76 protein-coding genes, 1 other RNA gene and 1 pseudogene (1 of these 78 running past the window's edge) are annotated in these 115343 nt (G+C 64.2%); 32 read left to right on the forward strand and 46 right to left on the reverse strand.

Annotation, left to right across the window (positions count from 1 at the left end):
- Positions 1-262 precede the first annotated feature (262 nt).
- Positions 263-1258: an IS110 family transposase gene (locus tag E8E78_RS03945; RefSeq protein WP_016497900.1), complete on the forward strand. Its 996-nt coding sequence runs from the start codon at positions 263-265 to the stop codon at positions 1256-1258.
- Between the two features lie 104 nt (positions 1259-1362).
- Here the strand turns inward: E8E78_RS03945 and pyk are convergent, their stop codons facing one another.
- The 5 genes from pyk to gcl form a co-directional block, all read right to left on the reverse strand.
- Positions 1363-2778 carry a pyruvate kinase gene (gene pyk / locus E8E78_RS03950; RefSeq protein ID WP_016498601.1) on the reverse strand — a complete coding sequence of 472 codons (1416 nt, stop codon included), beginning with the start codon at positions 2776-2778 and terminating at the stop codon, positions 1363-1365.
- Positions 2775-4049, reverse strand: a complete 1275-nt coding sequence (locus tag E8E78_RS03955) for a glycerate kinase (protein ID WP_049273329.1) — start codon at positions 4047-4049, stop codon at positions 2775-2777. Before E8E78_RS03955 ends, pyk begins: the two co-directional genes overlap by 4 nt.
- A 178-nt stretch (positions 4050-4227) precedes the next feature.
- The gene (locus E8E78_RS03960) at positions 4228-5121 is read right to left on the reverse strand and encodes a 2-hydroxy-3-oxopropionate reductase (RefSeq protein WP_016498603.1); all 894 of its coding nucleotides are present in this window, start codon (positions 5119-5121) and stop codon (positions 4228-4230) included.
- A 152-nt stretch (positions 5122-5273) separates the two neighbouring features.
- Positions 5274-6056, reverse strand: a complete 783-nt coding sequence (gene hyi, locus E8E78_RS03965; protein WP_049273327.1) for a hydroxypyruvate isomerase — start codon at positions 6054-6056, stop codon at positions 5274-5276.
- Positions 6057-6110: 54 nt separating this feature from the next.
- Positions 6111-7886, reverse strand: coding sequence for a glyoxylate carboligase (gene gcl, locus E8E78_RS03970; protein ID WP_016498605.1), 1776 nt, complete (start codon positions 7884-7886; stop codon positions 6111-6113).
- Positions 7887-8143: 257 nt separating this feature from the next.
- On the opposite strand from gcl, the gene E8E78_RS03975 reads away from it, so the two are divergent.
- Complete coding sequence (locus tag E8E78_RS03975) at positions 8144-8584, forward strand: heme-binding protein (protein ID WP_049273325.1); 441 nt, start codon at positions 8144-8146, stop codon at positions 8582-8584.
- Between the two features lie 145 nt (positions 8585-8729).
- On the opposite strand, the gene E8E78_RS03980 is transcribed toward E8E78_RS03975, so the two are convergent.
- A complete protein-coding gene (locus E8E78_RS03980; protein WP_049274000.1) occupies positions 8730-9341 on the reverse strand; it encodes a TetR/AcrR family transcriptional regulator in 612 nt (203 codons plus the stop codon).
- A gap of 132 nt (positions 9342-9473) precedes the next feature.
- On the opposite strand from E8E78_RS03980, the gene E8E78_RS03985 reads away from it, so the two are divergent.
- Entirely contained in the window at positions 9474-10388 is a 915-nt protein-coding gene (locus tag E8E78_RS03985) for a DUF808 domain-containing protein (protein WP_049273999.1), read from the forward strand.
- A 138-nt stretch (positions 10389-10526) separates the two neighbouring features.
- On the opposite strand, the gene E8E78_RS03990 is transcribed toward E8E78_RS03985, so the two are convergent.
- The 7 genes from E8E78_RS03990 to puuE all read right to left on the reverse strand — a co-directional run bounded on the left by E8E78_RS03990 (position 10527) and on the right by puuE (position 17526).
- The gene (locus E8E78_RS03990; RefSeq protein WP_016498611.1) at positions 10527-11309 is read right to left on the reverse strand and encodes an outer membrane protein OmpK; all 783 of its coding nucleotides are present in this window, start codon (positions 11307-11309) and stop codon (positions 10527-10529) included.
- Between the two features lie 355 nt (positions 11310-11664).
- Complete coding sequence (locus tag E8E78_RS03995) at positions 11665-12450, reverse strand: outer membrane protein OmpK (RefSeq protein ID WP_059395755.1); 786 nt, start codon at positions 12448-12450, stop codon at positions 11665-11667.
- Between the two features lie 140 nt (positions 12451-12590).
- Positions 12591-13946: a nucleobase:cation symporter-2 family protein gene (locus E8E78_RS04000; RefSeq protein ID WP_012273436.1), complete on the reverse strand. Its 1356-nt coding sequence runs from the start codon at positions 13944-13946 to the stop codon at positions 12591-12593.
- A 213-nt stretch (positions 13947-14159) separates the two neighbouring features.
- Positions 14160-15488, reverse strand: a complete 1329-nt coding sequence (locus E8E78_RS04005; RefSeq protein ID WP_016488366.1) for a urate hydroxylase PuuD — start codon at positions 15486-15488, stop codon at positions 14160-14162.
- Positions 15489-15531: 43 nt separating this feature from the next.
- Entirely contained in the window at positions 15532-16035 is a 504-nt protein-coding gene (locus tag E8E78_RS04010) for an ureidoglycolate lyase (protein ID WP_016488365.1), read from the reverse strand.
- Positions 16036-16084: 49 nt separating this feature from the next.
- Complete coding sequence (gene uraD / locus E8E78_RS04015) at positions 16085-16600, reverse strand: 2-oxo-4-hydroxy-4-carboxy-5-ureidoimidazoline decarboxylase (protein WP_016498613.1); 516 nt, start codon at positions 16598-16600, stop codon at positions 16085-16087.
- A complete protein-coding gene (gene puuE / locus E8E78_RS04020; protein ID WP_280313526.1) occupies positions 16600-17526 on the reverse strand; it encodes an allantoinase PuuE in 927 nt (308 codons plus the stop codon). The genes uraD and puuE overlap by 1 nt, the downstream gene beginning before the upstream one ends.
- A gap of 76 nt (positions 17527-17602) precedes the next feature.
- Between puuE and E8E78_RS04025 the strand changes: the two genes are divergently transcribed.
- Both E8E78_RS04025 and uraH read left to right on the forward strand, forming a co-directional pair.
- Positions 17603-17908: a hypothetical protein gene (locus E8E78_RS04025; RefSeq protein ID WP_155403385.1), complete on the forward strand. Its 306-nt coding sequence runs from the start codon at positions 17603-17605 to the stop codon at positions 17906-17908.
- Between the two features lie 17 nt (positions 17909-17925).
- A complete protein-coding gene (uraH, locus tag E8E78_RS04030) occupies positions 17926-18279 on the forward strand; it encodes a hydroxyisourate hydrolase (protein WP_003254328.1) in 354 nt (117 codons plus the stop codon).
- A 191-nt stretch (positions 18280-18470) separates the two neighbouring features.
- Here uraH and E8E78_RS04035 read toward each other — a convergent pair whose 3' ends face one another.
- Complete coding sequence (locus E8E78_RS04035) at positions 18471-19790, reverse strand: NCS2 family permease (RefSeq protein ID WP_218178455.1); 1320 nt, start codon at positions 19788-19790, stop codon at positions 18471-18473.
- Between the two features lie 313 nt (positions 19791-20103).
- Between E8E78_RS04035 and E8E78_RS04040 the strand changes: the two genes are divergently transcribed.
- A complete protein-coding gene (locus tag E8E78_RS04040; RefSeq protein WP_049272895.1) occupies positions 20104-20859 on the forward strand; it encodes a GntR family transcriptional regulator in 756 nt (251 codons plus the stop codon).
- 235 nt (positions 20860-21094) lie between these two features.
- Positions 21095-21793: an aquaporin Z gene (gene aqpZ / locus E8E78_RS04045; protein WP_059395748.1), complete on the forward strand. Its 699-nt coding sequence runs from the start codon at positions 21095-21097 to the stop codon at positions 21791-21793.
- Here the strand turns inward: aqpZ and guaD are convergent.
- The 4 genes from guaD to xdhA all read right to left on the reverse strand — a co-directional run bounded on the left by guaD (position 21790) and on the right by xdhA (position 27961).
- A complete protein-coding gene (gene guaD, locus E8E78_RS04050) occupies positions 21790-23094 on the reverse strand; it encodes a guanine deaminase (RefSeq protein ID WP_016498617.1) in 1305 nt (434 codons plus the stop codon). The two genes, aqpZ and guaD, sit on opposite strands and share 4 nt — an antisense overlap.
- A gap of 10 nt (positions 23095-23104) precedes the next feature.
- Entirely contained in the window at positions 23105-23950 is an 846-nt protein-coding gene (gene xdhC, locus E8E78_RS04055; RefSeq protein ID WP_016498618.1) for a xanthine dehydrogenase accessory protein XdhC, read from the reverse strand.
- A 164-nt stretch (positions 23951-24114) separates the two neighbouring features.
- Positions 24115-26514 carry a xanthine dehydrogenase molybdopterin binding subunit gene (gene xdhB / locus E8E78_RS04060; RefSeq protein WP_049272893.1) on the reverse strand — a complete coding sequence of 800 codons (2400 nt, stop codon included), beginning with the start codon at positions 26512-26514 and terminating at the stop codon, positions 24115-24117.
- Positions 26507-27961, reverse strand: a complete 1455-nt coding sequence (xdhA, locus tag E8E78_RS04065) for a xanthine dehydrogenase small subunit (protein ID WP_049272891.1) — start codon at positions 27959-27961, stop codon at positions 26507-26509. The genes xdhB and xdhA overlap by 8 nt, the downstream gene beginning before the upstream one ends.
- A 268-nt stretch (positions 27962-28229) precedes the next feature.
- Between xdhA and E8E78_RS04070 the strand changes: the two genes are divergently transcribed.
- The 5 genes from E8E78_RS04070 to ffs all read left to right on the forward strand — a co-directional run bounded on the left by E8E78_RS04070 (position 28230) and on the right by ffs (position 36429).
- Entirely contained in the window at positions 28230-28889 is a 660-nt protein-coding gene (locus E8E78_RS04070; RefSeq protein WP_016498621.1) for a GntR family transcriptional regulator, read from the forward strand.
- Positions 28890-28892: 3 nt separating this feature from the next.
- The gene (gene smc, locus E8E78_RS04075) at positions 28893-32381 is read left to right on the forward strand and encodes a chromosome segregation protein SMC (protein ID WP_049272888.1); all 3489 of its coding nucleotides are present in this window, start codon (positions 28893-28895) and stop codon (positions 32379-32381) included.
- Positions 32382-32586: 205 nt separating this feature from the next.
- Positions 32587-33477, forward strand: a complete 891-nt coding sequence (gene zipA, locus E8E78_RS04080; protein ID WP_049272885.1) for a cell division protein ZipA — start codon at positions 32587-32589, stop codon at positions 33475-33477.
- A gap of 232 nt (positions 33478-33709) precedes the next feature.
- On the forward strand, positions 33710-36040 hold the full coding sequence (gene ligA, locus E8E78_RS04085) for an NAD-dependent DNA ligase LigA (protein WP_049274428.1): 2331 nt from the start codon (positions 33710-33712) through the stop codon (positions 36038-36040).
- Between the two features lie 292 nt (positions 36041-36332).
- Positions 36333-36429: signal recognition particle sRNA small type (gene ffs / locus E8E78_RS04090), an RNA gene on the forward strand.
- A 28-nt stretch (positions 36430-36457) separates the two neighbouring features.
- Here ffs and E8E78_RS04095 read toward each other — a convergent pair.
- Positions 36458-36877 carry a helix-turn-helix domain-containing protein gene (locus E8E78_RS04095; protein WP_049274427.1) on the reverse strand — a complete coding sequence of 140 codons (420 nt, stop codon included), beginning with the start codon at positions 36875-36877 and terminating at the stop codon, positions 36458-36460.
- Between the two features lie 83 nt (positions 36878-36960).
- Between E8E78_RS04095 and E8E78_RS04100 the strand changes: the two genes are divergently transcribed.
- Positions 36961-37449: a DUF2938 domain-containing protein gene (locus E8E78_RS04100; protein WP_049274426.1), complete on the forward strand. Its 489-nt coding sequence runs from the start codon at positions 36961-36963 to the stop codon at positions 37447-37449.
- Between the two features lie 15 nt (positions 37450-37464).
- Here E8E78_RS04100 and E8E78_RS04105 read toward each other — a convergent pair whose 3' ends face one another.
- From E8E78_RS04105 to E8E78_RS04115, 3 genes are all read right to left on the reverse strand, one after another.
- Positions 37465-37644, reverse strand: coding sequence for a hypothetical protein (locus E8E78_RS04105; RefSeq protein ID WP_016498630.1), 180 nt, complete (start codon positions 37642-37644; stop codon positions 37465-37467).
- A 32-nt stretch (positions 37645-37676) separates the two neighbouring features.
- Positions 37677-37871, reverse strand: coding sequence for a hypothetical protein (locus tag E8E78_RS04110; protein WP_041167652.1), 195 nt, complete (start codon positions 37869-37871; stop codon positions 37677-37679).
- A 492-nt stretch (positions 37872-38363) separates the two neighbouring features.
- A complete protein-coding gene (locus E8E78_RS04115) occupies positions 38364-39131 on the reverse strand; it encodes an ABC transporter substrate-binding protein (RefSeq protein WP_114942012.1) in 768 nt (255 codons plus the stop codon).
- 124 nt (positions 39132-39255) lie between these two features.
- Between E8E78_RS04115 and dnaX the strand changes: the two genes are divergently transcribed.
- The 3 genes from dnaX to recR all read left to right on the forward strand — a co-directional run bounded on the left by dnaX (position 39256) and on the right by recR (position 42552).
- Positions 39256-41331: a DNA polymerase III subunit gamma/tau gene (gene dnaX, locus E8E78_RS04120; protein ID WP_280313534.1), complete on the forward strand. Its 2076-nt coding sequence runs from the start codon at positions 39256-39258 to the stop codon at positions 41329-41331.
- A gap of 63 nt (positions 41332-41394) precedes the next feature.
- Positions 41395-41730: a YbaB/EbfC family nucleoid-associated protein gene (locus E8E78_RS04125; RefSeq protein ID WP_041167979.1), complete on the forward strand. Its 336-nt coding sequence runs from the start codon at positions 41395-41397 to the stop codon at positions 41728-41730.
- A gap of 219 nt (positions 41731-41949) precedes the next feature.
- Positions 41950-42552 (forward strand): recombination mediator RecR, encoded by a 603-nt coding sequence (gene recR / locus E8E78_RS04130; RefSeq protein ID WP_016498636.1) that lies wholly within the window; start codon positions 41950-41952, stop codon positions 42550-42552.
- 141 nt (positions 42553-42693) lie between these two features.
- Here the strand turns inward: recR and E8E78_RS04135 are convergent, their stop codons facing one another.
- The 16 genes from E8E78_RS04135 to ccoN (E8E78_RS04210) form a co-directional block, all read right to left on the reverse strand.
- The gene (locus tag E8E78_RS04135) at positions 42694-43242 is read right to left on the reverse strand and encodes an adenine phosphoribosyltransferase (protein ID WP_019473383.1); all 549 of its coding nucleotides are present in this window, start codon (positions 43240-43242) and stop codon (positions 42694-42696) included.
- A 55-nt stretch (positions 43243-43297) separates the two neighbouring features.
- The gene (gene fnrA, locus E8E78_RS04140) at positions 43298-44032 is read right to left on the reverse strand and encodes a Crp/Fnr family transcriptional regulator FnrA (protein ID WP_012273416.1); all 735 of its coding nucleotides are present in this window, start codon (positions 44030-44032) and stop codon (positions 43298-43300) included.
- A gap of 186 nt (positions 44033-44218) precedes the next feature.
- Positions 44219-45601: an oxygen-independent coproporphyrinogen III oxidase gene (gene hemN / locus E8E78_RS04145; RefSeq protein ID WP_049274423.1), complete on the reverse strand. Its 1383-nt coding sequence runs from the start codon at positions 45599-45601 to the stop codon at positions 44219-44221.
- Positions 45602-45706: 105 nt separating this feature from the next.
- Complete coding sequence (locus E8E78_RS04150; RefSeq protein WP_016498639.1) at positions 45707-46390, reverse strand: sulfite exporter TauE/SafE family protein; 684 nt, start codon at positions 46388-46390, stop codon at positions 45707-45709.
- Positions 46383-46598, reverse strand: coding sequence for a cbb3-type cytochrome oxidase assembly protein CcoS (ccoS, locus tag E8E78_RS04155; protein WP_016498640.1), 216 nt, complete (start codon positions 46596-46598; stop codon positions 46383-46385). Before ccoS ends, E8E78_RS04150 begins: the two co-directional genes overlap by 8 nt.
- Positions 46577-49051, reverse strand: a complete 2475-nt coding sequence (locus E8E78_RS04160) for a heavy metal translocating P-type ATPase (protein ID WP_049274421.1) — start codon at positions 49049-49051, stop codon at positions 46577-46579. The genes ccoS and E8E78_RS04160 overlap by 22 nt, the downstream gene beginning before the upstream one ends.
- A gap of 156 nt (positions 49052-49207) precedes the next feature.
- Complete coding sequence (locus E8E78_RS04165) at positions 49208-49735, reverse strand: FixH family protein (RefSeq protein ID WP_049274420.1); 528 nt, start codon at positions 49733-49735, stop codon at positions 49208-49210.
- Positions 49736-49750: 15 nt separating this feature from the next.
- On the reverse strand, positions 49751-51166 hold the full coding sequence (ccoG, locus tag E8E78_RS04170) for a cytochrome c oxidase accessory protein CcoG (RefSeq protein ID WP_016498643.1): 1416 nt from the start codon (positions 51164-51166) through the stop codon (positions 49751-49753).
- A gap of 319 nt (positions 51167-51485) precedes the next feature.
- Complete coding sequence (gene ccoP / locus E8E78_RS04175; protein ID WP_016498644.1) at positions 51486-52466, reverse strand: cytochrome-c oxidase, cbb3-type subunit III; 981 nt, start codon at positions 52464-52466, stop codon at positions 51486-51488.
- Positions 52463-52654 carry a CcoQ/FixQ family Cbb3-type cytochrome c oxidase assembly chaperone gene (locus E8E78_RS04180; RefSeq protein WP_024718181.1) on the reverse strand — a complete coding sequence of 64 codons (192 nt, stop codon included), beginning with the start codon at positions 52652-52654 and terminating at the stop codon, positions 52463-52465. The genes ccoP (E8E78_RS04175) and E8E78_RS04180 overlap by 4 nt, the downstream gene beginning before the upstream one ends.
- A gap of 5 nt (positions 52655-52659) precedes the next feature.
- On the reverse strand, positions 52660-53268 hold the full coding sequence (ccoO, locus tag E8E78_RS04185; RefSeq protein ID WP_016488340.1) for a cytochrome-c oxidase, cbb3-type subunit II: 609 nt from the start codon (positions 53266-53268) through the stop codon (positions 52660-52662).
- Positions 53268-54710 (reverse strand): cytochrome-c oxidase, cbb3-type subunit I, encoded by a 1443-nt coding sequence (gene ccoN, locus E8E78_RS04190; protein WP_016498645.1) that lies wholly within the window; start codon positions 54708-54710, stop codon positions 53268-53270. Before ccoN (E8E78_RS04190) ends, ccoO (E8E78_RS04185) begins: the two co-directional genes overlap by 1 nt.
- A 446-nt stretch (positions 54711-55156) precedes the next feature.
- Entirely contained in the window at positions 55157-56098 is a 942-nt protein-coding gene (gene ccoP / locus E8E78_RS04195) for a cytochrome-c oxidase, cbb3-type subunit III (protein WP_016498646.1), read from the reverse strand.
- Positions 56095-56298 (reverse strand): cbb3-type cytochrome c oxidase subunit 3, encoded by a 204-nt coding sequence (locus E8E78_RS04200; protein ID WP_016498647.1) that lies wholly within the window; start codon positions 56296-56298, stop codon positions 56095-56097. Before E8E78_RS04200 ends, ccoP (E8E78_RS04195) begins: the two co-directional genes overlap by 4 nt.
- Positions 56299-56303: 5 nt before the next feature.
- Positions 56304-56912: a cytochrome-c oxidase, cbb3-type subunit II gene (ccoO, locus tag E8E78_RS04205; RefSeq protein ID WP_016498648.1), complete on the reverse strand. Its 609-nt coding sequence runs from the start codon at positions 56910-56912 to the stop codon at positions 56304-56306.
- 13 nt (positions 56913-56925) lie between these two features.
- Positions 56926-58350 carry a cytochrome-c oxidase, cbb3-type subunit I gene (gene ccoN / locus E8E78_RS04210; RefSeq protein ID WP_016498649.1) on the reverse strand — a complete coding sequence of 475 codons (1425 nt, stop codon included), beginning with the start codon at positions 58348-58350 and terminating at the stop codon, positions 56926-56928.
- Between the two features lie 50 nt (positions 58351-58400).
- Between ccoN (E8E78_RS04210) and E8E78_RS04215 the strand changes: the two genes are divergently transcribed.
- A complete protein-coding gene (locus E8E78_RS04215; RefSeq protein WP_084967545.1) occupies positions 58401-59093 on the forward strand; it encodes an alpha/beta family hydrolase in 693 nt (230 codons plus the stop codon).
- Positions 59094-59144: 51 nt separating this feature from the next.
- Here the strand turns inward: E8E78_RS04215 and E8E78_RS04220 are convergent, their stop codons facing one another.
- Both E8E78_RS04220 and E8E78_RS04225 read right to left on the reverse strand, forming a co-directional pair.
- Positions 59145-59429, reverse strand: a complete 285-nt coding sequence (locus E8E78_RS04220) for a pyrimidine/purine nucleoside phosphorylase (RefSeq protein ID WP_016498651.1) — start codon at positions 59427-59429, stop codon at positions 59145-59147.
- Between the two features lie 73 nt (positions 59430-59502).
- The gene (locus tag E8E78_RS04225) at positions 59503-60054 is read right to left on the reverse strand and encodes an exonuclease domain-containing protein (protein WP_232861268.1); all 552 of its coding nucleotides are present in this window, start codon (positions 60052-60054) and stop codon (positions 59503-59505) included.
- A 171-nt stretch (positions 60055-60225) separates the two neighbouring features.
- Between E8E78_RS04225 and E8E78_RS04230 the strand changes: the two genes are divergently transcribed.
- Both E8E78_RS04230 and E8E78_RS04235 read left to right on the forward strand, forming a co-directional pair.
- On the forward strand, positions 60226-61026 hold the full coding sequence (locus E8E78_RS04230) for a transporter substrate-binding domain-containing protein (RefSeq protein ID WP_049275066.1): 801 nt from the start codon (positions 60226-60228) through the stop codon (positions 61024-61026).
- A 63-nt stretch (positions 61027-61089) separates the two neighbouring features.
- Positions 61090-62103, forward strand: coding sequence for a GNAT family N-acetyltransferase (locus E8E78_RS04235; RefSeq protein WP_059395735.1), 1014 nt, complete (start codon positions 61090-61092; stop codon positions 62101-62103).
- Positions 62104-62248: 145 nt separating this feature from the next.
- On the opposite strand, the gene E8E78_RS04240 is transcribed toward E8E78_RS04235, so the two are convergent.
- Entirely contained in the window at positions 62249-62779 is a 531-nt protein-coding gene (locus E8E78_RS04240; RefSeq protein WP_016498655.1) for an RNA polymerase factor sigma-70, read from the reverse strand.
- Positions 62780-63085: 306 nt separating this feature from the next.
- Here E8E78_RS04240 and E8E78_RS04245 point away from each other — a divergent pair, with 306 nt between their 5' ends.
- Entirely contained in the window at positions 63086-76039 is a 12954-nt protein-coding gene (locus tag E8E78_RS04245) for a non-ribosomal peptide synthetase (RefSeq protein ID WP_280313547.1), read from the forward strand.
- 143 nt (positions 76040-76182) lie between these two features.
- Positions 76183-77247 (forward strand): RHS repeat-associated core domain-containing protein, encoded by a 1065-nt coding sequence (locus tag E8E78_RS04250; RefSeq protein ID WP_114942015.1) that lies wholly within the window; start codon positions 76183-76185, stop codon positions 77245-77247.
- A 248-nt stretch (positions 77248-77495) separates the two neighbouring features.
- On the opposite strand, the pseudogene E8E78_RS04255 reads toward E8E78_RS04250, so the two are convergent.
- From E8E78_RS04255 to dsbD, 4 genes and pseudogenes are all read right to left on the reverse strand, one after another.
- Positions 77496-78343: pseudogene (locus E8E78_RS04255) on the reverse strand (IS630 family transposase).
- 147 nt (positions 78344-78490) lie between these two features.
- Positions 78491-79249 carry a thiol:disulfide interchange protein DsbG gene (gene dsbG / locus E8E78_RS04260; RefSeq protein ID WP_061203341.1) on the reverse strand — a complete coding sequence of 253 codons (759 nt, stop codon included), beginning with the start codon at positions 79247-79249 and terminating at the stop codon, positions 78491-78493.
- 1 nt (position 79250) lies between these two features.
- The gene (locus E8E78_RS04265; protein WP_016498658.1) at positions 79251-80087 is read right to left on the reverse strand and encodes a TlpA disulfide reductase family protein; all 837 of its coding nucleotides are present in this window, start codon (positions 80085-80087) and stop codon (positions 79251-79253) included.
- Positions 80087-81802, reverse strand: a complete 1716-nt coding sequence (gene dsbD, locus E8E78_RS04270) for a protein-disulfide reductase DsbD (RefSeq protein ID WP_049278166.1) — start codon at positions 81800-81802, stop codon at positions 80087-80089. Before dsbD ends, E8E78_RS04265 begins: the two co-directional genes overlap by 1 nt.
- A gap of 248 nt (positions 81803-82050) precedes the next feature.
- On the opposite strand from dsbD, the gene E8E78_RS04275 reads away from it, so the two are divergent.
- From E8E78_RS04275 to E8E78_RS04310, 8 genes are all read left to right on the forward strand, one after another.
- Positions 82051-84882, forward strand: coding sequence for a xanthine dehydrogenase family protein molybdopterin-binding subunit (locus E8E78_RS04275; RefSeq protein WP_049278165.1), 2832 nt, complete (start codon positions 82051-82053; stop codon positions 84880-84882).
- Positions 84875-85411 (forward strand): (2Fe-2S)-binding protein, encoded by a 537-nt coding sequence (locus E8E78_RS04280; protein ID WP_049278163.1) that lies wholly within the window; start codon positions 84875-84877, stop codon positions 85409-85411. The genes E8E78_RS04275 and E8E78_RS04280 overlap by 8 nt, the downstream gene beginning before the upstream one ends.
- A 50-nt stretch (positions 85412-85461) precedes the next feature.
- Positions 85462-86640, forward strand: coding sequence for a cytochrome c (locus tag E8E78_RS04285; protein ID WP_230676142.1), 1179 nt, complete (start codon positions 85462-85464; stop codon positions 86638-86640).
- A gap of 2 nt (positions 86641-86642) precedes the next feature.
- Entirely contained in the window at positions 86643-87614 is a 972-nt protein-coding gene (locus E8E78_RS04290) for an XdhC family protein (RefSeq protein ID WP_049278159.1), read from the forward strand.
- Positions 87611-88174, forward strand: a complete 564-nt coding sequence (locus tag E8E78_RS04295) for a nucleotidyltransferase family protein (protein ID WP_049278157.1) — start codon at positions 87611-87613, stop codon at positions 88172-88174. Before E8E78_RS04290 ends, E8E78_RS04295 begins: the two co-directional genes overlap by 4 nt.
- Positions 88175-88367: 193 nt before the next feature.
- Complete coding sequence (locus E8E78_RS04300; protein WP_016498667.1) at positions 88368-89051, forward strand: response regulator transcription factor; 684 nt, start codon at positions 88368-88370, stop codon at positions 89049-89051.
- Positions 89048-90370 carry an ATP-binding protein gene (locus E8E78_RS04305; RefSeq protein ID WP_049278155.1) on the forward strand — a complete coding sequence of 441 codons (1323 nt, stop codon included), beginning with the start codon at positions 89048-89050 and terminating at the stop codon, positions 90368-90370. The genes E8E78_RS04300 and E8E78_RS04305 overlap by 4 nt, the downstream gene beginning before the upstream one ends.
- A gap of 214 nt (positions 90371-90584) precedes the next feature.
- Positions 90585-91976: an aspartate aminotransferase family protein gene (locus E8E78_RS04310; RefSeq protein ID WP_114942016.1), complete on the forward strand. Its 1392-nt coding sequence runs from the start codon at positions 90585-90587 to the stop codon at positions 91974-91976.
- A 141-nt stretch (positions 91977-92117) separates the two neighbouring features.
- On the opposite strand, the gene E8E78_RS04315 is transcribed toward E8E78_RS04310, so the two are convergent.
- Positions 92118-93071, reverse strand: a complete 954-nt coding sequence (locus E8E78_RS04315; RefSeq protein WP_049277949.1) for a siderophore-interacting protein — start codon at positions 93069-93071, stop codon at positions 92118-92120.
- A 175-nt stretch (positions 93072-93246) separates the two neighbouring features.
- Between E8E78_RS04315 and E8E78_RS04320 the strand changes: the two genes are divergently transcribed.
- From E8E78_RS04320 to E8E78_RS04330, 3 genes are all read left to right on the forward strand, one after another.
- Positions 93247-99657, forward strand: coding sequence for a non-ribosomal peptide synthetase (locus E8E78_RS04320; protein ID WP_280313552.1), 6411 nt, complete (start codon positions 93247-93249; stop codon positions 99655-99657).
- Positions 99658-99918: 261 nt separating this feature from the next.
- Positions 99919-114555 (forward strand): non-ribosomal peptide synthase/polyketide synthase, encoded by a 14637-nt coding sequence (locus E8E78_RS04325; protein WP_280337092.1) that lies wholly within the window; start codon positions 99919-99921, stop codon positions 114553-114555.
- Positions 114556-114607: 52 nt separating this feature from the next.
- On the forward strand, positions 114608-115343 hold the 5' portion of the coding sequence (locus tag E8E78_RS04330) for an alpha/beta hydrolase (protein ID WP_049275755.1). Its footprint extends 218 nt past the window's final position; only the first 736 of its 954 coding nucleotides appear in the window; it begins with the start codon at positions 114608-114610; the stop codon falls past the right edge of the window.

Genomic DNA, 115343 nt, shown 5'->3' on the forward strand with positions numbered 1-115343 from the left:
GCTCCTTGTATGTTGTGCCTAGCCTGATGAGAGAGGTTATTCTCGTCAGGCTATAGAAGCACTTCCGGGGAGGCCGATCGCTCCTGAAGGCAGGGTTTGCCCCTGACCTTGTCTGTAGAGAGGCCCCCCGCCTCATTGCCCACTACGAAGAGTATCGAGAAGCCGACAAGTCGGACTTCGCATTACAAGGTTGCAGCGGCATGAAGTTCGAGGTCGGGGAACCGGAGGCCATTGTTACCTAACTCGCTTGGGAGTGGGAAGAATGAATGTCTGTGTGGGCCTGGATATTGGTTCTCGTACGTCGATCGTTGGGGTGCGTAAAGATGGGCGTCCCGCTGGACAGTGGGATATCGCTCAAACCCCTGCTGGTCGTAAGGCAGCGGTGAAAAAGCTGCAGGCGCTCAAGCCCAAGTCGATCGTGATGGAGGCGACCGGAATCTATTACCTGGACCTGGCCCTTGAGCTGCATGCTGCGGACCTTCCTGTTTCGGTGATCAACCCCAAGAGCTTCCATAATTTCGCCAAGCTGATGCTGGTGAACAGTAAAACTGACTCGATAGATGCTCAGTTGCTGTCCGAGTACGGTGAACGTATGACACCGCGCTTGTGGACACCGCCAAGCTCCGTACAGCTTGAGCTGAGGGCTCTTGGCCGGCACATCAATCGTCTGGTCGGGCACCGCACCAGGGCGAAGAATGAGCTGCATGCATTGCAGGCGACCGCTACGACCGTGTCGATGCTGATCGAAGATCAAGAGGAAGCGATTGCCACTTTGGACAATCGCATTGAGCGTTTCCGCAAAGCCGGACGTGAGTTGATCGCTCAGTGTCCGACGCTTAACCGGCAGTACAAGCAGTTACTAGCGGGCCCGGGAATGGGAGAAGTCTCGGCACTTGCTGCCTTGGCTGAGCTGACCACCCTTCCTCAAATGCTCAAGTCCTCTCAGGTCGCTCGTCATGCTGGTCTAGATGTTCGACAGACACAGTCGGGGACAAGCATTGATAAACCTGGTCGGCTCGGCAAAAGCGGGAATGCCTATTTACGGGCGGCCATGTACATGCCGGCGCTGACGGCGGTGCGCTGCGATCCTTACGCGAAGGCCTTTTATGAATCGCTGGTCAGCAGGGGGAAGAAAAAAATGCAAGCGATCGCCGCTGTCATGCGCAAGTACCTGACAGGCATATGGGCATGCATGCGCGGCGATGAACCATTTGATACGGCCAAGCTTTTCAGCTCTGAACACCTTAGAAAAGCTTGACCGCCAACAGAGTATCTACAAAGGAATCGCGAGCTTCTCAGGCTACGCGGTCCCTGTAGGAGCAGCCTTGTGCTGCGAATGGGGCGCAAAGCGCCCCGGCAATCTCAGATCAAAGTCTCGATCCGCAGCGTGTTAGTCGACCCTGGCTTGCCGAAAGGCACACCGGCAGTGATCAGCAGTGTGTCGCCACGGCTGGCCATGCCTTGCGCCTGGGCAATCTCCAGGGCGGTGGAAACCACCTCATCCACCTGGCGCAGGCGGTCGTTGACCACCGAATGCACGCCCCAGGCCACGCTCAGGCGGCGCGCGGTGTTCAGGTTCGGCGTGAGGTTGAGGATCGGTGCCCGTGGCCGCTCGCGTGCAGCGCGCAGGGTCGAGGCGCCCGACTCGCTGTAGTTGACCAGCACCGCCACCGGCAGGATGCCGCTGATGCGGCGGATGGCGCAGCTGATGGCGTCCGACACGGTGGCCTCGGCCTTCGGCCGGCCAACGTCGAGCTGGGCCTGGTAGTCAGGGCCGTTTTCCACCTGGCGGATGATCTTGCTCATCATCTGCACGGCTTCCAGCGGGTAGTCACCCGAGGCAGTCTCGGCCGACAACATGACCGCATCGGCACCTTCGGCCACGGCGTTGGCCACGTCAGTGACTTCGGCACGGGTCGGCGCGGGCGAGAAACGCATGGACTCGAGCATCTGCGTGGCTACCACCACCGGCTTGCCCAACTGGCGGCAGGTGTTGATGATGCGCTTCTGGATTTGCGGCACGCTTTCGGCCGGCACTTCCACGCCCAGGTCACCACGCGCCACCATGATCGCGTCTGCCAGTTCGGCAATGGCTTGCAGTTGTTCGACCGCCGAGGGTTTCTCGATCTTGGCCATCAGGTAGGCGCGATCGCCAATCAGCTGGCGCGCTTCGACGATGTCCTCAGGGCGCTGTACAAACGACAGGGCCACCCAGTCCACGCCCAGTTCCAGGCCAAAGGCCAGGTCGCGGCGGTCCTTTTCGGTGAGCGGGGAGAGGTCGAGTACAGCTTGCGGTACGTTGACACCCTTGCGGTCGGACAGCTCGCCACCGTTCAGCACTTCAGTGTCGATAGCATCGTTGTGCTTGGCGGTGACGCGCAGGCGCAGCTTGCCATCGTCCAGCAGCAGGTCCATGCCGGGCTCGAGGGCTGCGATGATTTCAGGGTGTGGCAGGTTGACCCGGCGGCTGTCGCCCGGGGTCTTGTCCAGGTCCAGGCGCAGCGCCTGGCCGCGTTGCAGTTGCACCTTGCCTTCGGCAAAGCGGCCCACGCGCAGCTTTGGCCCTTGCAGGTCCATGAGGATGCCCAGCGGGTAGTTCAGTTGCTGCTCCACTTCGCGGATCCACTGGTAACGCAAGGCGTGGTCAGCGTGTTCGCCGTGGCTGAAGTTGAGGCGGAAGATGTTCACGCCGGCTTCGACCAGTTGGCGGATGTCGTCGATGCCGTTGATCGCAGGGCCGAGGGTGGCGAGGATCTTTACTTTTTTATCAGGCGTCATGGTTGGGCAGTCTCGAGGATCAGGATGGCGCGGAAGTCGTTGACGTTGGTGCGGGTCGGCTCGGTGACGATCAGCGCATCCAGCGCGGCGAAATAGCCATAGCCGTTGTTGTTGTCCAGCTCGTCGCTGGCCGACAGGCCCAGGGCCTCGGCGCGGGCGTAGCTGCCCGGGGTCATGAAGGCACCGGCGTTTTCTTCCGAGCCGTCGATGCCGTCGGTGTCGCCGGCCAGCGCGTATACCCCCGGCAGGCCTTTCAGGCTTTCAGTGAGGCTGAGCAGGAACTCGGCGTTGCGCCCGCCACGGCCATTGCCGCGTACGGTCACGGTGGTTTCGCCGCCGGACAGGATCACGCAGGGTGCCTTCAATGGCTGGCCGTGCTGGACGATCTGCCGGGCAATACCGGCGTGTACCTTGGCCACTTCGCGCGACTCGCCTTCCAGGTCGCCGAGAATCAGCGGGCTGAAACCAGCCTGTCGGGCTTTGACTGCGGCGGCCTCGAGCGACTGCTGGGGTTTGGCAATCAGCTGGAAGTGGCTGCGGGCCAGGGCCGGGTCATCGGCCTTGACGGTTTCCGAGGCAGGGTTGTTCAGCCAGTCGATGACCGCTTTCGGCGCTTCGATGTTGTAGCGTTTCAGAATGGCCAGGGCATCAGCCGACGTGCTCGGGTCGGCCACGGTGGGGCCGGAGGCGATCACGGTGGCGAGGTCGCCCGGCACATCGGAAATGGCATAGGTGTAGACCGTGGCCGGCCAGCAGGCCTTGGCCAGGCGGCCGCCCTTGATCGCCGAGAGATGCTTGCGCACGCAGTTCATCTCGCCGATGGTGGCGCCGGATTTGAGCAGTGCCTTGTTGATATGTTGCTTGTCGGCCAGGGTCAGGCCCTCGGCCGGCAGCGCCAGCAGGGCGGAACCACCGCCAGACAGCAGGAAGATGACGCGGTCGTCTTCACTGAGGTTGCTGACCAGTTCCAGCACGCGCTTGGCCACGGCCAGGCCGGCGGCATCCGGTACCGGGTGGGCGGCTTCGACCACTTCGATTTTCTGGCAGTTGGCGCCGTGGCCGTAACGGGTCACGACCAGGCCGGAGACTTCGCCCTGCCAGCTTTTCTCGACCACTTCGGCCATGGCGGCTGCGGCCTTGCCGGCGCCGATGACGATCACCCGGCCGCTACGGTCGGCGGGCAGGTAGGGTTCGAGGACTTGGCGGGGGTGGGCGGCAGCGATGGCTGTGTCGAACAGCTCGCGGAGAATTTTTTGCGGATCGACCGACATGGCAGGCTCCCAATTATTGTTGTTCTGCAGAATCAAAAACGCCCCTGGAACTGCCTCCGTGCAGGCCGAACCAGGGGCGGGTGTTGCTCGGTGCTACCGCTGAACCTGTGGTCGCAGGTTCAGCGGTGTTGGCTTCTTCGCGCTGAACCGCCGCGAAGAGGCCGGTAAGGTCTACTACTTACTTGTCGCCGCGGATCGAGAAGTTGGCCATGTGTTCCAGGCCTTTGATCAGCGCCGAGTGGTCCCAGTTGCCGCCACCCAGGGCCTGGCAGGTGTTGAACACTTGCTGGGCATTGGAGGTGTTGGGCAGGTTGATGCCCAGTTCCTTGGCGCCTTGCAGGGCCAGGTTCAGGTCTTTCTGGTGCAGGTTGATGCGGAAGCCTGGGTCGAAGGTGCCCTTGATCATGCGCTCGGCGTGCACTTCGAGGATTTTCGACGAAGCAAAGCCGCCCATCAGTGCTTCACGCACCTTGGCCGGGTCGGCGCCGTTCTTGGCGGCGAACAGCAGTGCTTCGCTGACGGCCTGGATGTTCAGGGCGACGATGATCTGGTTGGCGACCTTGGCGGTCTGGCCGTCACCGTTGCCACCCACGCGGGTGATGTTCTTGCCCATGGCTTCGAACAGCGGCAGGGTGCGCTCGAAGGCTTTCGGGCAGCCACCAACCATGATGCTCAGGGTCGCGGCCTTGGCGCCGACTTCACCACCGGACACCGGGGCGTCCAGGTAGGCTGCGCCGGTTGCCTTGATTTTTTCAGCGAACGCTTTGGTGGCGGTAGGCGAGATCGAACTCATGTCGATCACGATCTTGTTCGGGCCTACGCCCTCAGCCACGCCGTTTTCACCGAACAGTACGGCTTCCACCTGCGGGGTGTCCGGCACCATGACGATGATGAATTCGGCTTCCTGGGCAACCTCTTTCGGGTTGGCCAGGGCCACTGCACCGGCGGCGATCAGGTCGGCTGGCGCGGCGTCGTGGTGGGTGGAAACGAACAGGCTGTGACCTGCTTTTTGCAGGTTTTGGGCCATGGGCTTGCCCATGATGCCGGTGCCGATGAAACCGATTTTAGCCATGAGAAATTACCTCTTTGTAATTGTGATATCTCAAGCAAGCTTTGGCCCCCTGTGGGAGCGGGCTCGCCCGCGAAGCAGACAACTCGGTGGATGGCACCGGCTTTGCCGGTGTTCGCGGGCAAGCCCGCTCCCACAGGGTCCCGAGTTGTTCCTCAGATTGCGTTGTGGGTTTTCAGCCAGCCCAGGCCCGCTTCGGTGGTGGTCTTGGGCTTGTACTCCGCGCCCACCCAGCCTTGGTAGCCAATGCGGTCCAGGTGCTCGAACAGGAAGCGGTAGTTGATCTCGCCGGTGCCTGGTTCATTGCGGCCGGGGTTGTCGGCCAGCTGGATGTGGTTGATCAGTTGCAGGTTGGTTTCCATGGTGCGAGCCAGGTCACCTTCCATGATCTGCATGTGGTAGATGTCGTACTGCAGGAACAGGTTGTCACTGCCCACTTCGGCCTGGATTTCCAGGGCCTGCTGGGTGGTGTTCAGGTAAAAGCCCGGGATGTCGCGGGTGTTGATCATTTCCATGACCAGGCGGATACCGGCGGCCTTGAGCTTGTCGGCTGCGTAGCGCAGGTTTTCGACGAAGGTCTTGCGCACGGTGGCGCAGTCCGGGCCTTGTGGGCGAATGCCGGCAAGGGCGTTGACCTGGGTGTTGCCCAGCACCTTGGCGTATTCGATGGCCTTGTCGACACCGGCGCGGAATTCTTCGATGCGGTCGGGGTGGCAGGTGATACCGCGCTCACCTTTGGCCCAGTCGCCGGCAGGCAGGTTGAACAGCACCTGGGTCAGGCCATTGGCTTCCAGCTGCTGCTTGATTTCTGCAGCGCTGAAGTCGTAGGGGAACAGGTATTCGACGCCACTGAAACCGGCATCGGCGGCAGCCTTGAAGCGGGCCAGGAAGTCCTGTTCGGTGAACAGCATGGACAGGTTGGCAGCGAAGCGAGGCATGAGTTGTCTCCTTGCGATGAAGGCCCCCAGGGCGTGCCTGGGGGCGTCAGGCGATCAGTCCAGCATCGAGATGGCGGTTGGCGCGTCGTTGCCGACCAGCGCCAGGTCTTCGAACTCGTTGACCGCGTTGATCTCGGTGCCCATGGAAATGTTGGTCACACGCTCGAGAATCACTTCAACCACGACCGGCACGCGGAACTCTTCGGCCATCTTCTGTGCCTTGAGCAGGGCTGGGGCGATCTCGGCCGGTTCGAACACGCGAATGGCTTTGCAGCCCAAGCCTTCGACCACTGCAACGTGGTCGACACCGTAGGTGGCGGCGTCGGTCGAGTTGATGTTCTCGAACGCCAGTTGTACACAGTAATCCATGTCGAAGCCACGCTGCGCCTGACGGATCAGGCCCAGGTAGGCGTTGTTCACCAGCACGTGGACGTACGGCAGGTTGAACTGCGCACCCACTGCCAGTTCCTCGATCATGAACTGGAAGTCGTAGTCGCCCGACAGCGCGACAACCTTGCGTTTCGGGTCTGCCTTCACAACACCCAGCGCGGCAGGGATGGTCCAGCCCAGCGGGCCGGCCTGGCCGCAGTTGATCCAGTGGCGTGGCTTGTACACGTGCAGGAACTGCGCGCCGGCAATCTGCGACAGGCCGATGGTGCTGACGTAGGTGGTGTCCTTGCCGAATACCTGGTTCATCTCTTCATACACGCGCTGCGGCTTGACCGGCACGTTGTCGAAGTGGGTCTTGCGCTGCAGGGTGGCTTTGCGCTGTTGGCAATCTTCCAGCCAGGCAGCACGGTCCTTCAGCTTGCCAGCGGCTTTCCACTCGCGGGCCACTTCCAGGAACACGTCCAGTGCCTTGCCAGCGTCGGAAACGATACCCAGGTCCGGGGTGAATACGCGGCCGATCTGGGTCGGTTCGATGTCGACGTGCACGAACTTGCGGCCTTCGGTGTAGACATCGACCGAGCCGGTGTGGCGGTTGGCCCAGCGGTTACCGATACCGAACACCAGGTCGGATTTCAGCAGGGTGGCGTTGCCGTAGCGGTGCGAAGTCTGCAGGCCGACCATGCCGACCATTTGGGCGTGGTCGTCCGGGATGGTGCCCCAGCCCATCAGGGTCGGGATTACCGGTACGCCGGTCAGTTCGGCGAACTCGACCAGCTTGTCGCTGGCATCGGCGTTGATGATGCCGCCGCCGGCGACCAGCAGCGGGCGCTCGGCGTCGTTGAGCAGGGCCAGGGCTTTTTCAGCCTGTACGCGAGTGGCGGACGGCTTGTTGACGGCCAGCGGCTCGTAGGCGTCGATGTCGAATTCGATTTCGGCCATCTGCACGTCGAACGGCAAGTCGATCAGTACCGGGCCTGGGCGGCCGGTGCGCATTTCATAGAAGGCTTTCTGGAAGGCGTAAGGCACCTGGCCTGGCTCCAGAACGGTGGTCGCCCACTTGGTCACCGGCTTGACGATGCTGGTGATGTCGACGGCCTGGAAGTCTTCTTTGTGCAGGCGTGCACGCGGGGCCTGGCCGGTGATGCAGAGGATCGGGATGGAGTCGGCCGAGGCGCTGTACAGGCCGGTGACCATGTCGGTGCCGGCTGGGCCGGAAGTGCCGATGCACACGCCGATGTTGCCCGGGTTGGCACGGGTGTAGCCCTCGGCCATGTGCGAGGCACCTTCGACGTGGCGAGCGAGGACGTGATCGATGCCACCGACTTTCTTCAGGGCCGAGTACAACGGGTTGATGGCAGCCCCTGGGATGCCGAACGCGGTATCTACACCTTCACGGCGCATGACCAGAACGGCTGCATCGATTGCTCTCATTTTGCTCATGGGTTGTGCCTCATCGATTTTGTAATTGTATACAACTTGCTTTGCGACAGAGTGTATTCACGGCTGGCGGCTCAGGTCAATGGGTTTTCATCGGGTAGGCCGGGTTTCGTCAAAGCGGCCGTGAAAACGGCTATTTGCGCCATCGCATACGATCGTTTCAAAATATTGTATACAAAATATCCTTTCGTTGTGTTCTATTTGCCCTATCGGTTTTCAACTGCCCTCAGGGCTTCTCACAACAAGAAGAGGACCTTTCCATGAACGTCTTGAACCTGAAAGTCGCTGTCAGCCTGGTAAATGCCGCACTGGCAGCAGGCCGCAACATCAATGCAGCGCCACTGACCGTGGCGGTGCTGGATGCCGGCGGGCACCTGCTGGCGCTACAGCGTGAGGATGGCGCAAGCCTTATCCGCCCTGAAGTTGCCACTGGCAAAGCCTGGGGCGCGATTGCCCTGGGCAAGGGGTCGCGCCTGCTGGCGCTGGACGCGCAGCAGCGTCCGGCGTTTTTTGCCGCTTTGAACGGGATGGGTGAACGGCCGGTGGTGCCGGCACCGGGTGGTGTGCTGATTCGTGATCAGGACGGTAAGGTGCTGGGTGCGGTGGGGATCAGCGGCGATACGTCGGATATCGACGAGCAGTGTGCGATCAGTGCGATCGAGGAGGTGGGGTTGAAGGCGGATGCCGGGGTAGTGGCGTAACGCTCAAGATAGCCGGGGCCGCTTTGCGGCCCATTCGCGGCACAAGGCCGCTCCTACAGGGGATCGCGTTTGACCTGCGATCGCGATGTCCTGTAGGAGCGGCCTTGTGCCGCGAATGGGCTGCAAGGCAGCCTCACTGGCCCTGTCACGCTGCTTCAGGCTCACAGCCTTTCAAGACCATGCGAATGATGGTCTCGGCCGCCGCGTCATAATCGCTGTCGGCCAGCTTGGCCTTGCCAGTCACCGCAGAAATCTGCCAGTCGAAGTCGGCATAGGTCTGGGTCGCCGCCCAGATGCTGAACATCAGGTGATGCGCGTCCACATGGGCAATCTGCCCGCGGTCGATCCAGCGCTGGATGCACTCGATGTTGTGCCGGGCCTGCTCGTTCAGCTGCTCCACCTGGTTGGGCGACAGGTGCGGGGCGCCGTGCATGATCTCGCTGGCAAACACCTTGGAGGCGTGCGGCAGGTCGCGCGAAATGCGGATCTTCGAACGAATGTACGCACTCAGCACTTCCTTGGGGTCGCCCTCGGCATTGAATGGCGTCGAGGCCTGCATGATTGGCGTGATGATGCTTTCCAGGACTTCGCGGTAGAGGTTGTCCTTGGACTTGAAGTAGTAATACACGTTCGGCTTGGGCAGGCCGGCCTTGGCCGCGATATCGCTGGTCTTGGTGGCGGCGAAGCCCTTGTCGGCGAATTCCTCGCTGGCCGCGCGCAGGATCAATTCCTTGTTGCGCTCGCGAATGGTGCTCATGGTCAGGGATCTTCCTCGTGTCTGGCCACCTCTAAGAGGGATCGGGCATGGTAGCACCGCGCTCGACGGGCGCTCAAGGCAGCGGCTTTGGGCTAGAATCCGTGGCACACACCTATCTGGATACAGGCAAACATGGCAGGAAGCAGTCTACTGGTACTGATCGACGACATCGCCACGGTGCTTGATGACGTCTCGCTAATGACCAAGGTGGCGGCAAAAAAAACAGCAGGTGTGCTGGGCGATGACCTGGCGCTGAACGCCCAGCAGGTTACCGGTGTGCGTGCCGAGCGCGAAATACCGGTGGTGTGGGCGGTGGCCAAGGGGTCGCTCGTCAACAAGGCAATCCTGGTGCCGGCAGCGCTGCTGATCAGTGCGTTCATTCCGTGGGCGGTTACGCCATTGTTGATGATCGGTGGCGCCTACCTGTGTTTCGAAGGCTTCGAGAAGCTGGCGCACAAGTTCCTGCACAGCAAGGAAGAGGACGACGCGCAGCACAATGCCCGGAAGGAAGCCGTGGCTGACGCCAATGTCGACCTGGTGGCGTTCGAGAAAACCAAGATCAAGGGCGCGGTGCGCACCGACTTCATCCTGTCAGCGGAAATCATCGCCATCACCTTGGGTACCGTGGCCGATGCGCCGCTGAGCCAGCAGATCATCGTGCTGTCGGGCATCGCCATCGTCATGACCATCGGCGTTTACGGGCTGGTGGCCGGCATCGTCAAGCTCGATGACCTGGGGTTGTGGATGACCCAAAAGGCATCGAGCCTGACCCAGGCCGTTGGTAACGGCATCCTGCGGGCCGCACCGTACATGATGAAAAGCCTGTCGGTGATCGGCACGGCGGCGATGTTTCTGGTCGGTGGCGGCATTCTGGTGCATGGCATCGAGCCGCTGCATCATGCCATCGAGGCGTTCAGCGAGGGGCGTGGCGGGGCGTTGACCGGGGCACTGCTCAATGGCGTAGCCGGGGTGCTGGCCGGTGGCGTGGTGCTGGCGGTGGTGGCGGTTGCCGGCAAATTGTGGCGGGTGCTCCGGCCTGCCACATAAGGTTGCATGGCCGGTGCTTTGCCCCGGTTCGCGGGTGAACCCGCTCCCACAGGTACCGCGTTTGCCTTGAACCGGGCGCGGACCCTGTGGTGGGCTTTTGCCCGCGAATGGGCCGCGGCACGGCCCTGAGGGATCAGGTCAGAAGTGAACCTTGACCAGGAAGCTCATGGTGTTCTGGTCAGTCGTAAAGGCATCGCTGTCCTTGATGCCGTACTTGTTCTTCCAGTAGTCGTACTCCACACCCACATACAGCTGCTTCTCGCCCAGGTGCAATGCCTTGCCCAGGTCATACTTGATCTGCGGGTTGAAGTGCAGGTTGGCGTGGTAGGTGCCGCGGCGGTTCTCGTCGTTGTCCACCACCCAGTCCATGAAGCCGTCGATCAGCACGTCGGAATCGCCCACCGGAATGGTGTACGACCATACCGGCGTGATCTGCCATACGTTGTCGCCAGCGCGGCTGCCGTCGGTGGTGCGGTTGTAGAAGTTCAGCTGGAAGTAGTCAAAGCCGGGAATGGCCAGGTCGAAGCCTGGGCCGATCAGGTACGACTCGGTGTCACCCTCGCCAAACTCGTAGGTCATCGCCAGCAGCACGTCCTTGACCGGGCCGAACTCGACCTTCTGGTCGAAGATCTTGTTGAACGACAGGCGTGGGCTGATCTCACCGTAATAGGTATTCGGGCCATTGCCGGCGTCTTTCTGGCCTTGGTAGAAGATCTTGTCGACGAAGATGAAGTTGTCGCCGTACTTCCAGCCATCGGCGTGCTCGAACGTGACGGTTTGCTGGATCGCCGGGTTGACCTTGAAGTTCTTGCCCCACAGGTAGGTCAGGCTGTTGTTCTGCCATTGCAGCAGGTCGTCGGCGTAGGTGGTGCCACAGGCCAGCAGGCCGCCGGCGAGGATCAGGCTGTTGATGGTACGCATTGCGAGTGTCGCTCCCTTGATTGATCTGTTGTCAGCGCTCGGTATTGGCGCTTTTTTGTTGTCTTGCGAGTCAGCTTTTTTCGATAGGCCACAGCTGTTTGGCAAGGGTTGAGCCAACTTTTCCGGGTTGGCAAAACCTTCCTGCTCGACTTCGTTCTGAACGGATGAAAAGGGTCTTTCAGGCTGGCAACACGTTGGCCAACCGCCCGTATTCATTGACTGAGCGGTCAGTAAACGCAGGCAGAATCCGTTCTGCCCTGATCGAGGGGGCGCGCAGATTACTGGCTTGCGCGCCGCGCCTCAAGTGCTCCGTCCTGGAGCGGGGTGGTTCAAACTTGTGCGTTTGGTCAGTTTATTAGAAATGCACTTTGATCAGGGCACTGGCGACGCTCTGGTTGCTTTCCAGGTTGCCGCGGCTGTCGATGCCGTATTTGTCCTTCCAGTAGCTGTACTCAAAGCCCACGTAGAGCTGCTTGGCGCCCAGGTTCAGCGCCTTGCCCAAGTCGTATTTGACCTGCGGGTTGAAGTGCAGGTTGGCGTGATAGGTGCCACGGCGGGTCTGGTCGTTGTCGGGGACCCAGTCCATGTAACCGTCGATCAGAATGTCAGACCTGCCCACGGGGATGGTGTACGACCAGCCAGGGGTGATCTGCCAGACGTTGTCGCCGGGGCGGCTGCCCTCGGTGTTGCGCACGTAGAAGTTGAGGGTGAAATAGTTGAAGCCGGGGATGTCCAGGTCAAAGCCGGGGCCGATCAGGTAGGCTTCGTTGTCGCCTTCGCCACGCTCGTAGGTCATGGCCAGCAGCACGTCCTTGATAGGGCCGAAGGCCATCTTCTGGTCGAAGATCTTGCCGAACGACAGGCGCGGGCTGAACTCGCCGTAGTAGGTGGTCACGCCTTTGCTGGCGTCGGCCTTGCCGTTGTAGAAGATCTTGTCGACGAACATGAAGGTGTCGCCGTACTTCCATTTGTTGGCGTGCTCGAACGTGATGGTCTGCTGGATATCAGGGTTGACCTTGAAGTCCTTGCCATACAGGTAGGTCAGGCTTTCGCCATGCCATTGCAGCCATTCGCCTGCATGCGAGGGTAGGGTGGCCAGCAGGCTGCTGCCCAACAACAGGGACGTGGTGATGCGCTTCATGTTGTGATTCCCGGACTTATTGTTTTTGTTGGCGGTTTTTTTGGCGCGCAGGCGCCCCGGGCGACCCATTCCGGCGGGTCGACGGCGTAGCGGTTACTGCAGATGTGGGTGAGGGGCGGCAAAGCGCCGCCCCTTATGGCTCAATGCTGGTGACAGGCGTCGTTGTGCACCGCGCGGTCGGCGCCACCGAGGATGTTGAACAGCACGTTCAACACCAGGGCACTGACCGTGGCCATGGCGATACCACTGTGGGTGATGGGTTCCATCCACTGCGGCATCTGGGCAAAGAACTCCGGACGCACTACGGGGATCAACCCGAAGCCGACGCTCACCGCCACCAGCAGCTGGTTGCGGCGGTCGCCGATGTCCGCCTCCTGAAGAATCTTGATCCCGGTGGCAGTGACCATGCCGAACATGGCAATGGACGCGCCGCCCAGTACCGCAGGCGGGATCGAGGCAATCAGGAAGGCCGCTTTTGGCAGCAGGCTGAGCAGGATCAGCAGTGCACCGGCCACGATGGTGACAAAGCGGCAGCGCACCCCGGTCATCTGCACCAGGCCGATGTTCTGGGCGAACGAGGAGTGGGTAAAGGTGTTGAAGAAGCCGGCAATGAACGATGCACCGGCATCGCACAGCAGGCCGCGACGCAGCATCCCTGGCGTAACTTCGCGATCAGTCACCTTGCCCAGGGCCAGGAACATGCCGGTGGACTCGACGAAGATGATCACCACCACCAGGCACATGGACAGGATCGGCGCCAGGCTGAAGGTCGGCATGCCGAAGTGCAGTGGGGTTACCACCTGCAACCACGGCGCGTCTTTCAGGCCAGACAGGTCGACCATGCCGATGGAGCCGGCCAGGATGTAGCCAAGGCCCATGCCCACCAGCACCGATACGTTGACCCAGAAGCCACGCATGAAGCGGTTGATCAGCAGGATGACCGCCAGCACCAGGCCGGCCACCAGCAGGTAGATCGGCGAGCCGAAGGTTTCAGCTTCATGGCCGCCACCGGCCCAGTTGACTGCCACCGGGAACAGCGACAGGCCAATCGAGGTGATCACCGTACCGGTGACCAGCGGCGGGAAGAAACGTACGACCTTGGACATGAACGGCGCGATCAGCATGCCGAAGAACCCGGCGGCGATGGTCGCCCCGAAGATCCCCTGCAGGCCTACGCCGGGCATGCCGGCCATGGCCACCATGCTGCCGACAGCAGCGAAACTGGCACCCATCATCACCGGCATGCGGATGCCCACCGGGCCGATACCGAACGACTGGATGATGGTGGCGACGCCAGCGACCAGCAGGTCGGCGTTGATCAGGAAAGCGACTTCTTCACGGGACAACCCAGCGGCCTGGCCGATGATCAACGGCACGGCAATCGCGCCACCGTACATCAGCAGAACGTGTTGCAGGCCAACCAGGATCAGTTGGAACAAGGGCAAGGGTTCGCGCGGCGGCGCAATGGGGATATACGCCTTGCGTGACTCGGACATGCAGCACCTCGAGTTTTGTTTTTATTCTCGGATCCAAGCGGCAAGCTCCAAGCGGCAGTTTCTCGGTGAAGAGAGACCGGGGTTCCCGCTTGCAGTTGAACGCTCGATGCTTGCTTGTTGCGTGAATCTTCAAGTTTGAGGCCGGGTTAACCGGCCTCTTCGCGGCGCAAGGCCGCTCCTACAGGGGACTCAGTCGCCTTGTAGGAGGGTGTTTCAATTGACCTGGGCGCCTTTGGCGATCCAGTCGCCGACGAGCTTGCGCTCTTCGGTGGTCATCTGGGTGATGTTGCCCAGCGGCATGATCTGGCTGGCGACCGCTTGCGCCTGGATGCGCGCGGCCTGGGCCTGGATCTGCTGCGGGGTGTCGAACATCACGCCGGCAGGGGCGGCGCTGAACAGTGGGCTGGTCGGCTTGGACGAGTGGCACACGGTGCAGCGTTCCTGGATGACATTGTGGATCTTGTCGAAGTCGCCACCGCCGGCCTGGGCAGCGGCCTGGGCCGGTGCTTGCGCTGGTGCAGCCGGCGCTTCGGCAGCCTTGGCGGCGTCCTCGGCGCGCTGCTCGGCAGCGGTCTTGCCACCGACGGCAGTCGCAGGCAGCGGCTGGTACTCGACCTTCGCTGCCGCTTGCTCAGGGCTTACGGCCATCGGTTTCGGACCGGTGACGTAGGCCAGGCAGATCATCGCCAGGGCGCCGACCGGCAGGGTCCAGGCGTACTTGTTGCTGTCGTGGCGGGTGTTGAAGTAGTGGCGGATCAGAACCGCGGCTACTGCGATACCGGCCAGGATCAGCCAGTTGTACTGGCTACCGTAGGTGCTCGGGAAATGGTTGCTGATCATGATGAACAGCACCGGCAGGGTGAAGTAGTTGTTGTGGCGCGAGCGCAGCAGGCCCTTGGCCGGCAGCACCGGGTCGGGCGTCTGGTTGTTCTCGATCGCCGCCACCAGCTGGCGCTGGGCCGGCATGATGATGCGGAACACGTTACCGACCATGATGGTGCCGATGATCGCGCCGGTGTGCAGGTATGCACCACGGCCGCTGAACACCAGGCTGAAGCCCCAGCAGGCGGCGATGATCAGCACGAACAGCACACCGCCGAGCAGCGCTGGCTTCTTGCCCAGGGGCGAGTCGCACAGGAAGTCGTAGATGAACCAGCCAGCGATCAGCGAGCCGATACCGATGGCCACGCCTTCGGCACCGCTCAGGGTGCTGCCAGGGGCCAGCAGGTACAGCGCCGGGTTCCAGTAGAACACCACGCACAGCAGGGCGATACCGGACATCCAGGTGAAGTAGGCTTCCCATTTGAACCAGTGCAGGTTCTCGGGCATTTTCGGGGGTGCGAGCTTGTATTTCTCCAGGTGGTAGATACCACCGCCGTGAATTGCCCAGAGATCACCCGACAACCCATCGCGCGGGTTGCTTCGGTTCAGGTGGTTCTCCAGCCAGACGAAGTAGAACGATGCACCGATCCAGGCGACACCGGTGATCATGTGAACCCAGCGAATGCTCAGGTTCAGCCATTCGTGAAGGTGTGCTTCCACAGTATGTACCTCTGCCGATCACCTGACGATGATCGACCTTTTCTTATTGGTGGGGATTGAGGATCAGCATCTGTTCCTCGGTGAAGTAATGCTCATCGCAGTTGTTGCCAGAACCACTGCGATCAACCACCAGGAAATCATCCCGCTTTTCGATCGTGAGCACCGGGTGGTGCCAAACGCCGCGATGGTAATTGATGCCCTGCCTGCCATTACTGCGGAAGGCGCGGACCAAGCCTGATACAGGTGCATCGCCAACGGGCGCGACCACGATCAGAAAGGGGTTGCCGAGCAGCGGGATGAAAGCCTGGCTGCCCAGCGGATGGCGTTCCAGCATGCGTACGGTCAGCGGCATGTCCAGCGCGTCGGCGCGGAAGATGCTGATGATCGCCTTGTCTTCGGGCTCGGCGGTCTCGACCGTGGCGAGCTTGTGAAAGCGCATGGTCGAGCCGTTGTTGATCATGAAGTGGTCGCTGCCGTCGGTTTCGATCACATCTCCGAACTGGGCGAAGGCTTCTTTGGTCAGGGGCTCGATCATCAGGGTGCGCATGCGGGTCTCTCTTATATGTTCGTTGTACTGAAAAAGGTTCGGCTGTCGCTTACAACTGCAGCAGGCGGAACAGGGCGATCAGGTTGATCTGCGCCAGGGCTTCCTTGAATTCGGCATCTGCATCGTTGTGGATGCGTTTTTCAAAGGCGGCGAGGATCTGGTGCCGGTTGCTGCCCTTCACCGCCATGATAAACGGGAACTGGAATTTGGCCTTGTAGGCATCGTTCAGCTCGGTGAAGCGGGCGAACTCTTCGGCGGTGCACTGGTGGATACCGGCGCCGGCCTGTTCGTTGGTGCTCGATTCGGTCAGCTCGCCCTGGATGGCGGCCTTGCCGGCCAGGTCCGGGTGAGCGTTGATCAGCGCCAGCTGGTCGGCGTGGTTGGCGCTGAGCAGGATGTCGCTCATGCGCTGGTGCAGCGCTTCGATCTCGTCCAGCTCGCCCAACTGGCCCAGGTCGTAGGCTTTTTCGGCAACCCACGGCGAGTGCTCGTAGATGTCGGCGAAGGCCTCGACGAAGGCGTCACGGCTCAGGGCGGAGGGCTTGAGGGTGTTGAAGGCGGTCATCAGGCGTTCTCTTTCTTGTACGGGTGGGTGGCGTGCCAGTGGCGGGCGATATCCACGCGACGGGCGAACCAGACCTGGTCATGGCTTTTTGCGTAATCGACGAAGCGCTTGAGTGCAGCCAGGCGTCCCGGGCGGCCGACCAGGCGGCAGTGCAGGCCGATGGAGAGCATTTTCGGCGCTTCGGCGCCTTCGGCGTACAGCACATCAAAGGCGTCTTTCAGGTACTGGAAGAACTGCTCGCCGCAGTTGAAACCCTGTACCTGGGTGAAACGCATGTCGTTGGTGTCCAGGGTGTAGGGGATCACCAGGTGCGGCTTGCCGGTGGGGTTGTTCGGCTCCCAGTAGGGCAGGTCGTCGTCGTAGGTGTCGCTGTCGTACAGGAACCCGCCTTCTTCCATCACCAGGCGGCGGGTGTTCGGGCCGGTGCGGCCGGTGTACCAGCCCACCGGGCGCTCGCCGGTGAGTTCGGTGAGGATGCGGATGGCTTCGAGCATGTGCTCGCGCTCCTGGGCCTCGTCCATGTTCTGGTAGTCGATCCAGCGGTAGCCGTGGCTGCAGATCTCGTGGCCGGCTTCGGCCATGGCGCGGATCACGTCGGGGTGGCGCTGGGCGGCCATGGCCACGGCGAAGACGGTCAATGGCACGCCGCTGTCCTTGAACAGCTTCAGCAGGCGCCACACGCCAGCACGGCTGCCGTATTCGTACAGCGACTCCATGCTCATGTTGCGCTGGCCCTGCAGCGGCTGGGCAGCGACCATCTCGGACAGGAAGGCTTCGGACTCTTTGTCACCGTGCAGGATGTTGCGTTCGCCGCCTTCCTCGTAATTGAGGACGAAAGACAGCGCGATGCGAGCGTTGCCCGGCCATTGCGGGTGAGGAGGGTTGTTGCCGTAACCGATCAGGTCGCGAGGGTAGTCAGCGCTCACTGCAGTCTTCCTTCTTGTGCGTTAGTGCGGGTGGTGGGCGGGCCGCGTCGGTATGTCGCACCACCGGATGGGCTGATTGTATACAACTTCTGAAATCTTTTGTAAGCCTGTTTTTCCGCATTTCTTCCCTTTTGTCGCCGCGCAGCGACCTGGAAATACAGTGCAAGAAACCTGCCTGATTGGTCAGCTAATGACGTTTGCCTCGTTACGCGGCCTGTATTTGCGACCGATGGGTCGTTTATGGGCAGGAAATGCCGGGTGCGACAGATGGGTTCAAAAAATTGTGTACAATCTGGCGATGGAATGTCTTAATGGCGTCATTCCCGCCTGCCGCAGGCGCTATGCTGGTGCGATGGCTGAGTATTTTTTGCCCACAGATTGAACAAGAGGCGACACGCAATGGGACGTTTGACCACACACGTACTGGATGCCGCGCATGGCTGCCCGGGCAGCTCGATCAAGGTCGAGCTGTACCGCGTCGAAGGCCAGCAACTAGAGCTGGTGAACACCGCCTTGACCAACAGCGATGGCCGCGTCGACGCGCCGCTGCTGCAGGGTGACGACTACCGCACCGGTGTTTACCAGTTGCAGTTCAGCGCTGGCGATTACTACCGCGCCCGTGGCGTGCAGTTGCCGGCCCAGGCGTTTCTGGATGTTGTTGTGCTGCGCTTTGGCATCGATGAGTCGCAGGAGCACTACCACGTGCCGCTGCTGATCTCGCCGTACAGCTATTCGACCTATCGTGGAAGCTAGTTGGTCGCTAGAAGAATCTTCGTAGGTCCTTTGGCCCGCTCTCACACTGGCGGGCTTTTTTTCGTCTGCAGGAAAGTGGTGGGTGATGCGGGGTGTTCGGCGTGGGTTTTATAGCCGGAACAAAATCGAGCGCCGCTCGCGCGGCGCTCGATTTCGAAGACACCAAAACTCTATAGCCAGGCTACCGGTGCTTAGAGGAACACGAACTTGGCAATGAAGATGGCGCACAGCACCCACAGGCTGGCCGAGATTTCCTTGTACTTGCCGGTGCCTGCCTTCAACGCGACGTAGGTGATGAAACCCAGCGCGATACCATCGGCAACGGAGAAGGTCAGCGGCATCATGATGACCGTGACGATCGCCGGAATGCTGTCGGTGGCTTCGTCCCAATGGATGTGCGCCATGCTGCCCATCATCAGCATTGCCACGTAGATCAACGCACCCGCCGTTGCGTAGGCGGGAATCATCCCGGCCAGTGGGGCGAAGAACATCGCGGCGATGAACAGCAGGCCAACCACCACCGCAGTCAGCCCGGTACGACCACCTGCGGCCACACCGGCGGCACTCTCCACATAACTGGTCACTGGAGGCACGCCGACCACAGCACCGAATACGCTGGAAGCACTGTCGGCCTTCAAGGCGCGTGAAAGGCCTTCGATACGCCCGTCCGGCGCTACCAGATTCGCTCGCTGGGCAACCCCCATCAGCGTGCCGGCGGTGTCGAACATGTGTACGAACAGGAACGCCAGCACCACGCTGATCATGCTGACGTTGAACACGCCGGCCACGTCCATGGCCATCCAGGTCGGTGCCAGGCTTGGCGGCATCGACATCACCCCGCCAAACTTGACCAGGCCCAGGCCCCAGCCTGCCAGGGTGACGCCAATGATGCTGATCAGGATCGCGCCGAACACCCGCTTGTAGCTGAGGATGGCGATCAGCAGGAAGCAGATTGCCGCCAGCAGCGGCCCCGGCTCATGCAGCGAGCCCAGCTTGATCAGGGTGGCGGGGCTGTCGACGATGATGCCTGCCGTTTTCAGGCCGATCAGCCCGAGAAACAATCCGACGCCGGCCCCCATGGCATGGCGCAGGCTGACCGGGATGCTGTTGAGCAACCATTCGCGCACTTTCGACAATGTCAGGAACATGAACAGCACGCCCGAGACGAACACCGCCCCCAGTGCCGTTTCCCAGTTGTAGCCCATGGTGCCGACCACGGTGTAGGTGAAGAAGGCGTTAAGCCCCATGCCCGGCGCCAGGCCCACCGGCCAGTTGGCGTACAGGCCCATCAGCAGGCAGCCCAGCGCGGCGGCGATGCAGGTGGCGACGAAAGCGGCACCATGGTCGATGCCGGCGTCGGCCATGATGTTGGGGTTGACGAAGATGATGTAGGCCATGGTGATGAAGGTGGTCACCCCGGCGATCATTTCGGTTTTGACGGTGCTGCCATGTTGCTTGAGTTTGAAAATCCGCTCCAGCCAGCTTGTTTCGAGCGGTGGGGCGAGATCCAGCGTAGGGGCTTCGGATTTGCGGCTTTCCACAGCGAGTACTCCTCAAGTCTTTCTTGTTGTTATGGAGCCAGTTTCCTGCGCAATGCACTTGGCGGCTCCGCGAGGGAAGGCAGACGTCTGACCGTTTTGTTGACTCATGGGTCAAGAAGTTGCTCGGTGGATTATGCTTTTGTGTACAAAGAATGCAAATAATGTTTTATGTTTTGTGTGCGCAATGCGTCGTACAACGGCTATATAGGTAAAACGCCCCCTGCGGAATCGCCTCAGCCTGTGTACAATGGCGCCATACTTTCTCTTCGTGCCTCGAGAGCCCATGAACGAACAGCTGCAACCTCTGAAGAAACCTGCACGTGTCGGCAAGGCCGGCCGCAGTGGTACCCAGGACGACATCGTCTACGCGCACATTTTCGAGGCGATCCTCGAGCAGCGCCTGGCGCCGGGCACCAAGTTGAGCGAGGAAGCGCTGGGCGAAATCTTCGGCGTCAGCCGCACCATCATCCGCCGCGCCCTGTCGCGCCTGGCCCACGAAAGCGTGGTGCTGCTGCGGCCGAACCGCGGTGCAGTGGTGGCCAGCCCCACGGTAGAAGAGGCGCGCCAGGTGTTTTTCTCGCGGCGTATGGTGGAGCGGGCCATTACCGAACTGGCCGTGCAGCACGCCTCCCTGGACCAGCTCAACGAACTGCGGCAGATGGTGCGCGAAGAGCGCGACAGCTTCTCTCGCGGTGATCGCGGTGCCGGCATTCGTCTTTCCGGCGAGTTCCACCTCAAGCTGGCGGAAGCCGCGGGCAATGCGCCGCTGGTGAGCTTCCAGCGCAGCCTGGTGTCGCAGACTTCGCTGATCATTGCCCAGTACGAAAGCGGCAACCGCTCGCATTGCTCGTATGACGAGCACATGCAGCTGATCGATGCCATCGAGGCGCGTGATGCCGAGCAGGCCGTGAGCCTGATGATGCACCACATGGACCACATCGACAGCAAGCTGAACCTGGACGAGGAGAGCGCCTCGGACGATCTGCACGCGGTGTTCTCGCATTTGCTGAAAAAGCCCAAGGTTTCTGCCAAGGGTTGATCGTTTGCCAAGGTGAGTGAAGGGGGCTGCTTTGCAGCCCATTCGCAGCACGAGGCTGCTCCTGCAGGCGTTACGCGATCCCTGTAGGATCAGCCTTGTGCTGCGAATGGGCGCGCAGCGGCCCCCAGTCATTTCTGGCCATAAACCAAACGTCTGCTAAATTCTTGTGAGCAAACCTTCATCAAGCAGTTGGGCTTGCGCATTCGTTGCGTTCAACTTCTTGAGGAATGGATTCATGAGCATGTCCCTCGGTAAACGCATGGGTGCCGAACTTATCGGCACCTTCTGGCTGGTCCTTGGTGGCTGTGGCAGTGCGGTCCTCGCTGCCAGTTCGCCTCTCGGTATCGGCGTTCTCGGTGTTGCCTTCGCCTTCGGCCTAACAGTGCTGACCATGGCCTTCGCCATCGGCCATATCTCTGGCTGCCACCTCAACCCTGCCGTGTCGTTCGGGCTTGTGGTGGGGGGGCGCTTTCCTGCCAAAGAGCTGCTGCCCTACGTGATCGCACAAGTGATTGGCGCCATCCTGGCGGCCGGGGTGATCTACCTCATCGCCAGCGGCAAGGCCGGTTTCGAGTTGTCGTCGGGATTGGCTTCAAACGGCTATGCCGACCACTCGCCCGGTGGTTATACGCTGGGTGCGGGTTTCATCAGTGAAGTGGTGATGACGGCGATGTTCCTGGTGGTGATCATGGGGGCGACCGACTCCCGGGCGCCGGCAGGTTTTGCGCCCATAGCCATCGGCCTGGCCCTGACCCTGATCCACCTGATATCGATCCCGATCACCAACACCTCGGTCAACCCCGCGCGTAGCACGGGGCCGGCCTTGTTCGTCGGTGGCTGGGCCCTGCAACAGCTGTGGCTGTTCTGGGTAGCGCCGCTGATCGGTGCTGCAATCGGCGGCGCGCTTTACCGGGGCCTGGCAAAAGAGCCTTAGCGCTGGTGCACGCAACGCCCTGCAGCGTAGGTTTCACGCACAGTGCGGTCGTCGCCCAGGGTGGTGAGCACAAACAGGGTCTCTTCGATGCTGTTGGACTGCTGAATGCGGTAGTCCAGCAGCGGCGTGGCCTTGTAGTCCAGCACCACGAAGTCAGCATCGTTGCCCGGGCGCAGGCTGCCGATACGGTCGTCCAGGCGCAGGGCGCGGGCGCCGCCGAGGGTGGCCAGGTACAGCGACTTGTACGGGTGCAGGCGCGCGCCTTGCAGCTGCATCACCTTGTACGCTTCGTTCAGGGTGTTGAGCAGCGAGAAGCTGGTGCCGGCACCGACGTCGGTACCCAGGCCCACGTTGACCTTGAAGCGCTCAGCCTGGGGCAGGTTGAACAGGCCGCTGCCGAGGAACAGGTTGGAGGTGGGGCAGAAGGCCACGGCCGAGCCGGTTTCGGCCAGGCGCTGGCATTCGTCGTCGCACAGGTGCACGCCGTGCGCAAACACTGAGCGCTCGCCCAACAGCTCGAAGTGGTCGTACACGTCCAGGTAACCCTTCTGCTCAGGGAACAGCGACTTGACCCAGTCGATTTCCTTGAGGTTTTCCGACAGGTGCGTGTGCATGTACACGCCCGGGTGTTCCTTGAGCAACTGGCCGGCCAGGGTCAGCTGTTCGGGTGTGCTGGTCGGGGCGAAGCGCGGGGTAACTGCGTAATGCAGGCGGCCCTTGCCGTGCCAGCGCTCGATCAGCGCCTTGCTCTCGGCATAGCCGGATTCGGCGGTGTCGGTCAGGTAGTCCGGGGCGTTGCGGTCCATCATCACCTTGCCGGCGATCAGACGCAGGTCCAGGCGCTCGGCCTCTTCGAACAGGGCGTTGACCGATTCCGGGTGCACGCTACCGAATACCAGCGCGGTGGTGGTGCCGTTGCGCAGCAGTTCCTTGAGGAAGATTTTCGCCACCTGGTCGGCGTGCGCTTTGTCGGCGAACTGCTTTTCGCAGGGGAAGGTGTAGGTGTTCAGCCAGTCCAGCAGTTGCTCGCCGTAAGAGCCGATCATGCCGGTTTGCGGGAAATGGATGTGGGTGTCGATAAAACCCGGGGTGATCAGCGCGTCCTGGTAGTGCTCCACCGGGATGCCTGCGTCCAGGGTCGGCAGCAGTTCGCTGGCGTGGCCAATGGCGCTGATGCGGCCATCGTCGACCACCAGCAGGCCGTCTTCGAAATACTCATGGGAAGCCTCCAGGCCCACCTCGGCCGGGTCGGCGATGCTGTGCAGGATGGCGGCACGGTAGGCTTTACGGGTAACGGTCATAACACACTCGTCAAATAGCTTGGCTGCGCCGGGAGGGCGGCAGCAACTGGGCAATGGGGCCGGCATTGGCAGCAGCGTCGTGCTGGCCGAAGCAGGCGTTGTAGGTGGCGATGATTTCGCCGGCGATGGACACGGCGATTTCGATGGGCAGCTTGCCCTTTACCTCGGGCAGGCCCATCGGGCAGCGCATGCGCGCCAGCACGGCCTCGTCGTAGCCGCGCTCGCGCAGGCGGTGCTCGAACTTGACCCGTTTGGTCTTCGAGCCGATCAGGCCGAACCAGGTGAAGTCGTTGCGCTTGAGAATGGCGGCGGTCAGCTCCAGGTCGAGCTGGTGGTTGTGGGTCATGACGATGCAGTAGCAGCCTGGTGGCAGGTCTGCGACTTCGTCGACCGGTTCCTCACTGACGACCTTGGTCACCCCGTTGGGGATGAGCTCGGGGAATTCCTGTTCGCGCGAATCGATCCAGCGCACCCGGCAGGGCAGCGCGGCGAGCAAGGGTACCAGAGCCCGGCCGACATGGCCCGCGCCGAACACGGCTATCTGCGCCTGCACGGCGGCCATGGGCTCGAACAGCAGCACGGTGACGCCGCCGCAGCACTGGCCCAGGCTGGCGCCAAGGCTGAAGCGCTCCAGGTGTGGGGTGGTGCGCTGCTCTTCGAGCATTTGCCGGGCGATGTGCAGGGCCTTGTATTCCAGGTGGCCGCCGCCGATGGTGTCGAACAGGCCACTGGCGCTGACCACCATCTTCGAGCCTGCGTTGCGCGGGGTCGAGCCGCGCTCCTCGATGATGGTCACCAGCACGCAGGCTTCGCCACGGGACTGGTGGTCGGCGAGGGCGTTGATCCATTGGTGCATGATGCAGTTCCTCTTCAGTGCAACGCGGTCGGCTTTGTGTAGGAGCGGCCTTGTGCCGCGAAAGGGCTGCATGGCAGCCCCAAAAATCTTCATTCCTGTGCAGATCCTGGGGCCGCTGCGCGCCCCTTTCGCGGCACAAGGCCGCTCCTACATGGACCGCGGCGTTACTGAGTCACAGTTTCCAACTCTGGGGCTTCAGGTTGCGCTGCAGCCACCACCTTGCGCATCTGCTCACAACCCCACAGCACCCGCTCCGGTGTCGCCGGCGCGTCAATGTTCGGCTGCACGCGGTAGTCGGCCAGGCTTGCCACGGCATCCTTGATCGCACACCAGGCCGCAATGCCGAGCATGAACGGCGGCTCGCCCACGGCCTTGGAATGGAACACGGTGTCTTCCGGGTTCTTGCGGTTTTCCACCAGCTTCACCCGCAGGTCCAGCGGCATGTCGGCGACGGCCGGGATCTTGTAGCTAGCCGGGCCGTTGGTCATCAGTTTGCCCTTGGCGTTCCATACCAGTTCTTCGGTGGTCAGCCAGCCCATGCCCTGGATGAAGCCGCCTTCCACCTGGCCAATGTCGATGGCCGGGTTAAGCGAGTCACCCACGTCGTGCAGGATGTCGGCGCGCAGCATCTTGTATTCGCCGGTCAGGGTATCCACGATCACTTCCACGCAGGCAGCGCCGAAGGCGTAGTAGTAGAACGGCCGGCCGCGTGCCTGGCTGCGGTCGTAGAAGATTTTCGGCGTGCGATAGAACCCGGTGCTGGACAGCGACACCTGCGCGAAATAAGCCTGCTGCACCAGTTGCTCGAAGCTGACGATCTGGTCGCGCATGCGCACATGGCCGTTGCGGAACTCGACGTCTTCCTCGGTCACCTGGTAGTGCCGTGCGGCAAACTCGGTCAGGCGCCGCTTGAGGATTTCGGCGGCGTTCTGCGCTGCCTTGCCATTCAGGTCGGCGCCACTGGAGGCTGCGGTCGGCGAGGTGTTGGGCACTTTGTCGGTGTTGGTGGCGGTGATCTGTATGCGGCTGAAGTCCACCTGGAAGATCTGCGCCACTACCTGGGCCACCTTGGTGTTCAGGCCCTGGCCCATCTCGGTGCCGCCGTGGTTCAGGTGAATGCTGCCATCGGTGTAGATGTGGATCAGCGCACCGGCCTGGTTGAGGAAGGTGGCGGTGAACGAAATGCCGAACTTGACCGGCGTCAGCGCCAGGCCCTTCTTCAGCACTGGGCTGTTGGCGTTGAAGCGGCGGATCGACTCGCGGCGCTCGGCGTAGTCGCTGCTGGCTTCCAGGTCGGCGGTCATCTCTTCGAGCATGTTGTGCTCGACGGTCTGGTAGTAGTGGGTGACGTTACGCTCGGTCTTGCCGTAGTAGTTGGCCTTGCGCACCGCCAGCGGGTCACGGCCCAGGTGGCGGGCGATATGGTCCATCACCTGCTCGATGGCGACCATGCCCTGCGGGCCGCCAAAGCCGCGGTAGGCGGTGTTGGAGGCGGTGTTGGTCTTGCAGCGGTGGCCATGCACGGTGGCATCGCCCAGGTAGTAGGCGTTGTCGGAGTGGAACATGGCGCGGTCGACGATCGAGCCCGACAGGTCGGGCGAGTAACCGCAGTTGCCGGCCAGGTCGAAGTTGATACCGTGCAGCCGGCCGGTGTCGTCAAAGCCCACGTCGTACTCGACGTAGAACGGGTGGCGCTTGCCGGTCATGGTCATGTCTTCGACCCGCGGCAGGCGCATCTTGGTGGGCTGGCCGGTCAGGCGCGCAATTACCGCGCACAGGCACGCCGGGCTGGCGGCCTGGGTTTCCTTGCCGCCAAAACCGCCACCCATGCGGCGCATGTCCAGCACCACCTTGTTCATCGGCACGTCGAGCACTTCGGCGACCAGTTTCTGCACTTCGGTGGGGTTCTGCGTGGAGCAGTAGACGATCATGCCGCCGTCTTCGGTAGGCATCACCGAGGAAATCTGCGTTTCCAGGTAGAAGTGTTCCTGGCCGCCGATGTGCAGGGTGCCCTGAATGCGGTGCGGGGCTGTGGCCAGGGCGGCAGCGGAGTCGCCGCGCTGGTGGGTGTGGCTGTCGAGTACGAAGTGCTTTTTGCGCAGCGCATCGACCACATCCAGCACCGGTTCAAGGTCTTCGTATTCGACGATGGCGGCCATGGCCGCACGGCGTGCGGTTTCAAGGTCACGGGCGGCCACGGCAAGCACCGGCTGGCCGAAGAACTCGACCTTGTCGATGGCCAGCAGCGGGTCGCCGGCCACCACCGGGCCGATGTCTTTCAGGCCGGGAATGTCTTCGTGGGTGATGGCAATACGCACACCCTCGAAGGCATAGCACGGCGTGGTGTCGATGCGCAGGATGCGCGCATGGGCGCGGTCGGCGGTGCGCGCATAAACGTGCAGCTGGTTGGGGAATTCCAGGCGGTCGTCGATGTATAGCGCCTCGCCGGATACATGCTTGTCGGCGCTGTCGTGCTTGACGCTGCGGCCCACCCCGGTGGTCAGGTCCTGGCTGAACAGCTCGGCCATCTCGGCCTGGCTCTTGGCTACGTGATGGTTAGACATAAGCGGTCACCCGGGTTTCGATGTGCGGCGTTTGCTGTTCGATGAAGTACTTGCGCAGCAGGTTCTGCGCGGTCAGCAGGCGGTATTCCTTGCTGGCGCGGAAGTCGCTGAGCGGGGTGAAGTCCTCGGCCAGGGCCTGGCAGGCACGTTCGATGGCGGCCTGGTTCCATGGCTTGCCGCGCAATGCGGCTTCGCAGGCACGGGCCCGTTTAGGGATGGCCGCCATGCCGCCGAAGGCGATGCGCACACCACTGACCACGCCGTTTTCGATGCTCAGGTTGAAGGCCGCGCACACGGCAGAAATGTCGTCGTCCAGGCGCTTGGACACTTTGTAGGCTCGGAACGCCCAGTCGCTGGTGGCGCGAGGCACGATGATCTTCTCGATGAACTCGCTGTCCTGGCGGGCAGTGATGCGGTAGTCGATGAAGTAGTCTTCCAATGCCATGGTGCGCTGGCGCTCGCCTTGGCGCAGGACGATCTGCGCGTCCAGGGCAATCAGCAGGGGAGGCGAGTCGCCGATGGGCGAGGCGTTGCCGATATTGCCGCCCAGGGTGCCCTGGTTGCGAATCTGCAGCGAGGCGAAGCGGTGCAGCAGGTCGCCGAAGTCCGGGTACTCCTCGTGGAGTGCGCCGTAGCAGTCGGTAAGCGGGGTGGCCGCGCCGATTTCCAGGTGGCTGGCGGTTTTTTCGATGCGCTTGAGCTCGGCCACGTGGCCGACATAAATCATCACCGGCAAGGTCTTGTGGAACTGGGTCACTTCCAGGGCCAGGTCGGTACCGCCGGCCAGCAGGCGGGCTTCGGGGTGTGAGCTGTACAGGTCGGCCAGGTCGGCCACGGTCAGCGGCACCAGGCAACGCTTGTCGCCGCTGTTCAGCTCGCCCGTCTGGGTCGGCGCAATGGCCTTGAGGCGACTGATGGTGTGCGCCTGCTGGGCATCGAACTGGTCGCGGCAGGGCTGGCGGCAGCTCTGCTCGGCGGCGTCGAGGATCGGGCGGTAGCCGGTGCAGCGGCACAGGTTGCCGGCCAGGGCTTCCTGGGCCTGGTGCAGGTCGGGGCCGCTGCTGTTCTTTTGCAGGGCGAACAGCGACATGACAAAGCCTGGGGTGCAGAAGCCGCATTGCGAGCCATGGCAATCGGCCATGGCCTGTTGCACGCTGTGCAATTGGCCCTGATGCTTGAGACCTTCGACGCTGATCAGTTGCTTGCCGTGCAGCGACGAGACAAAGGTGAGGCACGAGTTGAGGCTGCGGTAGCGCAGGCTGTCGTTGCCTTGTTCGTCCTGGATCAATTCGCCGACGACCACGGTGCAGGCGCCGCAGTCACCACTGGCGCAGCCCTCCTTGGTGCCGGGTTTGCCCAAGTGCTCGCGCAGGTACTGCAGCACCGTCATGTTCGGGTCCAGGGCGTGCTCACTACGCAGCTCCTGGTTGACGAGAAACTGGATCACGGGGATGGCCTCGCAATGGTTTTATTGTTGTTGGGCGGACTCTAAGCAACACCTGTCTATCAGGTCAATATTTTTCTGACTCAAAGGTCAGGAAATTACTCGGATCAACGCCCGGCCGAACACATTGCCTCTATAGCAAGCATAGATCGCGCCGGGCGCGTGGCTGTCTGGCAGGTCAAATAAACCGCTGGGCCCCTCTGCGCGATTACCGCCCAAGTACGCTACAATCCGCCCCTTGTGCCCAGTTCAATGATTTTGAAGGAAAACCATGACGTTCAAGGCCCCGGACAGCCTCTCCGAGCAGATTGCCGATTACCTGGCCGAACGCATCATCCGCGGCGAGCTGGCGCCAGGCGAGCGTATCCAGGAGCAGAAGGTGACCCTGGCCCTCAACGTCAGCCGTGGCTCGGTGCGCGAAGCGTTGTTGATCCTCGAGCGCCGGCACCTGGTGGCGATCTTGCCGCGTCGGGGTGCCCACGTGACCGTGCTGGACGAGCGTAGCGTGCGCAGCCTGTGTTCCTTGATGGGCGAGTTCTACATCCTGCTGGGCAATGCGGTTGCGCAAAAATGGCGCACTGATGCCGACCTGCGCCCGTTTCTGGATATTCAGCAGCGCCTGCAGCGTGCCCATGACCAGCTCGACATCAAGACGTTTGTCGCCGATAGCTTCGCGGTGATGCGCGCAGCCTATCCGTTCGCCGACAACCCGTTCCTGCAGGAAACCGTGGAAAACCTGCAGCCGGCCATGAGCCGTGCCTACTACCTGTCGCTGGATCAGCGCCAGGCCAACATGATCGACTACCTCGACCTGTTCGCCCGCCTGCTCGACGCCGTTGTCGCACGCGACCTGCCGCGCATTCGCGAGGTGCTTACCGCCTATGGCCAGCGCAGCTGCGAACTGGTGCTGGCGGCGCTGGCCCGAGGCTGACCGATGCGCCTGAAGTGCATTCGCCTGGCCGGCTTCAAGTCGTTCGTCGACCCGACCACGGTCAATTTCCCCAGCAACATGGCGGCCGTGGTCGGCCCCAATGGCTGCGGCAAGTCCAACATCATCGACGCGGTGCGCTGGGTGATGGGCGAGAGCTCGGCAAAAAACCTGCGGGGCGAGTCGATGACCGACGTCATCTTCAACGGCTCCAGCGGCCGCAAGCCGGTCAGCCAGGCCAGCATCGAGCTGGTGTTCGACAACAGCGAAACCACCCTGGTAGGCGAGTACGCCGCTTACGCCGAAATTTCGATCCGCCGCAAGGTCACCCGCGACGGGCAAAACAGCTATTACCTCAACGGCACCAAATGCCGTCGACGCGACATCACTGATATTTTCCTCGGCACCGGCCTGGGGCCGCGCAGCTATTCGATCATCGAGCAGGGGATGATCTCCAAGCTGATCGAGGCCAAGCCCGAGGAGCTGCGCAACTTTATCGAGGAAGCCGCCGGCATCTCCAAGTACAAGGAGCGCCGCCGTGAAACCGAGAACCGCATCCGCCGCACCCAGGAAAACCTGGCACGCCTGACCGACCTGCGCGAAGAGCTTGAGCGCCAGCTGGAGCGCCTGCACCGCCAGGCCCAGGCGGCGGAGAAGTACCGCGAGTACAAGGCCCAGGAGCGCCAGTCGAAGGCACGCCTGTCGGCCTTGCGCTGGCGCGGCCTGGACGAGCAGGTTCGCCAGCGCGAGTCGGTGATTGGCGACCAGGATGTCTCTCATGAGGCGTTGGTGGCCGAGCAGCGCAACGCCGATGCCAGCATCGAGCGCCTGCGCGATGGCCACCATGAATTGTCTGAACGCTTCAACCAGGTGCAGGGCCGCTTCTACTCGGTAGCCGGTGACATTGCCCGGGTCGAACAGAGTATCCAGCACGGCCAGCAGCGCCTGCGCCAGTTGCAGGACGACTTCAAGGAAGCCGAGCGCACACGCCTGGAGACTGAATCGCACCTGGGCCACGACCGCACCTTGCTGGCCACCCTGGGCGAAGAGCTGGCCATGCTCGAACCTGAGCAGGAAATGACCCTGGCTGCCGCTGAAGAGGCCGCTGCGGCCCTTGAAGAAGCCGAGTCGGGCATGCACGGCTGGCAGGAGCAGTGGGACAGCTTCAACAGCCGCTCCGCCGAGCCACGCCGCCAGGCCGAAGTACAGCAGGCGCGCCTGCAACAGCTGGAAGCCAGCCTGGAGCGTTTGGCCGAGCGCCAGCGCAAGCTGGGCGAGGAGCGCGAGCAGCTGGGTAGCGACCCGCAGGACGCGGCCATGCTCGAATTGGCCGAGCAACTGGCCAGCAGTGAAATGCTGCTGGAAGAACTGCAGCTGTCCGAAGAGCAGGTAGTGGAGCGCCTGGAAGGCGCGCGCGAGCAACTGCAACAGGCCACCCAGGCCCAGCAGCAGGCGCAGGGCGACCTGCAGCGCCTGGGTGGTCGACTGGCCTCGCTTGAAGCCTTGCAGCAGGCCGCCCTGGAACCGGGCGCAGGTGCTGCAGACTGGCTGCAAGGCCAAGGCCTGGAACAACAGCCACGCCTGGCTGAAGGCTTGCGGGTAGAGCCGGGTTGGGAGTTGGCAGTAGAAACGGTGCTTGGCGCCGATCTGCAGGCCGTGCTGGTGGATGATTTCGATACGCTCGATTTCACAGACCTTGAGCAAGGTGAACTGCGCTTGCTGCAGGCCAGCGGCAAGTGTGCGTCGTTGCCCGGCAGCCTGCTGGAAAAGGTCGAGGGCCGTATCGACCTGGCGCCCTGGCTGGGCCAGGTCAAACCTGTGGAAGACCTGGCCCAGGCGCTGGAGCAGCGCGCGTCGCTTGGCGAAGGGCAGAGCCTGGTCAGCCGCGATGGCTACTGGGTTGGCCGGCACTTCCTGAGGGTGCGCCGTGGCGGTGAAGCTGAAGGCGGCGTGCTGGCGCGCGGCCAGGAGATCGAGCGCCTGGGCCAGGAGCAACATGAGCAGGAAGCGGCACTGGAGCAGTTGGAGCAACAGCTGCAGGCCCTGCGCGAGCAGCAGCTGGACCAGGAAGAGCAGCGCGAACAGCTGCGCCGCCGCACCCAGGAGGAAAACCGTCTGCATGGCGAACTGAACGCCAGCCTTTCGGCCGGCCGTGCCCGCGCCGAGCAGGTCGAATTGCGCCGTCGGCGCCTGCTTGAAGAACTGGCCGAGCTGGAAGAGCAGCGCGCCCTCGAGCACGAGCAGCTGGGCGAAGCCCGCTTGCTGCTGCAGGAGGCCCTGGAACTGATGGCCCAGGACACCGAGCAGCGTGAGCAGTTGATGGCCCGCCGCGACACCCTGCGCGAAGGCCTCGACCGGGTGCGCCAGGAGGCTCGCCAGCACAAGGACCACGCCCACCAGTTGGCCGTGCGCTTAGGCTCGTTGCGTGCCCAGCACGACTCCACCCGTCAGGCTCTGGAGCGCCTGGAGCAGCAGGCTGCGCGCCTTACCGAGCGCCAGGAGCAACTGAGCCTGAACCTGGAAGAGGGCGAGGCACCCCAGGAAGAACTGCGCCTGAAGCTCGAAGAGCTGCTGGAGCGGCGCATGAGCGTTGACGAGGAAATGCGCAAGGCCCGGCTGCACATGGACGAAGCCGACCGCGAACTGCGTGATGCCGAAAAACGCCGCACCCAGGCCGAGCAGCAAGCCCAACTGCTGCGCGGCCAGCTGGAAACACTGCGCCTGGAGTGCCAGGGCCTGGATGTACGACGCAAGACCCTGCAGGAGCAGTTGCTGGCCGATGGCTACGACCTGCAAGGCGTGCTCGCCACCCTGGAGGCCGAGGCCAGCGAGCAGGGCACCGAACAGGAACTGGAGCAGCTCGAAGCACGCATCCAGCGCCTGGGCGCGATCAACCTGGCCGCCATCGAGGAATATGAACAGCAGTCCGAGCGCAAGCGCTACCTGGACGCGCAGGACGCCGACCTGGTCGAAGCCCTGGAGACCCTGGAAAACGTCATCCGCAAGATCGACAAGGAAACGCGCAACCGCTTCAAGGATACCTTTGATCAGATAAATGCCGGATTACAGGCACTTTTCCCAAAAGTTTTCGGTGGTGGCAGCGCTTATCTGGAACTGACGGGCGAAGATCTACTCGATACAGGGGTGACGATCATGGCGCGACCACCGGGCAAGAAGAACAGCACCATCCATCTGCTGTCCGGCGGCGAGAAGGCACTGACCGCTTTGGCGCTGGTGTTTGCCATCTTCAAGTTGAACCCCGCACCGTTCTGCATGCTCGACGAGGTCGATGCACCGCTGGACGATGCCAACGTCGGGCGCTATGCGCGCCTGGTCAAGGAAATGAGTGAAAGCGTGCAGTTCATCTACATCACGCATAACAAGATTGCCATGGAGATGGCGGACCAATTGATGGGGGTGACCATGCATGAACCAGGTTGTTCACGTCTTGTTGCAGTTGATGTGGAGGCGGCCATGGCCATGGTCGACGCTTGATGTGCGACGATGGGGGCACATTCTGGAGCGAAATGCCCCCGTCATGTGCGACAGACGGTGTAAAGTTGTCTTTGGTCGTGCTAGCTTAATGTCACTCGTTTTTTGCGTGGGTAAAACGCCTGTCAGAACATAGAGTTGGCGCCACGTGTTAAAGGGCTTTGAACCCTTTGTTTTCAAGCATATTTTTATAGAGGCACGGGATTACATGGAAATCGGTCTGCGCGAGTGGCTGATCGTCATCGGCATCATTGTCATTGCCGGGATTCTTTTCGACGGCTGGCGCCGCATGCGCGGCGGGAAAGGCAAGTTGAAATTCCGTCTGGATCGCAGTTATTCCAACCAGCCGGACGAAGAGGGTGGCAGCGCCGAAGTGCTCGGCCCGTCGCGTGTGCTGGACACCCACAAGGAGCCTGAGCTGGACGAAAGCGACCTGCCGTCGCTCAGCGCTTCTTCGCGTGATCGCGAACGCGAGCCCAAGCCGGCCAAGGCCAGCAAGCGCAACAAGCGCGCCACCGCAGCGGCGGATGTGCAGCAGGGTGACCTGAACCTGAGTGCCGACACGCGTGAGCCGGACCTGTTTGCCGACAGCGATGACGACTTTGCCGCCGACAACACCCGCAGCAGCAGCCCGGCGCCTGCCACCAGCCTCAAGGAGCTGCCACCGGCCGAGGAAGTGCTGGTGATCAGCGTTATTTCCCGTGACGAGGGCGGCTTCAAAGGCCCGGCACTGCTGCAGAATATTCTGGAAAGCGGCCTGCGCTTCGGCGAAATGGACATCTTCCACCGCCACGAGAGCATGGCCGGCCACGGCGAAGTGCTGTTTTCCATGGCCAACGCGGTAAAACCTGGCGTGTTCGACCTGGACGACATCGACCACTTCAGCACCCGTGCGGTGAGCTTCTTCCTTGGCCTGCCGGGCCCGCGTCATCCGAAGCAGGCCTTCGACGTGATGGTCGCCGCGGCGCGCAAACTGGCCCACGAACTCAACGGCGAGCTCAAGGACGACCAGCGCAGCGTGCTGACGGCCCAGACCATCGAGCACTACCGCCAGCGCATCGTCGAGTTCGAGCGCCGCGCGCTGACCCAGAAGCGCTGACAGATCCAGACGAAAGAGCAGCCTGAGGGCGTGCTGGTCGGTTCGGGAGTTACTGCCTGACCCGGCCCTTTCGCCGGCAAGCCAGCTCCCACAGGAGTACCACCGCCTTCCAGGCTCGTGGTGTAGCTGTGGGAGCTGGCTTGCCGGCGAAAGGGCCGGGTCAGGCAATTACCAATCCAGGCCCCAGACACCACCCCAGGCTGCTCTTTTTGCTTTGCAAGAGACCCTGAAAATGACCGCCGAAACCCGTATCCACGAACTGCGTGCCGAACTCGACCAGCACAACTACCGCTACTACGTGCTCGACGAACCCAGCGTGCCCGATGCCGAATACGACCGCCTGTTCAACGAACTGAAGGCGCTTGAGGCTGAAAACCCCCACTTGGTAACCCCCGATTCGCCAACCCAGCGCGTCGGCGGCCAAGCCTTGTCCGCCTTCAGCCAGGTGCGCCACGAAGTGCCCATGCTCAGCCTGGGCAACGCCTTCGAAGAAACCGACCTGCGTGAGTTCGGTCGCCGCGTGGTAGAAGGCCTCGACCAGCCCGGTGCGGTCGACTACAGCTGCGAGCCCAAGCTCGATGGCTTGGCCGTGAGCCTGCTGTACCGCGACGGCCAACTGGTGCAGGGCGCCACCCGTGGTGACGGCACCACCGGTGAGGATATCAGCGCCAACGTGCGCACCGTGCGCAACATCCCGCTCAAGTTGCAGGGTAAGGGCTGGCCGGCAGTGCTGGAGGTGCGCGGCGAGGTGTACATGAGCAAGGCCGGTTTCGACCGGCTCAATGCGGCCCAGGCCGAAGCCGGCGGCAAGACCTTCGCCAACCCGCGCAACGCCGCCGCCGGCAGCCTGCGTCAGCTGGACTCGAAGATTACCGCCAGCCGCCCCCTGGAGTTCTGCTGCTATGGCGTTGGCCAGGTGTCCGAGAGCATCGGCGACAGCCACATCGGCACCCTCGAGCAGCTCAAGGCCTGGGGCCTGCCGATCAGTCGCGAGCTCAGGCACGCTGCCGGCATTGATGAATGCCTGGCCTACTACCGCGACATTGGCGAGCGGCGCAACAGCCTGCCTTACGAAATCGACGGCGTGGTGTTCAAGGTCAACAGCCTGGCGGCCCAACGCGAGCTGGGTTTCCGTGCCCGTGAGCCACGCTGGGCGATTGCCCACAAGTTCCCGGCCATGGAAGAGCTGACCGAGGTGCTGGACGTTGAGTTCCAGGTTGGCCGCACAGGTGCCGTAACGCCTGTGGCGCGCCTGAAGCCGGTCAAGGTTGCCGGTGTGACCGTGTCCAACGCCACGTTGCACAACATGGACGAAATCGCCCGCCTGGGCCTGCGCATTGGTGACACGGTGATCATCCGCCGTGCCGGTGACGTGATCCCCCAGGTGATGCAGGTGGTGCTGGAGCGCCGCCCGGATGATGCCCGCCCGGTAGCAGTGCCCAGCGAGTGCCCGGTGTGTGGCTCGCAGGTCGAGCGTACCCAGCTGGTCAAGCGCAGCAAAGGCAAGGAAACCACCAGCGAAGGTGCGGTGTACCGCTGTGTCGGTCGCCTGGCCTGTGGCGCCCAGCTCAAGCAGGCGATCATTCACTACGTGTCGCGCCGTGCCATGGACATCGACGGCCTGGGCGAGAAGAGCGTCGAGCAACTGGTGGACGAGGGCCTGATCCGCTCGCCGGCGGATCTGTACAAGCTGGAGTTCGAGCAGATTGTCGGCCTTGAAGGCTTTGCCGAGGTGTCCAGCAAGAAGCTGCTGGACGCCATCGAAGCCAGCAAGCGCCCGAGCCTGGCGCGCTTCATCTACGCCCTGGGCATTCCGGACGTAGGCGAAGAGACCGCCAAGGTACTGGCCCGCTCGCTGGGTAGCCTGGCGCGCGTGCAGCAGGCGCTGCCGCAGGTGCTTACCTACCTGCCGGACATCGGCCTGGAAGTGGCCTACGAGATTCACAACTTCTTCGAAGACGAGCATAACCAGAAGGTCATTGAACAGCTTCTGGCCAGCGGCATGCAATTACAGGACGAAGGCGAACTGGCTGCCGAATTTGCTGCCAGCACCACCTTGGCCGGGATGATCGCCAAGCTCGACATCGCCTCGGTCGGCCCGACCGGTGCCGAGAAGCTGGTGGCCAAGCTGGACAACCTGGACAAAATCATCGCCGCCGACGGCATCGACCTGCGCCAGGCCCTGGCGGCCAAGCAGGCTGACGCCGTGCGTGAGTTCTTCAAGGATGAAGCTAATCAGAAGCTGGCGCGGGACATCGAAGCCCAGTTGCTGGCGTTCGGCATGCATTGGAGCAGCGAGAAGAAGGTGGCCGAGGGCTTGCCGCTGGCCGGCCAGACTTGGGTGCTGACTGGTACGCTGGAGCGCATGAGCCGCGACATCGCCAAGGACAAGCTGGAAAGCCTGGGCGCCAAGGTGGCCGGTTCGGTGTCTGGCAAGACCCACTGCGTGGTGGCAGGGCCAGGGGCAGGCTCCAAGCTTGCCAAGGCCGCTGAGTTGGGCGTGAAGGTGCTGGACGAAGATGCCTTCGTCACATTCCTTGCCAAACAGGGCATTGCTATCTGAAGCCCAGCGCTATCCCCGACCCAAACATTCTGGCTCGATACCAAGATTCAGAGCTTGTACGGTCCCTGTGGGAGCTGGCTTGCCGGCGATCACCGGCAAAGCCGGTGCCATCCACGGCGCTGCCTTCTTCGCGGGCGCGCCCGCTCCCACAGGTTTGCGCGCCGGCTCAGCGCCCATGCGCCTGACAAGTCATTGAGAAATGATGACTTTTTCTACCTCAGAGGTTGTATCTGCCCTCAAGACCGGTACAATGGCGCCACTCGCTGCTCAGCGAGGCATGTAGTGGTGGCCCCATCGGTCCCCCCGCATTGATTACCCGTTAACCTGGTCAGGCCCGGAAGGGAGCAGCCATAGCGGGAACATCGAGTGCCGGGGTGTGGCTGGTGGGGCCGCCTCCATTTCTGGGGTCGGAAAACCTCAATCTGCAACGAACGCCTTCGTTCTTGCCTGCTTTTCGCCCAATGCTCCGGCCGCCGACAGCTTCATCAGCCGCTGGAATTTCGGGCATGCCAGATGATCTTGTTCAGGACACTGCGCCGCATGCCGCAATCCCTTGCTCATCGCTTGCAACCGCCTGATTCGCTCATCCAGTTCGTCCGCCTTGGCGATCAGCATCTGCCGGTCGACCTGCAGGTCCACCAGCATCGCCCCCACTTCATCCAGCGAAAACCCCGCAGCCTGCCCCAAGGCGATCAGTGCCAGCCGATCTGCCACATCAGCCGCAAACTGCCGCCGCTGGCCGCGCCCGGCCAGCGACTTGAGCAAGCCTTTCTTCTCGTAGTAACGCAGTGTCGATGCGGGTACGCCTGTGCGTTTGGCGACGTCGGCAATGTCCATTTCGGGCCCTTGACTTGAAGTTGACTTCAACTTCTATGCTGCGCGGCATGGGTATTGACCGTCAACCTTCGAGGGCTTGTTCAATGACGTTTACTGCGATGTTTCTAGCTGCTTTGCCGATTGGCATCGGGGCCACTGTGGTGATGGACCTGTGGGGGTTGCTGCTGAGGCGGTTGGGTGTGGCAACGCTGAACTTTGCCATGGTCGGGCGTTGGGCAGGACATTTGCTAGGCGGGCGTGTGTCGCACCAAGCGATTGCCAAAGCGGAACCGGTGCGAAATGAGTTGGCGTGGGGATGGGTGATTCATTACGCCACTGGCGTGCTTTTCGCGTTGCTGCTGGTTGTGATCGCAGGGGAGAGCTGGTTGCGGTCACCTACTCTTTTGCCAGCAGTAGCTGTGGGTGTGGGTACAGTCGTGGCACCGCTGTGCTTCATGCAGCCGGCGATGGGGGCGGGGTTCTTTGCGTCCAGAACGCCGACACCTGCGCGTAACTGCCTGAAGAGCCTGGCCACGCATTTTGTGTTTGGTGTGGGGTTGTTCTTGAGTGCGGGTTTACTTGCTTTAGTGTGACGGCAGGGAGTTGGGTCAGAGCGAGCGCATAATCAGCATGCCTGCTAACAGCAGTACCCCTGTAGAGATTGCGCCGATGTAAAAAAGGAGCACACCCGTCCATGGCGAAGACGCTCGAAGGTTGCGCATTTCTTCGGCGAACGCTTCTGCTTCATTCAGTGCTGTTCTGGTGTGATCCTGGGCGGCGCGGTGCATATGTTACTCCTTGTGGCTGGATTAATCGAAGCTCAGAGCTTGCTGGCCACTGCCATTACGCCAACTATGGTTGTAACAACTGCTGAACCCGTTGCGATTGGGTACCAGAACGCCTCCTGCCGGAGCTTACGCGCTTCTGCTACAAATTTCTGTGCCTCGGCCCTTAACTTGCGGCCTTCATTTTGTAACTTCTCAAGTTCGAGATGTTCACGATCATCCTGATGCATCGGGCTGTCTATTCTGTTGCGGCGAAGGTGCCAGGGGCGGGCTTGATTGTGTGTGGTTTGGTTCGGTCGCGAAGCCGCCGTCTTCCAGTGAGTGTTGTAGGCCAATTGCGATCAAGTTCGTCAGGCACGTCACGTCGGAGTAGTTTTAGACGGATCTGATATCAATCGAAGAAAGCTCCTACACGTCAGGTAGGTATAGCGAATTATCCTACGATCTCCGTCGACTCCCGTCTGATTGTCCCGGTCAACCTCGCCCACTAGGCTTTCGCGGTCGCTGTCAGTTCAGCGATCGGGTGTGGAAGCCTGGGTGGTTTGGCGGCTGTCGATATGACGGTTGTGCGTGGGAGGCCTTCGGGCCTGCCGGGTTTGCCATACCCCTGGTCTTCCACCCCGCGGATGGCACCGGCTTTGCCGGTGTTCGCAGGTGAACCCGCTCCCACAGGAGGGCGCGCAAGCTTCGCGAGGGTTTTGCCTTCCATCAGATGGGCCGGATCAGGGCCGGGCCACAGACATGTTGTCCGGGTCGCCCGCTCCCCCATACCGCTGCACAATCCGCTCGATCTCCCCTGACTGCTTCATTCGTACCAGCGCCCGCAACAGCGCTTGTGTCGGTATCGCCGGATCGTTGCGCACCATGCACCCCAAATCCTGTTCTTCCAACACCGCCAGCGCCTGCAATTGCTGCTCGGCTGGCAGGCCTTGGTTGAACCACTGCAACGACAGCTGGTTGCTCACCGCATGCCGATACCGCCCGGCCTGCAGCTTTTGCAGCACCAGCAACTGGCTGCGGCTGTCCTCTCGGTGCAGCTGGCCCTTGTCCAGCAGCGGTTGCAGGGTTGAATAGGTGTAGCCCAGCACTGTGCCGATAGCCTGGGGTGACAGCTGCTCTGGCGGCATCGGGGTGCTGTCACTGACGCGGCCAACCAGCACGTCGCGCTGGTGAATCAGCGGGATACTCCACACAAAATCCCCCGGACGGTCATTGAGCCATCGGGTGCTGACGTAGCAACGCACATCGATGTCGCCACTGCTCATGGCCTCCTCCAGGCGCAGGCGGGCCATGACGTGATACTTGGGACGAGCGCCCACCTCCTTGGCAACGGCCTGTGTCAGGTCGTAAAGCAATCCCTCCACTGGCTGGTCGCCTTCGAGGCGCACCAGTGGCATGCTCCAGCTCTCTGCCACCGAGAAACGCAGCACCGGCTGTTCCGCCAGGCTGTAAGCGGACCAGAGCATCAGAAGCGCCAGCAGAATTGGCAAAGGCGTATCCTCCCTGAACAACGCGCCTGTCTCAAAGCGTAGACGACGCGCGCAGGGTGCAATTTTGCCCCCGCTCCGCTAGCATTAGCGATCTTCCGCTCTATCAGGCTACGATGGTTTTTCGATGAGTTATCAGGTTCTTGCACGTAAATGGCGTCCGCGCTCGTTCCGCGAAATGGTCGGCCAGGCCCATGTGCTGAAGGCCTTGATCAATGCCTTGGACAATCAGCGCCTGCACCATGCTTACCTGTTCACCGGTACCCGGGGCGTGGGCAAGACGACCATCGCCCGTATTATCGCCAAGTGCCTGAACTGTGAGACCGGCATCACCTCCACGCCGTGCGGCACCTGTTCGGTGTGCCGTGAAATCGACGAAGGCCGCTTCGTCGACCTGATCGAGATCGACGCCGCCAGCCGCACCAAGGTCGAGGACACCCGCGAACTGCTGGACAACGTGCAGTACGCCCCGAGCCGTGGGCGCTTCAAGGTCTACCTGATCGACGAAGTGCACATGCTCTCGACCCACTCGTTCAACGCCTTGCTCAAGACGCTGGAAGAGCCGCCGCCCTACGTCAAGTTCATCCTCGCCACCACCGACCCGCAGAAGCTGCCGGCCACCATCCTGTCGCGCTGCCTGCAGTTCTCGCTGAAGAACATGAGCCCGGAGCGGGTGGTTGAACACCTCAGTCACGTACTGGCTGCCGAAAACGTGCCGTTCGAGCCGGATGCCCTGTGGCTGCTGGGCCGTGCGGCCGATGGCTCGATGCGTGACGCCATGAGCCTTACCGACCAGGCTATCGCCTTTGGCGAAGGCAAGGTGCTGGCCGCGGATGTGCGGGCCATGCTTGGTAGCCTTGATCATGGCCAGGTCTATGGCGTGTTGCAGGCGTTGCTCGAAGGCGATGCCCGGGCATTGCTGGAGGCCGTGCGCAACCTGGCCGAGCAGGGCCCGGACTGGGCTGGGGTGCTGGCCGAAATGCTTAACGTGCTGCACCGTGTGGCCATTGCCCAGGCGCTGCCTGAAGCGGTGGACAACGGCCAGGGCGACCGTGAGCGGGTGCTGGCGCTGGCTTCGGCCTTGCCGGCCGAAGACGTGCAGTTCTATTACCAGATGGGCCTGATCGGTCGCCGAGACCTGCCGTTGGCACCAGACCCGCGTGGTGGCTTCGAGATGGTCCTGCTGCGCATGCTGGCGTTCCGCCCGGCCGATACTGACGATGCGCCGAAACCGGTGCTAAAGCCAGTGGGGATCAGCCAAGCCACAGCTGATCCTGCAGCGCCGGTGGCAGCCTCGGCGTCGGCCGGGCCCTCATCGTCTGTCGCGGCCGTACCGGCAGAGCCTGTAGCGGCCGCCCCACAGCTGGAAGTGCCTGCACCTGCGACAGCTGACCATGAGCCGGAGGCCGAGCCAGATGTTGAGCTGCAGGCTGAGATCGAGGCCATTTCCGTACCCGAGCCTGTTGCGGAGGTGGTCGACCTTCCGTGGGAAGAGCCGGCAGCGGCACCCGCGCCGGTAGCCGCTGAACCTGTGCCTACACCCGCACCTGCGCCCGAGCCTGTAGCCCGTGCGCCGGCACCACAGGCCACCGCGACCCACGACGAGCCGCCTTTCGACCCCTCCGTCTACGCAGCCGTAGGCATGGATCGCGACGATGAGCCGCCGCTGGACGAAGACTATTACGGTGGTGAAAGCGACCCGGTCGGTTTCAGCTACCTGGACGAGTTGGCCGAACATGTTCAGGAGGACGTGTCCAAGCCTGCGGCCGAACCGCTGCCGGCAGCCAAGCCGGCCACCGGGCTGGCCCTGCAATGGCTGGAATTATTCCCACAGTTGCCTGTGTCCGGGATGACAGGCAACATCGCGGCAAACTGTACGCTGATTGCCGCCGATGGCGACGATTGGCTGCTGCACCTGGACCCTGGCCAGGGTGCGCTGTTCAACACGACCCAACAGCGGCGCCTGAACGAAGCGCTTAACCAGCACCTGGGGCGCACGCTGAACCTGCGGATCGAGCTGATCCTGCCCGAACAGGAAACCCCGGCCCAGGCGGCATCGCGCAAGCGCGCAGAGCGCCAGCAGGACGCCGTAACCTCGATCGAGCAGGATCCGTTGATCCAGCAGATGATCAAGTTGTTCGGTGCCAAGGTGCGGCAGGATACTATTGAGCCTGTAGAGGCCCTGGCCAAACAGGGCCAGTAACGGATAACCATGCGGCTGGCCCTGCGCCTGGCCGCATCACATGACCCAATCGAGGTATACCCCATGATGAAAGGTGGCATGGCCGGCCTGATGAAGCAGGCCCAGCAGATGCAGGAAAAAATGCAGAAAATGCAGGAAGAGCTGGCCAACGCCGAAGTCACCGGCCAGTCTGGTGGCGGCCTGGTGAGCGTGGTGATGACCGGTCGTCACGACGTCAAGCGCGTCAGCATCGACCAAAGCCTGATGTCGACTGACGAGGACGACAAGGAAGTGCTGGAGGACCTGATTGCCGCCGCGCTGAACGATGCCGTGCGCAAGATCGAGCAGAGCAGCCAGGACAAGATGGGCGGCATGACCGCCGGCATGCAGCTGCCGCCGGGCTTCAAGATGCCGTTCTAAGGGCATTGCGAGACCTGAAACCGCCGCTGACATCAGCGGCGGTTTTTTTGCGAAGATTTCAACTCAGGCGCGGTCTGCTCTTTATGTGGGGGCAACTGTTTTGTGCAAGGCAGTTGTTCTCACATAACTGCAGGCCGCGCAGGCTTTGGGTGATGTGATTTGACGCCACTGCCCCCGCTGGGTATAAACCGCCTCTTATTGATTTGTCAGGCCATCCCCATGAGCTTCAGCCCCCTCATCCGCCAACTGATCGACGGCCTGCGCATCCTGCCAGGTGTCGGTCAGAAAACCGCCCAGCGCATGGCCTTGCAACTGCTCGAGCGTGACCGCAGCGGCGGTCTGCGCCTGGCCCAGGCCCTAACCCAGGCCATGGAAGGGGTGGGCCATTGCCGGCAGTGCCGCACCCTGACCGAGCAAGAGCTGTGCCCGCAATGCGCCGACACGCGCCGTGACGATACCCAGCTGTGCGTGGTCGAGGGGCCGACCGATGTGTATGCGGTGGAGCAGACGGGCTACCGTGGCCGCTACTTTGTGCTCAAGGGGCACTTGTCGCCGCTGGACGGCCTGGGGCCGGAGGCCATTGGCATTCCGCAGCTGATGGCGCGCATCGAGGAGCAGGGCACCTTTACCGAGGTGATCCTGGCGACCAACCCGACGGTGGAAGGGGAGGCGACGGCGCATTACATCGCGCAGTTGCTCAGCGAGAAGGGGTTGATGGCGTCGCGGATTGCCCATGGCGTGCCGCTGGGCGGCGAGCTGGAGATGGTGGATGGCGGGACCTTGGCCCATGCCTTTGCAGGGCGCCGGCCAATTTCGCTCTGACTTGGTATTGAGGGGGCTGCTGCGCAGCCCTTTCGCGACACAAGGCCGCTCCCACAAGTGCGCGCAGGCCTGAAGGAAACGCGGTCCCTGTAGGAGCGGCCTTGTGCCGCGATGGGCTGCAAAGCAGCCCCAAAAGCCAACTCAATACTCGCTGAGGGTAAACTCGGTCAGGCAGAAGGTTGGCACACCCGCGGCCTGTAGCCGGCGCGACCCCTCCAGCTCCGGCAGATCAATGATCGCTGCCGCTTCGAACACCTGCGCCCCGGTGCGGCGCACCAGGTTGGCCGCCGCCAGCAGCGTACCGCCCGTAGCAATCAGGTCATCGAAGATCAGCACTGAATCGCCTTCGCACAGGCTGTCGGCATGCACTTCCAGGAAGGCTTCGCCGTATTCGGTCTGGTAACCCTCGCTCAGCACGTCAGCCGGCAGCTTGCCCTGCTTGCGGAACAGGATCAGCGGCTTGTTCAGCTGGTGGGCGATGATCGAGCCAATCAAAAAGCCCCGCGCGTCCATGGCACCAATGTGGCTGAACTCAGCCTCGACGTAGCGCTCGATGAACTGGTCGGCCACATAGCGCAGCCCGCGCGGCGATTGGAACAGCGGGGTGATGTCGCGGAAGATCACGCCCGGTTTGGGGAAGTCCACTACCGGGCGGATCAGGGCTTTGAGGTCGAAGGCGTCGCTGTGCATTGGTGCGGGTATCCTGGGAAAACGAATGCCCAAGTATACCCGCTAAACGCAGGCCTCAGGCTTCGATTGCGCCACCGGCCAGCGCGCACAGCTGGATCGGGTCAAGGATGTGCACCTCCTTGCCTTCGGCGCGCAGCAGGCCGTTCTGCTGGAAGCGGGTGAACACCCGCGACACGGTTTCCACTGCCAGGCCCAGGTAGTTGCCGATTTCGTTGCGCGACATGCTCAGGCGGAACTGGTTGGCCGAATAGCCGCGGGCGCGGAAGCGCGCCGACAGGTTGACCAGGAAGGTGGCAATGCGCTCGTCGGCAGTCTTCTTCGACAGCAGCAGCATCATTTGCTGGTCGTCGCGGATTTCCCGGCTCATCACCCGCATCAGCTGGCGACGTAGCTGCGGCAGTTGTACCGACAGCTCGTCAAGCCGCTCGAAGGGGATTTCGCACACCGACGTGGTTTCCTGGGCCTGGGCCGACACCGGGTAAGCTTCAGTGTCCATGCCCGACAGGCCGACTAGCTCGCTGGGCAGGTGGAAGCCGGTGATTTGCTCTTCGCCGCTGTCGCTGAGGCTGAAGGTTTTCAGGGCACCGGAACGTACGGCGTAGACCGAGCCGAAATTGTCACCTTGGCGGAACAGGAACTCGCCTTTTTTCAGCGGCCGGCCACGCTTGACGATTTCATCCAGTGCATCCATGTCTTCCAGGTTCAGCGAAAGAGGCAGGCACAGGGGGGCCAGGCTGCAATCCTTGCAATGGGCCTGGTTGTGTGGGCGCAGTTTGACTGGCTCGGACATTTGAATCGATCCTTGTGGGAAAGCACACATAAGTCGTAAGGGTAACCCACGACACAGGGTGTAGGCCAGCGTGCGCGTTGATGGTGCGCCCTGGCGAAACCCCGGCAGACGTCCTGCCGGGAGTCCTTGTGTGCCCATATTGTGCCTGGCAAGGAAGCTTGTCCATGCGGTTGAACGACTCGGTTTTCAGATAACCCGCGAGAAGCGCTGGCGGTTGTGCATCGCCAGGTAGGCGTCGAACACCATGCATACCGAGCGCGCCAGCAGGCGGCCGGCCGGCAGGATGCGGATGCCCTTGGCATCCAGGCTGATCAGGCCGTCGCGCTGCAAGGTCAGCAGCTCTGGCCAGAGGTCGTTGAAGTAACCGCGAAAATCGATGGTGAAGGCCTGCTCGATCGGTTCGAAGTCCAGCTCGAAGTGGCAGATCAGCTGCTGGATCACCGCCCGCCGTAGGCGGTCGTCGTGGTTGCACAGCAGGCCGCGTTGGGTGGCCAGCTGGGCGTTGGACAGGCTTTCCTGGTAGGTATTGAGGTCGCTGCTGTTCTGGCAGTACAGGTCACCGATCTGGCTGATGGCCGACACCCCAAGGCCAATCAGGTCGCAGTGCCCGTGCGTGGTGTAGCCCTGGAAGTTACGCTGCAGGGTGCCTTCTTCCTGGGCGACGGCCAGTTCGTCGTCGGGCAGGGCGAAGTGGTCCATGCCGATGTAGCGGTAGCCGGCGGCGGTCAACTGGTCGATGGTAGCGTGCAGCATCTCCAGCTTGGCGGCCGGGCTGGGCAGGTCGTTGTTGTCGATGCGCCGCTGGGGCATGAAGCGCTCGGGCAGGTGGGCGTAGTTGAACACCGACAGGCGGTCGGGCTGCAAGCGGATCACTTCTTCGACGGTGCGCGCAAAGCCTTCCGGGGTTTGCTTGGGCAGGCCGTAGATCAGGTCCAGGTTGACCGAGCGGAACTGCAGGGTGCGCGCAGCTTCGATCAGTGTGCGGGTCTGTTCCAGGCTCTGCAGGCGGTTGACCGCACGCTGCACGGCCGGGTCGAGGTCCTGCACGCCCAGGCTGACGCGGTTGAAACCCAGCTCACGGAGCAGGCCCATGGTGGACCAGTCAGCCTCGCGGGGGTCGATCTCGATGCCGTAGTCGCCGGAGTCATCGTCCAGCAGTTGGAAATGCTGGCGCAGGGTGGCCATCAGCTGGCGCAGTTCCACATGGCTGAGGAAGGTCGGCGTGCCGCCGCCGAAATGCAGCTGTTCAACCCGTTGCTTGGGCCCCAGGTGGCAGGCGATCAGCTGGATTTCCTGCTCCAGGCGCTGCAGGTACGGCGCGGCGCGGGCACGGTCCTTGGTGATGACCTTGTTGCAGGCGCAGTAGTAGCAGATGTTGGCGCAGAACGGCACGTGCACATACAGCGACAGCGGGCGCACGGCACGACGGCTCTCGCGCAGGGCGTGGAGCAGGTCGAACGAGCCCACCTCGCTGTGCAGTTGCACGGCGGTCGGGTAGGAGGTGTAGCGTGGCCCGGCCAGATCGTAGCGGCGGATCAGGTCGGTATCCCAACGAAGGTCGTCGAGCATGAGGGCGGTCCCCGGAAAGAGCAGCAGTGTTCCGGAGTCTATGGCTGTCTGTAGGGATGGGTGTTGATTTGCATCAAGGGCATTGGGGCCGCAGAACGGCCCCCGTCAATGCCCCATCAACCAGTGCTGGTGTGGGCCCGGCATGGTCCAGATACCGAATAGCATCACCAGCACACCGCCCGCCACCCGCACACTCCGTCGCCGCAACAGGGCGTTTACCCGTTCGGCCGCCAGCCCGGTGGCCAGCAATACCGGCCAGGTTCCAAGCCCGAACGCGAGCATCAACGCCGCGCTGTACCCGGCGTTGCCTTGGCTGGCTGCCCACAGCAGGGTGCTATACACCAACCCGCAGGGCAGCCAGCCCCACAGGGCGCCCAGCAGCAATGCCCGGGGCAGGCTGGACACCGGCAGCAAGCGCGACGCCAGCGGCTGGATATGCCGCCACAGCCCGCGCCCCAAGGCTTCGATACGGGTCAGGCCGCTCCACCAGCCGGCCAGGTACAGCCCCATGGCGATCAACAGCAGTGCAGCCACCACCCGCAGCGCCAATGCTGCCGGGCTGCTGGCCACGGCCCAGCCGGCCAGGCCCAGCAACAGGCCGGCGCTGGCATAACTGAGAATGCGCCCAAGGTTGTACGCCAGCAGCAGGCGCAAGCGCCGGCCGCGCTGCTCTGGCGGGATGGCCAGGGTCAGCGCGCCCATCAGGCCGCCGCACATGCCCAGGCAGTGGCCGCCGCCAAGCAGGCCAAGGACCAGTGCCGAGCCAAGCAGGGGAAGCAGGTCAGGCACGGGGTGGTGGTTCCTTGTCGGCGTCGGCCGGGGTGTCGTCAGGCTTCACCGCAGCCTGGTGGCGCGGGTCCTGGTCGTCGAACAGAATGCTGTGGGCGGGGCCTTCGAGGTCGTCGTACTGGCCGCTGTCCACCGCCCAGAAGAAGATGTACACGGCCACGCCGACCAGCAGCAGGGCTGCGGGGATCATGACATAGAGGGCGGGCATGGCGACTTCCTCCCGGGCAAGGGTGCTTCGGTTTTCGGCAAGCCCGATACCAGCGGCATGCGGGTCAGGCGCAGCGCATTGAGCACCACGATCAGCGAGCTGACCGACATGCCGATGGCGGCCCACACCGGGGTGATCCAGCCGAGCGCGGCAAACGGCAACATCAGGCCATTATACAGGGTGGCCCACAGCAGGTTCTCGAGGATGTTGCGGCGGGTGCGGCGGGCCAGGTCGAAGGCTTGCACCAGGGCTTGCAAGCGGTTGGACAGCAGCACGGCGTCGGCGCTGGTCTTGGCAAGGTCGGTGGCGCTGCCCATGGCGATGCTGATGTCGGCGGCGGCCAGCACTGGCACGTCGTTGACCCCATCGCCGAGCATCAGCACCTTGCGCCCGGCCGCCTGCAGCGCCTTCAGCCGGTCCAGCTTGTCGTCCGGGCGCAGGCCACCAATGGCCTGGTCGATGCCCAGTTGCGCGGCCACTTCGGCGACCATCGGCGAACTGTCGCCCGACAGCAGCAGCGTGCGCCAGCCTCGCGCCTTGCAGGCGGCGAGCAGGGCCGGGGCGTCCTCGCGCAGGCTGTCGTCCAGGCCAAACCAGCCCAGCGGCCCCTGGCGGTCACCCAGTAGCAGCCACTGGCCGCGGGGCTCCGGCACGCCGGGGATTTCCGCACCGCTCAGGGCGCAGACGAAGGTGGCCTGGCCTATACGCAGGCGTTGACCGTCGACCAGTCCTTCCAGGCCCAGGCCTGGCACGGTCTGTACATCGTCGGCGGGTATCGCGTTACGGCCGAATGCGCGGGCGATGGGGTGTTCGGAGCGGTTTTCCAGGGCGGCGGCCAGGGCCAGGCAGCGGTCAGCGGGTACGCTGCCGAGCGGGCGGATGCTGCGCAAAGTCAGGCGGCCTTCGGTCAGTGTGCCGGTTTTGTCGAAGATTACCGTGTCGATCTGGTTAAGGCCTTCGAGGACATGGCCGCGGGTTATCAGCAGGCCCAGCTTGTGCAGGGTGCCGGTGGCGGCAGTCAGTGCCGTAGGCGTGGCCAGGGACAGCGCGCAGGGGCAGGTGGCTACCAGCATGGCCAGCACGATCCAGAACGCCCGTGCAGGGTCCAGGCACCACCACCACAGGCCGATGGCCACGGCAGCCACCAGCGAGAACAGCAGAAACCACTGCGAGGCCCGGTCGGCGATTTCGGCCAGGCGCGGTTTTTCGGTTTGGGCGCGTTCCAGCAGGCGGACGATGGCCGAGAGCCGCGAATCGTGGCCGAGGGCTTCGACTTCCACGTTCAGGGTGCTTTCGACATTCAGCGTACCGCCGGTGACGCGCTCGCCCACGCGGCGCGGTTGCGGCAGGTATTCGCCGGTCAGCAGCGACTCGTCGATGCTGGAGCGGCCTTCGACGATGCGCCCGTCGGCGGGGATAACCGCGCCGGGCAGCACCTGCACCGTGTCACCGCAGTGCAGCTCGCTGAGCAGAATGCGCTCGCTGCGGCCGAGGGCGTCCAGGCGCAGGCACGAGGCCGGCAGCAGGTTGACCAGCTGCGCGGTGGCCGCAGCCGTGCGTTCGCGGGCACGGCGCTCCAGGTAGCGGCCGGTGAGCAGGAACAGGGCGAACATGCCCACGGTGTCGAAATACAGCTCACCGCTGCCGGTGATCGCGGTCCAGATGCCGGCGCCGAAAGCCAGGGCGATGGCCAGCGACACCGAAACGTCCATGGTCAGGTGGCGTGTGCGCAGGTCGCGTGCTGCGCCTTTGAAGAACGGCGCGCAGCTGTAGAAGACGATGGGGATGGTCAGGAACAGGGCCACCCAGCGCAGGATCGTGTGCAGTTCAGGTGACAGGTCGATGTTGAATTCCGGCCAGGTGGCCATGGTCGCCATCATTGCCTGGAACCACAGCAGCCCGGCCACGCCCAGGCGGCGCAAAGCGCTACGGTTCTCTTGGGCCAGTTGCTCGGCGGCCTTGTCGGGCTGGTAGGGGTGGGCGGCGTAACCGATCTGGCGCAACTCGGCGAGCAGGTGTGACAGCGGCAGTTGCTTGTCGTCCCAGCTCAGCAGCAGGCGGTGGTTGGACAAGTTAAGGCGCGCCTCGGCGACGCCGGGCAGGTTGCGCAGGTGCTTCTCGATCAGCCAGCCGCAGGCGGCGCAGCTGATGCCTTCGACCAGCAGGGTAGTTTCGGCCAGCTCGCCCTGGTGGCGGACGAAGGTTTGCTGCACGTCGCTGCGGTCGTACAGGGCCAGTTCGTCTTGCAACTGCCTGGGCAGGGCCTCGGGGTTGGCGCTGTTGTCACTGCGGTGCTGGTAGTAGTGCTCCAGGCCACCGGCGACGATCGACTCGGCCACCGCCTGGCAGCCGGGGCAGCAGAACTGCCGGGGCTCGCCGAGGACCACGGCGGTAAAGCGGCTGCCGGCGGGGACGGGCAGGGCGCAGTGGTAGCAGGGGGTGGGCTGGGTCATCACATCATTGCCTTACACAAATCGGCCGGTCGGGCACGCACCCCTGTAGGAGCGGCCTTGTGCCGCGAAAGGGTCGCGAAGCGGCCCCAGGATTTCAGCTTCGCAGCATAGGTTGCCGGGGCTGCTGTGCAGCCCTTTCGCGACACGAGGCCGCTCCTACAGGTGCTCAGCGCCTTGGATAGCTTCGTCACCCAGCTGCAAGGTCACACCATGCTCCACTTTTTCCTCTTCGAACAAGCGCCACACCTGGCCACCTTCACTGCCCAGCAGCTCGACAAAGCGGCGCCCGTCGACCTTGTCCTCCAGCTGCCCCACATAGCGCCCCGCGTCGACCCTGCTCAGCAGTACCTTGCGGTCCTTCTCCGGCTGGGTGGGCGAAATCAGGTTCAGCTCCAGGTTTTGCGGGCCACTGCTGCCGGTCAGGCGCAGGTCCACTTCGCCGGTCAACTCGTCCAGGTGCACGGTGGCCTTCAGGCTCAGTTGCTGCGCCAGCAGTTCGCGGTCCAGCGAACGGTTGATGCCTTTGCCGGCCTCGTAGTAGTTGTCGTTCACCAGGTTGTCCGGGTTGCGCACGGCAATGCTGACCATGGTCAGGCTCAGGCACACCGAGGTGGTGAGGATGCCGATGATGATCCAGGGCCAGAGGTGCTTGTACCAAGGGCTGGCGGCGGTAGCGGCAGGCATTGTGCGTTATCTCTCTCAGCGGATCTGTGGGCCGATGAAGCGGCTCTTGGCTTCAACCTGGGCGTCGCTGTCGTCGGCGCTTTTGAGGGTGAAGGTGATTTCGTTGGTGGTCGATGGCAGTTTCTCGGGCGCTACCGACAGCTGCACCGGCAGGCTGACGATATCACCGGCAGCCACGCGGATCTCGCGCTGGCCTTCAAGCTTGAGGTCTGGCAGGCCGGCAGCGTCCAGTACGTAGACGTGGTCGCGCTGGTCCTTGTTCATCACTTTCAGGCTGTACACGTTTTCGATCCGGCCCTGGGCGTTCTCGCGGTACAGCACGCGGTCCTTGCTGACGTCGAAGCCAACCAGCGAGCGGGTGGCGAAGGCAGTCGCAAGGCCAATGATCATCACCAGCAGCACTGCGGCATAGCCGATCAGGCGTGGGCGCAGCATGTGGGTTTTTTGCCCGGACAGGTTGTGTTCGGTGGTGTAGCTGATCAGCCCCTTGGGGTAGTTCATCTTGTCCATGATGCTGTCGCAGGCATCGATACAAGCAGCGCAACCGATGCACTCGATCTGCAGGCCGTCACGGATGTCGATGCCGGTGGGGCAGACTTGAACACACATTGTGCAGTCTATGCAGTCGCCCAGGCCTTGGGCCTTGTAGTCGGTGTCTTTTTTACGTGGCCCGCGGGTTTCGCCACGACGCGGGTCGTAAGACACGATCAGCGTGTCCTTGTCGAACATCACGCTCTGGAAGCGTGCATAGGGGCACATGTACACGCACACCTGCTCGCGCAGCCAGCCGGCGTTGCCGTAGGTGGCGAGGGTGAAGAAGCCGACCCAGAAGTAGGCCCAGCCATCGGCCTGACCGGTGAAGAATTCGATGACCAGCTCGCGGATGGGCGAGAAATAGCCGACAAAGGTCATGCCGGTGACAAAGCCGATCAGCAGCCACAGGCTGTGCTTGGCAAACTTGCGCAGGAACTTGTTGCTGCTCATGGGGGCTTTGTCGAGCTTCATGCGCTGGTTGCGGTCGCCTTCGGTGACCTTTTCGCACCACATGAAAATCCACGTCCACACGCTTTGCGGGCAGGTGTAGCCGCACCATACGCGGCCTGCGTACACGGTGACGAAGAACAGGCCGAAGGCGGCGACGATCAGGATGCCCGACAGCAGGATGAAGTCCTGCGGCCAGATGGTGGCGCCGAAGATGTAGAACTTGCGCTCGGGCAGGTTCCACCATACGGCCTGGTGGCCGCCCCAGTTCAGCCACACGGTGCCGAAGTACAGCAAAAACAGCACCGCACCGCCGACCATGCGCAGGCGACGGAACAGGCCGGTGAAGGCGCGGGTGTAGATTTTTTCCCGGGAGGCGTAGAGGTCGACGGAATCCTTCCCTTTGCTGGCAGGCGGGGTCACATCATGTACCGGAATTTGCTTGCTCATCATCAAGTCCCACGGCAGTGGAGAAACGCCGCGGCCAGTGCGTGCCGGCCGCAGTCTCGCGCAATCTGCTAGCGCTCTGCGGTCCATGATACGCCGCTGATGGCAGTATGGGGCCGCACTGCGACCTTTAGTCGCGTTGGGTTCGTGGTATGAATCGTGTTATGGCGGGTGTCAATTGATCCAGGTCATCAGCCTGCCAGAAATGCACTGGCTGCACCGGCCTCTTCGCGGGCTTGCCCGCTCCCACAGGAACTGCACCGACCTCAAGAATGGTGAGCAACTATGGGAGCGGGCAAGCCCGCGAAGAGGCCAGGCCTGCTTACTCGGCCTTGGCCTGCGCCTGGTCCCGTTGCGACAGGCTGTAAACATAAGCCGCCAGCAGGTGCACTTTGTCATTACCCTGCAACTGTTCCTGGGCGGGCATCTGGCCTTGGCGACCATAGCGAATGGTCTGCTGCAGCTGGGCAAAGCTCGAACCGTAGATGAACGCCTGTGGGTGGGTCAGGTTCGGTGCACCCATGGCTGGGGTACCTTTGCCTTCTGGCCCGTGGCAGGCCACGCAGTTGGCGGCGAAGATCTTCTGGCCGTTCTCGGCGTCGGCCTTCGCGCCCTCAGGCAGGGTGCGGCCATCGAGCTTGCTGACCACGAATGCAGCTACGTCGGCCACGCCCTGATCACCGATCACTTCAGCCCAGGCCGGCATTACGCCGTGGCGGCCGCCCATGATGGTGGTCTTGATGGTTTCCGGCTCGCCGCCCCAGCGCCAGTCGTTGTCGGTCAGGTTAGGGAAGCCGAAGGCGCCCTTGGCGTCGGAACCGTGGCATACCGAGCAGTTGGAAGCGAACAGCCGCGCGCCCATTTTCAGTGCCTGCGGGTCCTTAGCCACCTCTTCGATGGGCATGGCGGCGAACTTGGCGAAGATCGGACCGAAGCGGGCGTCGGCCTTGGCCATTTCCTTTTCCCACTCGTGCACGCCGGTCCAGCCTGGCTGGCCGTTGGAAAACTCGGTCTGCTTGTCGTTATCCAGGTACGAGTAGCCCGGCAGGATGCCTTTCCAGTTGCCCAGGCCCGGGTACAGCACCAGGTAGCCGAGCGCAAAGATGATAGTGCCGACGAACAGCCAGAACCACCATTTTGGCAGCGGGTTGTCGTATTCCTCGATGCCATCGAAGGCATGCCCGACGGTTTCGTCGGTGACCTCTTCACGCTGGCCCTTGCGGGTCGACAGCAGCAGCCAGGTCAACGAGAAGATGGTGCCCAGGGTCAGGACGGTAACGTACAGACTCCAGAAGGTTGTCATTGTTTTTTGCTCCCAGAAGCTTTTGCTTGCTCGACGTGCCGGGTGGCCTCGGGGTCATCCGCGAAGGGCAGTTGGGTCGCTTCGTCGAAGTCCTTTTTACGCCGTGGGTTGAACACCCATAGCGCCAGGCCCACGAAGGCCACCATCACCACGACGGTGCCCAGGCCGCGAATCATCCCGATATCCATCAGCGTCACCGTTTGCTCTTGATGATGGTGCCAAGACCCTGCAGGTACGCGACGATGGCGTCCATTTCGGTCTTGCCCTTGACCGCGTCACGCGCGCCGGCAATGTCGGCATCGGTGTACGGGGTACCGAGTGTGCGCAGCACCTCCAGCTTCTTCGCGGTGTCCTTGCCATCGAGCTTGTTCTCGACCAGCCACGGATAGGACGGCATCTTCGATTCCGGCACCACGTTGCGCGGGTTGTACAAGTGCGCACGGTGCCAGTCATCGGAGTAGCGGCCGCCAACGCGGGCCAGGTCCGGCCCGGTACGCTTGGAGCCCCACAGGAACGGGTGGTCCCACACGCTCTCACCGGCCACCGAGTAGTGGCCGTAGCGCTCGGTTTCGGCGCGGAACGGGCGGATCATCTGCGAATGGCAGCCTACGCAGCCCTCGCGGATGTAGATATCGCGGCCTTCCACCTCCAACGCGGTGCGCGGCTTCATGCCTTCAACCGGCTTGTTGGTGACGTCCTGGAAAAACAGGGGGACGATCTGGGTCAGGCCACCGACGCTGACGGCGATGACCATGAAGAAGGCCAGCAGGCCTATGTTCTTCTCGACGGCTTCATGCTTCATCAGTGCGCTCCCACAACGACGATCTTGGCGGCTTCCTCAGCCTGTGCCGGGTTGGCGGCACGTACGGTACGGAACACGTTGTAGGCCATCAGCAGCATGCCGCTGGCGAAGAACGCACCGCCCAGGGCGCGGACGATATAGCCAGGGTGGCTGGCCTGCAGGGCTTCGACGAAGGAGTAGGTGAGGGTGCCGTCATCGTTGATGGCGCGCCACATCAGGCCTTGGGTAATGCCGTTGACCCACATCGAGGCGATGTACAGCACGGTGCCGATGGTGGCCAGCCAGAAGTGCGCGTTGATCAGGCCGATGCTGTGCATCTGCTCGCGGCCGTAGAGTTTCGGGATCATGTGGTACACGGCGCCGATCGAGATCATTGCCACCCAGCCGAGCGCGCCGGCGTGGACGTGGCCGATGGTCCAGTCGGTGTAATGCGACAGGGAGTTCACGGTCTTGATGGCCATCATCGGGCCTTCGAAGGTGGACATGCCGTAGAACGCCAGCGAGACGACCAAAAAGCGCAGGATCGGGTCGGTGCGCAGTTTGTGCCAGGCACCGGACAGGGTCATCATGCCGTTGATCATGCCGCCCCAGCTGGGTGCCAGCAGGATGATCGACATCACCATGCCCAGCGACTGCGCCCAGTCGGGCAGTGCGGTGTAGTGCAGGTGGTGCGGGCCTGCCCATATGTAGAGGGTGATCAGCGCCCAGAAGTGCACGATGGACAGGCGGTACGAGTAGATCGGCCGCTCGGCCTGCTTGGGTACGAAGTAGTACATCATCCCCAAGAAGCCGGTGGTGAGGAAGAAGCCCACGGCGTTGTGGCCGTACCACCACTGGATCATCGCGTCGGTGGCACCGGCGTAGGCCGAGTACGACTTGAACAGGCTGACCGGCAGCGAGATGTGGTTGACGATGTGCAGCATCGCGGTAACCACGATGAAGGCCCCGTAGAACCAGTTGCCGACATAGATGTGCTTGGTCTTGCGCTTGACGATGGTGCCGAAGAACACCAGCCCGTAGGTGACCCAGACGATGGCCAGCAGGATCGCCAGCGGCCATTCGAGCTCGGCGTATTCCTTGGTGGTGGTGTAGCCCATCGGCAGGGTGATCAGCGCGCCGAGGATCACCGCCTGCCAGCCCCAGAAGGTGAAGGCGGCCATGCTGTCGGAGATCAGCCGGGTCTGGCAGGTGCGCTGCACCACGTAGTAGCTGGTGCCGAACAGCGCACAGCCCCCGAAGGCGAAGATCACCAGGTTGGTGTGCAGCGGGCGCAGGCGGCCGAAGCTGGTCCAGGGCAGGTCCAGGTTCAGTTGCGGCCATACCAGCTGCGAGGCGATGAAGACGCCGAGGCCCATGCCAAGGATCCCCCAGACCACCGTCATGATGGCGAACTGGCGGACGACCTTATAGTTATAAGCAGTCGGACTGATTGCTGTGCTCATTCTAAGGTTCCACGGTTTTAATGTTCTTGTTGGTCGAAAAATCGGCGCCAGTATTGATAACCAGCAAGGCTACTGCAACGCAACTTTGGTACGCCGACCCGTGTCCGGGCCCGTTCACTGATGTCCCGCAGTGATCGGGTCTGGACGATTGTACACAAATAAATATTTGTAATGTGTACCGTTTTTCACCTTTTTCTGATCGATCGGTCAAGCTTTTTTCGGGGGCGGCGACAGGCTATGCGCCGCGTCTGCTTCGGTCTTTTCGGAGCGAAGCCCACTGAGGCAACAAGCTTAGTTGTGTTCGGAGGGGGTGCAAGGAGGGGGTAGAGCGGGGAGAGGGGCTGCTTTGCAGCCATTCGCAGCACAAGGCTGCTCCTACAGTTGTTACGCGATCCCTGCAGGAGCAGCCTTGTGCTGCGAATGGGCCGCAAAGCAGCCCCGGGGTACTACTTGGAGGTCACCGTTTCAGCAGCGCTATCTTGCGACAGGCTATACACATAAGCCGCCAGCAGGTGCACCTTGTCGTTGCCCTGGATATCGGCCTGCGCCGGCATCTGCCCTTGGCGACCATAACGAATGGTCTGCTGCAGCTGGGCAAAGCTCGAGCCGTAGATGAACGCCTGCGGGTGGGTCAGGTCGGGTGCGCCCATGGCAGGGGTACCCTTGCCTTCAGGCCCGTGGCAAGCCACGCAGTTGGCAGCGAAGATCTCCTTGCCCTTGACCACGTCGGCCTTGTTCCCTTCAGGCAGGCTGCGGCCGTCAAGGTTGGTCAGCACGAATGCGGCCACATCGGCCACGCCCTGATCACCGATCACCTCGGCCCACGCTGGCATCACGCCATGACGGCCATTCATGATCGAAGCCTTGATGGTTTCTGCTTCGCCGCCCCAGCGCCAATCCTTGTCGGTGAGGTTGGGGAAGCCGAAGGCACCCTTGGCGTCCGAGCCGTGGCACACCGAGCAGTTGGAGGCAAACAGGCGGCCGCCCATCTTCAGCGCCTGCGGGTCCTTGGCCACTTCTTCTACGGGCATGGCGGCGTATTTGGCGAAGATCGGGCCGAACCTGGCGTCAGCCTTGTCCATTTCCTTTTGCCATTCGTTGACGCCGGTCCAGCCATTTTCATAGCCCGGCAGGATGCCTTTCCAGTTGCCCAGGCCCGGGTAGAGGATGAGGTAGCCGACCGAGAACACCAGGGTGCCGACGAACAGCCAGAACCACCACTTGGGCAGCGGGTTGTCGTACTCCTCGATGCCGTCGAAGCTGTGGCCCATGGTCTGATCGGTGGTGTTCTTGCTCTCGCCCTTGCGGGTGGCGAGCAGCAGCCAGGTCAGACCGATCAGGCTACCGATGGTCAGTACGCTGATGTACGTACTCCAGAAGGTGGTCATTGCCCGTTACTCCTTGCAGCAGTCGTGGCAGCAGGTTCCTGCCCGCTAGTGGGCAGGTGGTCGTCGACGAAGGGCAGCAGGCGCGCTTCGGCGAAATCACGGTCGCGGCGGCGGTTGAATACCCACAGGGAGAGGCCGATAAAGGCGATCATTACCACCAGGGTGCCCAGGCCGCGGATCATGCCGATGTCCATTTCCATCGCACTCACCTCTTGTTCTTGATCGCGGTGCCGAGCACCTGCAGGTAGGCGACCAGTGCATCCATCTCGGTCTTGCCCTTGACCGCGTCGCGGGCGCCGGCAATGTCGTCGTCGGAATACGGCACGCCCAGGGTGCGCAAGGTGCGCATCTTGACGTCGGTGTGGCTGTTGTCGACCTGCTGGGCGACCAGCCACGGGTACGACGGCATCTTCGACTCCGGCACCACGTTGCGCGGGTTGTACAGGTGCGCGCGGTGCCAGTCGTCCGAGTAACGGCCGCCAACACGGGCCAGGTCCGGCCCGGTGCGCTTGGAGCCCCACAGGAACGGGTGGTCCCACACGCTCTCGCCGGCCACCGAGTAGTGGCCGTAGCGCTCGGTTTCGGCGCGGAACGGGCGGATCATCTGCGAGTGGCAGCCCACACAACCTTCGCGGATGTAGATATCGCGGCCTTCCAGTTGCAGCGCGGTGTAGGGTTTCATGCCTTCCACCGGCTTGTTGGTGACGTCCTGGAAGAACAGCGGGACGATCTGGGTCAGGCCGCCGATACTGACGGCGAACACCATCAGCAGGGCCATCAGGCCGACGTTTTTCTCGATGACTTCATGTTTCATCAGGCGTTTCTCCTCAAGCCAACTGGGCGTTCGCAGGGGCGACGTCAAGCGCTGGCGAACGCACGGTGCGCCAGGTGTTCCAGGCCATCAGGAACATGCCGCTGAGGAAGATCGCGCCGCCGACGAAGCGCACGACAAAGCCTGGGTGGCTGGCCACCAGGGTTTCCACGAACGAATAGGTGAGCGTGCCGTCGCTGTTGACTGCGCGCCACATCAGGCCCTGGGCGATGCCGTTGACCCACATCGAGGCGATGTAAAGCACGGTGCCGATGGTGGCCAGCCAGAAGTGCGCGTTGATCAGGCCAAGGCTGTACATGCGTTCCTTGCCGAACACTTTCGGGATGGTGTGGTACAGCGCACCGATCGAGATCATTGCCACCCAGCCGAGGGCGCCGGCATGCACGTGGCCGATGGTCCAGTCGGTGTAGTGGGACAGGGCGTTGACCGTCTTGATGGCCATCATCGGCCCTTCGAAGGTGGACATGCCGTAGAACGCCAGCGATACCACCAGGAAGCGCAGGATCGGGTCGCTGCGCAGTTTGTGCCAGGCGCCCGACAGGGTCATCATGCCGTTGATCATGCCGCCCCAGCTCGGTGCCAGCAGGATCAGCGACATCACCATGCCCAGCGACTGCGCCCAGTCGGGCAGGGCGGTGTAGTGCAGGTGGTGCGGGCCTGCCCAGATGTACAGGGTGATCAGCGCCCAGAAGTGCACGATCGACAGGCGATAGGAATACACCGGGCGTTCGGCCTGCTTGGGCACGTAGTAGTACATCATCCCCAGGAAGCCCGCAGTCAGGAAGAAGCCTACTGCGTTGTGGCCGTACCACCACTGCACCATGGCATCGGTGGCGCCAGCGTACACCGAGTACGACTTGGTCAGGCTGACCGGCAGTTCCAGGTTGTTGACGATGTGCAGTAACGCCACGGTGAGGATGAAGGCACCGAAGAACCAGTTACCCACGTAGATGTGCTTGGTGTTGCGCTTCATCAGCGTGCCGAAGAACACGATGGCATAGCCCACCCAGACGATGGTGATCAGGATATCGATCGGCCATTCCAGTTCGGCGTATTCCTTGGAGCTGGTGTAGCCCAGTGGCAGGCTGATGGCCGCCAGCAGGATCACCAGTTGCCAGCCCCAGAAGGTGAACGCGGCCAGGCGCGGTGCAAACAGGGTGGTCTGGCAGGTGCGTTGCACCGAATAATAGGAGGTGGCGAACAGCGCGCAGCCGCCGAAAGCGAAGATCACCGCATTGGTATGCAGGGGGCGCAGGCGGCCAAAGCTGGTCCAGGGGAGGTCGAAGTTGAGGGAAGGCCAGGCGAGCTGGGCGGCGATGAAGACGCCGAGCCCCATCCCGACGATTCCCCACACCACCGTCATGATGGCGAATTGGCGGACCACCTTGTAGTTATAGGCGGTACTGCTGGTTGTGTTCATGTATGGGTTCCCATCCACGGTTATTTGGCAGGCTTTACAGCGAGGCAAGCATGATTAATGGGCAAAGTGCCGGTATTGACGGGGATCAATGGGCGAAGGTCGGAAATGTCCCAGGCTTGCGCTGCGATCCTCCACAGGCGCAGGGCAACGACGGCTACAAGGGCTGCCTGATCCTGGCCCACGGCGCAGGTGCGCCGATGGACAGCGGGTTCATGGACGAAATGGCGCAAAGGCTTGCGGCGCTTGGGGTGGCGGTAGTGCGCTTCGAGTTCCCGTACATGGCCGAGCGCAGGGTTACCGGCGGCAAACGGCCGCCGAACCCGCAGAAAGTGCTGCTGGAATGCTGGCGCGAGGTGTACCGGCAGGTGCGACCTTTGGTCGCGGGCAAGCTGGCCGTGGGTGGCAAGTCCATGGGCGGGCGCATGGCGAGCCTGTTGGCCGACGAACTGGACGCGGATGCGCTGGTGTGCCTGGGCTATCCGTTCTATGCGGTGGGTAAACCCGAGAAGCCACGTGTGGAGCACCTGGCCGGGCTGAAAACCCCGACATTGATCGTGCAGGGCGAACGGGATGCGCTGGGTAACCGCGAGGCGGTGGCGGGGTATGCGTTGTCGCCGGCAATCGAAGTGAGCTGGCTAGTGGCGGGGGACCATGACCTGAAGCCGTTGAAAGCCTCGGGGTTCAGCCATGAGCAGCATCTGCAGTCGGCGGCGGAACGCGTTGCTGATTTCCTGAAGGATTAGTGCTGGATTCTTCGCGGGCATGCCCGCGAAGAGGCCGGCACAGGCTGATGCTTAGTCGCGGTACTCGCACAGGTAAGCGGTATCCACCTTCACCTGCAGCTGGAACTTGCTGTTGGCGGCAACATTGAACTTGTCGCCCGCATTGAAGGTTTCCCAGTTGTCGCTGCCTGGCAGCTTCACGGTCAGCGCGCCCGATACCACGTGCATGATCTCGCGCTTGGCAGTGCCGAACTCGTATTCGCCCGGGGCCATGACGCCGACAGTAGCCGGGCCTTCTTCGCCCGCGAATGCGATCGACTTGACGGTGCCGTTGAAGTACTCGTTGACCTGGAACATGGGCGACTCCTGAAAAGGGGGATGAAAAAGGGCTGGCCAGTATGCCCAAGCCCACAGGCCTCGTCATCTGCTTTCAGGGGCTGCTGGCGGGCAGGGTCAACGGTAAAAGCCGCGCCGTGTTGCGCGCATCTTCAAGGGCCCGGTGCTGCTGCCCGCAAAAGTGCATGCCGGCCAGGTGCAGTGCACCGTTCAGCCCTGTGGGGCGCTGCAGGTGGCGAGCCTTGGCAAAGCGTTGCTTGAGATTGATGTGCGGCAAGGTCCGTAGCAGGCTGTCGAGCCCGTGAAGCTGCCATTCCTGGTGCAGTTGCTGGCGGTCGTAGTCGCCCCAGCTGACCCAGGCCTGAAGCTGCTCACGGTGGGGCCCGAGCCAGCGCTCGAAGATTGCCCACACATCGCGAAACGGCGCAGCGCTGTCCACATCGGCCTGGCTTATGTGCGTCAGTTCGCGGCAAAAAGGGGTCAGCTGTGGCCGCCGCCGTGGCCGCACGAAACACTGAAAGTGGTCGACCTCGCGGCCTTCGCGGGTAACCAGGCTGGCGCCGATTTCAATGACTTCCATTTCTGTTACCGGCCACCCACCCTCGTCGGTGGTGGCTTCCAGGTCGATCACCAACCAATGGCCCATACCAGGCTCCCTTGCAGATCCTGCTAGAGCGTAGCCAAACTCCGCGCATACGGCACCCCCTGGCATATTGCCGCCTGCTTTGTCACAAAGAGCGCGCACCAGCAGTTGTGCCGCTTCCGGAAAACGCCTAGCTTAAGCGGACCCAGGCATGAACCGTGATGAGCGTCCGTCTTGACTCCAGCACCCGGCCCCAAGGCCTTGTCCACCCTGATGTTGCTGGCCGTGTATTGGCTGGCGGTGCCGGCATGGGCTGCCGACGCCGTCGAGGTGAAGATTGGCGCGGCGCATTTCCCGCCCTACACGGTGCGCCCTGAACAGGGGGCCGACACCGGCCTGTTGCCGCAACTGGTCGACGCGCTCAACCGCTTGCAGCAGGGTTATCACTTCGTCCTGGTGCCCACTTCCATCCAGCGGCGTTTTGGTGACTTCCAGCAAGGCCGCACCGACATGGCGATTTTCGAGAACCCACAATGGGGCTGGGAGCAGATTGCCCACCAGACCGTCGACATGGGCCTGGAGGATGCCGAAGTGTTCGTTGCCCGCCAGGCCAATGGCAGCGACCCGCATTACTTCGACGACCTGAGTGACAAGCGCCTGGCATTGTTCAACGGCTACCACTACGCGTTCGCCCGCTTCAACTCCGACCCCGACTACCTGCGCGAAGCCTACAACGCGACCCTGACCTACTCCCACGACAGCAACCTGCTGATGGTGCAGGCCGGCCGCGCCGATATCGCCCTGGTCACGCGCTCCTACCTCAGTGATTTCCTGGCGCGCAACCCGGCCAGCAAGGCGCAGCTGGTGCCTTCGCAACGCATCGACCAGGTCTATCACCACTACGCCTTGCTGCGCCCGGGTGCCCCTATCGGCGAGCAGTCGTTTGCCGGCCTGCTGCGTGACCTGCGTGACAGCGGTGAACTGGCACGGATCTTCGAGCCCTATCGCATTACCGTCTCGGTCCCCCAAGACTAAATTCACGCACTGCGGCAACGTTCTCAACAGTGAGCCTTTTCTTCATTTTCGTGAGTCCAGCCCATGCCGTTTGATGCCGCTTCGCAGCCCCAGTCACCGCCACGCTGGCGCAGCCTCAGTGCCGAGGAGGGTGACAGCTGGCTAAGCCTCACCCTCGAAGGCCGCCCACTGATCCAGGTGCGCCTGGAGGCGGGCGCTACCTTGCACGTCCACCTCGAGCGCGCCTGCGATGAGCGCCCCTATCAAGCCTTGTGGGCTGCCTGCTACTGGCTGCTTTCCCGCGATACCGGCTGCCAGCGCCTGGTCTGGCACTTGCCCGAGGTACAGCCCCAGGCACTGGCCAGTGGCTTGCTGCTGGTGGCTGAGCAAGCTGGCCAGTACCTGTGCGAGCGGGCGCTGTTCTGGCAGCTGCCACAACCATGGCTGGGTGATGCGCTGGCCTCGGTGTACCCGCAGCAGATGCAGATCAGCAACGGCAAGCGTCACCCGCGCCGCGCGCCCAAGCCCCGCGGTGAGGTGTACCGGCGCTTCGATGCGCGCCTGGGTAGCTGGGTGTCGCTGCGCACGCTGGAGATCGAGCACGACCTGGAGCGTTTCAACCGCTGGCAGAACAACCCGCGGGTGGATGCGTTCTGGCAGGAGGGCGGCACGCTGGCGCAGCACCGCGAGTACCTGGGCAAGCTGGAGGCCGACCCGCATACCCTGACACTGATCGGCTGCTTTGATGATGAGCCGTTTGCCTACTTCGAGGCGTACTGGGCCAAGGAAGATCGCATTGCGCCGTTCTACGCGGCCGATGACTACGACCGCGGCATTCACATGCTGGTCGGGGAGGAGAACCATCGCGGGCCGCACAAGGTGGCCAGCTGGCTATCGGCGCTGGTGCACTACCTGTTCCTGGATGACCCGCGTACCCAGCGGGTGGTGGCTGAGCCACGTGCCGACAACGGCAAGATGATCGGCTACATGCACGACCAGTGCTTCCATTGCGACAAGGAATTCGACTTCCCACACAAGCGTGCGGCGCTGATGATTCTGGGGCGGGAACGGTTTTTCGATCGCTGCAAGCTGGCTTGAGTCCCAAGGGGCGCATTGCGGCCCATCGCCGGCAAGCCGGCTCCCACACGGGATAGCGCATGGCCTGAGGTTGATGCGGTCGAGGTGGGAGCTGGCTTGCCGGCGATGGGCTGCGCAGCAGCCCTATCGGCGCGAACCTGAAGCCTCAGGCCTGCCGATTGGCCGTCTTGCGGCAATGCACCAGCGCATCGCGGATCATGAAGTTGACCAGTGTCGGCGACACCCCCAGCTCCTTGGCAATGTCCTTCTGCGGTACGCCATGCAGGCGGTACATCTCGAACGCATAGCGGGTACGCTGCGGCAGTTCGTTCAGCGCCTCGGCAATGTCGTCCAGCGCGGCGAGGTTGATGTGGGTCGCTTCGGGCGAGGCGTTCTGGAGGACCACGTTCAGGCCTTCCTCCTCGCTGCCGGAGTACTTCAGCTCCATCGCCTGCTTACGGTAGTGGTCAATCGCCAGGTTGCGCACAATCTGGAACAGGTAGCTGAGCTGCGCCTTGAACGACGAGGTGATCTGCGGGGCGGCGTTGAGCCGGAAAAAGGCATCCTGCACCACATCTTCGGCGCGCGAGCGGCAGCCGGTGATGCGGGCGGCGATCTTGACCAGGATGCTGCGATTGTCGACGAAGGCCTGCAGTAATGGTGAATCGCACTTACTTGTGGATAGTTGTTCCGCCATGGAAATCACCTTGTCACAGAGGGGAAAGGAGGCCCCCAAGGCTGGGAAGCTTCCTACGACGTGCGACAAGCTATTCAGAATGATAATGATTGTCAAATACGAAACGTAATTAGTATCTGTATCTTTCAGTTCTAAGCCCGCAGTGTGAAACGGTTCACCCTTGGCCCCTTCTGGCACCGCGTAATCCCCGCTAATTTCTGCCCCCGCCCATCCGTTCTCCTGTGTACATCCTCGGTCGCCACTCGCTGTCCGCCCACGTTCGCGGAGCAGCCGGCACGCCCCAACAGACACTGGCAGGAACACCCCATGACGGACGCCTTCGAACTCCCGCTCTCGCTGGTCCAGGCACTGGCGCAACGCGCTGCGCAGACCCCGGACAAGATCGCCTTGCGCTTTCTGGCCGACGCCCCCGGCGAGCAGGCCGTGCTCAGTTACCGGGACCTCGACCAGCGCGCACGCACCATCGCCGCCGCCTTGCAGGCCCGTGCCGGCTTCGGCGACCGTGCGGTGCTGTTGTTCCCCAGTGGTCCGGACTACGTGGCGGCGTTCTTCGGTTGCCTGTATGCCGGGGTGATCGCGGTGCCGGCTTACCCGCCGGAGTCTGCGCGTCAGCATCACCAGGAACGTTTGCTGTCGATCATCGACGATGCCGAGCCGCGCCTGCTGCTGACGGTCGCGGCGTTGCACGGCAGCCTGCAAGGCCTGGAAGCGCTGGCGGCGGACAACGGCCCTGAACTGCTGGCGGTGGACGGCCTGGACCCGGCGCTGGCCGCGGACTGGCGCGAGCCCGCGCTGCAAGGTGATGACATTGCCTTCCTGCAGTACACCTCTGGCTCCACTGCGCTGCCCAAGGGCGTGCAGGTCAGCCATGGCAACCTGGTGGCCAACGAGCAGTTGATCCGCCAGGGCTTCGGCATCGACCTCAACCCCGACGACGTGATCGTCAGCTGGTTGCCGCTGTACCACGACATGGGCCTGATTGGCGGCCTGCTGCAGCCGATCTTCAGCGGCGTGCCGTGCGTGCTGATGTCGCCGGGTTATTTCCTGGCCCGGCCGCAGCGCTGGTTGCAGGCCATCAGCGAGTATGGCGGTACCATCAGCGGTGGCCCCGACTTTGCCTACCGCCTGTGCAGCGAGCGGGTCAGCGAGGCCTCGTTGGCCGGTCTCGACCTGAGCCGCTGGCGCGTGGCCTATTCCGGCTCCGAGCCGATCCGCCAGGACAGCCTGGCGACGTTCGCCGACAAGTTCCGGGCCTGCGGCTTCGAACCGCAGAGCTACTTCGCCAGCTACGGCCTGGCCGAAGCCACCCTGTTCGTCAGCGGCAGCCGCCGTGGCCAGGGCATCGCCGCGCTGGAACTGGACGCCGAAGCCTTCGCCGCCAACCGTGCCGAGCCGGGCAAAGGCAGCGTGCTGATGAGCTGCGGCTACCCGCAGCCCGGTCACGCGGTACGTATCGTCGAGCCGCAGCACCTGCAGGCGCTGGGCGACAACCAGGTCGGCGAAATCTGGGCCGGTGGCCCGAGCATCGCCCTGGGTTACTGGCGCAACCCCGAGGCCAGTGCCCGCACCTTCGTCGAGATGGACGGCCAGACCTGGCTGCGCACCGGTGACCTGGGCTTCATGCGCGACGGTGAGGTGTTTGTCACCGGGCGCCTGAAAGACATGCTGATCGTGCGCGGCCAGAACCTGTACCCGCAGGACCTGGAAAAAACCCTCGAACGCGAGGTCGAGGTGCTGCGCAAGGGCCGGGTGGCAGTGTTTGCCGTCGAGCAGCGGGGCGAGGAGGGTATCGGCGTGGCGGTGGAGATCAGCCGCAACGTGCAAAAGGCAATCAAGCCCCAGGACCTGATCAAAACCCTGCGCCAGGTGATCGCCGACGCCTGCCGCCAGGCCCCGGCTGTGGTCCTGTTGCTGAACCCGGGCGCGCTGCCCAAGACCTCCAGTGGCAAGCTGCAGCGCTCGGCCTGCCGCCTGCGCATGGACGATGGCAGCCTGGACTGCTACGCCCGCTTCCCTGATGTGAGCGAAGCCGCTGCAAGCGCGGCTGGTGGCGATGAACTGCAAACACGCATCGCCGCCGTGTGGCGCGACATCCTCAAGCTGGAGGCGGTTGCAGCAGACGACCACTTCCTGCTGCTGGGCGGCAACTCCATCGCCGCCACCCAGGCCACCGCACGCCTGGCCGATGAGCTGGGCATCAACCTGAGCCTGCGCACCCTGTTCGAAGTGCCAGTGCTGGCTGATTACAGTAACGCCGTGGCCTCGATCATCGCTGAAGGCGCAGCCGGCACCGCCACCATCGCAACGCTGGAACGCGCCCAGGCCTTGCCCCAGTCGCTGGCGCAAAACCGCTTGTGGCTGACGTGGCAGTTGCAGCCACAATCGGCCGCCTACAACATCCCGGCCGGCCTGCAACTGCGCGGCGAGCTGGATGAAAGCGCCCTGGAAGCCGCCTTCCAGATGCTGGTGGTGCGTCACGAATCCCTGCGCACCGTATTCTGCGAAGAAAACGGCCTGGCCCTGCAACGCATCTTGCCGCAACAGCCGTTCAGCCTGCACCGCCTGGGCCTCGAAGGCCAAACCCCCGAGCAGGTCAGGGCCGAGCGTGAAGCCGAGGCCCGTCAGCCGTTCGACCTGACCCAGGGCCCGTTGCTGCGGGTGACCCTGGCACGCCTGGATGACGAAGACCATCAGCTATGGGTGACCCTGCACCACATCGTCGCTGACGGCTGGTCGCTGAACATCCTGCTGGATGAATTCGCCAAGCTTTACGCGGCCCGCTGCCAGGGGCTGGAGGCCAGTCTGGCGCCGCTGACCCTGGGTTACGCCGACTACGGCACCTGGCAGCGACAATGGCTGGCCGCCGGTGAAGCCGAGCGCCAACTGCAGTACTGGAAAGCACAGTTGGGCGATGAACTGCCGGTGCTCGACCTGTGCACCGACCACCCCCGCGCCAGTCAGCGCGAGTACAGCGCTGAGCGGTTCAACCTCAAGGTGCCGGCCAAGCTTGCCGAAGCACTCAAGAGCCTGGCCCGCGAACAGCAGGCCAGCCTGTTCATGGTCCTGCTGGCCGGCTGGCAGGCGCTGTTGCACCGCTACAGCGGCCAGGCCGACATCCGTGTCGGTGTGCCCAATGCCAACCGCCCGCGCCTGGAAGCCCAAGGCATGGTCGGCTTCTTCATCAATACCCAGGTACTGTGCGCGCAGCTCGATGGCCGCTTGCCATTCGCGCAGTTGCTGGCCCAGGTGCGCCAGGCCACCCTTGAGGCGCAGGCCAACCAGGACCTGCCGTTCGAACAACTGGTCGAAGCCCTGCCGGAAGCCCGTGAGCAAGGCCTGTTCCAGGTCATGTTCAACCACCAGCAACGCGACCTGTCGGCCCTGCGCCGCCTGCCGGGGCTGTTGGCGGAGGAGCTGCCGTGGCACAGCCGCGAAGCCAAGTTCGACCTGCAGTTGCACAGTGAAGAAGACCATCAGGGCCGCCTGAGCCTGGCCTTCGACTATGCCGCAGAGCTGTTCGAAGCCAGCACCGTCAAACGTCTGGCCCATCACCTGCTGGCCCTGCTGGAACAGGTGTGCGCCGCGCCGCAGCGGCCGCTGGGCGAAGTGCAATTGCTCGACGAGCCTGGCCGCGCGCAACTGTTGGGCTGGGGCCGCGCACCGGCTGCCGCGCCGCCAAGCCTGTTGGTAGAACAGCTCAACGAACAGGCCCGCCGGACCCCTCAACGCACTGCACTGGCCTGGGACGGCGGCAGCCTCGACTACGCCGAACTGCACCAGCAGGCCAACCGCCTGGCCCATTACCTGCGCGACAAAGGCGTCGGCCCCGACACCTGCGTAGCCATTGCCATCGAGCGTTCGCCACAGTTGCTGGTTGGCCTGCTGGCCATCCTCAAGGCCGGCGGCGCCTACGTGCCGCTGGACGTCGACTACCCGGCCGAACGCCTGGCCTACATGCTCGCCGACTGCAACGCCGGCCTGCTGCTGAGCCACAGCAGCCTGCTGGGCAAGCTCCCGCAGGTCGACGGGGTCAGCGCCATCGCCATTGACCAGTTGCACCTGGACAGCTGGCCCAGCCAGGCTCCCGGTCTGCACCTGCACGGCGACAACCTGGCCTACGTGATTTACACCTCCGGCTCCACTGGCCAGCCCAAGGGCGTGGGCAATACCCATGCGGCGCTGGCCGAGCGCCTGCAGTGGATGCAGGCCACCTACGCGCTGAATGACAGCGATGTGCTGATGCAAAAGGCGCCGATCAGCTTCGATGTGTCAGTGTGGGAATGTTTCTGGCCGCTGGTAACCGGCTGCAAGCTTGTACTCGCCGGCCCCGGCGAACACCGCGACCCGCAGCGCATCGCCGCGCTGGTACAGGCCCATGGCGTGACCACGCTGCACTTCGTGCCGCCGCTGTTGCAGGTGTTTGCCCAGGAGCCGCAGGCGGGCGCCTGCAGCAGCCTGCGCCGGGTGTTCTCCGGTGGCGAAGCATTGCCTGCGGCGCTGCGTGACCGGGTGCTGCAAGTGTTGCCGCAGGTGCAGTTGCACAACCGCTATGGCCCGACCGAAACCGCCATCAACGTCACCCATTGGCACTGCCAGGCGGAGGACGGCGAGCGCTCGCCCATCGGCCGCCCGCTGGGCAATGTGCTGTGCCGTGTGCTGGACGATGAGCTTGAACTGGCCGCCCCCGGGGTACCGGGCGAGTTGTACCTCGGTGGCGCGGGCCTGGCCCGTGGCTATCTGGGCCGCCCGGGCCTCACTGCCGAGCGCTTCGTGCCCCAGGCCGACGGCCATGGCGAGCGCCTGTACCGCAGCGGCGACCGCGCCCGCTGGCAGGTGCAGCTTGAGGCCCTGGAATACCTCGGTCGCCTCGACCAGCAGGTAAAGGTGCGGGGTTTCCGCGTCGAGCCAGAAGAAGTGCAGGCGTGCCTGTTGGCACAGCCGGGTGTGGAACAGGCGCTGGTGCTGATTCACAAGGACGCCGTTGGCGCGCAGCTGGTGGGTTACTACAGTGGCAGTGCACAGCCAGCCGAAGTCCTGGCCGTGCTGGCTGAGCAACTGCCCGCGTACATGGTGCCGGCCCAGCTTATCCCGTTGGCACAGCTGCCGCTGGGCCCCAGCGGCAAGGTCGACCGCAAGGCACTGCCGGCACCGGTGTGGCAGCAACGCGAACATGTCGAGCCCCACACCGAGTTGCAGCAACAGGTCGCCGCCATCTGGCGTGAGGTGCTGAACCTGCCGCGCGTCGGCCTGCAGGACGACTTCTTCGCCCTGGGCGGGCACTCGCTGCTGGCCACTCAGATCGTCTCGCGCAGCCGCCAGGCCTGCGATGTCGAGCTGCCGCTCAAGGCGCTGTTCGAAGCCAGCGAACTGGGCGCCTTCTGTGCCGAGATTGCACGTATCCGCGCGGCCGGCGAGCGCAACCTGCAAGGCGCAATCGCCCGCGTCGACCGGCGTCAGGCGGTGCCGCTGTCGTATTCGCAGCAGCGCATGTGGTTCCTCTGGCAAATGGAGCCGGACAGCCCGGCGTACAACGTCGGCGGCATGGCACGCCTGCGCGGCACCCTGCATGTGGACGCTTTCGAGCGTGCGCTGCAGGCGTTGATCGTGCGCCATGAAACCTTGCGCACCACCTTCCCCAGCGTCGACGGGGTGCCGTACCAGTGCGTGGCCGAAGACAGTGGCCTGCACCTCGACTGGCAGGACTTCAGTGCCTTGCCCCTCGATGCCCGCCAGCAACACCTGCAACAACTTGCCGACGACCAGGCGCACCAGCCGTTCGACCTGGAGCGCGGCCCGCTGCTGCGCGCCTGCCTGGTCAAGGCTGACGAGCGCGAGCATTTCTTCGTGCTCACCCTGCACCACATCGTCACCGAAGGCTGGGCCATGGACATTTTCGCCCGCGAGCTAGGCGAACTGTACGAAGCCTTTGTCGATGACCGCGAGTCGCCGCTGGCGCCGCTGCCGGTGCAATACCTGGACTACAGCGTATGGCAACGGCAATGGCTGGAAAGCGGCGAGGGCGCTCGTCAACTGGCCTACTGGAAGGACCGCCTGGGTGGCGAGCACCCGGTGCTGGCGTTGCCTGCCGACCGCCCGCGCCCGGCAGTACAGAGCCACCGCGGCGAGCTGTACCGCTTTGAACTCGACCCGGCGCTGGTCGCCCGCGTGCATGCCTTCAACAGCCAGCGCGGCCTGACCTTGTTCATGACCATGACCGCCACTCTGGCCGCCTTGCTGCACCGCTACAGCGGCCAGCGTGACCTGCGCATTGGCGCGCCGGTGGCCAACCGCATCCGCCCGGAAAGCGAAGGCCTGATTGGCGCATTTCTCAATACCCAGGTGCTGCGCTGCGAGCTGGATGGCCAGATGACCGCCAACGCACTGCTGGAGCAGATGCGCCAGGCCGCCATCGAAGGCCAGTCGCACCAGGACCTGCCGTTCGACCAGTTGGTGGAGGCGTTGCAACCGCCGCGCAGTAGCGCTTACAACCCGCTGTTCCAGGTGATGTGCAACGTGCAGCGCTGGGCTTTCCAGCAAAGCCGCACACTGGCCGGCATGCAGGTGGATTACCTGCTCAATGACGCCAGTGCCACCAAGTTCGACCTGTACCTGGAGGTCACCGACCTCGACGGCCGCCTGGGTTGCTGCCTGACCTACAGCCGCGACCTGTTCGACGAACCCCGCATAGCGCGCATGGCCGAGCACTGGCAGCAGCTGCTGGTCAGCCTGCTAGACAACCCGCAGCAGCGCCTGTGCGAGCTGCCGATGCTGAGCAGCGCCGAACAGCAGGTGCTGGCGGGCCAGTTGCAGGGGGAGCAGGACTTCGACCTCGACCAGACCCTGCACGGCCTGTTCGCCGCCCAGGCGGCCCGCACACCACAGGCTGGCGCGCTGACCTTCGCCGGCCAGCACATGAGCTATGCCGAGCTCGACCAGCAGGCCAACCGCCTGGCCCGTGCCCTGCGTGAGCGTGGCGTCGGCCCGCAGGTGCGCGTGGGCCTGGCACTGGAGCGTTCGCTGGAAATGGTCGTCGGCCTGCTGGCCATCCTCAAGGCCGGCGGCGCCTACGTGCCGCTTGACCCCGAGTACCCACTCGACCGCTTGCGCTACATGATCGAAGACAGCCGCATCGGCCTGCTGCTCAGCCAGCGTGAGCTGTTGCAAACCCTGGGCGAGCTGCCCGAGGGCGTGGCCCGCTGGAGCCTGGAGGACGATGCCGCCAGCCTGTCGGCCTACAGCGATGCGCCGCTGGACAACCTCAACCTGCCGCAGCATCAGGCGTACCTGATCTACACCTCCGGCTCCACCGGCAAGCCCAAGGGCGTGGTGGTCAGCCATGGTGAGTTCGCCATGCATTGCCAGGCGGTCATCGCCGCGTTCGGCATGCGCAGCGATGATTGCGAGCTGCATTTCTATTCGATCAACTTCGACGCTGCCAGCGAGCGCCTGTGGGTGCCGTTGCTGTGCGGTGCCCGTGTGGTGCTGCGCGCCCAGGGGCAGTGGGGCGCCGAGGACATCTGCCAGCTGGTGCGCGAGCAGCAGGTGAGCATCCTGGGCTTTACCCCCAGCTACGGTAGCCAGCTGGCGCAATACCTGGGCGGGCAGGGCGAGCAACTGCCGGTGCGCCTGGTGATCACCGGTGGCGAAGCGCTGACCGGCGAGCACCTGCAGCGTATTCGCCAGGCCTTTGCGCCGCAGCAGTTCTTCAACGCCTACGGCCCGACCGAAACCGTGGTCATGCCGCTGGCCTGCCTGGCGCCAGAGGTGTTGCCTGCAGACCTTGGCAGTGTGCCGATTGGCCATGTCATCGGTAGCCGCTCCGCCTACATCCTTGACGAAGACCTGGCGCTGTTGCCGCAAGGTGGCATTGGTGAGCTGTATGTCGGCGGCGCCGGGCTGGCTCAGGGGTATCACGACCGGCCGGGCCTGAGCGCCGAGCGATTCGTCGCTGACCCGTTCAGCGCCGAAGGGGGCCGCTTGTATCGCACGGGCGACCTGGTGCGCCTGGGCACTGACGGCCTGGTCGAGTACGTCGGCCGTGCCGACCAGCAGGTGAAAATTCGCGGTTTCCGCATCGAACTGGGCGAGATCGAGAGCCGCTTGCAGGCGCATGCCGATGTCGACGAGGCCGTGGTGCTGGCCTTGGATCTACCGGGCGGCAAGCAGCTGGTGGGTTACCTGTTGTGCAAGCAGGCCAAGGCTGGCAGCGAGGCGCAAAGCCAGCTGCGTGAAGCAGTGAAGGCCGATGCCCGCCAGCACCTGCCGGATTACATGGTGCCGGCGCATCTGGTGTTGCTCGACAGCTTGCCGCTGATGGGTAACGGCAAGCTCGACCGCCGTGCGCTGCCACTGCCAGACCTGGAGCAGGCGCGTCAACAGTACCAGCCCCCCGGCAACGAGGTGGAAGCGCAACTGGCGCAGATCTGGCGCGACGTGCTCAACGTTGCCCGGGTAGGGGTGCAGGATAACTTCTTCGAACTGGGCGGCGACTCGATCCTGTCGATCCAGGTGGTCAGCCGGGCCCGTCAGGCCGGCTTGCAATTCACCCCGCGCGACCTGTTCCAGCACCAGACCATCCAGACCCTGGCGGCCGTGGTTCGGTACAGCGAAGCCGCGAGCAGCATCGAGCAGGGCTTGCGCCAAGGCCAGACCGGCCTGACGCCGATCCAGCACTGGTTCTTCGACAGTGAAGTGCCACAGCCGCAGCACTGGAACCAGGCGGTGCTGCTGGAAGCTCGCCAACCATTGGATGAGGCCGCGCTTGGCCAGGCGTTGGCTGCACTGGTGCAGCACCACGACAGCCTGCGCCTGCGCTTCGACGAGGCCCGTGGCCGCTGGCAGGCCGAATACGCCCAGCCTGACGCGAGGCAATTGCTGTGGACCGCCACCGTGGCCGATTTTGCCGATTGTCAGGCGCTGTATACCGACCTGCAGCGCAGCCTCGACCTGCAGCAAGGTCCGCTGCTGCGCGCCTTGCTGGTGCGTGACGGGCAGGGCAGTCAGCGTTTGTTGCTGGCGATCCATCACCTGGTGGTCGATGGCGTGTCCTGGCGGGTGCTGCTTGAAGACCTGCAGGCGCTTTACCGTGGCCAACCGCTACCGGCCAAGACCCACAGCATGGGCGACTGGTCCGCGCGCCTGGCCAGCTACGCCGGCAGCGATTCGCTGCGCGACGAACTGGGCTGGTGGCAAGGCCAGCTGGGCGGCGTGCGCCGCGAACTGCCGTGCGATCACCCCCAGGGTGGCAACCTGCACCGCCACGCCCAGACACTGGCCATCGGCCTGGACGTGGAGCAGACCCGGCAACTGCTGCAACAGGCCCCGGCCGCCTACCACACCCAGGTCAACGACCTGCTGCTGACCGCACTGGCACGTGCCTTGAGCCGCTGGAGCGGCGATGAGGAAGTGCTGGTGCAGCTTGAAGGCCACGGCCGTGACGGGCTGTTTGAAGACATGGACCTGACCCGCAGCGTCGGCTGGTTCACCAACGCCTATCCGCTGAGCCTGCGCCCGCTACCGGGCGAGGACGACGCGGCGCGGGCCGGTTCCATCAAACGCATCAAGGAACAACTGCGACAGGTGCCGCACAAGGGCCTGGGCTACGGCGTACTGCGCTACCTGGGCGACACGGCCGGGCGCGAGCAGATGGCGGCCTTGCCGCAGGCGCGTATCACCTTCAACTACCTGGGCCAGTTCGACCAGCAATTTGACAGTGCGGCGCTGTTCCAGCCACTGGAGGCACCGGCCGGTCTGGCGCATGACCTCGACGCACCGCTGCCAAACTGGCTGAGCGTCGATGGCCAGGTGTACGGCGGCGCCTTGCAACTGCGCTGGACCTTTAGCGCCGAGCGCTATGACCCGCAGACCATCGCCCGCCTGGCCGAGGCCTATCGCCAGGAGTTGCTGGCGCTGGTCGCGCATTGCCTGGCCGATGGCAACGGCAGCTTCACCCCGTCGGACTTCCCGCTGGCGCACCTGACCCAGGAGCAGATCGACGCATTGCCGGTACCGGCTGCGCAGATCGAGGACGTTTTCCCGCTGACGCCAATGCAGGAAGGCATGTTGCTGCATACCCTGCTGGAGCCGGGCACCGGCCTCTACTACATGCAGGACCGCTACCGCATCAACAGCGGCCTGGACCCTGAACGTTTCGCCCAGGCCTGGCAGGCGGTAGTGGCGCGCCACGAAGCGTTGCGCGCCTCGTTCAGCTGGAACAGCGGCGAGGCGATGCTGCAGATCATCCACAAACCGGGCAACCTCGCGGTGGACTACCAGGACTGGCGCGGCCTTGCTGACGACGCCCAGGAGCAGCGCCTGCAAGCCCTGCACAAGCAGGAGCGCGAGGCCGGGTTTGCCCTGCTCAGTGAAGCACCGTTCCACCTGCGCCTGGTACGCGTGGCCGACGAGCGCTACTGGTTCATGATGAGCAACCACCACATCCTGATCGATGCCTGGTGCCGCTCGCTGCTGATGAACGATTTCTTCGAGGTCTACCAGGCCCTCGGCGAAGGCCGTCAGGCCCAGTTGCCGGTGCCGCCGCGTTACCGCGATTACATCGGCTGGTTGCAGCGCCAGGGCCTGGACGACGCACGCGCCTGGTGGCAGGCCAACCTGGCCGGCTTCGAGCGCGCCACGGCCATCCCCAGCGACCGCCCGCTGCGCCATGACCACGCCGGTAGCGGCATGATCGTCGGCGATTGCTACACCCGCCTGGAGGTAAGTGATGGCGTGCGCCTGCGCGAACTGGCCCAGGCTCACCAGCTTACCGTCAACACCTTCGCCCAGGCGGCCTGGGCGCTGGTGCTGGCGCGCTACAGTGGCGACCGCGATGTGGCCTTTGGCGTGACCGTGGCCGGGCGCCCGGTGAGCATGCCGCAGATGCAGCGCACCGTTGGCCTGTTCATCAACAGCGTTGCCCTGCGTGTGCAGTTGCCGGTATCGGGTGAGCGTTGCAGTGTGCGCCAGTGGTTGCAGGGCCTGCTGCAAAGCAACATGGAGCTGCGCGAGTACGAGTACCTGCCGCTGGTGGCGATCCAGGAGTGCAGCGAGCTGCCCAAGGGCCAGCCGCTGTTCGACAGCCTGTTCGTGTTCGAGAACGCGCCGGTGGAAACCGCCGTGCTCGACCACGCCCAGCACCTGAACGCCAGCTCCGACTCGGGCCGTACCCACACCAACTTCCCGTTGACGGCGGTGTGCTACCCGGGTGATGACCTGGGCCTGCACCTGTCGTTTGACCAGCGTTACTTTGATTACCCGACCGTCGAGCGCCTGCTGGCCGAGTTCAAGCGCCTGCTGCTGGCGCTGGTGCAGGGCTTTGATGGGGAGGTGAGCGCGCTGCCTCTGATGGGGGCAGACGAACAGCGCTTCCTGCTGGAAGACTGCAACCGCACCGAGCGGGCTTATCCGCTGGAGCAGAGCTACATCGTGCAGTTCGAAGCGCAGGTGGCTGCGCACCCTGAACGTACTGTGGCCCGCTGCCTGGAGGCCTCCTATGACTACGCCGGGCTGAACCTGGCGGCCAACCGCCTGGGCCACGCCTTGATCTCGGCCGGCGTAAAGGTGGACCAGCCGGTGGCGCTGCTGGCCGAGCGTGGGCTGCCGCTGCTGGGCATGATCGTTGGCAGCTTCAAGGCGGGCGCCGGCTATCTGCCGCTGGACCCGGGGCTGCCGGCCGCCCGCCTGCAAAGCATCATCCAGCTCAGCCGTACCCCGGTGCTGGTGTGCAGCGCGGCCTGTGCCGAGCAAGGCCGGCAGTTGCTGGGTGAGCTGGACGTTGCGGTACGGCCACAACTGCTGGTGTGGGAAGACACCCAGGCCAGCCAGGTTGCCAGCCACAACCCGGGCATCCACAGTGGCCCGGACAACCTTGCCTATGTGATCTACACCTCAGGCTCGACCGGCCTGCCAAAAGGGGTGATGGTCGAGCAGCGCGGCATGCTCAACAACCAGTTGAGCAAGGTGCCGTATCTGGCGTTGAGCAATCAGGACGTCATTGCCCAGACTGCTTCGCAGAGCTTCGACATTTCGGTGTGGCAGTTCCTTGCCGCGCCGCTGTTCGGCGCCAAGGTCGAGATCGTGCCGAATGCCATCGCCCATGATCCGCAGGGCCTGCTGGCGCATGTGCAAGCCTCCGGCATCACCGTGCTGGAAAGCGTGCCGTCGCTGATCCAGGGCATGCTGGCCAACGACCACCAGGCCCTCGACGGCCTGCGCTGGATGCTGCCGACCGGCGAGGCCATGCCACCTGAGCTGGCCGCGCAGTGGTTGCAGCGGTACCCGCAGATCGGCCTGGTCAACGCCTACGGCCCGGCAGAATGCTCCGATGATGTGGCGTTCTTCCGCGTCGATGCCGCATCGACCCAAGGCAGTTACCTGCCGATCGGCACGCCGACCGACAACAACCGCCTGTACCTGTTCGGCGAAGAGCAGGCGCTGGTGCCGCTGGGCGCGGTGGGCGAGCTGTGCGTGGCGGGTACCGGCGTGGGCCGTGGCTATGTCCGCGATCCGGTGCGCACTGCCCTGGCGTTCATCCCACACCCCCATGGTGCCGCGGGCGAGCGCCTGTACCGCACCGGTGACCTGGCGCGCCAGCGCCCGGACGGTGTGTTGGAGTACGTCGGGCGCATCGACCACCAGGTGAAGATTCGCGGCTACCGCATCGAACTGGGCGAGATCGAAGCCCGCCTGCACGAGCAGGCCGAGATTCGTGATGCTGCGGTGGGCGTGCAGGAAGGCGTCAATGGCAAGCACCTGGTCGGTTACCTGGTGGCACACCAGGGTGTCGCCGCCGATGCCACATTGCTGGAGCAGATCAAGCAGCGCCTGCGTGCCGAGTTGCCGGAGTACATGGTGCCGCTGCACTGGGGTTGGTTCGACAGCCTGCCGCACAACGCCAACGGCAAGCTCGACCGCAAGGTCCTGCCAGCCATCGACATCGGCGCCCAGCACAGCCAGGCCTACCTGGCCCCGCGAGACGAGCTGGAAACGGTGCTCGTCGGCATCTGGGCCGACGTGCTCAAGGCCGAGCGGGTAGGGGTGCACGACAACTTCTTCGAGCTGGGCGGGCATTCGCTTTTGGCCACGCAGATCGCTTCGAGGGTGCAGGAACAGCTGCAGCTCAACGTGCCGCTGCGGGCGATGTTCGAGTGCAGCACGGTGGAGGAGTTGGCTGAGTACGTGCGCGGGCTGCAGGGCAGTGCGCTGGATGACGAAAAGGTCGACCGGCTCAGTGACCTGATGGCCGAGCTTGAGGGATTGTGATCTGAATAGAGGACGGCTAACTGGTACGTGGCCGATAGAAAAACAGGCATCCTTTTCTGCACCAAAAACTATCATTTTTGCTAGTTTTCTCACTGCGTGCAGCTCGATATATATGTAAGTATCGCCAAATGGAGAGTTGCGCTATGGCCACAAATAACCCCGTGAAAGATTCCGTAATAGGTAGAGTGCAGCAGGTTTCGGGCAGGCTTTACCGGTTTTTTTGCGGTAATCGGTTGGCTTGCGAGAAGCAGGCGGCGTCCTTTGTTTCAATTTTTCAGTTCAATGGTCAGCTGCTGGCGCAACGAGATGGCGACGGTGTAAATTTTTTCGCTTCATTGCTTGTTACTGATTCTCAGTCGTCGGTGTTGGGTGTCGTTAGTGCTGATTGCTCATCATGGCCGATCGCCTACACGCCATATGGTTGGCGCTCGCCTTCAATGAAAACGGCGGTAAACGGATTTAATGGAGAGCGGCCAGACTCGGTTACCCAAAACTATTTATTGGGAAATGGGTGTCGGCAGTTTAATATGTCTTTGAGGCGATTTTATTCCCCTGATTCTTTAAGTCCGTTCGGGGCGGGAGGATTAAATTTTTATTGCTACTGCGTGGGAGATCCAATAAATCTGCATGATCCAGATGGGCGTAACTCAAAGCCGAACTGGACGCCGAAATTACCTGTACATAAGCTTTCGGCAAATTCGCAAAGAAGGGTGGCAGTCAATACAGAATACTTCAATTTAAATATTGTGGGTTATAAGAATTTGCGCTGGAATACTAGGCCGAGATCGGATTCTGCCCCATCTCTTGCAGTTTCCCCTCCCCCCCTGGGACAAGCCCCAAAAGGGTGGGATCGGATAGGTTCCCATGGTGGCAGGGGCGATGATGCGAAGAGTTTGCTGAGAGGGCTTGATCCAGCGTTTTTAACTAGGAGGAGTGGCGGCCAAGAATCAGGCGCTGGTTTTTATATGGCAGTAGATCCATCATCATGGCCTATGTTTAGCACTGCGCCTGGGCTGCAAAGTTTTCATGTATATACTCAAAATATGGATCGCCTCAAGCTTGGGGAACACATCGACTTCACTCCCGCTATTAATCAAAGTGGCCCTATGCAGATTATTATCAGGCAGTCGGCTTATCCGATGATTGCTGTACGGGAGCAGAGTGTGGGGGCAATGGTGCGACCTCGATCTTATGAGGCGCCATTTTGATGGCAGTTGCCTTTTATCTGAGGCGGCCGAGGCGAGAAGCGAGGCCGCCCTCGACCATGGGTTTCGATGAAGAGATCGCAGACCATATCCCAAGCCTCATCCGAGACTTCATAACGCTCTGCCATCACAGAATTCCTTACCGTTGATGGCGGGGACTCTACAAAATCTCAGCGTTCGAGGGGCGACGATTGGGTTTTTCGGGATTTCGTACAGAGCCTAGTGTGGTGTTTCAGAAGTACCACTGAAAATCATTTGCCCAGCGCTCGCGCCGCGCGAGCGACTGAGGCAAGGATGTCCTCGGCCTTCTTGTGCCACCGAAATGGTTTCGGGTTTTGGTTGTAGGTTTCCAGGTAGTGCTCGATCGACGCCTCCAGATCCTTAACGCTGACATGTGCCTGCCGCTTGATCCACTTCTCGCTTAACGTTGAGAAAAACCGCTCAACCAGATTCAGCCAGGATGCCGAGGTAGGTGTGAAGTGGATGTGGTAGCGCGGTCGCGCCGCAAGCCACGCCCTGACCTTGTCGGTCTTGCGAGTCGCATAGTTATCCATAATCAGATGAATCGGCATATCGGCAGGTACTGACGAATCGATTTCTCTCAGAAAAGCCAGGAACTCAGTGCTGCGATGTTGGCGTTTGAGTCGGCCGATCACCTCACCGGTAGCCACATCCAGGGCAGCAAACAGCGAGGTCGTTCCATGCCGTTTGTAGTCATGTGTGCGGGTTGCAGGGTTACCTGGGGAAAGCGGTAAGCCTGGCTGCGTGCGATTTAACGCTTGGATCTGACTTTTCTCATCAACGCACAGCACCAGGGCTCGTTCGGGTGGGTTCAAGTAGAGCCCGACGATGTCGTGCACCTTGTCGACAAACAATGGATCAGTGGAAAGCTTGAGAAGCGCTGACGCCACCGCGACACCACATCCTTACTGGTACCCAAGCGCTGAGCGATGTCATTACCTGACTCGCCTGCTGCGCAGGCAAGAATTATCTCCGCTCGCAGACGAGCATCCTGAGCGCCTTTGCGAAGCTTGATCCGGCGTAGCAGTTCCGCCTTTTCGGTTTCGGAAAGGGTAATGACGGTTGCTGGTCGACCCATGTCGATGCCCTTGGTTAGTGAGCTTCTACAGAGCCTAGTTCAGATTTTCAGTGGTACTTCGGAAACACCACACTAGAAAAGCGGGGGGCGCTTTGCGCCCCATTCGCCGGCTTGCCGGCGATGAGGCCGGTGCAACCGCCTAATAATTCAGCGTTTGCCGAGAATCTTCCCTAGCATCTCCGGCCGCGGTGCCCCTTGCTGGCTCTGCAGGTTGCCCTGTTCATCCTGATAGAAGATAGCCGGGGTTGCCTGCAAGCCCATTTCTTCCATCAAGGCCATGTTCCCCGCCAGCTTCTGCTGTACCGCGTCCGGCACCGTGGCGAGCGCCTTCAGCGTGCTCGCTTTGCCGGCCTTTTCATGTTGCTCCAGCGCTTTGGCCGGGTCTTTGGCGGCCAGCAATGCCGCCGACTTGCCCGGGCTGTCCTCGCGGATGATGCCCACCATGATATGGCGCAACTGCACTTTGCCCGACTCCACCCACGGCCGCGCCTGTTCCCAGAACATGTTGCAGTACGGGCAGTTCGGGTCGCTGAACAGGTACACCTTGCGTGGCGCATCGGCCTTGCCGTCGGCGATCCAGGCGGTTTTCTCCAGCTTCGCCCAGATGGCCTTGCTCATCGGCCCATACACCAGCTTTTCCAGCGGCTCGGCGCTAAGGTCCTTGCCTTGTTCGTCGAACAGGCTGCCGACCAGCACGTGCTTGCCGTCAGGGGTCAGGTACAGGGCCAGGGCGTTGTTCTGATACTCGGCGGCATAACCGCGCAGGCCGTTGGGCGCATCGAAGCTGCCCTTGATCACGGCGCCCTTGGCTTGCAGCTGCTGAACTGCCTTGGGCAGTTCTTCGGCCTGCAGGGCAGGGGAGGCCAGCAGGGCCAGGGACAGGGGCAGCAGTGCAGTCAATCGCATGTCAGTTTCCTTGTGCGGCAGGGGCGGGCGCAATGGCCCGGTCGAAAGGTTCCAGGGCGTGGCGCAGGCTGGCCCGGGACAGCTCGCCCAGGTGGCTGCCAACCAGCCGCCCATTGGCGTCGTAGAACAGGGTGGTGGGCAAGGCCATGGAACCGACACGCTGGGCCAGCAGGCCGGTGCCGTCGAACAGCACGTGGGTCAGGCTCAGGCCGGTGGTGGCGAGGAAGGTGCTGACATTTTCCGGAGTTTCGCCCTGGTTGACGAACAGGAAGGTCACGTGCGGGTAATCGCTTTGTGCCTGTTGCAGCACTGGCATCTCACGCCGACACGGTGGGCACCAGGTGGCCCAGATGTTGATGACCAGCGGCTTGCCGCGGTAACTGTGCAGCGCCACCGGTTGGCCACCAGCGTTTCGCAGGCTCAGTTCAGGCAGCTCGGTGCCTTTGCTGTACAAGTGGCCGCCGAAGCTGGCCAGGCCCCAGAACAGCGCGCCACTGAACAATGCCCAGCCCAACGGGCGGCGCAGGCCCGGTTGACGCCAGCCCTGCCACACCGCACCGAGGACGATGCCGGCAAGGCCCGACCAGAGCAGGAAGCCGCCGTCGCGGATGTCGATCATTTGCAACGGCTCATCACGGTACATCGGCCAATAGGCCAGCACGAAGCCGGCACGGGCGCACAGCAGGCCGATCAGGAACAGGTTGAACAGCGCCGATTCCGGGCTTTCGCCGCCACGCCGGGCGACCCACCAGCCGACCACGCTGGCGATTACCAGGGCGGTGAGCATCAGCAGGTGGTTGAGGGCCATGGTCAGTGGCCCGAGGGTTACGGTCAACATCAGCCTTGGCTCCTGGTCTGGGCCCAGTGTTGCTGGAACGCGGCGGCATCCACTTCACCGGTAATACGCCGCGCGCGGCGTTCGTCGCCTTCCGGGCCGATCCAGATGATGCTGGGCGGGCCGGGTACCTGGTAGCGCTGCAGCAGGGCTTTGCTGGCCGGCGTGTCGGCGGTGACGTCCAGGCGCAGCAGGTGCACGCCGGCCAGGCCGGCCTGTACGTCGCCACGGGCGAACACCTGTTTTTCCATGACCTTGCACGACACGCACCAGTCGGCATAGTAGTCGAGCATCACCCATTGGCCACGGGCCTTGGCCGCATCCAGTTCACGTTGCAGGTCTTCAGGGCGGCTGACCGTGACGAAGCTGTCTTCGGCATGCTGGGCAGCAACGGGCGCGGTACCCCCACCGGTGAACGGGCGCAGCGGCTGCCAGAGGTCATCGCCACCGGCGGCGGCACCGACCAGCAACAGGCTGCCCCACAAGGCACCCAGCAGCGGTACTGCGCGCAATGCTGGCAGGCGCTGCAGGGCTGGCCAGGTGGCCCAGGCCAGGGCGATCAACCAGCCGCCACTCAGTGCCAGCAGCAGCGTGGCGGGCAACAGGCTACGCACGGTGTACAAGGCCATGGCCAGGAACACGAAACCGAACACGCCCTTGACCCGGTCCATCCAGGCGCCTGGGCGCGGCAAGTAACGGTTGCCCAGGGTCACCAGCAACAACAGCGGCACGCCCATGCCCAGGCCCAGGCTGAACAGCACCAGTGCCCCTTGCAGCACGTCGCCGCTCTGGGCGATGTACAGCAGGGCGCCGGCCAACGGCGCGGTCATGCATGGGCCCAGCAGCAGGCCGGACAACGCCCCGAGCAGCGCCGCGCCATACAGGTTGCCGCCCCGGGTGCCTTGCCCGGCGCGGTCAAGGCGGTCGCGCAGGGCGGCGGGCAGTTGCAGTTCGAAGGCGCCAAACATAGGCAGGGCCAGCAGCACGAACAGCCCCGCCAGGCTGCCCAGCAGCCAGGGTTGCTGCAGCCAGGCCTGCAGGCTGGCACCCAGCAGTGCGGCCACCACCCCCAAGGCGGCGTACACCAGTGCCATGCTCAGCACATACACCCCGGCCAGCAGCCAGCCGCGTCGGGCGCTGGCGCCATTGCCCAGCACCAGCCCGGCAAGGATCGGCAGCATCGGGAGCGAGCAGGGGGTAAAGGCCAGCAGCAGCCCCAGGCCGAAGAACGCCAACAGGCTCCAGGCCAGGTGGCCCTGTTGCAGGCCACTGGCCAGAGCCTGGTCGCTGGCTTGCTCGGCGGCGGGTGCCACGCTGCCGCCCAGGTCGATCAGCGTAGTCTGCGGTGGATAGCACAGGCCGGCGTCGGCGCAGCCTTGCCAGCCCAGGCGCAACTGGCCCTGGGCATTGGCTGGCAGCAGCAGTTCGAGCTGATCGCGGTACACCGCACTGTCACCGAAGAATTCGTCATTGTGGTTGAGCGCCGGCGGCAATTGCGGGTGCTGCTCGGCAGGCAGGCCGTCGAACTTGAGCCGCTTCTGGTACAGGTAGTAGCCCTGCTTGATCTGGAAGTACAGGCGCATCTGGCCGTCGGCCTGGCGGTCGTGGGTGAGTACAAAGGCCTGGTCGACCGGCAGGAAATCCGGTTTTACATCAAACGGGTTGGCCTGCAACGGGCCGGCCAGAAGCAGTGTCAGGAAGAGCAGGAGGACGCGCATGTCTTCGCCTTGGCAGATCTAGGAATGGGGCCATGCTGGCTGGGGCTGATTAAATGAAGGTTAACGCTGGTTTTGGTCTGTGAGCCCACCCCAGTCCCACCCATCCTCCCAGACACACAGCGACATATTGTCGGCTTGACTTTGCCAATCCCTACACAATTCCTGTAAAGTTGACGCACAAGTCAGCTTTTCCCGCTAGCACTAGAATCAAAAATAGGGCAGGCCCCCAACTGCCCAGAGGATCAAGCATGTCCAACCGTGATATTTCCAGGCGCGCCTTCTTGCAAGGCGGCCTGATCGCTGGTGTCGGCGTGACCATGGCGCCACTTGGCAGCCAGGCATTCGCCGCACTGATGGAGGAACGCGTCACCACCTCGCCGCAGAAGTGGATGAGCCATGACGGCAAGGCGCGCTTCCGTAACGATGCCTTGTCCAAGGTGTGCGGCGACAAAGTGTTCGCCCGCGATATCCGCGCCAAGGACATGCCCGGCTGGCCCACGCAGCAGGGCCATGCGCTGCTGCTCAAGGCGACCAAGGCCGACCGTATCTATGCCGGTCACGACCTCAGCCTGCTCGGTGCCGAGCTGCAGCCTGACCGCATCGTTACCGCCGCCGATCTCGAGAAAGACGGCATTGCCTGGCCGGAAGCCCATTCGCCCGACCCGCTGCTGCCGCCCGGCAAGGTGCCGATGTTCATCGGCCACCCGGTGGCGATTTTGATCTGGCACGACTTCGAGCGCTTCCGCCAAGCCAAGCGCAAGCTGCAGTTCAACGAAAAGGCGATCCGTTACGGCGCCCAGGCGCCGCTGTACCAGCGCGACCCTTACGGCAGCTTTCGCTTCGTGCGGGTGGGCGGTGCCACGCCGTTTGACGACGATGAGTTCTCCAGCCTGAAGAATTCCATGCTGTTCCCGACCATTCTCAACCGCAAGCCGGTGTGGTCGAAGCAGCCCAACCAGCACGGGGACCTCACCGAGCAGGGGCTGTTCTACGCCAATCGCATGGCCGAGCAGCTGGACAACCCGCCCCAGGACTGGCTGGTGTTCGACGAGCGCTACAAGACGCCGTCCATCGAACCCGCCGCGCTGGAACCGGACAACGGCAACGGCTGGTACGACCCGGCCAGCGGCACGCTGCACTTCGTGGTTGCCACCCAGTGCCCGTTCGAAGTGGCGCAGGAATGCGTGCACATGATCAAGCCGTCGCGCTTCGCCCTGAACACGCTGAACATGCACCCGGGCTATACCGTGGGCTACGGCTCGAAAGACAACAACATCTTCGTCTTCTACGCCGCCGTGGCTGCGCTGTATGGCGCCGGCGTGCCGATCCGCCTGGCCAATGACCGTTACGAGCAGTTCCAGAGCGGCATCAAGCGCCATGCCTTCGATATCCGCTACCAGCTGGCCGTGGACAAGAAGGACAACAGCTTCAAGATCTTCCGCGCCGACATGAGCTGCGACGGCGGCGGGCGCATCAACTACAGCCCGTCCGTAGCCGCGGTAGGCGCCACTGCTGCGCAGTCGATCTATTACATGCCGCAGAACGACCTGTCGGTTACCGCCTACTATTCCCGCGGTGTCGAGGCCGGCTCCATGCGCGGCTACGGCACCTTGCAGAGCATGGCTGCCACCGAGATGATGGTGGACGAAATCGCAGGCCGCCTGGGCGTCGATGCCATCGACCTGCGCCGTGCCAACGCGCTGAAATCGGGCATGAAGAACACCCAGGGCGCGGTCCCGGCGGGCGCGCTGCGTCTGTACGAGATTCTCGACAAGGCCGCCGTGCACGACTGGTGGCGCAACCGCGACGCACGCAAGCAGCAGATGGATGCGCAAGACCAGGACCACTGGTACGGCGTGGGCTTTGCGATTTGCCAGAAGGACTTCGGCACCGGTTCCGAAGCACCGATGGCCAGCATCGAGTTCAGCCGCGACGGCCGCATCAGCCTGCGCCACATCGGCACCGAGTTGGGCACCGGCATGTCTACCTCCCAGGCCCTGGTGGTCAGCGACTTCCTGGGGCGCTCGGCTGACGAGGTGAGGACGGCGGTTACCGAATGGCCAGAGCTGCAACTGAGCACCAGCGGCAACCCGTACCTGATCAGCCAGCCCGAGCAGGACGCCGCGCTGCGCAACCCGCGCTGGGTCGGCAAGCTGGCGTCGCCATCGTCGGCGACCAACTCGGCTTTCTACTTCAGCCATGCCACCCGCGAAGCGGCGCGCGTGCTGTTCAACCACGGCCTGTGGCCGGCGGCCATGGCCATCTGGAGCCAGGGCCCTCATGGCGGCCAGGCCAACCCGCTGGTGGTGCGCCGCGAGAACGCGGTGTGGGTCAACGGCGAGCTGACCGGTAACGGCCTGCAGCCGATCCCGTTCGCCCAGCTGGCACAGAAGGCCCACGACATGGGCCTGGTCACCGGCGCCAGCGTGCACGGTTTCAACCGTTGGAGCTGGGCCGAGGCCGACTTCGTCATCGACGGCGTGCGCGAGCGCTTCCCGCTTGACGCCGTGGCGGTGAAATACGGCGATGGCGCGGTGAGCGCCAAGAAGGCGCAGATGAGCAGCCACGGTTACCACCTGCTCGACCGGCAGAACGCTGCCTACCCCGACACCCAGCTGAACAATGCCATGGTTACCTACTACAGCCCGGTGGCGACCATTGTTGAAGTCAAGGTGAACAAGGGCACCCATGAAGTGCAGGTGCTCAACCACCACAGCTGGGTCGAATGCGGCCGAGTGTTGGTACCGGAGCTGGTCAAGGGCCAGCTCGAAGGCGGTATCGCCATGGGCATCGGCCACGCGCTGACCGAAGAAATGCCGATGTACGAGGGCGGGCCCGGGGAGGGCGACTGGAACTTCAACCGCTACCGCCTGCCGCATGCGCGTGACGTGGCGGTGTGGAAGCAGACCAGTGAAATCCTCCCGCCGCTGTCACCGACCGACCCGTCCAAGGGCATTGCCGAAGTGGTGATGATCCCGGTCGTGGGGGCCATCGGCAATGCCGTCGCCCATGCCATTGGCAAGCGCGTGCGCGATCTTCCCATCACTCCAGCCCGTATCAAGGAGGCCCTCAATGGCTAACCGTCCACTGCAACTGACCCTCAACGGTCAACCGGTCGGCTCGGTCGAGGTCCCCGCTGACCTGGCGATGATCGACTACCTGCACGAACACCAGAACCTCACCGGCTCGCGCCTGGGCTGTGGCCAGGGCATCTGCCATGCCTGTGTGGTGATCGTCGACAACCCCGACGGCACCAGCGAAGAAGTGCGCACCTGCATCACCGGCGCCCACTACTTTGAGGGCAAGAAGGTACGCACCATCGAGGGCCACGCCAAACCGGACGCGGCTGGTAACCTCACGCTGAACCCGATCCAGCAGAAGTTCGTCGACCTGTTCGCCTTCCAGTGCAGCTACTGCGCGCCGGGCTTCGTCAACGCCGCTACCGTGCTGGTGGAAACCGCCCAGCGCCAGCCATTGAAGAAGAGCGAAGTGGAAGACCGCATCGAGGCCAGCCTCGGCCACCACATCTGCCGCTGCACCGGCTACGTGCGTTATTACGACGCCACCCGCAAGGTGCTCAACGATCTTGGCCTGGTCAAGGAGGGTTGAGCATGGGCTTCGTTCGTAACGCACTGGCATTGGCCTTTGCCGTCAGTTCAATGGCCCTGGCGGTCAGCTCGGTTGCCCAAGCGGCCGACGAGGCTCAGGTCAAGCGCGGTGAGTACCTGGCACGCGCGGCCGACTGCATGGCCTGCCACACCGCCGAAGGCGGCGCGCCGTATGCCGGCGGCCTGCCGATCCATTCACCGTTCGGTACCATTTATGGCAGCAACATTACCCCGGACAAGCAGTACGGCATCGGCAACTACAGCGCCGACGAGTTCTTCGCCGCAGTCACCCAGGGCAAGCGCAAGGACGGCGCCAATCTGTATCCGGCGATGCCTTACACCTCGTACCACCTGATCAAGCGTGAAGATTCGGACGCGATCCTCGCCTACCTGATGACCATACCGCCGATCAACCGCCCGGCACCGCAGACCGCGTTGCGCTTCCCGTTCAATGTGCGGATGGGCCTGAGTGGCTGGAACATGCTGTATGGCAAGAGCGTGCAGCTGCAGCCAACCGAAGGCAAAAGCCCGGCCTGGCAGCGTGGCCAGTACATGGTTGAAGTCATGGGCCATTGTGGCGAATGCCATACCCCGCGCAACCCCATCGGCGCGTTGCAGCAGGACCAGCGCATGACCGGCGGCCTGCTGGGCGGCTACCTGGCGCCGAGCCTGCTGGCCCAGGACCTGGCCGAGCGCGGCTGGACCCAGCCAGACCTGACCACCTTCCTCAAGCATGGCATCAGCGCCCAGGGCAGCATGTTCAACGAGATGTTCCCGGTGGTGCACCACAGCACCCAACACCTGGAAGATGCCGACCTGGCGGCCATGGCCACCTACCTGCTGGGCGACCAGCCACCGCCGGCCAAGGCCATCCAGGCCGTTGCCCTGGAGCAGATGAGCGACAGCGCCAAGCGCGGCCACCAGCAGTACCTCAACGTTTGCGCCGGTTGCCATGGTGTCGACGGCGAGGGCAAGCCGCACATTGCCGTGGCCATGCAGGGCAACACCGTGCTGCGCCAGGGTGACTCGCGCAACCTGGTCAAGGTCATCCTCGAAGGCATCCGTGAGCAGCAGTTCACAGGCTTCGAGCGCATGCAGCCGATGCCGGGCTTTGCCGACAAGCTTGATGACCAGCAGGTGACGGATATGGTCAACTACCTGCGCCAGGCCTGGGGTGGACTGCCCGGTGACCTGAACGTACAGCAGCTCGCCGAGCTGAAGGCGGAGTAAACGTGCAGCATCTCGATCTACAGGTGGTTCGCCGGGCCTTGCAGTGGTCGTGCAACGGTCAGCGGGTGTGGTTGTGCACGGTGCTTGCCACCTACGGCTCGGCGCCCCGCGCGCCGGGCTCGCTGCTGGCTGTCAATGCCAGCGGCCAATGGCTGGGGTCGTTGTCCGGTGGCTGTGTCGAAGACGATTTCCTCGAACGCGTGGCCCTGGGTGAATTCCCGGAGCCGGTTGCCATCGTGCGTTACGGCGATGGCAGTGATTCGCGTTCGAGCATCCGCTTGCCGTGTGGCGGCGTGCTTGAAGTGCTGGTGGAGAACCTGCCGGCCGAGTGCGAGGTGCAGGCGCACCTGCGTCAGCTGGAAAGCGCGCTGCTGGGCCAGCGTCGGGTGCTGCGTGAAGTGAGCCTGCCGGACGGTACCCGCCAGCTGGCCGATGACCATTGCCAGGGGCCACGCGTCGAGCGGGATAACGCCCGTGTTCGCCTGCGTGTCGGTGCCGCCCAGCGCCTGCTGCTGGCCGGCTATTCCAGCGTGGCGCATTTTTGCGCCGAGTTCGGCAGGGGCATGGGGTTTGAAGTCATCCTTTGCGAGCCGCGGGACGAAGTGCTGGATGGCGTGCGGCTGGACGGCATCGAAGTGCGCCGCGAGCTGCCGTCGGAGTTCATCTTCAATGGCGGTTGCCATGCCGATACGGCAGTGGTCGCGCTGACCCACGACCCGAAGATCGATGACCTGGCCATGCTCGAGGCGGTGCGCACCGAGGCGTTCTATATCGGTGTGATGGGCTCCCGGGTGACCTCCGACAAGCGCCGCGAGCGCTTGCAGCGCATCGGCGGCCTGGGTGAAGGGGAATTGGGCCGTATCCATGCCCCGATCGGCCTCAACCTGGGCAGCAAGACCCCGGCCGAGATCGCGCTGGCGGTGTTGGCCGATATCCTGCGGGTGCGCAACGGCATTGCGCGGGGGGCGCTGTGAGCGTGGTGGCCCTGGTGCTGGCGGCTGGGCGCGGCATGCGTTTCGGTTCCGACAAGCGCCGGGCGACCCTGGCCGATGGCCGCAGCTTGCTGGCGCATACCGTGGAGCGGGCCCGGGCGGTATTCGATGACGTGCGTGTGGTGTTGCGCGAGGGTGAACGGGGGGAGGATTTTGGCTTGCCAGGCGATTGCCGGGTAATCGTCAGCCCCGACGCCGCCTCGGGCATGGGGCACAGCCTGGCGGCCGGCGCTCGGTCCTTGCTCGACAGCTCGGCCCCGGCAGTGGCGATTTTGCTGGGCGACATGCCGTGGATTGAGCCGGCAACCCTGCACCAGCTGGCCGCAGCGGCCTCGGCTTCGACCATCGTGTTGCCACGCCATGCGGGGCAGCAGGGGCATCCGGTGATTTTCGGGCGTGATTTCTGGCCTGTACTGGGGCAGTTGTCCGGCGATGAAGGGGCGCGGGCGGTGGTACAGGCCAACCGGGGCAGTTGTGTGGTAATCGAACTGGGAGATGCCGGGGTCTTGCTGGATGTCGATACGCCACAGGGGTTGATGTAGGGCCTAATGGTTCGCCACAACATTTTCAGCGCCTATCCGATCGAGCGCAGCTCGCGATGCGCCGCGCGGGCGGCGCTCGATCCCGCAGGCGCTGCAGGTGTCAAGGCAAACACCAAACGCCCCACAAGGTCCATAATGCCCCCTTAATCCGCCCAAGGTGCAATGCCAGCCACACCACTCCGGGAGCCCCACCATGCACGTTCTGCTCTGCGAGGACGACGACCTGATCGCCGCCGGCATCTGCGCCGGCCTTACCGCCCAGGGCCTGACCGTGGACCGGGTGGGCAATGCCGCCGATGCGCGGGCGATGCTGCAGGCCGCGCAGTTCGACGTGATGATCCTCGACCTCGGCCTGCCCGACGAAGACGGCCTCAAGCTGCTGCGTCGCCTGCGCCAGCAGGGGGTGGACTTGCCAGTGCTGGTGCTCACTGCCCGCGATGCCGTCACCGACCGCGTCGATGGCCTGCAGGCCGGCGCCGACGACTACCTGCTCAAGCCGTTCGACCTGCGCGAACTGGCCGCTCGCCTGCATACCCTGCTGCGGCGGGTGGCCGGGCGGGCGGTGAATGTGATCGAGCACGGGCCGTTGCGGTATGACCCCAGCAGCTGCGAGGCGAGCCTGGCCGGGCAGCCCGTCGACCTGTCCCGCCGTGAGCAGGCCTTGCTCCAGGCACTGCTGCAGAACCCCGGGCGGGTGCTGTCCGGCGAACAACTGAAAGACTGCGTGTACGGCTTCAGCGACGAAGTCGAAAGCAACGCCCTGAACGTGCATATCCACCACCTGCGACGCAAGCTTGGCAACGGCATCGTCGAGACTGTGCGTGGCCTGGGTTACCGGCTGGGCCCGGCGCAGGCACCGGAAGAGGCTGCATCATGAGCCTGCGGGTTCGCCTGAGCCTGATCCTGGGCAGCGCTTTCGTGATCATCTGGGCGCTGGCCGCGGCGTGGATGCTGCGTGACCTGCGCCAGCAGATGATGTTTTCCCTCGACCAGCGCCTGGTGGCATCGGCGCGTATGGTCGCCGGGCTGATCGACCAGTTGCCGCAATCGCTGACCGCCAAGGGGGGAGAGGCGCACTTCTCTGCCGACCAGTTCAGTGTGCCGGACGGCATGGCCTGCCAGGTCAGTTCTCTGCGTGGCGAGATCCTCGCCAGCAACCACAAGCACGATGGCGCTATGGACGACGAGCGCAGCGGCTTCCGTGACCAGACCATCGACGATGCACTGTGGCGCACCTTCACCTACAACCACGGTGATGTGCGCATCACCACTGCCGACCGGCACATGGAGCGCGAGGCGCTTAACCAGTCGATTCTGCTGGCGGCGTCGGCACCCGTGCTGATGGCCTTGCTCGGCAGCCTGGGGCTGTTGTGGATCGGCCTGGGTAAAGGCCTGGAACCCCTCAACCGCATGCGCGACGCCTTGCGCCGACGGCGAGCGGACAGTGTCGAGCCGTTGCAGGTGGCGGGCATGCCCAGCGAGTTGCAGCCCTTGCTGGAAACCCAGAACCAGCTGTTCCTGCGCATTGCCCAGACCATCGAGCGCGAGCGGCGCCTGACCGACGATGCCGCCCACGAACTGCGCAGCCCGCTGACCGCGATCAAGACCCACCTGCAGGTGGCACGCATGACCGATGGCGCGGTGCGCGAGCAGGCGCTGGAGCATGCCGAGCAGGGCACCGATCGCATGCACCGCACGCTGGAGCAGTTGCTGATGCTGGCGCGGGTAGAAGGCAGCCTGTCCTTTGAAGATGGTGTGCAGTGCAGTGCCGAGCAGGTGGCCCGCCAGGCAGTGCAGGACGCCGGTGGGGGTGACAACCGTCGTATCGTGCTACGTCTGCCTGAAGCAGCCACTCAGATCTATCTGGGCATGCCCGCACCGTTGGCGGTGGCCGCGCTGCGCAACCTGCTGGACAACGCACTGCGCCATGGCGGCGACGAGGCGGTGGAGCTGGAGGTGCAGATGGCCGACGGCCAGGTGGGCTTCATGGTGCGCGACCACGGGCCTGGGATTGCCGAAGCCGACCTTGAGCACCTGACCGAGCGCTTCTGGCGAAATGGGCAGAGCGGGGGCTGCGGGTTGGGGTTGGCGATTGTCCAGGCGATCGTGCAACGTTGTGCCGGTAGCCTGCGCTTTGACAGCCGTAGTGATGGGTTGCGGGTGCTCTTGCAAGTACCGGCGCGCTCCGGGCATTGATCTTTATCGTCTGTGCGGGCCTCTTCGCGGGTGAACCCGCTCCCACAGGTACTGCGCAGGCTTCCAGAGCGGTGCGATTCCTGTGGGAGCGGGTTTACCCGCGAAGAGGCCGCTGCAGGCAAAGTAAAATCCAGTAACAACCGCTAAATCCTCCCGGCACTCAAGCGTTTTCCAAGCGATAACTGCCCATTCGCTTGCTTGCGAGGATTTACCCATGTCCACCGCTTCCAGCCTTGCCCAGGTTGCACCGGTCAGCGCGTCGCAACCTTTGTACGAGTTTACCGAATCACCCCTGCTGCAACGCCAGCAACAGCAGGAGTCCAACGCCCGCAGCTACCCGCGGCGCATTCCGCTGGCGCTCAAGCGCGCCCGTGGCATCTATGTGGAGGATGTCGAAGGCCGCCAGTTCATCGATTGCCTGGCCGGCGCCGGTACGCTCGCGTTGGGCCACAACCACCCGGTGGTGGTCGAGGCCATCCAGCGTGTGCTGGCCGATGAGCTGCCCCTGCACACCCTGGACCTGACCACGCCGGTCAAGGACCGCTTCGTCCAGGACCTGTTCGGCATCCTGCCCGAGGCGCTGCGCCGCGAGGCCAAGGTGCAGTTCTGCGGCCCGACCGGCACCGATGCCGTGGAGGCGGCGCTCAAGCTGGTACGCACGGCTACCGGTCGCAGCACGGTGCTGGCCTTTCATGGCGCCTACCACGGCATGAGCCAGGGCGCGCTGAGCCTTATGGGCAGCAACGGGCCGAAACAGCCGCTGGGCGCCTTGCTCGGCAACGGCGTGCAGTTCATGCCGTACCCCTACGATTACCGCTGCCCGTTTGGCTTGGGCGGCGAAGCGGGGGTCAGGGCCAACCTGCATTACCTGGAAAACTTGCTGCTCGACCCAGAAAGCGGCGTGCCACTTCCGGCGGCGGTGATCCTTGAGGTGGTGCAGGGCGAGGGGGGGGTGATCCCGGCCGATATTGAATGGCTCAGGGGTGTGCGCCGTATCACCGAGCAGGCCGGTGTGGCGCTGATCATCGACGAGATCCAGAGCGGTTTTGCCCGCACCGGGCGCATGTTCGCCTTCGAGCATGCCGGCATCGTGCCGGACGTGGTCACCTTGTCCAAGGCCATTGGCGGCAGCCTGCCGTTGGCGGTGGTGGTGTACCGCGACTGGCTGGATACCTGGAAGCCGGGCGCACATGCCGGCACCTTCCGTGGCAACCAGATGGCCATGGCGGCGGGGTCGGCGGTAATCAACTACCTGGTCGAGCACCGCCTGGCCGAACACGCCGAGGCTATGGGGCAGCGCTTGCGCCAGCACCTGCTGCAGTTGCAGCGCGATTATCCGCAACTGGGTGATGTGCGCGGGCGTGGCTTGATGCTTGGGGTCGAACTGGTTGACCCACAGGGCAATGCGGATGCATTGGGTCACCCGCTGGCCAACCGCGAGCTGGCGGCCAAGGTGCAGCGTGAGTGCCTCAAGCGCGGCCTGATCCTGGAGCTGGGCGGGCGTCATGGTGCGGTGGTGCGCTTCCTGCCGCCACTGATCATCAGCGCAGAGCAGGTTGATGAAGTGGCGCAGCGTTTTGCCGAGGCATTGATCGCGGCGGTCTGAATCATGGCGGGGGCCGCCTTGCGGCCCTTTCGCCGGCAAGCCAGCTCCCACAGCTACAGTGTAAGCCTTCTGGTCGGCGCTGTTCCTGTGGGAGCTGGCTTGCCGGCGAAAGGGGCGCAAAGCGCCCCCAGTTATTTCCAGTCAATCAAAGGTCCGCCCGGCCCGCCAATAGCCCATCAAGGTCAGGCACTCGCGCTGCAGCCCGCGTTCCTTGATCAGGTAGCGGCGAATATCCATGACTGTCGCTGATTCCCCCGCCACCCAGGCATGGAACGCACTGTTGGCGCTACTGGCCTGCTCCCACAGTATCCGCGTGTCGATATCCACCGCTTCCAGCTTTACCTGCGGCGCGGCTTGCACCTGCGGCAGGCTGGCCAGTTCGCGCACTGCATGCTGCATGGCCTGGCCATGCTCGCAATTGAGCAACTCGCGGGGCAACCAGTGAATGTGGCTAGCATTGCCATGGCGCAAAGGCAGGCAGTCAGCCTCCAGCGGTACCTCGATGAACGCTTGCACGGCCAACTCGGGCTGGTCGTCGGCCAGTTGCTCAAGAATGCCGGCAATGGCCGGCAGCGCGGTTTCGTCACCGACCAGCAGAATGTTGCGCACCCCCTGCGGCGGTTTCCATTCATAGCCGCCGTTGTCACCCTCATAGGCCAGGTTGGGCGCCACCATCTGCAAGCTGTCACCCACCTGCGCGTGGGTGGCCCAGGCCGAAGCAGGGCCGTTGACGCCATGCAGCACGAAGTCGATATCCACCTCCAGCGCTTTGCGGCGCAAGGTGCGGATGGTATAGGTGCGCATTGGCGGGCGCTGGTCTGGCGGCAAGGCGCTGTGTGCGGTCTTCCAGTGCAGATCGTTGCTCAGGTTGGGCAGTGAGCCGTCGGGTGCGGGAAACAGCAGCTTGACGCGCTGGTCCGGCGCCAAGGTGGTCATTTCGGCAACGTCCGGGCCGCCGAACACCAGGCGGGTCAGCGAAGGGCTGAGTGCGATCCGCCGCTTCAACTGCACATCGAACATCCGGTAGCTGGGGCGTTTGTCGGGGAGCGCTTGAGTGACCCGCTTGCGCAGGGTGTTGGCCAGGGTGGAGAGCATCGCGAGGGCCGCCTTCTGGAGGATGGGTATGACGATAAGACGAGTTGCCCCCCCGGCAATTTAATCGCGCAGCCTGGGGGCCTTGTGGGTGGCAGCCGCTAATTTTCGCCGACCACGATCCGTTCATTGGAGACCACCGAGCCCAGCTCCACGCCCACGTGACGGAAAATCGCCGATGAACCCAGAACACGCCATGAAACTCGCCAGCCGCTTTGTCAGGTTGCCTCTTGAAAAGCGCAGGATGTTCCTTGACGGTCTGCGCCGGGAGGCCATCGACTTCGCGGTGTTTCCGATCCCTTCGGGGGCCAGCGAGCCCGGGCGTGCCGAGCTTTCCTACGCCCAGCAGCGCATGTGGTTCGCCTGGCAACTGGCGCCGACCGGCAGCGCCTACCATATACCCATGGCCGTGCGCCTGCTCGGCCCCCTCGACCGGGCTGCGTTGCTGCGGGCCTTCGATGAACTGTTGCAGCGTCATGAAAGCCTGCGTACAGGTTTCTTCGAGGATGAACAGGGGGTGTACCAACAGGTTCTGCCGAAAGCCGAATTGAGCATGCAGGCATTCGATCTGTCCGCCCTCGAGCCCGCCGAGCGTGAATCGCGTCTGGCGGCCCTGAGCCAGGCGCAAGGCGACAGCCCCTTCGACCTGGCGCAGCCGCCGCTGCTGCGGGCTGCGCTGGTGCGCCTGGGCAGCGACGAGCAGGTGTTGCTGCTGACGCTGCACCATATCGTCGCCGACGGCTGGTCGATGAACCTTTTGATCAGTGAGCTGATCGGTGCGTATGAGCGAGCCTGTGGCGTGGCCCGGGCCGAGCCTGCGGCCTTACCCATCCAGTACCGGGACTTTGCCCTGTGGCAGCGTCAGTGGCTGGAAGCCGGTGGTCGCCAGGCCGACCTGGATTACTGGCTGGCACACTTGGGTGACACCGATGGTGCCCTGCGACTGCCCCTGCGCCGAGCCCGCTCTGCTGGCGAAGAACTGCAAGCGGCGCGCCTGGAAATCGACCTCGATCCGACGCTGACGGCACGCTTGAAGGCCCTTGCCGGACAGGAGCAGGTGACCTTGTTCATGCTCTTGCTAGCCGCCTACAAACTGCTGCTGCAGCGTTATGGCGGCCAGCGTTCGATCCGTGTTGCGGTGCCGGTGGCCAACCGCAACCGCGCCGAGGTCGAAGGCCTGATCGGCTGTTTCATCAACACCCAGCTGCTGGAGACCGAGCTGGACCCGGAGCTGGACCGTCGGGCCTTGCTGGCGCGGATCAAGGCCACCGCTCTGGGGGCCCAGGCCCATCAGGACCTGCCATTCGAGACCTTGGTGCGTGCCATGGGCAATGAGCGCCAGGGCGAGCCCTTCCAGGCCCTGTTCAACCACCAGGCCCAGGTGCTCGACGTCACCCGGCTGCAGACTGCTACCGGGCTGGTGCTCGAAGCGCTGCCGGCGCAGCGGCGTACCTGTCACTGCGAACTGATGCTGGAGAGCCATGAGCGCGGCGACCAGTTGCAGGCCCGCTTCACCTATGCCGCCGAGCTGTTCGAACCTGCCACCATTGAGCAGATGGCCGGCCACTGGCGGCAATTGCTGGAGCAACTGGTCGCCGCCACACCTGGCCCGGTGGGGGACTGGGCATTGGCGACGGCCGAGGCGCCAACGGTATCGAGCGCCTTTGCCGAGGTGATGGTTGACCAGCTCATCGATCAGGCGGCCCGCCGGCAGCCACAGCGGCTGGCTGTGGTGAGCGCCGGGCAATCCCTGAGCTATTCGGCCCTGGCCAAGCGCGCCGAGCGCCTGGCCATCGAGCTGCAAGGCCTGGGCGTTGGCCCGGAAACCCTGGTGGCGGTGCTGGCCGACCGCTCGGTGCAGATGGTTGCAGCGATCCTGGCGGTGCTCAAGGCCGGCGCGGCCTACCTGCCCCTGGACCCGGAGCTGCCCCGTCAGCGTCAGCTTGAGCTGCTGCGTGGCGCCGGGGTCAAGGTGCTGATCGCCAACGCCGATGTCGACCTGGGCTGCACCCGGGTGGCCCTGGACCAGCCGCTTGGCGAGACCACCGCCCGCTTACAGCCGCTGCCGGCCCGTTGGCCGGCGCAACTGGCCTATGTCATCTACACCTCAGGCAGCACCGGGCAGCCCAAGGGGGTGGGGGTTTCCCATGGCGCATTGGTGAATTACCTGGAGGGCATCGCCGGCCGACTGCCGCTGGCTGAAGTCGAGCAACTGGCGATGGTCTCCACCCCGGCGGCGGACCTTGGCCATACGGTATTCTTCAGCGCCCTGTGCCAGGGCAAGACCCTGCACCTGCTGGGCAAGGAGCAGGCCACCGATGCCGACGCCATGGCTGCCTACCTGAGCGAGCAGGCCGTCGACCTGCTGAAGATTGTGCCGTCCCACCTGCAGGCCTTGCTACGGGCCGAGGGCAGCGCAAAAGTGCTGCCACGCCGCTGCCTGGTGCTCGGCGGCGAGGCGCCAGGGCAGGGCTTGCTGGCCAGTGTCCGGGCCATGGCGCCGAACCTTGAATTGGTCAACCACTACGGCCCCACCGAAACCACTGTGGGGGTGCTGACCGCCAACCTGAGCGCGGCCGATGCGGTGGTCGAGCTGGGTCAGGCGCTGCCTGGCACTTGCGCCCGGGTGCTCGATGCCGGCCTGGCTCAGGTGCCGGAGCAGGGCCATGGCGAACTCTACATCGGCGGCGCCTGCCTGGCTCGAGGGTATATGGGCCAGCCGGGGCTGACCGCCGAACGCTTCGTACCCGATCCCCAGGGCCAGGGCGAGCGCCTCTATCGCAGCGGCGACCGCATCCGTCGGGCAGCGGGATTGAGGTTCGATGGGCGCGGCGATGGCCAGGTGAAGATTCGTGGGTACCGGGTCGAACTGGGCGAGGTCAACAGTCGCCTGCTGGCCCTTGCGGAGGTTGCCAGCGGCTGTGTCCGCGTTCATGAAGGCCGCCTGCTGGCCTGGGCCGTGCCTGCGTCGACTATGCCTGATTTTGCCGCGCGGGTACGCCAGGCCCTGGCCGCCTGCCTGCCTCAGGCCATGGTGCCGGAACAGGTGATTGAACTGGCCTGCCTGCCGTTGACCGGCAATGGCAAGGTAGACAGCAAAGCCTTGCCCCTGCCCGAACAGGATGCCGGCGCGGTGCGTTATCGGCCCGCTGAAACGCCCTTGCAGCAATGCCTGGCGCACATCTGGGCCGAGGTGCTGGAGCGCACCGAGGTGGGCCTGGACGATGGTTTCTTCGAGCTGGGCGGGCATTCCTTGCTGGCCACCCAGGTCATTTCCCGGGCCCGACGGGCGTTGGGGCTGGAAATCCCCCTGCGCAGCCTGTTCGACAGCCCCGACCTGGAAGGCTTCTGCGTGGCCGTGCAAGGCTTGGCCGAGCAGGGCCGGGCGGCTTCCGATATCCCGCGTTTGAGTCGCGAGCAGGCGTTGCCGCTGTCTCACGCCCAGCATCGGCAATGGCTGTTCTGGAAGCTGCAACCCGAGAGCAGTGCTTACCACACGCCTTTGTTGGTGCGCTTGAGCGGGGTGCTCGATGTGCCTGCCCTGGAGCAATCCTTGCAGGCCCTGGTGGACCGCCACGAAACCCTGCGCACGCTGTTCGAGGAGCAGGCCGGCGTACCCATGCAACGGGTACTGCCCCGTGTGAACCTGGTGCTGGCGCAGCAGGCCGCGGCCCGCGACGAGAGCGCCCTGCACGAGCAGATCGAAGCGCTGGTCCGTGAACCGTTCGACCTGGCCCGGGGCCCGCTGATCCGCGCCACGCTGCTGCGTCAGGGTGGCGACCAAGCCCTGATGGTGCTGGTATTGCACCATATCGTCTCCGATGGCTGGTCCATGGGGGTGATGGTGCGCGAGTGCCTGGCGCGTTACAACGCGGTTGTCAGCGGCCAGCCGCTGCAGCCGGTGCCGTTGGCGGTGCACTACGCCGACTACGCCGCCTGGCAGCGTGAGCAATTGGCCAGCCCGGCTGTGCGCGAGCAGTTGGATTACTGGAAAGCGCTGCTGCAGGATGATCTGGCGTTGCTCGACCTGCCTGCCGACCGGCCGCGGCCGCCGCGCCAGAGCCATCGGGGCGAGCGCGTCGAGGTGCGGGTGCCCGCCGAGCTGGTGCAGGGCTTGCGCCAGCTCGCAGTGCAGGCCAACGCCACCCTTTTCCATGTGTTCCTCGGCGCCTTCGCCGTGGTCCTCGGCCGCCACGCCGGGCGTGAGCGCCTCAACATCGGCGTACCGATGACCAACCGCAACCGCCTGGAGCTCGAAGGCCTGATCGGCTTCTTCGTCAATTCCGTGGTGCACCGTATCGAGCTGGACAACGCGCGCTCGTTCGACGACTTGCTGGCGCGGGTCAAGGAACAGGCCCTGCAAGCACAGGCCAACAAGGACGTGCCCTTCGATCAGGTGGTCGAGCAGTTGCAGCCTGAGCGTGGCCTGGACCACAACCCGTTGTTCCAGGTGATGTACAACCATCTGCGCGATGTTGGCGCCCGGGTCGACGGTGGCAGCGCCACGGGCCTGCGTATTGAAGAAGTGCCGCTGCCGGAGCGCACCGCCCAGTTCGACCTGACGCTGGACACCCTGGAGCGCAGCGATGGGGTGCTGGCGTCGTTCAACTTCGCCCTCGACCTGTTCGACCGCGCTCGCATCGAGCAACTGGCCGAGCACTGGCTCAATGCCTTGCGCGCGGCGCTCGCCAGCCCAGGGCAGGCCATCGGTGAGTGGCTGCTGTTGGGCGAGCCAGGCCTGGAGGCCAGCGTCTACCGCGCCCAGCCCGCGGGCTGGCGTCAGCAGGCGACCATTCACGGGCTCATCGAAGAGCGGGCAGCGGCCAACCCCGAGGCCCTGGCCCTGTGGTACCAGGACCGCCACTGCAGCTACGCCCAGCTCAATGCCCGGGGCAACCAGCTGGCCCGGGGCCTGCAGGCCCGGGGCGTGGGGGCCGGCAGCAAGGTCGCGGTGGCGTTACCGCGCACCCCGGACCTGGTCGCCGCGCTGCTGGCGATCTTCAAGCTGGGCGCGGCCTATATTCCGCTGGACCTGGCCTATCCCCAGGAGCGCCTGGCCTACATGCTCGAAGACAGTCAGGCGGGGCTGCTGCTGACCAGTCAGCACGTGGTCGATAGCCTGGCGCTGCAAGCGGGCCTGGAGGTGCTGGCGCTTGAACGCCTGGAGGTCAGCCACCTGGATGTCGACAACCTGCCGGCGGCTGCCGGCCCCGAGAGCCTGGCCTATGTAATCTACACCTCAGGCTCCACGGGCCGGCCCAAGGGCGTGATGATCGAGCACCGCAACCTTTGTGCCCTGATCGGCTGGAGTGCCGGCGTCTATGAGGACCTGCAAGGGGTACTGGCCAGCACCTCGATCTGTTTCGACCTGTCGGCCTGGGAGCTATTCGTGACCTTGGCCCTGGGCGGCTCCTTGGTGCTGGCCGACAACGCCCTGCACCTGCCGCAACTGCCGGCACGTGAGCGGGTGCGGCTGGTCAACACAGTACCCTCGGCGATCCGCGCCCTGTGCGAGGCCGGGCAGATTCCCGCCTCGGTGCGGGTAATCAACCTGGCGGGGGAACCCCTGGCCCAGGGCCTTGTGGAGGACCTCTACCGGCTGCCCGGGGTGGAGCGGGTGTTCGACCTGTACGGGCCATCGGAGGACACCACCTATTCCACCTGCACCCTGCGCCAGGCTGGGGGCCAAGCCAATATCGGGACGCCGATCGACAATACCGTCGGCTATATCCTCGACCAGGCCGGCCAGGTGGTGCAGGCCGGCTGGCCAGGCGAGCTGTACCTGGGCGGTGCCGGGTTGTCCCGGGGCTATCTGGGGCGTGCGGCGCTGACCGCCGAGAAGTTCGTGCCCGATCCGTTCTCGGCTCAACCCGGGCAGCGCGTGTACCGCACCGGCGATCAGGTCCGGCGCAATGCCGAAGGCGTGCTGGAGTACCTCGGGCGCCTGGATCACCAGGTTAAGATTCGCGGCTTCCGCATAGAGCTGGGCGAGATCGAGAGCCGCCTGGTGGCCCTGCCAGTGTTGGCCGAGTCAACCCTGCTGGCCGTCGACACGCCCACGGGCAAGCAACTGGTGGCCTACCTGGTGCCTCGCGACCCGGCCTGGTTGCAGGCCGCCGGCGAGCAGCGTCTGGCATTGTTCCAGCAGATACGGCAGCACCTGCAGCAGACCTTGCCCGAATACATGCTCCCAAGCCAGTGGGTACTGCTCGACAGGCTGCCGCAGACCCCCAATGGCAAGCTCGACCGCAAGGCCTTGCCCGCGCCGGAACTGGACGCCGGGGCGCGCCGCTACCGGGCGCCCGCCAGCGAGCTGGAGTGCCAGCTGGCGGCTGTCTGGTCTCAGGTGCTGGGCCTGGAGCGGGTGGGCCTGGACGACAACTTCTTCGAGCTCGGCGGGCACTCCTTGCTGGCCACCCGGGTCAGTGCCCAGGTACAGGCACAACTGGGGCTGGACCTGCCGCTTTCGGCGTTGTTCCAGGCCAGGGATCTGGCCGCCTATGCCGAAGGGGTGGCTGCCTGCCTGCCCGGCAGCCGAGCCGATCTGGACGAGCTGGAGGACCTGCTCAGCGACCTGGAAACCAGCTGATTCCGGGCTGGTTCCGGGCGCAATTCCCACCCCCTCGAAGGCCGCCGGCGGATTGGCTAAATCCCCGGCGGCCTTGCTCGTTCTCCCAAGTACATTCTGACGTGCGCCAGCCAGCAAGGCCCGCCGCGTCGGCGCCAATACGGATTTGAGGAGGGGCGTTTTTCCATGCTTTCTGACCAGAATGTGGAACTAGTACAGCGGTTCATTCGGCTGCCCATGCAGCAGCGCCGAGTGTTCTTCGAAAGGCTCCAGGCCAAGGGCATGAACCTGTCGCAGTTCCCCATTCCCGTGGTGCGCCACGCGTTCGAGGCCGTGCCCCTGTCCTATGCCCAGGAACGCCTGTGGTTCCTCTGGCGCCTGGACCCGCTTAGCCCTGCCTATCACATCCGTACTGCCCTGAGCCTCGATGGCGAGCTGGACGGCGCAGCGCTGCAGGCCAGCCTGGATGCCTTGGTGGCGCGCCACGAGGGCCTGCGTACCCGCTTCGTCGAGGACAACGGCCAGGTGTTCGCGCAGGTCGACGCAAAGGCGAAGATCAGCATCGAACAGCAGCCTTGGAACGGTTCGGATACCGAGCTGGATGCCTTTGTCGGCCAGTGGGCACGCCAGCCCTTCGAGCTGGACCAGGGCCAGCTGTTGCGCGGCCTGCTGCTGCGCCGCAGTGCCCGTGAGCATGTGCTGGTGCTGGTACAGCACCATATCATTTCCGATGCCGCTTCCATGCAGGTGATGGTCCAGGAGTGGCTGAGCCTCTACGCTGCTCACCTTGCAGGCCAGGTTCCGGCGCTGGCGGCCCTGCCGATCCAGTACGGCGACTACGCGATCTGGCAGCGCTGCTGGATGGAGGCCGGCGAGCGTGAGCGCCAGTTGAAGTATTGGCGCGAGCGGTTGGGTATGGACCCAGGCCCGCTGCAACTGCCCCTGGACCACCCGCGCCCACTGCGCGCCAGTCACCGCGGCGAACGGGTCAAGGTGCGGTTGCCGGCAGCGTTGGGCCAGGGCTTGCAGCAGCTCGCCCGTGAGCAAGGGGCGAGCGTGTTCATGGTCCTGCTGGCGTCGTTCCAGGCTCTGTTGCAGCGCTACAGCGGCCAGGACCAGGTACGGGTCGGTGTACCGATCGCCAACCGTCACCGCCAGGAAACCCAAGGCCTGATCGGCTTCTTCGTCAACACTCAGGTGCTGCAGGCGCAACTCACACCACAGATGAGTTTCCTGGACCTGCTCGAGCAGGTGCGTGCCAGCGTGGCCGAGGCCCAGAGCCATCAAGACCTGCCGTTCGAGCAGCTGGTCGAAGCCCTGCAACCCCAGCGTAGCGCCGGCCACAGCCCGCTGTTCCAGGTCAGCTACAACCATCAGGGCCGCCAAGGCCCGTCGCTGGCGCTGCCCGGCTTGAGCCTGACGCCCCTGGAACTCACCAGCGAAACGGTCAAGTTCGACCTGACCCTGGAAACCCAGGAGCAGGCCCAGGGCTTGAGCGCCTCCTTGCTCTACGCCACCGACCTGTTCCAGCGAGCCACCATCGAGCGCCTGGCCAGCGATTGGGCGGGCCTGCTGCATGGGCTTTGGGCCAACCCTAAGGCCGCCCTCTGCGAGCTGCCACTGCACCCTGCGCAGCCGCCACGACGGCTGGAAGCCCGGCAGGTCGCGCCGCAGGTGCATCGACTGATCGAAGCGCAGGTCGACCGTGACCCCGAGGCCTTGGCACTGGTGGCCCAGGGCCGGCGGCTGAGCTACGGCCAGCTGGAGCAACAGGCGAATCACTGGGCTCAACGCCTGCTGGTCGAGGGGCTACAGGCCGAGGAGCGGGTAGCGGTAATCGCGAGCCGTTCGGTAGCGTTGGCGGTGGGGGTGTTGGCAGTGCTCAAGGCCGGGGGTGCCTATGTGCCGCTGGACCCGCAGGAAAACCCCGAGCGCCTGGCGTTTCGCTTGAACGATGCGGGCGTGCGCCGGGCCCTGGTCGAGCCCGGTTTCGACGGCCCGTTGCCTGAAGGGGTAGGGCGGCTGGAGTTGCGCGAGGTCGAGCGGCCGAGCGCAAAACGCCCCCACGTGGTGGTAGCGGCCGAGCAACTGGCCTATGTGATCTACACCTCCGGGACCACTGGCCTGCCAAAGGGCGTGGGGGTGTCCCATGGCGCGCTGGGCAACTATGTCCAGGGTGTTTCGGCGCGCTTGCCGCTGGCCGGCATGGCCAGCCTGGCGATGGTCTCGACCCCAGCGGCAGACCTTGGCCATACCGTGTTCTTCGGTGCCCTGTGCGCAGGCAAGGCCCTGCACCTGGTGGCCGCCGAAACGGCGGTGGACGCCCTGCGTTTCGCCGAGTATCTGGAACGCGAGCAAATCGACGGGCTGAAGATCGTCCCGTCGCACCTGGAAAGCCTGGTCAATGCCCAGGGCCAGCAGCCGGTGCTGCCACGGCGTTGCGTGATACTGGGTGGCGAGAGCGCCTCTGAGGCCTTGCTAGGCACGCTGGCCAGGGTTGCGCCACGGTTGACGGTGATCAACCACTACGGCCCCACCGAAACAACGGTAGGGGTGCTCACCGCCGAACTGGCGGCAGGCCAGCCGGTGCTGCTGGGCCGTGCCTTGGCCGGCAGCCACGTGCAGGTGGCTTCGCCTTGGCTGCTGGAGATGCCCGCCGGCGCCCAGGGCGAGCTGTATATCGGGGGGAGCGGCCTGGCAAGGGGATACCTGAACCAACCGGGGCTGACGGCCGAGCGCTTCGTGCCCGACCCGTTCGCCACCGAGGCGGGTGCACGCATGTACCGCAGCGGTGACCTGGCGCTGTGCCAGGCCGATGGCAGCTTGCGCTACCTTGGCCGCGCCGACCAGCAGATCAAGATCCGCGGCTTCCGGGTGGAACCAGAAGAAGTGGCGGCGCGTCTGCACCAGAGCGGTCAGGTTCGTGACCTCTGTGTCGTGGCCTGGCCGAGCCCGTCGGGGCCACGACTGGTGGCCTATGGCGTGCCGGTGGACAACAGCCTGCTCGATGATCCTTTCCGTGCTCAGGCCCTGAGTGAGCAGTTGCGCCAAGGCCTGGCGGGGCAACTGCCGGACTACATGCAGCCGGCGGCGCTAGTGTGGCTGGCACAACTGCCGCTGACCAGCAACGGCAAGCTCGACCGCCAGGCCCTGCCGGCGCCTGACCTGCAAGGCACCCACAAGGCCTACCGGGCACCCCAGGGCCCGCTTGAGCAGCAAGTGGCGCAGGTCTGGGCCGAGGTGCTCAAGGTCGAGCGGGTCGGGCTCGACGACAACTTCTTCGAACTGGGCGGGCATTCGCTGCTGGCGATCTCGGTGATCGCCCGGCTGCGCCAGCAACTAGGCCTGGACCTGGGGTTACACAGCCTGTTCGACACGCCGGACCTGGCCGCCTTCGTGGCCGCCGCTGGCCAACAGGTGGTCACCGCCGGGCGCATCGCGCCGCGCCCTGCCGGGCAGCGGCGGGTGCCGTTGTCCTATGCGCAGCAGCGCCAGTGGTTCATCTGGCAGATGGACCGCGACAGTTCGGCGTATAACCTGCCGATGGCGTTCCAGGTGTCAGGCGAACTGGACCTGGTGGCCCTGCAGCGGGCCTTCGACAGCCTGGCCGAGCGCCATGAGGTGCTGCGCACCCGCTTCGAGCAGGCTGACGAGGCGTTGCTGCAGGTGATCGAGGAGCCCGCGCCAGTGGCCCTGGAGGTCGAGGATTGCACGGGCGCCAGCGAGGCGCGGATCCGTCAGCGTGTGGAGCATGAACTGCACCGGCCCTTCGACCTGGAACGCGGCCCGCTACTGCGGGTGCGGGTGTTGCACTGTGGCGCCGAGCGGCATGTGCTGACCCTGACCCTGCACCACATCGTCGCCGATGGCTGGTCGATTCCGCTGCTGGTCGGTGAGCTGTTGCAGGCCTACAGCGCCCAGCGCAACGGCCAGCCACTGGCGCTGCCGGCGATGCCGATCCAGTACGCCGACTACGCACTGTGGCAGCGCGAACCGGAGCAGACCGAAGAGTACCGCCGGCAGCTGGTCTACTGGCGCGAGCGCCTGGGCGGTGAACAGCCCGCCCTGGAGCTGCCCCTGGATCACCCGCGCCCAGCCGTGCGCGATGCGGCGGGGGCCACCTTCAAGCTGGCGCTCGGCCCGGAGCGCCTGGCGGCCCTGCAGGCCTTGGCCCGCCAGGAAAAGGTGACGATGTTCATGCTGCTGCTGGCCTCGTTCAACCTGCTGCTGCACCGCTACAGCGGGGCAGGGGACATTCGCGTCGGGATTCCCACCGCCAACCGCAACCGCCTGGAAACCGAAAACCTGGTGGGTTTTTTCGTCAACACCCAGGTGATCCGCACCGACCTCGATGGCCTCGACAGCGTCCAGGGGCTGCTGGCCCAGGTCCGCGATTCGGTGGTGCAGGCCCAGAGCTGTCAGGACCTGCCGTTCGAACAGCTGGTCGATGCTGTGCGCCCGGAACGCAGCCTGAGCCTGAACCCGCTGTTCCAGGTGATGTTCAATCACCAGTCCGGCGTTGCCGAACAGGCCTCCGAGCACCTGCGCGCGGCCGGCCTGCAATTGCGCAGCCTGGACTGGGACAACGGCAATACCCACTTCGACCTGACCCTGAACACCGTCGAGGATGCCGCTGGCCTGCGTGCGTCCTTCACCTATGCGACCAGCCTGTTCGAGGCAGCCACCATAGAGCGCGTGGCCGGGCACTGGCTGGCGCTGCTCGACGCGCTGCTGGCGCACCCCTGTGCACGGCTCTGCACCCTGGAACTGGAGCCGACCCGCGCCGCTGGGGCGCTGGCCAGCCGCTTGACGGTGCCGGCCCTGGTGCATGAACTGATTGCCCGTCAGGCCGAGCTGCAACCCGATGCCACCGCGCTGATCGCGTGTGACCGGCGGCTGACGTTCGCCGAACTGGAGGTAGAGGCCAACCAGCTGGCCTGGCGCCTGATCGAGGCCGGTGTTGGCCCAGAGACTCGAGTGGCGGTGGCCTTGCCGCGTCATTCGCTGAGCCTGGTCGCCTACCTGGCAGTGCTCAAGGCCGGTGGCGCCTATGTGCCGCTGGACCTGAACTACCCGCCCCAGCGCCTGGCCTACATGCTTGCAGACAGCCGCGCCAGCCTGGTGTTGAGCCAGACCGGGCTGCTCGATAGCGGCGCGCTGCCGGTCCTGTGCCTGGACCAGCCTCATGGGGGGGCTCTGCGCAGCGATGCGCCGGTGGTGGAGCTGTCGGTGCACAACCTCGCCTATGTGATCTACACCTCCGGTTCCACCGGCCAGCCCAAGGGCGTGGCAGTCAACCATGGGCCGGCGGCCATGCACTGCCTGGCCACCGGTCAGGTCTACGAGATGCGCGCAACCGACTGCGAACTGCATTTCCTCTCGTTTGCCTTCGATGGCGCCCACGAGCGCTGGCTCACCGCGCTGATCCACGGCGCCAGCCTGCTGCTGCGCGACGACGAGGTGTGGAGCCCGGAGCGGCTTTGCGAAGAGATGCAGCGCCACGCCGTCAGCGTTGTCGCGCTGCCGCCGGTGTACCTGATGGCGCTGGCCGAGCAGGTCGAGCGGGCCGGCAACAGGCCGGCCCTCCGGGTCTGCTGCTACGGTGGCGACGCGATGCCCAAGGCGGGTTTCGACAAGGTCCAGCGGGTGCTGGCGCCGCAGATCATGATCAACGGCTATGGTCCCACCGAGGCAGTGGTCACCCCGTTGATCTGGAAGACCGGTGCCGATGACCGCTGCGATGCGACCTACGCGCCGATTGGTGAGTGTGTCGGCGAGCGCAGCGCCATGCTGCTGGACGACTACCTGGCGCCCAAGCCGCTCAACTGTGCCGGCGAGCTGTATCTGGGCGGCCATGGCCTGGCCCGTGGCTATCTCGACCGCCCGGGCCTGACCGCGGAGCGCTTTGTGCCGGACCCTTACGGCGAGCCGGGGGCGCGGATGTACCGCAGTGGCGACCTGGTGCGCGAGCATGATGGCAACCTTGAGTACCTGGGGCGTGCCGACAATCAGGTCAAGGTCCGTGGTTTCCGCATCGAGCTGGGCGAGGTGGAAGCCCGTTTGAACCGCTTGGAGGGGGTAGCCGACGCGGTAGCTTCTGTTCAGGAGGGTGCCAGCGGCAAGCAACTGGTGGCCCACGTGATCGCCGCCGATGCAGGGGTGCTCGACAGCGAGGCGCGCCAGAGCGAGTTGCGCGAGGCCCTGCGCGCCGCCCTGGGCGCCGAGCTGCCGGACTACATGGTCCCGGCTTTCGTCGTATTCCTGGGTTCCTGGCCCCTGACCGCCAACGGCAAGCTCGACCGCAAAGCGTTGCCCAAGGCCGATGCCAGCCTTGGCCAGCAGGCCCACGAAGCCCCGGCCAACGCCCACGAACAAATGTTGGCGCAGATTTGGGCGGCGGTGCTGGGGTTGCCCCGGGTCGGCGTGCAGGACAACTTCTTCGAACTCGGCGGCGACTCGATCGTTACCATCCAGGTAGTCAGCCGCGCCCGTCAGGCCGGCCTGCACTTCAGTGCACGTGACCTGTTCCAGCACCAGACGGTGCGAGCCCTGGCACGGGTTGCGCAGCTCAGCGAGCAGAACCTTGCTGTCGGCACCGAAGTACCCGAGGGGGCCGTGGAACTGCTGCCGATCCAGCAACTGTTCTTCGCCCGGCCGATGAGCCAGCGCCAGCACTGGAACCAGTCCATCGTCCTGGAGCCGGCCCAGCGGGTCGAGTCCGAACCCTTGCGCCAGGCCCTGGCAGCCCTGCTGGCTCATCACGATGCCCTGCGCTGCCGCTTCCTCGAGGGTGTTGACGGCTGGCACGCCTGCCTGGGTGACACTGCCGAGGACAATCCGTTGCTCTGGTGCCGGGACTTCGCCGACGAGGCCCAGTGGCTCGAACTGTGTGAGCAGGCCCAGCGCAGCCTCGACATCGAACAGGGCCCATTGGTGCGGGCCTTGCTGGGGCAGGGCGCCGATGGCGGCCAGCGCCTGTTGCTGGTTGTCCATCATCTGGTGGTGGACGGGGTCTCCTGGCGTATCCTGCTCGAAGACCTGCAGAACACCTACACCCGCCTGTGCCAGGGCCAGGCCCCGGCGTTGCCGGCGCGAACCAGCTCGGTGCAGGCCTGGGCCCTGCATCTGCAGGACTATGCCCGTGGCCGCGCAAGCAGCCAGCTGGAGTTCTGGCACGCGCAACTGCAGGACGTCGACGCGGCCTTGCCGATGGCCCGCACTGGCGCCAGCGGGCTTAACCAGGACGCCTGCAAGCTCGGGGTTGCCCTGGACGCCGAGACCACCCGGCGCCTGCTGCAACAGGCGCCTGCGGCCTATCGCACGCGCATCAATGACTTGCTGCTGACCGCCCTTGTCCGGGCATTCGCTCAGGAACTTGGGTTACCGGCGTTGCCGGTGCTGCTTGAAGGCCATGGCCGCGAAGACCTTGGTGGCAACCTCGACCTGACCCGCACGGTCGGCTGGTTCACCAGCGTCTATCCGCTGCGCCTGAGCGCCGGCCCAGACCTGGCCGAGTCGATCAAGCAAGTCAAGGAACAACTGCGCAGTCTGCCGGACAATGGCCTGGGCTTCGGTGCCCTGCGCTACCTGGGCAGCGACGAGGCCCGCGAGCGCCTGGCCGGGCCACTGCCGCGCGTCACCTTCAACTATCTGGGCCAGTTCGACAGCAGCCTGGACGCCAGCGACAACCTGTTCAGCGCCAGTGCCCATGCCCGTGGCGCCGATCAGAGCCAGCAAGCCGGCCTGAGCAACTGGCTGACCCTCAACGGCCAGGTGTTCAAGGGCGTGCTCAGCTTCGGCTGGAGCTTCAGCCGGCGTCAGTTCGAGCCCGAGGCCATCGGCCGCCTGGCCGACGCCTTCATCGACCAGTTGCAACAGATCGTCCAGCATTGCTGCCAGGTCGAACACCAAGGGTTGACGCCCTCCGACTTCCCCGCTCTGCAACTGACACAGGCACAACTGGATCAACTCCCGGTCGCGGCCCGGGACATCGAAGATATCTACGAGCTGGCGCCGATGCAGCATGGCATGCTGTTCCACTCGCTGTACGAGCAGCAGCGCGCCCAGTACGTCAACCAGCTGCGCATGGATGTCAGCGGCCTGGATCTGCAGCGTTTCGTCGACAGTTGGCAGGCGGCCCTGGACGGCCATGCCATTCTGCGTACCGGGTTCATCTGGCAGAACGACCTGGCCGAGCCGCTGCAGGTGGTCTGCAAGCCGCTGCCGCTGCCGTTGCAGGTGCTTGACTGGCAGGGTCGCGAGGACCTGCCAGGCGCCCTGGAGGCGCTGGCCCTGGACCAACGAGCTCAAGGTTTCGACCTGCAGCGGCCGCCGCTGCTGCGCCTGACCCTGGTCGCCACGGCCCCGGGCCGGCACCACCTGATCTACACCGTCCACCACATCCTGATGGATGGCTGGAGCAACTCCCAACTGCTCGGCGAAGTGCTGCAGCGCTACAGCGGCAAGGCCCTTACGGCCGGTGCCGGGCGCTACCGCGACTACATCGACTGGCTGAAGCGTCAGGATCCGCAGGCCAGCGAGGGCTTCTGGAAAGCCCAGCTGGCACCACTGGCCGAACCGACCCTGCTGGCCCAGTTGCAACCGCCGCTGCTCGAAGCCGCGGAGGGTTATGGCGATGCCTTCGAACTGCTCGACGAGGCCCGTTGTACCCGGCTGGCCCAGGCTGCCCGGGACATGAAAGTGACCTTCAACAGCCTGCTCCAGGGCGCCTGGGCCGTGCTGTTGCAGCGCTTGAGCGGCCAGGATTGCGTGGCCTTCGGCGCCACCGTGTCCGGCCGCCCGGCGGAGCTGGACGGCATCGAACAGCAGATCGGCCTGTTCATCAACACCCTACCGGTGATCAGCAGCCCGGACCCGAGGCAGACTGGCAGCGACTGGTTGCGCCAGGTCCAGTCCCTGAACCTGGCCCTGCGCGAGCAGGAGCACACGCGCCTGGCGGATATACAGCGCTGGGCCGGCAGCAATGGCATGGCCCTGTTCGATACCTTGCTGGTGTTCGAGAACTACCCGGTATCCCAGGCTCTGCAGGAGAAGGCCCCGCACGGCCTGGCCTTCGACGGGCTGATCAACGAGGAGCGCACCAGCTATCCGCTGACCCTGCTGGTCCATCAGGGCCAGACTTTGAAAATTCACGCCAGCTACGAGCGCGCGCGCTTCACGCCGGCCAGCATCGCCGGGTTGCTGCAGCAGTGGGTGCACCTGGCCGAGTCCCTCGCCTTGCTGCCGCAGCGGCCATTGGGCCAGCTCGGGGTCTTGCCAGCGGTCCAGCACCAGCACGTGCTGGCGGACTTCAACCGGACCGGCCATGACTACCCCGTGCAACAACCCCTGCACGCCATCATCGAGGCCCAGGTCGAGCGCACGCCGGATGCCATCGCTGTTGTCTTCGAGGGCCAGCGCCTGAGTTACCGCCAGCTCGACGAACGCGCCAACCACCTGGCCTGGCAATTGATCGATACCGGCGTCGGGACACAGACCTTGGTCGGGGTTTGCGCCGAGCGCAGCCTGGAACTGGTGGTCAGCCTGCTGGCGGTGCTCAAGGCCGGCGCCGCGTATGTGCCGCTGGACCCGGACTACCCGGCCGAGCGCCTGGCCTACATGGCCGAGGACAGCGGCATTCGCGTGCTGCTGGGGCAGGCGTCGGTGCTGCAGCGACTCGGCGCCTTCGATGGGGTCAAGTGCTTGCAACTGGAGGCCCTGCAGGGGCGGACCCCACAGCGCCCGGCCATCGCCGGCCTGGACGGCGAGGGGCTGATGTACCTGCTCTACACCTCTGGTTCCACCGGCCGGCCCAAGGGCGCCGGCAACTGGCACGGGGCGCTGATCAACCGTATTGGCTGGATGCAGAGGGCGTATGCCTTGCACAGCGGTGATGTGGTACTGCAGAAAACGCCGTTCAGCTTCGACGTTTCGGTCTGGGAGTTCTTCTGGCCGCTGATGGTCGGCGCCCGCCTGGTGCTCGCCGCCCCCGGCGACCACCGCGACCCGGCGCGGCTGATCGAGTTGATCGAGCGTGAGCAAGTCACCACCCTGCATTTCGTGCCGTCGATGTTGCAGGTGTTCCTGCAGGAGCCGCAGGTTGAGCGTTGCACCTCGGTCCGCCGGCTGTTCTGCAGCGGCGAAGCGCTGCTGGCCGACACCCAGGCCCAGGTGTTCGACAAGCTGCCTGACACCGGGCTGTACAACCTATATGGCCCCACGGAGGCGGCCATCGACGTTACCCACTGGACCTGCCGGGAAGAGGGCCGCGACAGCGTGCCGATCGGCCAGCCGATCGACAACCTGGCCTGCTACATACTGGACGACAGCCTGCAGCCTTTACCAGTGGGCGCCCGTGGCGAGCTGTACCTCAGTGGCATCGGCCTGGCCCGCGGCTATCACCGCCGCCCGGGCCTGACCGCCGAGCGTTTCCCGGCGGACCCGTTCAACCCCGGTCAACGCATGTACCGCACAGGCGATCTGGCACGCTACCGGGACGATGGGGTGATCGAGTACCTGGGGCGCACCGACCATCAGGTCAAGCTGCGCGGCCTGCGCATCGAACTGGGGGAAATCCAGGCGCGGCTGTTGGAGCATGAGTTGGTCCAGGATGTCTGCGTGCAGGTGCTTGATGCCAGCCAACTGGTGGCCTGGCTGGTGCTGACCGAACAGCGGGATGACTGGAAGGCGCTGTTGCAGGTGCACCTGGCGGCGCAACTGCCCGAGTACATGGTGCCGGCGTACTGGCTGGCGCTCGAACGCATGCCCCTGAGCCCCAATGGCAAGCTCGACCGCAAGGCCCTGCCGGCCCCTGAGCGCCAGGCCAGCGCCGAGCACGTCGGCCTGTGCGGCCCGGTGGAAACCCTGTTGGGCGAGATCTGGGCGCAGGTGTTGCGGGTGCCTCAGGTCGGCGCGCTGGACAATTTCTTCGAACTGGGCGGTGACTCGATCTTGTCGATCCAGGTGGTGGCCCGGGCCCGTCAGGCGGGGCTGGAGATCAACCCCCGGCTGGTGTTCCAGTTCCCCACCGTGCGTCAACTGGCGGCCCAGGCCAGCGAGGCGCAGGAGCAACCGGTAATCGAGGTCCCGGCTGTGCTACATCGCCTGAGCGATGAGCAGGTGGCACGGCTGCCGGTGTCCCACGCCCAGTTGGCTGACCTTTATCCGCTGTCGCCGATGCAGCAGGGCATGCTGTTCCAGTGCCTGAACGAACAGGCCGGCGGCGTGTACGTCAACCAGCTCAGCATCTCGGTCAAGGGCCTGGACAGCGAGCGCTTCGGCGCCGCACTGGCTGAGGTGTGCCGACGCCACAGCATTCTGCGCACTGGCTTTATCTGGCAGGAGCTGAATGAACCGCTGCAGTTCGTGCTCGACAGCGTGTGCACCCCGCTGCGGGTAGTCGATGGCCGCGAATGGACAGACCAGGAGCAGGGCGTTGCCGAGCTTGCCGCCCAGGAGCGGGCACAGGGCATTGCCCTGGACCAGCCATCCCTGCAGCGGGTGCTGCTGGTGCGCACGGGCGAGCACCAGCACCAGTTGATCTGGACCTACCACCATATCCTGGTGGACGGCTGGAGCCTCTCGCAGCTGATCGGCGAGGTGCTGGGCCTGTATGCCGGGCGCGACCTGGTCGCAGCCACCCCGTACCGGGACTATATCGCCTGGCTGCAACGCCAGGATGCCGGTGCTGGCGAGCGCTTCTGGCGTGAGCAGCTGGCGAGCCTGGAGGAGCCCTGCCTGCTGGCCAGCACCGTGCCGGTGCAAGCCGGGCGCCAGGGCCACGAAGCCCTTTATAGCCACCTGGACGCCGAGCCCCTGAGCGCCTTCGCGCGATCCCAGCACGTGACCCTCAACACGCTGGTGCAAGGCGCCTGGCTGATCCTGCTTAGCCGCTTCAGCGGCCAGCGCAGCGTGGCCTTCGGCTCCACTGTGGCCGGGCGTTCACCGACGTTGCCCGGCGCCGAACGGATCATGGGGCTGTTCATCAATACCCTGCCGGTGGTGCGCGAGCTACACCCCGAGGCCCATGTCGGTGCTTGGCTGCGCGAGCTGCAGGACTGCAACCTGGGCATGCGCGATCACGAGTACGTGGCCCTGGCCGACATCCAGCGCTGGGCCGGGCAGGCCGGGCGGGCGCTGTTCGACAGCATCATCGTGTTCGAGAACCAACCGGTGGATGAGGCTTTGCGCCAGTTCAGCGACGCCTCCCTGGAGTTCGGCCCGAGTACGGGCAGCGGCCTGACCGACTTCCCCATGGACTTGATGGTCACCGTGGAACAGGGGTGCCTGTCGATCGAGTACATGTACTTGCGTCGCTGCTTCGAGGACGAGACCGTGCTGGCCATCCGCGCCGCCATGGAAAGCCTGCTGCAACGCCTGTGCGACAGCCCCGACCAGCGCTTGGGCCAGCTTGGCCTGCCGGTGTCGGCGCCGCAACCGCTGGCGGTCGAAGCGGCCCCGGCGCAGTGGGTGCACCAGCGTATCGAAGGCTTGGCTCGCCAGCAGCCTCAGGCCTTGGCCCTGAGCTGCGCCGGGCAATCCCTGAGCTATGCCGAGCTGGACCGGCGCAGCAACGCCCTGGCCCACCGGCTGATCGCCGCCGGCGTCGGCCCGGAAGTGCGGGTGGCAGTTGCGTTGCCACGCAGCGCCGGTCTGCTGGTCAGCCTGCTGGCGGTACTCAAGGCCGGCGGCGCCTATGTGCCGCTGGACCTGAACTACCCCCGCGAGCGCCTGGCCTACCTGCTCGAGGACTGCGCCGCGCAATTGTTGATCACCGATAGCGCGGCCCGTGCCAGCCTGCCGGTTCCGCCCGGGCTGGCCTGCCTGGAGCTGGGGGCGCTGGCATCCATGCCCGAGGTGGAGCAGGCCCCGAGCGTGAGCTTGCATGCCGATAACCTTGCCTATGTGATCTACACCTCCGGCTCCACCGGGTTGCCCAAGGGCGTGGCGGTCAGCCACGGCCCGTTGGCCCGGCATTGCCACGCCATCGGCCTGCGCTACGAGATGAGCCCGGTCGATTGCGAGCTGCATTTCATGTCGTTCGCCTTCGACGGCGCCCATGAGCGCTGGTTGACTGCGTTGACTCACGGGGCCCGCCTGCTGGTGCGGGACGAGCAACTCTGGACCCCGGAACAGACCTTGCGCGCCCTGGATCAGCATCAAGTGACGGTGGCGGCTTTCCCGCCGGCCTACCTGCAGCAACTGATCGAGCAGGCCCGCCTCGATGGTGCGCCAGCGTCCATGCGGGTCTACTGCTTTGGTGGCGACGCCTTGCCCCAGGCCACTTATGAGCAAGCCCGGGAGGTACTGGGGGCCCAGTACCTGATCAACGGCTACGGCCCCACCGAAACCGTGGTCACTCCACTGCTCTGGCGCGCCGACGCCCGACACCGCTGCACCAGCGCGTATGCACCGATCGGCGAGCCTGTGGGGCCGCGCCGGGCGCTGGTGCTGGACAGCGACCTCAATCCGCTGCCGCCGGGCGTGGCCGGCGAGCTGTACCTGGGCGGCGAGTTCCTCGCTCGCGGCTACCTGCACCGTCCGGGGTTGAGCGCCGAACGGTTCGTCGCCGACCCGTACGGCCGTGGCGAGCGGCTGTACCGCACCGGCGACCTGGTGCGCGAGGACGCCGACGGCACCTTCCATTACTTGGGGCGGGTCGATAACCAGGTCAAGATCCGGGGCCTGCGCATCGAGCTGGGCGAGATTGAAGCCCGCCTGTTGGCCCAGCCCGGGGTCCGCGAGGCGGCGGTGATCGCCCGGGAGCTGCCTGGCGGCAAGCGCCTGCTCGCTTATGTGGTGGGTGCGCCCGAGTGGCTGGCCGACCCGTCCATCGGCCCGGGCCTGCGCGAGGCCCTCAAGCAGGCCTTGCCGGAGTTCATGGTGCCTTGGCAGATCAGCGTGCTGGCGGCGATGCCGCTGAACCCCAACGGCAAGCTTGATCGCCGGGCCTTGCCCGACCCGCAATTGGCCCAGGCGACGGGTTGCTACGTGGCACCCCGGACCGAGTTGCAGATCGCACTGGCCGAAATCTGGGCCAAGGTGCTCAAGGTCGAGCGGGTCGGCCTGCACGACAACTTCTTCGAGCTGGGTGGCGATTCGATCCTCAGCTTGCAAGTGGTGGCCCGCAGCCGACCGCTAAAGGCCCTGGGCCTGACCCTGAAACTGCGAGACCTGATTCAGAAGCCGACCATCGCCGAGCTCAGCGGCGAATCGGCTGCCACGGCCGGTGCCAACGCGGTGCTGGCGCTCAACGGCCCGGCGCCGGGGCAGCCGCCGCTGTTCTGCGTGCATGCCGGCTACGGCACGGTGTTCGACTACGAGCCATTGGCCCGTAGCCTCGATGGACAGCGCCAAGTGCTGGCGATCCAGTCGCGGATGCTGCTGGATCCAGGCTGGAGCGACGAGTCGTTGCTGGCCATGGCCCAGGACTACGTCGGCTATGTGCGCGAGCGTCAGCCCCAGGGGCCTTACTGGCTGGCCGGTTGGTCGCTGGGTGCGACCCTGGCGGCGCTGATGGCGGCGGAGCTGGAGCTCCAAGGCCAGCAGGTGGCGTTTCTGGGGCTGCTCGACGGGTTCGTTCCGGGGGCCGAACCAGTTGCCCGAGCCGAGGCGCAGGAACAGCCGCGGCTATTGCCGGCGGGCCTTAGTACCGAGGACCTGGCCCTGGGCCTGGCCACCGGCCGGCACTTGCGTGGCTTGTCCGCGGCCCTGGCGGCCTGTGCACCGGTCCAGGCTCGTGCTCACTGTTGGTGGGTCCATGGCCGAGAGGCCGAGGCCCAGGCGCTGTACCAGCAGCTGGGCCAGGGGCCGGCGGCGAGTGTCTGGCTCGACTGCGGCCACTATGAGGTGCCGCACCATCGCCAGGTACTGGACGCCTTGCTGCAACTGCTGGATGCGCCCGTCACCAGCCTGTCTTGAACCCCTTTCGGCGCCCGCAAGGGCGCCTTTCTCTGATTCTCAGGATGTACCCATGACCTTGAACCCGGATATCGCCGCTTACCTGGAGCTGGTGGAGGCTGGCCGCGATGTTGGCAAAAGCATTGCCATGCACCAGATGAGCCCGGAACAGGCGCGCGCCCAGTTTGACGAATCATCGCTGCTGATGAACCTGGTCCCGGTGGAGATCGAGCACGTCCAGCCCCTGCGTTTTCAGACCCGTGACGGTCACTGGCTGCAAGGCCGGCTGTACGCCCGGCAGGCGCCGGGCAGCACGGAGCAGGGCGCCTTGCTGTATTTCCATGGCGGCGGCTATGTGGTAGGCAGCCTCGATTCCCATGACAACCTGTGCCGGACGCTTGCTCAGCAGTCCGGGCAGGTGGTGATCGCGGTGGAGTACCGATTGGCGCCGCAATGGCGCTTCCCCACCGCCTTCGAAGATGCCGAGGACGCCTGGGCCTGGCTGCTGGAACAGCGCGAGCTGAACCTGGACCGGGCCCGGCTGGCGGTCGGCGGCGACAGCGTCGGGGGCAGCCTGGCCGCAGCCCTGGCCAACAGCCTTGGTCAGGCGCTGGTGCGGCCTTGCCTGCAAGTGCTGCTGTACCCGGTGACCGATGCCAGTTGCTGGCGCGAATCCCACCAGCGCTATGCCAGCGGCTACCTGCTCGAGCGGCAGAGCCTCGAGTGGTTCTACAGCCACTACCAGCGTCGCCCCGAGGACCGCGCCGACCCGCGCTTGTCGCCACTGCTGGGGGCGCTGCCGGCGGGCC

Source organism: Pseudomonas sp. BN505, assembly GCF_029873175.1.
Taxonomy (GTDB): Bacteria; Pseudomonadota; Gammaproteobacteria; order Pseudomonadales; family Pseudomonadaceae; genus Aquipseudomonas; species Aquipseudomonas putida.

Coding starts and splice junctions, on each gene's coding strand:
- E8E78_RS03945 (WP_016497900.1), top strand. CDS start 263: ATGAATGTCTGTGTGGGCCTGGATATTGGTTCTCGTACGTCGATCGTT.
- pyk (WP_016498601.1), bottom strand. CDS start 2,778: ATGACGCCTGATAAAAAAGTAAAGATCCTCGCCACCCTCGGCCCTGCG.
- E8E78_RS03955 (WP_049273329.1), bottom strand. CDS start 4,049: ATGTCGGTCGATCCGCAAAAAATTCTCCGCGAGCTGTTCGACACAGCC.
- E8E78_RS03960 (WP_016498603.1), bottom strand. CDS start 5,121: ATGGCTAAAATCGGTTTCATCGGCACCGGCATCATGGGCAAGCCCATG.
- hyi (WP_049273327.1), bottom strand. CDS start 6,056: ATGCCTCGCTTCGCTGCCAACCTGTCCATGCTGTTCACCGAACAGGAC.
- gcl (WP_016498605.1), bottom strand. CDS start 7,886: ATGAGCAAAATGAGAGCAATCGATGCAGCCGTTCTGGTCATGCGCCGT.
- E8E78_RS03975 (WP_049273325.1), top strand. CDS start 8,144: ATGAACGTCTTGAACCTGAAAGTCGCTGTCAGCCTGGTAAATGCCGCA.
- E8E78_RS03980 (WP_049274000.1), bottom strand. CDS start 9,341: ATGAGCACCATTCGCGAGCGCAACAAGGAATTGATCCTGCGCGCGGCC.
- E8E78_RS03985 (WP_049273999.1), top strand. CDS start 9,474: ATGGCAGGAAGCAGTCTACTGGTACTGATCGACGACATCGCCACGGTG.
- E8E78_RS03990 (WP_016498611.1), bottom strand. CDS start 11,309: ATGCGTACCATCAACAGCCTGATCCTCGCCGGCGGCCTGCTGGCCTGT.
- E8E78_RS03995 (WP_059395755.1), bottom strand. CDS start 12,450: ATGAAGCGCATCACCACGTCCCTGTTGTTGGGCAGCAGCCTGCTGGCC.
- E8E78_RS04000 (WP_012273436.1), bottom strand. CDS start 13,946: ATGTCCGAGTCACGCAAGGCGTATATCCCCATTGCGCCGCCGCGCGAA.
- E8E78_RS04010 (WP_016488365.1), bottom strand. CDS start 16,035: ATGCGCACCCTGATGATCGAGCCCCTGACCAAAGAAGCCTTCGCCCAG.
- uraD (WP_016498613.1), bottom strand. CDS start 16,600: ATGACCGCCTTCAACACCCTCAAGCCCTCCGCCCTGAGCCGTGACGCC.
- uraH (WP_003254328.1), top strand. CDS start 17,926: ATGGGACGTTTGACCACACACGTACTGGATGCCGCGCATGGCTGCCCG.
- E8E78_RS04040 (WP_049272895.1), top strand. CDS start 20,104: ATGAACGAACAGCTGCAACCTCTGAAGAAACCTGCACGTGTCGGCAAG.
- aqpZ (WP_059395748.1), top strand. CDS start 21,095: ATGAGCATGTCCCTCGGTAAACGCATGGGTGCCGAACTTATCGGCACC.
- guaD (WP_016498617.1), bottom strand. CDS start 23,094: ATGACCGTTACCCGTAAAGCCTACCGTGCCGCCATCCTGCACAGCATC.
- xdhC (WP_016498618.1), bottom strand. CDS start 23,950: ATGCACCAATGGATCAACGCCCTCGCCGACCACCAGTCCCGTGGCGAA.
- xdhB (WP_049272893.1), bottom strand. CDS start 26,514: ATGTCTAACCATCACGTAGCCAAGAGCCAGGCCGAGATGGCCGAGCTG.
- E8E78_RS04070 (WP_016498621.1), top strand. CDS start 28,230: ATGACGTTCAAGGCCCCGGACAGCCTCTCCGAGCAGATTGCCGATTAC.
- smc (WP_049272888.1), top strand. CDS start 28,893: ATGCGCCTGAAGTGCATTCGCCTGGCCGGCTTCAAGTCGTTCGTCGAC.
- zipA (WP_049272885.1), top strand. CDS start 32,587: ATGGAAATCGGTCTGCGCGAGTGGCTGATCGTCATCGGCATCATTGTC.
- ligA (WP_049274428.1), top strand. CDS start 33,710: ATGACCGCCGAAACCCGTATCCACGAACTGCGTGCCGAACTCGACCAG.
- E8E78_RS04095 (WP_049274427.1), bottom strand. CDS start 36,877: ATGGACATTGCCGACGTCGCCAAACGCACAGGCGTACCCGCATCGACA.
- E8E78_RS04100 (WP_049274426.1), top strand. CDS start 36,961: ATGACGTTTACTGCGATGTTTCTAGCTGCTTTGCCGATTGGCATCGGG.
- E8E78_RS04105 (WP_016498630.1), bottom strand. CDS start 37,644: ATGCACCGCGCCGCCCAGGATCACACCAGAACAGCACTGAATGAAGCA.
- E8E78_RS04110 (WP_041167652.1), bottom strand. CDS start 37,871: ATGCATCAGGATGATCGTGAACATCTCGAACTTGAGAAGTTACAAAAT.
- dnaX (WP_280313534.1), top strand. CDS start 39,256: ATGAGTTATCAGGTTCTTGCACGTAAATGGCGTCCGCGCTCGTTCCGC.
- E8E78_RS04125 (WP_041167979.1), top strand. CDS start 41,395: ATGATGAAAGGTGGCATGGCCGGCCTGATGAAGCAGGCCCAGCAGATG.
- recR (WP_016498636.1), top strand. CDS start 41,950: ATGAGCTTCAGCCCCCTCATCCGCCAACTGATCGACGGCCTGCGCATC.
- E8E78_RS04135 (WP_019473383.1), bottom strand. CDS start 43,242: ATGCACAGCGACGCCTTCGACCTCAAAGCCCTGATCCGCCCGGTAGTG.
- fnrA (WP_012273416.1), bottom strand. CDS start 44,032: ATGTCCGAGCCAGTCAAACTGCGCCCACACAACCAGGCCCATTGCAAG.
- hemN (WP_049274423.1), bottom strand. CDS start 45,601: ATGCTCGACGACCTTCGTTGGGATACCGACCTGATCCGCCGCTACGAT.
- ccoS (WP_016498640.1), bottom strand. CDS start 46,598: ATGCCCGCCCTCTATGTCATGATCCCCGCAGCCCTGCTGCTGGTCGGC.
- E8E78_RS04160 (WP_049274421.1), bottom strand. CDS start 49,051: ATGACCCAGCCCACCCCCTGCTACCACTGCGCCCTGCCCGTCCCCGCC.
- E8E78_RS04165 (WP_049274420.1), bottom strand. CDS start 49,735: ATGCCTGCCGCTACCGCCGCCAGCCCTTGGTACAAGCACCTCTGGCCC.
- ccoG (WP_016498643.1), bottom strand. CDS start 51,166: ATGAGCAAGCAAATTCCGGTACATGATGTGACCCCGCCTGCCAGCAAA.
- ccoP (WP_016498644.1), bottom strand. CDS start 52,466: ATGACAACCTTCTGGAGTCTGTACGTTACCGTCCTGACCCTGGGCACC.
- E8E78_RS04180 (WP_024718181.1), bottom strand. CDS start 52,654: ATGGATATCGGGATGATTCGCGGCCTGGGCACCGTCGTGGTGATGGTG.
- ccoO (WP_016488340.1), bottom strand. CDS start 53,268: ATGAAGCATGAAGCCGTCGAGAAGAACATAGGCCTGCTGGCCTTCTTC.
- ccoN (WP_016498645.1), bottom strand. CDS start 54,710: ATGAGCACAGCAATCAGTCCGACTGCTTATAACTATAAGGTCGTCCGC.
- ccoP (WP_016498646.1), bottom strand. CDS start 56,098: ATGACCACCTTCTGGAGTACGTACATCAGCGTACTGACCATCGGTAGC.
- E8E78_RS04200 (WP_016498647.1), bottom strand. CDS start 56,298: ATGGAAATGGACATCGGCATGATCCGCGGCCTGGGCACCCTGGTGGTA.
- ccoO (WP_016498648.1), bottom strand. CDS start 56,912: ATGAAACATGAAGTCATCGAGAAAAACGTCGGCCTGATGGCCCTGCTG.
- ccoN (WP_016498649.1), bottom strand. CDS start 58,350: ATGAACACAACCAGCAGTACCGCCTATAACTACAAGGTGGTCCGCCAA.
- E8E78_RS04215 (WP_084967545.1), top strand. CDS start 58,401: ATGATTAATGGGCAAAGTGCCGGTATTGACGGGGATCAATGGGCGAAG.
- E8E78_RS04220 (WP_016498651.1), bottom strand. CDS start 59,429: ATGTTCCAGGTCAACGAGTACTTCAACGGCACCGTCAAGTCGATCGCA.
- E8E78_RS04225 (WP_232861268.1), bottom strand. CDS start 60,054: ATGGGCCATTGGTTGGTGATCGACCTGGAAGCCACCACCGACGAGGGT.
- E8E78_RS04235 (WP_059395735.1), top strand. CDS start 61,090: ATGCCGTTTGATGCCGCTTCGCAGCCCCAGTCACCGCCACGCTGGCGC.
- E8E78_RS04240 (WP_016498655.1), bottom strand. CDS start 62,779: ATGGCGGAACAACTATCCACAAGTAAGTGCGATTCACCATTACTGCAG.
- E8E78_RS04245 (WP_280313547.1), top strand. CDS start 63,086: ATGACGGACGCCTTCGAACTCCCGCTCTCGCTGGTCCAGGCACTGGCG.
- E8E78_RS04250 (WP_114942015.1), top strand. CDS start 76,183: ATGGCCACAAATAACCCCGTGAAAGATTCCGTAATAGGTAGAGTGCAG.
- dsbG (WP_061203341.1), bottom strand. CDS start 79,249: ATGCGATTGACTGCACTGCTGCCCCTGTCCCTGGCCCTGCTGGCCTCC.
- E8E78_RS04265 (WP_016498658.1), bottom strand. CDS start 80,087: ATGTTGACCGTAACCCTCGGGCCACTGACCATGGCCCTCAACCACCTG.
- dsbD (WP_049278166.1), bottom strand. CDS start 81,802: ATGCGCGTCCTCCTGCTCTTCCTGACACTGCTTCTGGCCGGCCCGTTG.
- E8E78_RS04275 (WP_049278165.1), top strand. CDS start 82,051: ATGTCCAACCGTGATATTTCCAGGCGCGCCTTCTTGCAAGGCGGCCTG.
- E8E78_RS04280 (WP_049278163.1), top strand. CDS start 84,875: ATGGCTAACCGTCCACTGCAACTGACCCTCAACGGTCAACCGGTCGGC.
- E8E78_RS04285 (WP_230676142.1), top strand. CDS start 85,462: ATGGCCCTGGCGGTCAGCTCGGTTGCCCAAGCGGCCGACGAGGCTCAG.
- E8E78_RS04300 (WP_016498667.1), top strand. CDS start 88,368: ATGCACGTTCTGCTCTGCGAGGACGACGACCTGATCGCCGCCGGCATC.
- E8E78_RS04305 (WP_049278155.1), top strand. CDS start 89,048: ATGAGCCTGCGGGTTCGCCTGAGCCTGATCCTGGGCAGCGCTTTCGTG.
- E8E78_RS04310 (WP_114942016.1), top strand. CDS start 90,585: ATGTCCACCGCTTCCAGCCTTGCCCAGGTTGCACCGGTCAGCGCGTCG.
- E8E78_RS04315 (WP_049277949.1), bottom strand. CDS start 93,071: ATGCTCTCCACCCTGGCCAACACCCTGCGCAAGCGGGTCACTCAAGCG.
- E8E78_RS04320 (WP_280313552.1), top strand. CDS start 93,247: ATGAACCCAGAACACGCCATGAAACTCGCCAGCCGCTTTGTCAGGTTG.
- E8E78_RS04325 (WP_280337092.1), top strand. CDS start 99,919: ATGAACCTGTCGCAGTTCCCCATTCCCGTGGTGCGCCACGCGTTCGAG.